Here is a 113,303-nt window from a genome sequence, read left to right as displayed (position 1 = left end):
ACGCGGTCGCGGGCTCGCTGGTGTGGAACTACGCCGTCAGACCGCTTGAGGAAACTGACCTCAAGGAACGGTTCGGCGAAGAATTCCGGCACTACCGCAACACGGTGCGCTGCTGGATCCCTCAACTATCAACGAGCCAGCGCTCTCCGATACGTTGGCGGGCGCGTGGGCCAACTTCCTAGCCTGCCGTGGGCTCAGGGTCTGCGCAGGAACTCCCTCACTGTGGGGTGAGAACGCCTCGTCCCGCTCCGATTCGATCAGGAGTACCGGCGCCGTCAGGGCTGTGAGGGCGGGTGCCCCCGGTGCTCCCGTGGCCGGCAGATGCGCGAAGTCGTTCATATCCCGCAGGGCGGACAGCAGGTCCGCTTTCCCCAGCCGGCTGAGGATGTCCGTGAGCAGCGTGTTCCAGAAAGCAGCGTCGTCCTGCGAGCCCGGGACAAACCATCGGCGCCAGGTCCAGCCGGTCAACGAACGCACGGCTTTTTCCGGAAGGACGGCGAGGACGCGGAGCAGGAGCGGAAGTAACGGAAGCGGCGCCGCGGCGGGGCCTCCGGTGTTCGCGAGCACAAGGCTCCGCACACGTTCGGGGTGCCGGCGGGCGAACGTCTGGGCCACGAAGCCGCCGAAGGAGGAGCCCAGCACATCCGCCTGCCTGACGCCCTCGGCGTCCAGGATCGCCGCCAGGCCGTCCGCGAGCCCGGCGAGGCCGCCGGACGGCCGGGGGTCCGCGTCTGGTTTACTGGTCCGTATGATCAGGGATGCCAGGGCAGGGGACCTGTCGAAGCTGCGCGGCATCGAAGCCGCCGCGGGCGAGGCATTCCGGCACATCGGCATGTCAGCGATCGCGGACGATCCGCCGCCGGCCCTGGATGCCCTGGCCGTCTACCAGCAGGGCGGCAGAGCCTGGGTGGCCACCGATGCCGCGGACGATCCGATCGCCTACCTTCTGCTCGACGTCGTCGACCGGTTCGCGCACATCGAGCAGGTGACTGTCCACCCCCGATATGCCCGCCGCGGTATTGGCCGGTTGCTCGTCGAGGAAGCGGCCCGCTGGGCCGGAGCCCGCGGACTGTACGGACTGACCCTGACGACCTTTGAAGAAGTCCCCTGGAATGCCCCCTATTACCGGCGCCTCGGTTTCCAGGAGCTGCCCGAATCCCAATGGTCGGAAGGCATCCGGCAAATCGTGCAGTCCGAACGTGAGCACGGTCTGGCGGTCTGGCCACGCGTTGTTATGAAGAAGGCGGGCACGTCCAGCGGCAGGTCGGCCGTCCCCAGCAGCGAATCTCCGAGATGAAACTGAGTATCTATTGACGTGATACTCAGTTTCACTGTAGAACGGTGGGATGGTTCTTGACAATGTCGTTAAAACTGCCACGCTCGCAGGGGCCGGCACAGCTGCCTCCGAAGGCCCCGCAAGGTCGGCCAGCGCGTCCGCGGAGGCTCTCCTGGCTGCAGAACGCCACGGTCCGCAGGGCGCGCCCGGCGCAGTCCCGCGCCCGGTCCGAAGCGTTGGAGTCATTGGGGCCGGGCTCATGGCTAGTCAGCTCGCCCTGCTCTTCGCCAGGCAGCTTGGGGTTCCTGTGCAGCTTCAGGGCGGCCTCACACCGATGCTTGACCTCAGCGGCGCCTCCCGGCGCGTGTGGGGAAAGGAATTCCACCCCGGCCCCGGCTTTACCGAATAGCCATCGCGCGCGGACCGTCCAAGAAGCGCCGCACCTCGCCCTGTTCCTCAATTCCTCCGCTAAGGATGCAAGCCATGCCCGACTATGACGTCTCCGAACCGCTCGATACCGACTACTACTCCGTCTTTGCGAATATTCCTGCTCCCGACCGCGAAGTCTGGGACCGCGCCAGGGCCTTCACGGCGGAGGCAATGCCGCAGATGAACGACTACTGGGAGCGCGCCGAGTTCCCCGCCCACCTGGCGAAGCGGATGGGCAGCCTGAACCTGCTGGCCGACGGCATCGAGGTCCCGGGCCTGGACCTGATGTCGCCGCTGGGCGCCGGACTGGTCAACATGGAAGTCTCCCGCGGGGACGGTTCGCTCGGTACCGTGATCGCAGTCCAGGGCGGCCTCGCCATGCGCTCTATTGCATTCTTCGGGTCCGAAGCCCAGCGCGAGACCTGGCTGGGTCCGCTGGGCCGTGGCGAAAAGCTCGGCGCCTTCGCCCTGACGGAACCGGACCACGGTTCGGACTCCGTGGCACTGGAAACCACCGCCACCCTCGACGGCGGGGAGTACGTCCTCAACGGCGAGAAGAAGTGGATCGGCAACGGCGCGGCGGGGGATGTCTCCGTGGTCTGGGCACGCGATGACGCCGGGGATGTCCGCGGCTTCCTTGTGGAGCAGGACCGGGAGGGGTACGAGGCTGAGACCATCACCGGAAAGGCGTCGCTCCGCGCGATACACCAGGCCCGGATCCGGCTCAACAATGTCCGCATCCCCAAGGCCAATCTGCTCCCCGGCGCGCGCACGTTCAAGGACACTTCAAAGGTCCTGGTGGCGACGCGGCTGGGTGTGGCCTGGTCGGCCCTTGGCCATGCCACCGCCGTCTACGAAGCCGCGCTGAACTATGCCACACAGCGCACACAGTTCGGCAAGCCGCTCGCGAAGTTCCAGCTGGTCCAGGAACGGCTGACCTACATGCTTTCGGAGCTGACCAGCATGCAGCTGCATTGTGTCCATCTGGCGGGTCTTGATGCGGCCGGCCTGATGCGCCCCACGCAGGCCGCGATGGCGAAGTACCACAACACCCGCAAGGCCCGCGAGCTGGCATCCATTGCCCGCGATATGTTGGGCGGCAACGGCATCCTTCTGGAAAACCACGTGATCCGGCACCTGCTGGACATCGAATCCATCCATACCTATGAAGGCACGCAAAGCATTCAGACCCTATTGATCGGCCGCGATGTCACCGGACAAAGCGCCTTCGCCTAAAGGACCCGCCATGACCACCATCGAGCGTCCCAACGAAACCCCGCTGAGCCCCCTGCGGTTCCTCCAGCGCTCCGCCGAGGTCTTTGGACACAAGACGGCGATCATCCACGGCGACCGCTCCTACACGTACTCGGACTTCGCCGCCGAAGCCCAACAGCTGGCCAAGGCGATCAGGAGCAGGATCCAGCCAGGCGACCGAGTGGCCTTCCTGTGTCCCAATGTGCCTGAACTGCTGATTGCCCACTACGCCGTTCCACTCGCCGGGGGCGTCCTGGTGGCCCTGAATACGCGGATGACCGCCCGGGAACTCCAGTACATCCTGGAGCACTCCGAAGCCAGGCTGCTGTTTGCCGATTCGGAACTGCTCGGCACCGTGGCGGGACTGGACCTTGGCCTGACGCAGGTGGCCGGCGTGATCGAAGTGCCCGACAGCACCATCCCCGATCCGGAGGTTCCGGCGGGGCTCAGCACCACCCGCTATGCGGATTTCCTCGCGGGACCGGACAGCGGGGACGCAGATCTCCCGTGGGGGGTCCAGGACGAACGCGCCCCCATCACGCTGAACTACACCTCAGGGACAACGGGCAAGCCCAAGGGCGTGCTGTATTCACATCGCGGGGCGTACCTGAACTCGCTCGGGGAAACCATCCACAACCAGTTCACCGGCGACACCCGCTATCTGTGGACTCTTCCGATGTTCCACTGCAACGGCTGGTGTACGACGTGGGCAGTGACCGCCGTGGCGGGTGTCCATATCTGCCTGCGTGCCGTGCGCGCGGATGCAGTCTGGGACGCCATTGACACCCTCGGCGCCACCAACCTCTGCGGCGCACCCACGGTGTGCAGCATCATTGCCGGCGCGCCCCAGGCGCACGAGCTGACGGCACCGCTGCTGATCACGACGGCGGGCGCCCCGCCCTCGCCCGCGATCATCACTTCCCTGGACTCACTCGGGATCACCGTGGTGCACGTCTACGGGCTCACCGAGGTGTACGGCCCCTACACGATCTGCGAGTACCAGTCCGAGTGGGATGAGCTGTCCCCGCAGGAACGGGCCGTAAAAATCTCACGGCAGGGGGTGGGGATGCTCCAGGCCGAGACGGCGCGCATCGTGGACCTGGACATGCTCGACGTCCCGGCGGACGGCACCACGCTGGGTGAAATCGTGCTGCGGGGCAACAACGTGATGCTCGGATACTTCAAGGACCCCGAGGCCACGGCCGAGGCCTTCGCCGGTGGCTGGTTCCACACCGGAGACCTCGGCGTGATGCATCCGGACGGCTACATCCAGCTCAAGGACCGGGCCAAGGACATCATCATCTCCGGCGGAGAGAACATCTCCACCATTGAAGTCGAGCAGGCCATCAGCAGCCACCCTGCCGTGCTGAACGTGGCCGTGATCGGCGTCCCGCACGAGAAATGGGGCGAACGTCCGGTTGCCTTTGTCATCCGCAGCAGCGCCAGCCCGGTCACCGCCGAGGAAATCCGCGCGCACGTCCAGGGTCTGCTCTCCGGATTCAAGGTGCCGGACCGAATCCTCTTCCCCGACGAACTCCCGCACAACTCCACCGGCAAGGTCCTGAAATCCCAGCTGCGCGCCCTGGGCGTCAGCGCCGTAGCGCTCAGCCAGGAAGCCGCGAAATGAGCGGCCAGGCCGCCGTCGCACTCTGCCGCGGCGGTCAGGGCGACGCGCTGTTACTGTACCGGGATGGCATCAGTGGCTAGTTTCCGTTCCGAGGTGGCCGAGGCCGCACTGGATCTGTTCACGGACAACGGCTACGACCCGACCAGCGTGGACGATATTGCCCTGGCGACCGGGATCTCCCGAAGCACCTTCTTCCGCCAGTTCCGCGCCAAGGAAGACGTGATCTTCGCAGACCACGAGGCCTTGCTCGATGAGCTGGGCAGCTATCTGGCCGCGAGCCATCCCGATCCGTGGGAAGCAGTGTGCGAGGCCGCGGCCCTCGTCTTTGGGAAGTTCGCTGAACGCCGGAAGATAGCGCAAAAGCGTTACCATGTGGTGCAGGCGGTGCCCGCGCTCCGGGACCGGGAAACGATCATGGTATCCCGCTATGAGCGGCTTTTCTCCGACTACCTCCGGCAGGCACTCCCGGGCCTGGCGGCACTTGATGCGATCCGGTTCGCGGCGGCCGTGACGTCCACGCACAACTATGTGCTGCGCGAGATGATGCTGGATTCCCCCCGCGGATCCCTCCGGAACTTAGAACACGAACTGCTGGCGGTTCGCCGCATCTTCGGCGTCCTGTCACCGGGCGACCCGTCCGTTGCCCCGGCCGAGGATGACCTCGTGGTGGCTGTTTTCCCCCGCTCCACACCCGCCGCTGAAGTGGCGCGCCGCATCCAGGACACGCTCGACGGGCGCTCCGTCTAGCCACCACATCCGGCATCGGCCGACACGAATAGAGTCCCACCATGCGAAAGATACGCAGCTGATCGCTAGTTGTCTGTCAGGAGTCTCGCGTAGTTCGCCATCGAGCGCTGATACCGGGGCAAATGGGGAATGAGTGCCTCGAGCGCGACGCGCAGGGCCTCATCATGACGGCCGGCGTCTCGTAGGGCCAGGGCCCGCACGGCGCTGGGTGCCCCGCCCAACGCATGGGGATCGGCGTGGGCGAGGATCTTTAGGGCTTCTGCCGTGTGCCCGAGGGCACGCTGAGAGCTGGCCATCTGGACATAGGTTCGTGTCTGCCTGGTGGGGTCGAGCCCGGCAGCGAGCCCGGACTCGTAGAAGGAGACGGCGTCCGGCGTCCGTCCGGTTGAATCGCGGATGCAGGCGCGTTCGAAATCTGCGCGTCCGTCGGTTGCGGGTGATGCGGCAGCGAGTTCGTCCAGTTCGTCGATGATTTCTTCGCCGCCGGTCGGTGACGCCGCGAAGGCCGCCCAGAAAGCCGCTATGCGGCGCTCCCACTCGTCAAGTGTCATGGGCCGATCCTACGTGAGCTCAGGTGCTCACTTGCGCTCCGCCGGAGCCGACGCCGTCGCGGGCCTTCCGGGGTTGTACCGTGGGGCCGATGACTATATCTGAATTTCTCACGGCGTACGACCAGCAGCTCCGGACGGATGCTGAGACCCCCAGCGCGGTCGCCGTCCAGCGTCTGGGTCCGTTGCGGCTTGTCACCTTTGCCGGCGGCCGCGGTTTCGTGACCTATCAGGACCTCGGTGGGGCCGGCGCGGAGACAATCGCGGAATGGGTGGCGGAAACGCTGGCGTTCTACCGGGCGGATCCGGCAGTCGTGCGGGTCGAGTGGAAGACCCGCGGCCACGATTATGCGCCCGGACTTCGTGAGGCGCTGTTCCACAACGGATTTGAGCCTGAAGAGAGCGAATCGATCATGATCGGTCCGGCCGGCGCGTTGGCTGTCGATGTGAAACTCCCGCCCGGCGTCAGCCTGCGGAGAGTGACCGAAGAACCCGACATCCGCGCCATGAGCGCCATGCAGGACAGGGTCTTTGGCAGTCCCGTCTCCGACGACAACGCTGAAGCGCTCCTGCGGCGGGTGGCATCCGACGACGGGATGCAACTCTGGGTCGCCGAGCACCAGGGGCTGATCGTCAGCGCGGGCCGGCTGGAACCGGTTCCGGACACGGAATTCGCCGGCATCTGGGGCGGGGCGACCCTCAAAGAATGGCGCGGCCAGGGGATCTACCGTGCTCTGACCTCCGCCCGTGCCCGGGCTGCGATGGCGCTGGGCAAGAGCTTCATCCACAGCGACTCAACGGAGTATTCGCGACCGATCCTGGAACGCTACGGTCTGCTCCGGGTGTCAACGACGACTCCGTATTGCTGGCGCCGCTAGGGTCCGAAACGGCGGTGGTGTCACCTTGGCCAGTTCGCCGGCATGGCGCTTCATGGCCCAGGGTTGGATCATCGGGGCCGAAGGCTTCTCCCCGGCGAACAGCCTTCCCCCGTTATCGGGAATTGTCCTGATTCTCGTGTGGTCCGTGTGGCTGCTCGTCAGTGCCTTGTTCGGGAAGGATCCGCCGTCGCGCGACAGGGCGCAGGCTTAGGGGACGACGGCGGCGCCAGCGATGCCCCGGCGGCTGGGACGGAACTCTTTCGGCGCCCGCCGCGCCGTGGCAGACTGCGGCCATGAGTATCGAGCAAGGGTGGCCGAAGTTGAAGCCCTCGACGCGGGATTGGCTGATCGCAAACAACGGCGACGCGGTGCCGGCGGAGGTGCTTCGTGAGATCGAGGAGGCTGGCGGATCCGCCGCTTCCGGCGCCTGGTGGGTGGGTGAGCGCGGGCCCGCCGGCTTCTATTTCCCGGACGAGGCCGTCGACTGGATTGAGGCCGTCGCAAACGGTGAGACCCCCGCCGGCCGCTGACGTTCGCGGAATGAGTTTCCGCGTCAACCCACAAAGTGCCCCCAAGGCTGAATGGCGGGGGCACTTTGTGGAGGCCGGCACGGCCAATGCTGTCGGGTCGTTTCGGGCTGCCTAGTGCGTCAGGTCCTTGCCCTTGGTCTCCGGGATGGTGAAGACGAACAGCACGCTGACCAGCAGCAGGGCCACGGCATAGACGTTGAATACGTTGGCCAGGCCGATGGTCCCGAGCCAGGTCTGCAGGTACGGGGCGGTCCCGCCGAAGACGGCCACGCAGATGGAGTACGGGACGCCGACGCCGATGGTCCGGATGCTCGTTGGGAACAGCTCCGCGTAGACGGCGGGAACGATCGCTGCGCTGGCGGCAATGAAGATCAGCATGACGGACATGGCCACGGCCAGCTGCCAGGCCGAATCCTTGAGCAGCCAGGTCATCGGGAAGTGCATGACGGCGGCTCCGGCCGCACCGGTCCAGAGCACCTTCTTGCGGCCGATCCTGTCGGACAGTCTGCCCCAGAACGGCAGGACGGCGATGAACACGATGTTGGCAACGACACTGGCCCAGAGGGTTTCACCGCGGTCGATCTTCAGCGTCGTCGCCGCGTAGCTCGGGGCCACGACCCCCCAGATGTAGTAGATCACCGTGAGGCCAACGGTCAGCCCGATGACCTGGAGGGCCTGTTTGCGGTACTGCACGATCTGCGGCCAGATCGGGGCGCGCTTCTCGGAGGCCGTCTCGCCTTCGAAGGTCTCGGACTCGTGCAGCTTGGAGCGCATGATCAGCGCGTAGAGTCCCATGACGGCACCGACCAGGAACGGGATGCGCCAGCCCCAGTCATTCATGGCCTGGGTGCTGAGGGTCATGTTGAGGACGGCGCCCAGCAGCGTGCCGGCCAGGATTCCTACCGTGCCCGAGGCGTAGATCAGCGTGGCCCACAGGCCGCGCTTCTCTTTTGGGGCGACTTCGGAGAGGTACGTCTGCGATGACGGCAGCTCACCGCCGTGGGCCAGGCCCTGGATGAGCCGGGCCACCAGCAGCATCACCGAGGCCCAGACGCCGATGGTGGCGAAGGACGGTGCGACGCCGATCATGAGGCTGCCCAGCGACGCGAGGCCGACGGCGAGCGTCATGGACGTCTTGCGGCCGATCCGGTCGCCGATCCAGCCGAAGAGGAAGCCTCCGACCGGACGTGCCACGAAGCCGACGGCGAAGATCGCCAGCGTGGCCAGCACCGCCGAGGCAGGATCGGCCTTGCTGAACAGCTGGCTGGCGATAAACGGTGTGAACGTGGCGTAGATCGCCCAGTCGTACCATTCGACGGCGTTCCCGATGCCCGTCCCGAGGAGGGTCTTCCGCGTGGCGGCCCGGCTGGAGAGCCGGGGGTTGGTGATGGTGGTCATGTTGTCTCCGAGATGTAGGGCTAGGAAGCGGCGGGCGTGGGGGTGCCGGCGGACGCCAGGGCGGCGATCCGGGCAATGGCGAGCTCGGCGTAGAGCGCCGCGCCGTCGGCGAGGACGCCGTCGTCGAACGTGGCGTACGGGGAGTGGTTGAAAGCGGTTTCGGTGTGGTCCGCGTCCGGGGCGACGGCGCTGAGCCCGATGAACGTGCCCGGCACCTCTGCCATCACCCGGGAGAAGTCCTCGGAGCCGCTGAGCGGGGTGGCCCAGCGGGTCAGCCGGGATTCACCGAAGAGGTTCTGGATGGTTTTCTCCGCCGTGAGGGTCTCGTTTTCGTCCGTGATGCTCAGCGGGTATTCCCCGCGGTATTCGACCTCCACCTCCAGGCCGTGGGCATGGGCGATGCCCTTGACGAGCATGGGAACCGCGGACATCATCCGTTCGCGGGAGGCGTGCGAGAATGTCCGGACGGTCGCCTCGATGCGCGCCGATTCGGGGATCACGTTCCGGGCGGTGCCCGCGTGCAGGACGCCGACGGTCAGCACGACCGGGTCGAACATGTTGAACTGCCGCGTGATCATGACCTGCAGCGCGGTCACTATCTCGGCGGCCGCGGTGACGGGGTCCTTGGCCGCGTGCGGGGCGGAGCCGTGGCCGCCGGCGCCCAGGACCGTGATGAACAGCCCGTCCGAGGCGCTCAGCATCACGCCCGGCTTCGTGGCGAACTGGCCGTACGGCTCCAGCGAGGAGAAGACGTGCATGCCGTAGGCGGCGTCCGCGCGCCGGCCCGCGGCGTCGAGCACCCCTTCGCGGATCATGTGCCCGGCGCCGTCGTAGCCCTCCTCGCCCGGCTGGAACATCAGGACGACGTCGCCGGCCAGCTGCCCGCGCCGTTCGGCCAGCAGGGTGGCGGCCCCGGCCAGCATCGAGGTGTGGAGATCGTGCCCGCAGGCGTGCATGGCGCCGTCGACCCGGGAGGAGAAGCCGACGCCGGTGCGCTCCTGGACGGGAAGGCCGTCCATGTCCGCGCGCAGCAGGACAACAGGTTTGTCGGCCGACGTGTGCGGTGCGCCGCCGCGCAGGACCGCGGTGACCGACGTCGTGCTCCCGCCGAGGGTGATTTCGTACGGGAGGCCGTCGAGGGCCTTGAGGACTTTCTCCTGGGTGCGGGGGAGTGCCAGGCCGATCTCCGGCTCCTGGTGCAACTCGTGGCGCAGCCGGGTGATCTGGCTGTGCAGTTCCCTGGCATCGGCGGTGACCGACATATGTTCCCTCTTCCGAAACGGTTGGTAAGTACTAGCCCCCATTGTGGAGTGACTGGAGTCACATGCCGGTGAATGGCTGGAAAAATGCAAGAATATGATGGTTAAAGCAGGAATCATGCATCGATGGCGGAGGTCCCGTGGGCATCAGTGAGGAAGACCTTCAGCTGATCAACGCGCTGCAGATCGCGCCGAGGATCAGCTGGTCGGACGCCGCCGGCATTCTGGGCGCCCACGCCACCACGCTGGCGGCCCGCTGGGACCGGCTCAAGGCCTCCGGCACCGCCTGGAGTACGGCCCACCTGATGGGCGATCCGAAGCAGATGTGTCTTGCGCTCGTGGACGTGGACTGCGACATGGAGCTCCGCGCCGAGGTGACGGCAGCCCTGGCGGCCATCCCGGAGGTGGTCACGGTGGAGGAGGCGGCCAGCAACCGTGACCTCATGCTGACGGTCATCACGCCCACCCTGGCCGACTTCAGCGGCCACGTGATGCCGCAGTTCCGGAGGGTCCCGGGTCTCATCAAGTACCAGACGTCGCTGTGCACGCGGCTGCATTCGGGCGGGTACGCGTGGCGGCTGAATGTCCTTGACAAGTCGCAGAAGGCCGCGCTCCAGGGGCTGGCGGGGCCCGAGGCCTCCGGCGTGGCCCCGGGCGGGAACCAGGGTGCGCCGCTGCCGCCGAGCCACCTGGACCTGATCCCGTTCCTGGCCCGGGACGGCCGTGCAGCGGCCGCGGACATCGCCCGAGAGCTGGGACGCAGTCCGGCCACGGTCCAGCGGCAGCTCAACCGGGTACTCGCCAGCAAGGTCCTCTCGTTCCGGTGCGAAATCGCGCAGAAATACTCGGGATATCCGGTGACCTGCCAGTGGTTCGCCAACGTCCCGCCCGGCGAGCATGAGGCCGCCGCGGCGGAGCTGCGCAGCTTCCGCAACACCCGGCTCAGTGCCTCCACCACAGGCCGCACCAACTTCGTCATCCTGATGTGGCTGCATTCCCTGGCCGACGTGATGAACGCCGAACAGGCCCTGCAGCTAAGGATCCCCGGAATCCAGCTCGTGGAGAGCGTGGTGGTGCTCAACGCCGCCAAGCGGGTCGGCTGGATGCTGAACCCGGATTCGACGGCGACCGGCGCCGTCGTCGTGCCCGCGGCGGAGTTGGCACCGACGGCGTGAGGGCCGGGGCGGAGGCCACATTACGGGGCGCCTAGTTCTTCTTCCAGTGCTTGGGCCACTTCATGTTCATTAGCAGCAAGCCCAGCAGGAGCGCGTCCACCGTCATGATGGCGCCCATGAGGTAGGCCCAGCCGATCATCATTGGGTGCCCCCTGCCGGCCGGCAGCCCGAAGTGTGGGGGTGGACCGGAATGCCCATGACAATCTCCTGACCTGGTAGCCCCCCAGACACTCGATAGTCGTCCCAGTGTGCCACGGCGGCGCCCTCGAGGGAACGGCAAAGCTAGGGGTCTCCGCAGCGCCCGCGGACGGTGCTGGAAGGCTCAGCGCGCGGTGGGAGGCCCAGCCTTGATGATGTCCACGATCTTGGAAAATCCCAGCCGCTCGGCGTTCTCCAACGCCGTTCGCCCCTGCGGGTCCGGGATCGTGGGGTCCGCGCCGGCGGCGAGGAGTTGCGCCACCACGTCCTGTTGACTGGGGCCTCCGCTGGCCACGGCGGCGCCGTTGGCGAGTGTCAGCCGCAGGACCTCGTTGAATCCTTCAGCCCCGGCGTAGAGGAACGCTGAATCCTGGATCGGGTCCTTGGCGTTGACGTCGCCGCCGGCCCGGATCAGCTCCGCCACCCGACCGGCGTCGTTGGCCTTGGCAGCCTGGACAAGGCGCCGGTCCAGTGCCGCCTGAGCCTCCCCGGGAACTGCCCCGTCCGTCGGGGACTCGAGCCGGAGAGGACGTTCGGTTCCCGCGCCACAGGACGTCAGCCCGAGCACCGCTGCCCCGATCAAGACAAGATTCCGGATCCCGGCCAAGGTGACGGCTACTTGGCTGTGGCCGGCGCGGCACCGGCGACGGATTCCGCCCCGGCTGCGGCGCAGGCTTCGTCGAGCATGCCGTCGGGGGCGCCGCCGACGCCGATGCCCGCCACGGACACCCCGTTGACCTTCAGCGGGACCCCGCCTGCCAGGAAGAGCGTGCCGGGGAGGTCAGCGATGCTCGGCCCGTTTCCGTTGATCCGTTTGGACAACTCACTGGTAGGCGTTCCGAAGGCCGCGGCGGTGTAGGCCTTTTGCCGGGCCGCCTCGATGGTGTGTTCGGCGGCGTTGTCGCCGCGGAGAAGGGCCTGTACGGTCCCGAAGCGGTCGACCAGTGCCACCGTCACGAACGGCAGCTTGTCGGCCTGGCATTTCCCGAGGGCGGCCTGGACGGCGGCAGCGGAAGCACCCACGCTGATGCGGTTCTGGGCGATAACGTTCTCCGGGGCCGGATGGATGTCTGCCGCCGGGACGGCGAGGCTGGCCGCGGCCGGGGTGGGCCCGGTGTTGGCGGCGGCCGTCAGCCCGCCGGTCAGGAGCAAGGCGCCCGTGGCAGCGGCGGCAGTGATGATCTTGTTGGACTTTTTCATGGTTTCTCCTTGGAGTGCGGTCTCGGGGCTTGCTCCAGGCTGATGGCCCGGCCCCGAATCCATCTTTTCCGCTCCCGTGCGGGTCGGCATCGGGCCTTCGTCTGGCGCTTCCTCCCCTGTAAGGGCAGCAGTATCAGCCAAATGGCTGAGGCGGCGCCACGGCGCGCGCCCTAGCATGGTGGGTAGTACTCCATCCACCGGAACCGGATCCCATGCCTGACTTACCAGCCTCCCCGCCGGAGCCCTCGCAGCGCGACAATGCCACCGGAAGGGGGACCCTTGGCCGGATCGACGCAGTCGTCCATCTTGGTTTTGCCGTGCTCCTGGTGGCGTCCGCGGTCCGCTACATGATGCGGCACAGCCCCGCGGATAACTTGGGGGTTCTGGCACTCGCCGCGGCGGTCTGTACGCTCTACGCGCTGATCGCCGTGCTCTCGCAGCGGCGGCGGCCGTGGGCGGTGTGGATGTTCGTCCTGGTAGTGCTCTGGGCCGTGCTGGTGATTGTGGCACCGAGCTTTGCCTGGTGCTCGTTCGCGCTGTTCTTCCTGTGCCGCACGGGCTTCACCGGGTGGGTCGCCTACCTCGCCGGCGGCGCGACGGCGGCCGCGACGGCGTTCGGACTCTTCCGGCTTGGCGGCGGCACCGACGTCGCCATGCTCCTCGGTCCCTTGGCGGTCGGCGTCATGCTGACACTGATCCATGACCGCATCGAGCACGACGCGGAGGAGCAGCGCCGGCTCCATGCGGCGGTGTCGCTGGCGCAGGGTCAACTGGCGGCCACCGAGCGCAGGGCGGGGAGCATCGAGGAACGTGCGCGGGTTTCCCGGGAGATTCATGACACCGTGACCCAGGGCCTGGCCAGCAGCCTCCTGCTCTTGGAGGCGGCCCACCGGTCCTGGCCCACCCCGGCCGCACGTGAGGACGTCCGCTCCGCCAGCGGTGTGCTGCGTCAGAACCTGGCCGAAACCCGCAGCCTGGTCCACGACCTCGCTTCCCCTGGGCTGGAAACGGCGCCACTGCCGGAGGCCATATTCAAAGCGGCATCGCAGTACCTGCCGGGTGTGCACCTGCTGGTCACCGGCGAGCCCCGTCCCGTTCCCGCCGACACCCGGCACGCCCTGCTGCGGGTGGTCCAAAGCGCGGCCGCCAACACGGCGCTGCATGCGTCCGCGGCCAACGCAACGGTAACGCTGGGCTTCCTCCCGGGCTTCGTCACACTGGATGTGTTCGACGACGGCGCGGGCTTCGATCCGTCGTCGCTGGCGCCACCGTCGGACGCTGGAGGCTACGGACTGCGCGCCATGCGCCAGCGGGTCGAACAACTCGGCGGGGTATTCTCGGTGGAAAGCAGCCCCGGTGGCGGGACGGTTGTGGCCGCGGAACTGCCGACCAGGAAGAAACTGTGAAGACCATAACCGTGCTGCTGGCCGATGACCACATGGTGGTCCGTAGCGGGCTCAAGGCGCTGCTGGGGACCCAGCCCGGCATTGAGGTGGTGGCCGAGGCCGCCTCGGGTGAGGAGGCTCTCGCCCTGGCGGGGCAGCACGGCCCGGCTGTGGTGATGATGGATCTCGCCATGGGTGCCGGAATGGACGGCATCGAGGCCATCAAGCAGCTGCGGCAGCGCAACAGCGGGCAGGCGATCCTCGTGTTCACCACCTATGACTCCGACGCCGACATCGTGCGCGCAGTCGACGCCGGGGCGATGGGCTATCTCCTCAAGGACGCCTCCCCCGAGGAGATCTTCGCAGCTGTCCGCGGCGCAGTCCAAGGCCAGAGCGTGATGAGCGCACCGGTAGCCTCCCGGCTCTTCCAGCAACTGCGCAACCCCGACGCCATCCTGACCCCGCGCGAGGCCGAGCTGCTGAGCCTCCTGACCGAAGGACTCAGCAACCGCGAACTCGGCCAGCGGCTGTTCATTTCCGAGGCAACGGTGAAGACGCACCTGGCACATATCTACGCGAAACTCGGGGTCGAAACCCGTTCCGCGGCGATCGCCACCGCCATCCGCCGCGAGGGCATGCGCTAGGGGCCGTTGCCCGTAATCCCCGCCCAGGCTTCGTAGCCTTGGGCTTTGTCGATCATCTTCCGTGGGCTATTGCCTTCCTGCGCCAGCCAGAGGACGTTGGAGTCCCTCGTAGCGTGGTCAACGAGACCTGTGCGGACGGGGTCTCCCCGGCGCCGGATTTCCACTGTTGCACCGATGAGGCGAGCCCAGTCGTCATGACGGGTGATCAAGTTCGTTCCTTTCAGAGTGGTCTTGCTACCAGCCGCGCTGGGCGAGGCGGTGCGGCTCGGGGATCTCGTCCACGTTGATGCCGACCATGGCCTCGCCCAGGCCGCGGAGGCCTTGGCGATCTCGTCAAGGGTGAGTCGGCCCGCGCACCTCCCGGCTAACGCGTGATCAGTACAGGAAAATCGGCAGCCAGTCGCGGTTGTGCGCGTGCACCAGGGCGAGGAACAGCACGAAGTCGAAGGTCAGGTGCACGGTCACGACATAGGTGAAGGACTTCGTCAGCTTGAAGGTGTAGCCCTGCAGCAGCGCGAACGGGAACGTCAGCAGCGGCCCCCAGGCCTGGTAGCCGATCTCCCACAGAAAGGACGAGAAGATCACGGCCTGCAGGACGTTGGCCTGCCAGTCCGGAAAGTGTTGCCGCAGCAGGGTGAACGTGGTGCAGATGAAGAACAGCTCATCCCAAATCCCAACGGCGTTCACTCCGAGAAAGAGCTTCCAGAAGATGGCCGGATCGGAGGCGTCCGGCCAGTTTTGGTAGACCCCGGTGCGGATCAGGTAGACGGGCAGAATGAAGCAGCCGAGCAGGACCACGCCGATCAGGTACAACCTGGCGGTCAACGGCCATTTTCGGCCGGTGTTTACCGGAAATTTGATGATGTCCTCGCGGTAGACGACCCGCGACACCAGCCACGGCACCAGCACAGCCATGGCGAGGGCGCCGCCCATAAGGACCATGTGCTGCGTGCTCAAGTCAGCGTCCAGCGGAACCATGCTGATAATGACCATCCCCGCCGCAATCAGCGTGAGATGCCGCATCAGTTCACGGTCAATGAAAGCCGCCGTGGCCAGACCCGCGGCAAGTGTGCCGTAGCCAAGGTCATTCTCCGCGCCAAACAGCAGCACTCCGGACGCCGAGACAAGCCCCGCCGGCATCAGCTTCCAGCTGAGCGCCGTGCGTTGACCTTCTCTAGAGATCGATGTCACTCCACCAGCATGCCAGTGCCGTCGGTGGCGCGGAACGGTTAAGGGCCAGGTGGGCACCTCGGGCCATGGGCGGCTGAGTCACGTTTCACCCCGGAAGTACAACGGCGGCACGCCCAAGGGTAGATCGGCCCTACCGACAGGCTGGCGGCCGGGCCGATAATCGGGGGTATCCACCCCTTGCAGACTATGGAGGCGATCGACGTGTCGGTTTACACGCTGGGAATCTGGTTGGTGCATCCGGGCCGCGAGAATGATTTCGTTCAGGCCTGGCGGGATCTGGCCCGGAAAACCCAGGAAGACTTCCCGCACGCGAAGGCCGTGCTGATGCATGACCACGCCGTCCGGAACCGGTTCGTCAGCACCGGGCCGTGGGAGTCCCTGGAACAGGCCGAGCAGTGGCGCGCGTCCGAGGTGTTCAAGCAGAGCATGGCAGGCATGCGCGAGATGCTGGAGCATTTCGAGGCACGCACCCTGGATGAGGCGGCCAGCATCGGCTGGGACTCGCCCTAGCCGTCCGGTATCCGAAGTGACCGCGGCCCCCGTCAGATCAGTCCTGCCGCGGTTTGGCGTGGAACAGTGGGCGGCAGTCGGTGCAGACGTCGACGTCATCATCCGGCGATCCGCTGCGACCCAGTGTGACCTTGCGCTCCAGCTCCAGGCGGCCGTGCAGGGCCCATGCCATCACACTCAGGGACAGGATGCCGACGGCGATCTGGGCTGCCGGGAGTGCCTCTCTTGCCGAACTCGACCACACCGCGCCGAAGAGGCCCAGGGCGGGCCAGCGTAGATCGCACAGTGTGGCTGCTGCGCCGATCGGCGCGTTCACGTAGCTGCCGGCCAGGACGCCGGCCAGGATTGACCCCGCACCCACCAGGGCGTAGCCGGTCCAGCCGGTGCCGGCGCCGGCCATCATGCCGTTGGCGGCCAGCAGGAAGGTCGCGGCGAGGCCGGCCGCGACGACGGCCGCGGCCACGCGCGGCCGGGGCCAGTTGCGGAGCACCTGCTGCGGGAGCTGCCGGACGCGGCCGGTGCGTGACCCAGCCGTGCCCGGGGGGATGTTCTCTTCGGGTTTGCTGTGGACGGTCATGGCTGTTCCTGGTCTGCGAGGGGACGTTGTGGCTGAAGGGCGGTCCAGATGATCACGGTGACCACCAGGGCGGTGGAGAGGAAGCCGAGCCCCGAATACCCGACGGCGGCCAGCACCGGGCCGGCCAGTGCGCCGCCGGTTGCCCCGGCGGCGTTCATGCTCAGGTCCGAAACGCCCTGGATCGCCGGCCGGTCCTGCACGTGGGCCGACTCGGCCACGAGAGCGGAGCCGGCAACCACCGAAGCGGACCAGCCAAGCCCCAGCAGGATCAGGCTCGCGGTCACGGCGGTGCCGGAATCCGGCGCGACGCCGGCCAGCACCAGTGAAGCCAGCAGCATGCCCTGGCCCAGCAGGATGGTGGGCAGCCGCCCGGCCCTGTCCGCCATCCAGCCGAAAACGGGGGACAAGGCGTACATGCCGGCGATGTGCAGGCTGATCGTCAGGCCCACCACCGTGAGGCTGGCCCCATGGTCGCGCAGGTGCACGGGCGTCATCGACATGAGCGCCACCATGGTGGCGTGGCTGAGGGCGACGGCGGCCACCGCATATCGCGCCCTCGGGTTGCTTCGCAGAATCCGCAGGCCGCTCTTGGGCCGGGGTGCTTCCAGATCGGGCACACGGGAGGCCATGGCGGTGAGGAGAGGGTCTGTCCGGAGGCCGGTCGCGTAGACGATGGCGGCCGCCAGCTGGGCGGCCACGGAAAAGGCGAACGCGCCCGTCAGCGGGGGCAGGCCAAGGGCGGCGCCGACGGTCTCGCCGGGACCGAAGAGGTTCGGCCCCAGGACGGCTCCGATCGTGGTGGACCACACCACAATCGAGAGGTCCCGGCCTCGGGAGTCGGGCCGGGAAAGGTCGGTGGCGGCGAAACGCGCCTGCAGATTCACGGCGGAGCCCGAGCCGAGGAGCATGAGGCCCAGCAACAGGAGCGGAAAGACACCCAGCGCAGCCGAGGTGATAGCCGTTACGGCTCCCGCGCCGGCAATCAGGGCCCCGGTGGAGAGCGAGATCCGCCGGCCACGGGCCTGGGCCAGCCGGGCCAGGGGGACCGCGGCGAACGCGGCGCCGAGGGTGCTCATCGTGGCGGCCATGCCGGACCACGCGTTGGACCCGGAGAGCTGAGCTGCCAGCAGGGAGCCCAAGGAAAGCGTCGCCCCCATTCCGATGCCGCCAAGGATCTGGCCGCCGACGAGGACCGAGACCACCCGGCGCTGGAGGCGCTGGTCTTCCAGCCCGGGCGGTATTGAAGCCGTGATGCGCCCAGGCCTGGTGGCCTGGTCCGGCTGCGAGCCTTCCGGCAGTTTCTGCGTGTCCATGCTGATCCTTCGTGGCTCCCGGGGCTTCCCCGGGGGCCGGGGACCTCTCCAATATACCCTATGGGGTATTATTGTTCCATTAGGTGCGGCATCCGCGGCACCCCGAAATTGGAGTTCCTATGTGCGCTGCAGTTCGTTGTAATCGTTGTGGAAAAATCACCTGGGCCGGCTGTGGCGAGCACGTCGACTCGGTAATGGCCGATGTCCCCCAGGATCAGCGCTGCACATGCGACGGCTAAACGACGCAGTGTAGCCCGGAATTTGGGGCCCGAGGCAGCTGGGCCGCGCCAGCTGGGACTCGCCCTAGCGGTCCGTTTCCACGCCGGCCAGCGCATCGAGGACTGCCGGCATGAGCACGCCGTTGCGTCCCCACACCGGGTCGAAGACCTCCACGTACCAGGACTCGGCCAGCAGCAGGGCGAGGGTGTCGTTGGCCTCCCGGGACCAGTCCCGGAGCTGCTCTTCGCCAGTCGGGCCTTCGCTGCTGCCCAGGACTGTCGCCACTTCGCCGTCCTGCAGGGTCACGGGGATGGAAGACTGGCTCGCTTCGCCGGGAGCGTGGGCCACGGTCACCAGATCGGTCCGGCCGGACAGCTCCAGGAGCGCTGCCGCTGACTCCGCACTGCAGAATCCCGTCACGTAGGCGCGCTGCGAGAGCCCCTCTGCGAGTACGCCGGGTTGCGATTCCTTGGTAAAGAGCCCGTTCCGGTTCAGCTCCGCGAGCTCGCCGGCGATGGACTTCGTTTCATCGTCGAAGCTCGGGGCAAATGTGCCCGGCTGGTACTCGCTCCGGCCTTCCAGCCAGCGCGCGGTCAATTCGCCCGCCGCGGGGATGGTGCCAGCCTGCCGCCAGACCTCGCGGTCCGCCAGGAGCCGCCCGAAAGTGTCACGTTCGGTGGTGTATCTGTCTTCTGCCATCGGATCTACGCCTCCCTGGCGTTGGTGACCTGCGAGGAGCCGGGCAGCACGGCGAAGATGCGGTCGGCTATCCCATTAACCATAGTGAGTCGGTAACCAATGCGACGCGGGGTCAACGACACGTCCTCCACCTCCTGTGATCTGCTGGCTTGTTAAGCAATCTATTGCCAGCGGGCCTGGGTTCGCAGGTTCTCGTCCCACTTCGTCACTCAAGCGATGCCCAGTTTGACCTGTCCGTGGACCCTCGGCCCGCGGCGTTCACCAAAAACCTCCCCGCGGACTAGAGTTCACACTGGGCGCCGAGCCCCAGAGCCCCCGCGCATCCGCGGCGGAGAAGTACCCAGGAGTCAGCAGTGCGGCACGGATCCAAGCCCACCATCCGCGACGTCGCGGAGGCGGCGGGAGTGTCCCTGACCACGGTCTCCTACGTTCTTTCCGGCCGCCCCGGCGGAAACACGCGGATAAGCCAGCCCACGCAGGACCGGGTCCGTGCCGCGGCCCACGAGCTCGGGTATGTGCCCAACCGGGCCGCCCGCGGGATGCGGCGCGGACGCACCGACGTCGTGGCCGTGGCCATCACCGACCTCGACGATCCCCGGGACCGCGCGCTCGCCGCGGCGGCCGCCAGGGTCCTGCCCTCGCACGGCTACCAGCCGGTCATCCTGGTGGGCGAGAGCTGGCGGCAGTTCATGCTCTCCGGCGGCGCCGACGCCGTCATCCTCGGCTCCGTGCCGGCGGAGCGCACCGCCGTCGACCTCGAGACGATGGCGGAACTCGTCGAACGCGGCGTGGCCCTGCTGGTTTTCTCGGACACCCTGCAGCCGCAGGGCGTCGACGTCCTCGCACCGGCGGCTGCGGGGAGAGCGGACGCCGTCGTCGAGCAGGCCGTCGCGACGTTGATCGCGCGGCTTCGGGACTGACCGCCCGGACAGCGCGGGCCGGACACTGCAGCTAGCCGTCCTGCAGCGGACGCCGTGCCAGCCAGGCCGCGACGATGGCGCCGGAAATGTTGTGCCAGAGCGAGAACACGGCCGAGGGCAGCGCGGTCAGCGGGCTGAAATGCGCCGTCGCCAGGGTGGCGGCCAGACCGGAGTTCTGCATGCCGACCTCGAAGGCCAGCGCGCGGCGGGCCTTGTCGTCCAGGCGCCCCAGCTTGCCCGCGAGGTACCCCAGGCCCAGGCCGAAACCGTTGTGCAGCACCACGGCCAGGAACACGATCCCGCCCGCGGCGACGATCTTGCTCGCGGATCCGGCCACCACAATCGCCACGATCAGTGAAATGACGACGGCGGAGGCCCAGGGCAGCGCCGGCAGCACCCTGGCGACCAGCTTCTTGAGGAACAGCCGGGCCAGCAGGCCGGCGATCACCGGCAGCAGCACGGTCTTGACGATGTCCACGACCATGCCGCCGGCGTCGATCTGCAGATAGGAACCGGCCAGGAACAGCACCAGCAGCGGAGTCACGACCGGAGCGATCAGGGTGGACACGGAGGCGACGGCGACCGAGAGGGCGACGTCGCCCTTGGCCAGGAATGCCATCACGTTGGACGCCGTGCCCGAGGGTGCGCAGCCGACCAGGATCAGGCCCACGGCCAGTTCCGGCGACAGGTTCAGGGCAACGGCGATCAGCCAGCCGGCGCCGGGCATGATGACGTAGTGCGCCACAATGCCGAGCACCACGGCCCAGGGACGCTTGGCCACCGAAGCGAAGTCGGGCGGCGTCAGGGTCAGGCCCATGCAGAACATGATGATGCCCAGCAGGTACGGCACGCTGGGGCCCAGGGGTTTGAATGCGTCCGGCAGCAGGTATCCGGCGACGCCGGCGGCGACCACCAGCAGCGGAAACACGGTCACCGCGATGCGGGCGATCCTTGCCTCGGCGGCGAGTGCGGGGTTGGCCGGGACGGCACTGGCCTCGGGGGCGGACTGTGGGGTTTTGGTTGCCTCAAGCATCCAAAGATGGTGCCACTACGCCCGCAGCAGCGCGAGTTCGTGACCGCTCCGCCCGCGAATATGTCAGATTTTTCTGCCCTGGTGGCCGGCTCCGCGGCCACCAGGCTGCGCTCCCGCCCACTTACTCCCGCCCACTTACTCCGGCCCGCACCCTGGAAGTCACGGCGTGCCGGCCGGAATCGCAGGGATTTCGGGCTGCGGCCGGGGAGTAACGGGGCAGGAACGCGGGCGGTGCGTGTTGCCGGCGGAAGGGCTACGCTCGAAAACATGACGCAGACCTGGGATCCGGGCCAGAGCGGAGTCCTAGAACTTCCTTCCGGACGTCTGATCCGCGGCCGAGGGCTGCTCCTGCCGTTTCCCGCCGGGCCGCGGCCGGAGTTTGGCCTCTACCTGCTGGGAAGGCGCCCGGCGCCGGTGCCATGGGATTGCCGGTGGGTCCGCTGGCGGGATTTTCGACTGCCGGCCGACGACGCCGACACTCTGGACGCGCTCAGGGAGGCCTGGTCCCGCGCCGAGAAGGAGCGGGTCGAGGTGGCCTGCTGGGGCGGCCGTGGCCGGACCGGCACCGCCCTGGCTTGCCTTGCGGTCCTGGACGGCGTCCCGCCCGCGGAAGCCGTAGCCTTCGTCCGGGCGTGCTACCGCCGGGGCGCCGTCGAGACTCCGTGGCAGCGGAAGTACGTGGCCAGGTTCCAGAACCCCCGGGGATAGAACGCCAAAAAGTCCCGACATTAGGTCACACGTCGGGTGCTGCGACCACAGGCGGGCCACCCGCTAAATGCCGCCTGGCTTGGCGGAGACCTGCCGGGCGATTCCGCGGGCTTGGGTAGTCTCGACTCTAAGACCGCTCGTCCCCGACCCAGGAGAACCCCGCTATGGCTACCGAAAGCCCAACCATCCTCGCGACCTCCGGGGGCTACAAGCCAGGGGAGCGGACACGCCTGGAGTTCAACAAGCTGGTCCATCACGCCGTGGACCTGTCCGGTGTCACCGGGCGGGCGCCCAGGGTCGCCCACGTCGGCACCGCCAGCGGCGACCAGCGGTGGTTCAACAACGAGATCAGCGAAGCGGGGAACGCTGCCGGCTTCCAGCTCACGCACCTGAACCTGTTCACCATGCCCAACGTTGCCAACGTCGAGGAATACCTGCTCGGCCAGGACCTCGTCTGGGTCAACGGCGGTTCCGTGGTCAACCTTCTCGCCGTCTGGCGCGCCCACGGGCTGGACGCGATCCTCCGGCGCGTCTGGGAAGCCGGGGTGGTGCTGGCCGGCGTCTCGGCCGGATCGATCTGCTGGTTCAACGGCGGGACCACCGACTCATTCGGTCCCGAGCTACGAGCGGTGGACAACGGGCTGGGACTGCTGCCCTACGACAACGGGGTCCACTACGACTCCGAAGCCGCACGCCGCCCGCTCGTGCACCGCCTGGTGGCGGACGGAACCCTGGGGGAGACCCACTGTACCGACGACGGCGTGGGGCTGCTCTACCGCGGAACGGAACTGGTTGAGGTGGTCACCGAAACGCCCGGCAGGGCCGCGTACCGCGTGCGGCTGGTCCACTCCGGGAATTCAACCGCTGAAGTGCTCGAGGAACGCCTGGAGCCAACGGAACTGTAGGGCCGGCGTTTCACTACCCCTGCGTCAGCCGGTAGCGCTCGATCTGCTTGAGCCGCCGCAGGAGGCTGTCGCGCCGCGGGTGCGGGACGGCGTCCGCCGGTTCGGCGGTGAGGTCGATGTGCTTGGTGCCGTACTGCCAGAGCAACAGGTCATCGAGGAGCCGGTCAGGGCCGGGGGAGTAGCGGTGGTCCAGGGCCCTGCGGACCTCGGTGATCCGGTTGGCGCTGAGCAGCCCGGCCAGCTGCATGGTCTGGTTCAGGCCGTGGGCGGCCATCAGCTCGGCGGCCCAGCCCCAGTCGTCGTCGACCTTCCGGTCCACGTGCGGCAGGAGCGTGCGCCAGACATCGCGGATCCGGTTCGGAGTGAGCTGCGCGGCGCCTTCGCCGTCCATGTCCCAGTAGCTGCGGACCTCTTCGTAGCGTTCGTGCAGGTCAGCGAATGCCCCCTCCACGGTTTCAAGCATGGCCGCGGTGGCGGTGAACTGGCGGTCGAAGTGCGGGGTCCAGGCGCGCGGGTCCTCGGCCTTGAAGCGGATGTCGTGCTCGATCTCGCTCCAGGCGTGCGCGAACACGGTGCGGATCTGGCATTCGAAGAAGTAGCTGCCGTTCGGCTGGACCTCCGGGTTGAAGCCCTGCTGGTACTCCTTGACGGCCTCGTTCTGGATGGTCCGCAGGATCAGGTGGCGGCTGGAATAACCGTACGTCCCCGACTCGATGGAGCCGATGTCCTTCTCGCGGTCCCCGCGGCAGTCAAAGAGTTGGCGCTGGCGCTTGATGAGGTTGGCGACCACCGCGTTTTCCGCCGGCAGCTTCGTGATCACCCGGATGCCCACCATGTCATTCAGGGTCCGGAACGGATCCGGGAACTTCAGCACCGGCGGGCCGCCCGGTTCCAGCGGCTCCTCGATGCGGGAGATCTTCTCGCGGAAGGATTCGACTGTCTTGGTGCGGCCGGTAACGAACAGCGGCGTCACCTCGGTGCCCTTGAGCATGCTCCGCAACGTCAGCAGGACCTCGCGGGTGACCAGCTTCAGGGCAGGGCGCACGCGCTCGTAGAGTTCCACGTTTTCCTGCACGGACGCGCGCAGTTTCGGGTCCAGTCGATCCCAGTTGCTTGCCATGCATCCAGCTTACGGCCGGGGTACGACGGCGGAGGGGGTGACACCCCCCGCGCTGACCGGCCCGGCAGCCCGGGCCGGTGGCGCCTTACGCCGTGCCGCGCGGCGCTCAAGGTAGGCTCCTCACATGGCTGATGTGCGGCGTCGGGCTTTGATCGCGGCCGCAGCGACGGTGACTCTGGGGGCAGTTACCGCCGCCTGTTCACCGGGCCCCAAGGAGGACACTGTGAAGCGGCATAGGTACAGCTACGGCGATGATCCCAGCCAGTGGGGGGATCTCATCCTGCCGGAGTCCGCCGTCACCAAGGGTGTGGTGGTGGTCATCCACGGCGGCTACTGGCGCTCGCAGTACGGCGCGGAACTCGGCGAACCCCTGGCCAAGGACCTCGCGGCGCACGGCATGGCCGCCTGGAATCTGGAGTACCGCCGGGCCGGCAACGGCGGAGGATGGCCCCATACCTTCGCCGACGTGCTCGCCGGAATCGACAAGCTCGGCGACGTCGCCGGTGAACACGGGCTGGGGCTGGACCGGGTCGTGGCGCTGGGACACTCCGCGGGCGGGCACCTTGCGGTCTGGGCTGCGGGCCGATCCCGCCTCGCCCAGCTCGGCGCCCCGGACGCGGACCGCCAGCTGCTGCGCAGGGACGACGGCGCTGTGCACCTGACCGGCGTCGTCAGCCAGTCCGGGGTCCTCAACCTCGCCGAAGCCGAACGCCTGAACCTCAGCAACGGCGCGGTCAGCAACCTGCTCGGTGGCTCCTCCCAGAGATACCCGAAACGGCATAAGTATGCGGACCCGATGAGCGCTGTGCCATTGAAGGTCCCCGTCTATGCCGTCCACGGCACGGACGACGACGACGTCCCCGAAAGCCTGTCCGACTCCTACGCTGCGGCGGCCAAGGCCGCCGGCGCCCCGGTCCAGCTCCTGAAGGTCCCGGGCGACCATTTCGCACTGATCGACCCGAAGGCCGCCGCCTACCGGAAGTGCCGGGAACTCGTGCAGCTGCTGCTCGGCTGACCTCTGCCAGCCCATGGACGCGCGGCGGCGGCCCGGTGGTAGCGTGGCGGCGGCCCGGTGGTAGCGTGGCGGCTATGCAAGTCGAAGTTCCCGCGGTTCCGGGCGCCCTGGCCGCGGGTCTCACCCGGTTCCTCAAGGTGTTTGCCCCGCGCCACCCGGCCCAGGTGATCGTGCTGGGCTTCGCCGCCGCCGTCGCCGTCGGGACCGGGCTGCTGTTGCTCCCGGTGGCCAGGGCGGGCGGGGGCGGGGCCAGCCTGCTGGAGGCGCTGTTCACCGCTACCTCGGCCGTCTGCGTCACCGGCCTCATCACCGTGGACACACCCGTGTTCTGGAGCGGATTCGGCAAGGTGGTCATTCTGGCCCTCATCCAGATCGGCGGCTTCGGCGTGATGTCCTTCGGCACGCTGCTCGGGGTCCTCACCGCCCGCCGGCTGGGGCTGAAGTCCCGGATATCCGCCGCCACCGAGACCAAAAGCAGCGGTTTCGGTGACGTGCGCCGCGTGCTGGTCGGCGTTCTGCTCATCAGCGTGGTCGTGGAAGCAGCGCTGGCCTTGATCCTCACGGTCCGCTTTATGGCCGGCTACGGCTATGGGCTGGGCGAAGCGGTCTGGCATGGCGTGTTCCACTCCATCTCATCCTTTAACAATGCAGGCTTCGCCCTGTATTCGGACAACCTGATGGGGTTCGTGGGGGATCCCTGGATCTGCCTGCCGATCGCCGCCGCCGTGATAATCGGCGGACTCGGATTCCCGGTCCTCTTCGAACTGGGCCGGCAGTACCGGCGTCCGATCCACTGGAGCATGAACACGAAGCTCGTCCTCGTCGGCTCGGGCGTCCTCCTGGCCGGCGGGACTGTTTTCCTCACCGCCGTCGAGTGGGCCAACCCGGCAACCCTGGGCGGCCTCCATCCGGCCGAGCGCGTGCTGGCCGGCTTCTTCCAGTCCGTCATTACCCGCACCGCGGGCTTCAACAGCATCGACATTGCCCAGATGAACCCCGTGTCCTGGCTGGGCATGGACATCCTGATGTTCATCGGCGGCGGCCCGGCCGGTACAGCCGGCGGCCTGAAAATCACCACGTTCGCCGTGTTGTTTTTCATCCTCAGCACCGAACTGCAGGGCGGAACGGCCGTGAATATTTTCGGCAAGCGACTGTCCCGCGCGGTGCACCGCCAGGCCATTACTGTCGTGCTGCTGGCGATCGCCCTGGTCGTTGGCTCCACGATGTTCCTGATGCTGATCACCGACTTCGGGCAGGAACGGATCCTGTTCGAGGTCGTCTCGGCCTTCGCCACCGTCGGGCTGTCCACAGGCATCACCGCCGGCATGCCGCCCGCCGGTCAGGTCGTGCTCATTTTTCTCATGTTCGTCGGGAGGCTGGGTCCGGTCACGCTGGGCGCGGCCCTGGCCCTGCGCGAACGACCCCTGCTCTACGAGTACCCCAAGGAAAGGCCCCTCATTGGCTAGGAACATCTTCTCGTCCCATTCCGCTGCCGTCAGTGACAAGGCGTCCTCGGTGGTGGTCATCGGACTCGGCCGCTTCGGCGGCTCGCTGGCCCTGGAACTGGAGGCGCAGGGCACGGAGGTGCTCGGCATCGACGCCAGCGCAGACATTGTCCAGTCTTACAACGGGCGCCTCACCCACGTGGTCAGGGCCGACTCCACCAAGGAAGAGGCGCTGCGCCAGCTCTCGGTCCATGAGTTTGACCGTGCCGTGGTCGGGATCGGCTCGGACATCGAAGCCAGCATCTTGACCACATCCCGGATTCTGAAATTCCAGCGCCCCCAGATCTGGGCGAAGGCCATCAGCGAGCCGCACGCCGAGATTCTGGGCCAGCTCGGCGTCGAGCACGTCATCCGGCCGGAGCACGACATGGGCAGGCGTGTAGCGCACCTGGTTCTGGGCTCGATTCTCGACTACGTGGAGTTCGAGGACGACTTCGTCATGATCCGCACCAGCCCGCCCTCCCTCGTCCGCGACCGGCCGCTGGGAGTGCTCGGACTCCGGGACAAATTCGGCGTCACCATCGTTGCCGTCAAACGTCCCGGCGGCACCTGGGGCCACACGACGGCGCAAACGGTGCTCTACGACGACGACCAGATCATCGTCCAGGGCAGCAAAGCCAGGGCCGAACGGTTCAGCACCATGCAGTGACCGACTAGACTGGGTGACAGGTGCGCCGGGAAGTCTGGTCGGCATAGTTCTGTCGACCCAACTTTTAGGACTCCCCGCATGAGCCCCACGCCTCCCCCCACCCGGCCGCGTATGACGATCTTCGGCCGTGGCAGCTACGCCGAATCCCTCCGGATCGGAGAGATCCTCCGCAAGGAGACCGTCGGCGGCGCCCTCCTGGTGGCCGCAGCCGTGATCGCACTGATCTGGGCCAACTCACCCGCTTCCGAGAGCTACTTCGCCCTGCGGGACCTCAAATTCGGCTACGAACCGTGGCACCTGGAACTCAGCCTCGGCGCCTGGGCGGCCGACGGGCTGCTGGCGATCTTCTTCTTCCTGGTCGGACTCGAACTCAACCGTGAGTTCATCGCCGGTGACCTGCGGCAGCTGGACAAATCGGTCGTCCCGGTCGCAGCGGCCGCCGGCGGCGTCATTATCCCGGCGCTGATCTATATAGTCGTCAACATCGCCAGCCCGGAGACCCTGCGCGGCTGGGCCATCCCCACCGCCACCGACATCGCCTTCGCTGTCGCCGTGCTGGCCATCATCGGCTCGCACCTGCCCAGCGCCCTGCGGATCTTCCTGCTGACCCTGGCCGTTGTGGACGACCTGATCGCCATCACCATCATCGCCGTCTTCTACACCAGTGACCTCGAAGTGACGCCGCTGCTGCTGGCCCTGATTCCCCTGGCCCTCTACGCCTTCCTGGCGCATAAGTACCGGCGTTTCTTCGGGATGAAGGCCCCGGCCGCGTGGTTGATTCTGCTGCCCATCGGTGCTGTTGCCTGGGCCCTCGTCCATGCCTCGGGGATCCACGCCACCGTCGCAGGTGTGCTGCTCGGCTTCGCCGTTCCAGTCCTGCGCTCCCAGGCCAGCGGCGGTCCGGACGCCGGTCCGGGTCTGGCGGAGATCTTCGAGCACCGGTTCCGCCCGATCTCGGCCGGCGTCGCCGTCCCGATCTTCGCGTTCTTCTCCGCAGGCGTGGCCGTGGGCGGCTGGGACGGACTGGTTTCGGCGCTCACCGACCCCGTGGCCGTCGGCATCATCATGGCGCTGGTCCTCGGCAAGCCAATCGGCATCATGGGCACCACCTGGCTGCTCACCAAGGTCACCAAGGCCCGGCTGGACACCAGTTTCAAATGGATTGACGTCTTCGGAGTGTCCCTGCTGGCCGGCATCGGCTTTACCGTTTCGCTCCTGGTGGCCGAGCTGAGCTTCGGCCAGGGCAGCCTCCACGACGACCACGCCAAGGTGGGCATTCTGGCGGCGTCCGTGCTGGCCGCCCTGCTGGCCATGCTGGTGCTGCGGACCAGGAACCGGCAGTACCGGGAGGTCCAGGAGGCGGAGACTGTCGACGCGGACATGGACGGGATTCCCGACGTCTACCAGGAGGACGGCCCCGCCAAGTAGCACTCCGGGTAGCCCCGCCAGGCTCCGCCGGGAAGCGCGGCGCGCGATGCCGGTCCCCGGCATGGACGAAGGCTTGCGTTCATACCCCGGGGGGTTTCATCATGGAGAGTGCGCGGCCGGCCGCCCGGCGGCCGTCCTTTCCATGACCAGCCAGGAGTGAATCGTGGACGTCATTGTCATTGAGACCACCCAACTCGGGGACCGCAGCTACCTCGTCCATGACGGCTCCGTGGCGCTGGTCATCGACCCGCAGCGGGACACGGACCGCGTCGACGCGGCTGCCCACGCCGCCGGTGTAACCATCACGCATGTCGCCGAGACGCACATCCACAACGATTACCTCACCGGCGGCCTCCAGCTGGCTCGGGCGCACGGCGCGAGCTATCTCGTCAACGCCGCCGACCCGGTCACCTTCGAACGCCAGCCGATCACGGACGGGCAGACCGTCCGGGTCGGTGCGCTGACGGTCAAGGCCGTCTCCACCCCCGGCCACACCCACACCCACCTGTCCTTCATCGTGGACGACGGCGGGCAGCAGGCCGTTTTCTCCGGCGGAAGCCTGCTCTACGGTTCGGTCGGCCGCACGGACCTTGTCGGCGCCGGGGACACCCTCGGGCTGACGCATGACCAGTACAGCTCGGTGCACCGGCTCGTCGAATCGGCCGCGCCCGAGGCCGCCCTGTTTCCGACCCACGGGTTCGGTTCCTTCTGTTCCTCCGGCCCGGCCAGCGGCGCCGGCTCCTCCACGATCGGCGAACAGCTCACCAGCAACCACGCCCTGACGGACCCGGACGAGGGCCATTTCGTCCAGGAACTCATGGCCAACCTCACGGCCTATCCCTCCTACTACGCCCACATGGGGGTCACGAACACCGTCGGGCCCGGACCGGCGGACCTGGCCGTGCCGGAGTCCCTCGACGCCGCCGAGCTGATGCGCCGGCTGGAGGGCGGGGGGTGGGTCGTGGACCTGCGCCGCCGCGTGGCGTTCGCCAGCAACCACCTGCTGGGCAGCGTCAGCTTCGAATACGGCACCAGCTTCGGCACCTACCTGGGCTGGATCCTGCCATGGGGGGAGCAGTTGACCCTCGTGGGATCCTGCGACGACGTCGAAATGGCGATCCGCGATCTTTCCCGGATCGGCATCGACTCCCCGGATGCGGCCCTCGGAACGGACCCGCACACCCTGGCGCCCCGCGCCGCCCTCGCCTCCTATCCCCGCGTGGGCTGGGACGGTGTGCTCGCCGGCAAGGCTCCCGGGGACACCGTCGTCGACGTGCGGAGGGCCGACGAATTCGCCGTCTCGCGGGTGGCCGGAGCGGTGAACGTCCCGCTGCATGAACTGCTGCGGCGGCTCGATTCCGTGCCCGCCGGGAAACTCTGGGTGCACTGCGCCACCGGCTACCGGGCAGGCACCGCGGCGAGCCTGCTGCAGCGCGCCGGCCGGGACGTGGTCCACATCGACGCGAAATTCGACGACGCCGGCCCCGCCGGGATCGCGGTGGACACCGCCCCGGTCTCCACAGCCGCCACGGCCTGAACGAAACACCCGCGCACCGAAACACTGGGGCGCCGGCCCGCGTTCTCTGGCAGAGTATGAGCATGCTCACAGTTATTGGCGAGGGCCTGGTCGATGTCGTCCAGCGTTCCTCCGGTATCCAGGCCCATGTCGGCGGCAGCCCCCTCAACGTCGCCGTGGGGCTGGCCCGGCTGGACCATCCGGTGCAGTTCATCGGCCGCTACGGCCGCGACGCCTACGGCGCATCGGTGGCCGCCCACCTGAAATCCAGTTCGGTGCTGCTCCCGCTGGCCCCGGACGAGCTCCCCACCTCCATTGCCACCGCCCTGATTGACGACGGCGGCGCCGCCAGCTACACGTTCGAGCTCGCCTGGGAACTGCCCGGGCTCGCGGACCGGCTGCCGTTCATGCTGCAGGCCACGACGCTCCTGCACACCGGCTCGATCGCCACCATGCTGGCTCCCGGCGCCGCGGAGGTGCTCACCGCCGTCGAGCATGCCCATCCCTCGGCGACCATCAGCTTCGACCCCAACTGCCGGCCCAGCATCATCACCGACGTGGACTACGCACGCCGGCAGGCGGAAAAGTTCGTCACCCTGTCGGACGTGGTCAAGGCCTCGGACGAGGACCTCGAATGGCTCTACCCCGGCGAGGACCCGCTGGACTCCGCCCGGCGCTGGCTGAAACTCGGTGGCTCGGAGGGCCCGGCGATGGTGGTGGTCACCCGCGGCGCCCGAGGACCCTGGGGCGTGAACGCCGCCGGCGAGGCGCACTTCCCGGCCCCGTCCGTGAAGGTCGCGGACACCGTCGGTGCGGGGGACTCCTTCATGGCAGCCCTGCTTTCGGGCGTGGTGGACCTGGGCCTGGCGGGGGCGCAGAACCGCAAGGACCTCCGGGAGCTCTCGTCCGAAAGCCTCCGAGACCTCCTCGCCCACGCCGCGTGGGCCGCCGCCGTCACAGTGTCCCGGGCCGGCGCCAACCCGCCCACCCGGGCGGAACTGACCCGGATGGAGCTGCGCGGCCAGGCTCCCCGCACTACCGACACCGCGCGCACCGACCCTGAAAGTGCAGAACTCCCCAGCAACTGAAAGGCAGCCATGGCGCACCACGATGCCCCGTCCTTCCGCGTCAGCAGTGAGTCATTCCAGGACGGCCAAACCCTGCCGCCGGCCCAGCGCGGAGCCTCAACCGGGGCCGGCGCCAAGGACGAGTCCCCGCAGCTCAGCTGGAGCGGCGCCCCCGCCGGGACCCGGGGATATGCCGTCACCGTGTTCGACCCCGACGCCCCCGGCCACGGCGGTTTCTGGCACTGGGCCGTGCTCGACCTCCCCGCTGACACCACGTCCCTGCCGGCCGGGACAGGATCGCGCCAGGGCGGACACCTGCCGCCCGGCGCCTTCCAGCTCAAGAACGACGGCGGCAGCACCGGCTACATGGGCGCGGCACCGCCCCGGGGCCACGGCCCGCACAGGTACGTCGTGACGGTTCAAGCCCTCGACGTCGCGCACTCTGGGCTCGACACCGGCGCCCGCCCCGCGAAACTGGAAGCCAAGCTCGCCCCGCACACCCTGGCCCGGGCGAGCCTGACCGGGATCTACGAACGCCACTAGGTCCGGCCCACAGCCGCCGGAAACCGCCCCGGGACCGCCAACGTAGACTGGCAGTATGCGGCTGGTAGCGAGTGACATTGACGGAACGATCCTCGGCCACGACGGCAAAATCAGCGACCGGACCGTCCGTGCGCTCCACGCCTGCCGGGACGCGGGCATCGAGTTGGTCTTCGTCACGGGCCGCCCGCCACGCTGGCTTCACCCGCTGCAGGACCAGTTGGGGCACACGGGAACCGTCATCTGCTCCAACGGCGCCGTGGTGTGGGACCTCGAAGCGGACCGGCTCGTTTCCGCCCGGGCCTTGCAGCTTGACGCAGTTTTCGAGGCGCGCCGGATCATTCAACGGCTGCGCCCCTCCGCGGTGTTCGCCGCCGAGACCCTGACCGGCTTCCACCTGGAACCGGGGTTCCTCAACACCGGCAGCAGCCTGCTGCTGGCCGAGCTCACCCCCGCGCCGCTGCACAGCACCCTTACGAGCGAAGACTCCGTGGTGAAGTTCATGGCCATCGTCCGGGAGGGCACTGCCGATGAGTTCCTGGCCGAGGTGACCCCCGCCGTCGCCCACCTCGCCGCCGCGACGCATTCGGCGCCGAACATGGCGCTCCTGGAACTGTCCCTGCCCGGAGTCAACAAGGCCGTCACGCTTGCCGAATACGCTGCGGCCCTGGGCATCGACTCGGGTGACGTTGTCGCGTTCGGAGACATGCCCAACGACATCGAGATGCTGCGCTGGGCCGGCGACGGCTATGCGATGGCCAGCGGCCACCCGGAGGCCATCCTTGCCGCCGGGCAGCAGGCCCCGCACTTCGACGACGACGGCGTCGCCCAGATCCTCGAGGCCAAGCTCGCCGCCCTGGGCGTCAGGCTTCCCTGATCCGGCGCCTCTGACCGGCACCGTATTCCCAGCTGGCGGTCAACTGGTGTTCACCTTGGCGTCCTAGGCTGGAATCTCACGACGGATCAGCAGACTGACGGTGGGAAATCATGGCCAGGTACCGCACAAAGAACATGGACGACACGCCCCCGCGCCCGGCGGCGCCGGACGCGCACTGGACGAGCCTGCAGCAGGGTGACCGCGTCAGTGTCCGGCTGGCGCCCGGCTACGAAACGGGAGGTCGGGTGGACGCCGTGACAGCGGACCGCACTGCCGTCTGGGTGGACCTCGACGGCGGCCGTGGCCGCACGCTCCTGCACTGCAGCGACGGCGTGGAGATCCTCCGGCCCGCCAGCTGATCCATCCCAACGGCTCCGCACGGCTCCGATAGGCTTCAGGAGTGAACACGCCCCACCCCTTCTTTGCCGCCGGTGACGGTCCGGGACGTCCCGTGGCCATGGCGCACCGGGGCTTCTCCCGGGACGGTCTGGAGAATTCCATGGCGGCGTTCCGCGCCGCCGTCGAACTGGGCTTCCGGCACCTGGAGACGGACGTGCACACTACGGCCGACGGCGTCCTGCTGCTGTTCCACGACGAAACCCTGGACCGGATCACGGACGGCCGCGGCCGGATCTCGGAACTCCCGGCCGAGACCGTGGCGCGGGCGAGGATCGGCGGCGCGGAGCCCATCCCGCTCTTTGAGGAACTCGCCACGGCCTTCCCGGACGTCCGGTTCAATCTCGACGTCAAGGACTGGAATTCCGTGGACACCCTGGCCGCGGCGATCGAACGGTTCGGCCTTCACGACCGCGTCCTGATCGCCAGCTTCTCGGACCGCCGGCGCCGGGCCGTGCTGAAGCAGCTGAGCCGTCCCGCCGCGAGCTCGGCCGGCATCGTCTCCAGCGCCCTCTTCGTCCTGCTCGGACCGGTGCTCCCGGCACCCCTGCTGCGCCTCACGGCCGGACGTGCGCTCGGCGGTGTCGACGCCCTGCAGGTTCCGGTGCGCTACGGAGCCGTGACAGTGGTGACACCCGGCTTCGTCCGGCGCGCCCACCGGCACGGTCTGCAGGTGCATGTCTGGACCGTCAACGACCCCGCGGAAATGCACCGGCTGCTGGACCTCGGGGTGGACGGGATCGTCACCGACCGCGCGGACCTGCTCAAGGAAGTCCTGCAGGAACGCGGCGGCTGGAGCGGCTGACGCCCGGACGTGCAGCTTTGCGGGCGATCACCGGACCCGGCGCCGGGACTGGCAGGATGGACCCATGCGCATTCTGATCGCCCCGGACAAATTCAAGGGCTCCCTTACCGCCGCCGAAGCCGCCGCCGCCATCGCCGAAGGGGCCCTGCGCGTCTATCCCGACGCCGAGGCCATCCAGTTTCCCGTGGCCGACGGCGGCGAAGGAACCCTCGAGGCGGCCGTCGCCGCCGGATACGAGGAGCGGTTGAACGCTGTTGTGGGCCCGATCCTGGCGCCGGTGGGTGCCGCCTGGGCCATCCGGAAGGACGCCTTCGGCGGGGCCTCCGCCGTGATTGAAACCGCGCAGGCCTCCGGGCTCGCGCACATGGAACCCACCCCGGCCAACGCCCTGCGCGCGCACAGCTACGGCTGCGGCCAGCTGATTGCCGCCGCCCTTGACGCCGGGGCGACGGAAATCGTGCTGGGCCTGGGCGGTTCGGCCATGAGCGACGGCGGCAGCGGCGCCCTGCGCGCGCTGGGCCTCAAACCGCTCGACGCCGCGGGCAATGTGGTGCCGCTGGGCGGCGGCTCGCTCGCCGAGGTGGCCCGGCTCGATGCCAGCGGCCTCGACCCGCGGCTGGGCTCGGTGACGATCCGGATCGCCGTCGATGTGCAGAACCCGCTCGTTGGCGGCGACGGCGCAGCCCACGTGTTCGGCCCGCAGAAGGGCGCCGACGAGGACGCCGTGGAACTGCTCGACGCCGGACTCCGCAACTGGGCGTCGGTGCTGCGCCAATTCACCGGCCGGGACGTCAACGTCCCTGGCGCCGGGGCGGCCGGGGGGTTCCCGGCGTCGTTCCTGGCCTTCAGCAACGCGGCGCTGGAAGGCGGCTTCGAGCTGGTCGCCGGACTCACAGGACTCGCCGAGAAACTCGCGGAGGCGGATCTCGTGATCACCGGTGAGGGCTCGCTGGATTCGCAGTCGCTGGCCGGCAAGGCGCCGATCGCGCTCGCCGACGCCGCCCACAGCCGCGGCATTCCCGTGATTATGGTCGCGGGACGGATCCTGGTCACCCCGGAGGACCTCGCCAAGCACGGTGTGGTGGCTGCGGCGCAGCTGCTGGACATGGCCGGGAGCCCGGACGACGCCATAGCCAACGCCGCAAAGTACCTCGCCCGGGCCACCAGCCAGGTGCTCGAGGGCGCCTGAGCGCCCAGGCACCCGTCCCTCAGGTGCCTTTCGCTCAGGCGCCTGTCTCGTAGTGCGGCTCCGCGACGGGCTTTGATTCGGGGGAGCCCCGCTCGCGCAGGTACACCGAGGCGCCGACGAGGACAGCGACGGCCAGGAATTCACTTTGCCAGTTCTGGAACGACTCAAACCAGAAGCGGCTCGTGGCCAGGTAGGCCAGCACGGTCACCGGCGGCTGTCCGTGGCTCTGCTGCTCGGAACTGTATTCCTCGCTGCCGCCGAGGGCGTGGAGGGCGAAGGAAGCCAGAAACAGCAGCAGGAACATGATCGACAGGGAGTGTTCATAGAGCTTAAGGACCCAGCCTCCGCGCCGCACCGGCCACGGAGTGGAGGCCTTCAGGGGCGCATCCCGGGGGTCCCCGTCCTGCGGGGCAGCCCGGCCCACTGGTTTGGACTCCGAGGATCCTTTCTGAAAAAGGAAAACCGTCAGGATGACGTACATACCCATCTGCAGGAACTCGGACTCCCAGTTCTCAAAAGTCGCCTCAACGAACGCCCCGGTGCCGAGATACTCAAGCACCGTCACACCCGGCCCGCCGTGGACCAGCTGGTCCTCGCTGTACTCGGCGGCTCCGCTGATGACCATGCCGCCAAAAAACAGCACGAACAGGATGATGTTCGCCAGCAGCAGGCCGTGGTTTTTCACCCACCCGCCCGCGGTCCGTTCCGGCTGGGTGCTGCTCTGGCGGCTTGCGGCGCTGGTCATCTCAGTTCTCCTGCTCGGCCTGCCGGCGGAGTCTGCTCGGCACGTACACCAGCAGGATCAGCAGCACCGACAGCAGTACCGCACCGGCAGCCACCCCCGCCGCCCGGCCCGCTGTGACACTGAAAACCAGCGCCGTGGTGCCGACGCTGAGGAGTCCGATGCCGGCCAGGGCAACCTTCGCGATCCTGTCCGCACTGGACACCAGGGCCGCCCGGAGATGCAGTCGAAACAGGCGGCGGTGGACGCTCACGGGCAGCAGGATCAGTGCCGTGGTGAGCGCCGCCACGGTCACGTTGGCCAAGTAGAGGGTGGTCTGGAAATCATCCAGCGTCTCGAACCGGGACTGGAAGGGCAGGGTCAGCAGGAATCCGGCCAGGATCTGCACGCCGGTCTGCAGCACGCGCAGCTCCTGCAGCAGTTCCATCCAGTTCCGGTCCAGCTTTTCGACGGCGGACTCGTTCCTGCTGTCCTGCAGGGAACGTTTCGGCGCGGAATCAGCCGTGCGGGGCTCTTGCGGAGCGGACGCAGACTCTGGATAGGACACTGGGACCTCCGGTGAGTGAGGATCAGGCTGCGGGCGCAGTTAACACTCAACCTAGGCTTGAGCTTTGCGTAATTCAAGCGGTTTACTAAGGGTGCTGATGAATTTCCGGGTAGGGTGGGATTTGTTTAGTTCGTGGGTCGGTTTCACACGTCCGGGCCAACGCCCGCGGCGCGGGGAGCAGCCCCTGGAAATCCGACATATTGGGTAGGTGGACTATGAGTGATTCAAGCAAACAGCAGGACCAGCCGCGCGACCCCCGGGGCGGCTACTACTCCGGGTCCTTCCCGGAGCAGGTGCAGGAACAGCCCGGCCTCACCGCGCCCATGGACCCCCAGCCGGACCACGGCGAGGAGAGTTACCAGGGCAGCGGCGCCCTAGAGAGCAAGGCGGCGCTGATCACCGGCGGGGACTCCGGGATCGGCAAAGCCGTGGCGATCGCGTTCGCCCGCGAGGGAGCCGACGTCGCCATCTCCTACCTGCCGGAAGAGGAAGGGGACGCCCAGGACACCGCCGCGTGGATCCGCAAAACAGGCCGCAGGGCGCTGCTGATCGCCGGCGACGGACGCCGGGAGGATTTCGCCACGCGAATCGTGGACGACACACTCGCCGAGTTCGGCCGCCTGGACGTCGTCGTGCTGAATGCCGCGTACCAGAAGAACCGCGACAGCTTCGAATCCCTCCCCACCGAGGAGTTCGAACGGGTCTTCCAGACCAACCTTTACTCGCTGATCTGGACCGCGCGGGCGGCGGTGCCGCATCTCAAGACGGGCGCGTCGATCATCACGACGGCGTCGATCCAGGCGTTCAAGCCCTCGCCCGAGCTCATCGACTACGCCATGACCAAGGCCGCCCAGGTCGCCTTCACCAAGGCGCTGGCCCAGGAGCTCGGCCCGAAGGGGATCCGCGTCAACGCCGTGGCGCCCGGCCCCATCTGGACGCCGCTGATCCCCGCGACCGAATGGCCCGAGAAGCTGCCGTCCTTCGGGCAGGACACCCCGCTGCAGCGGGCGGGACAGCCGGCGGAACTCGCGCCGGCCTACGTGCTGCTGGCCTCCGACCACGGCTCCTACATTTCCGGCGCCGTCCTGCCCGTCACGGGCGGCAAAGGCCTCTGAGCCGCCGTCGCGCATTTACGGCACACCCAAGAAACCACGCAGTTCACCCCAGCACGGAAGGAACAGCATGACCCACGAGAAACAGCAGGAGCCGATCGAAGAAGCCGGCGGGTACGGAACCCCCACCGCTGAGCAGGAAGTGCCCGGCGGGGACACGAAGAAGTTCGCCCAGCCCCGCGAGGAAGAAGCTTTCGACGCCGCAGGGCTCAGCCAGGACAGCCCGGACGGGGAAACCTACCCGGCCGGCGCCCCTGACCTGAGCCAGTTCGGCGCCGAAGACCAAGACAGTGCAGGAGAACCCGGAGCAGGACGCTTCGGAGGAACGGAGGAACAAATGAGTTCGGAAAACGCCACCACCACCCCCGGCTACGACTCGGATGCCTCGGAGAATTCCGAGGCAGAGGTGCCGTCCTCGGAGGCCGAGATGGACGCAACCAACACCGAAGAGCCCGACGCCGGCCGGCCGTTCTCCTCGGAGCCCGGCCAGGACGCGGCCGGCCTGCCGGACGGATCGGGAACCGACCTGCCGGATGACAAGTCCCCCAAGGACCGCGGCGACGACGAGGAAGCCTTCGACGCCGGCTAAAAGCCCGCCACCTAAGCAGCGAAGGCCGGGTCCCGTTCACCCACGTGGTGTCCGGGACCCGGCCTTCGCTGCACCGGGGGCGCGCCGCGGCGCCTCTGCAGCGATCAGGCGGTTAGCAGTAGGCAGGCCGTTAGCGGCGTTTTTTCGGCGGGCGTTTCGCGGCAGCCGTGGCTGCGGCCACGATTCCTTCCGTTTCCGGCTCGGCAACCGTGCCGCGGACCTTCGCGATCGCCTTCATGCCGTGGTAGATCACCAGGGCCGCCGCGGAGCCGAGGGCGATGCCGGTGAACACCAGGTCGCCGATGGTCCAGGTGTAGTCGGCGATGCCGACAATGAGTGCGACGGCGGCGGTGGTCAGGTTGATCGGGTTGGAGAAATTAACCTTGTTCTGCACCCAGATCTTGACGCCGAGGACACCGATCATGCCGTAAAGCATCGTCGCGGCGCCGCCCAGCACGCCGGCCGGGACGGTGGCGATGAGTTCGCCGAATTTCGGTGAGAAGCTCAGCACCACGGCGAAAACACCTGCCACCCAGTAGGCCGCCGTCGAATAGACCTTGGTCGCGGCCATCACGCCGATGTTTTCCGCGTAGGTGGTGGTACCGGAGCCGCCGCCCATGCCGGCCAGCACGGTGGCGGCGCCGTCGGCCATCAGCGCGCGCCCGGAGACGCCGTCGAGGTTCTGGCCGGTCATGGCGGACACCGACTTCACGTGGCCGATGTTCTCCGCCACGAGCACCAGCACCACCGGCACGAACAGGCCAACGACGCCGAGGTGGAATTCGGGGGTCTGGAAGAACGGCAGCCCCACCCAGGCGGCGGCGTCCATCTTGGAGAAGTCCACTTCGCCGCGGATCATCGCCGCAATGTAGCCGACCACGACGCCGACCAGGATGCTCAGCCGGCCCAGGATGCCGCGGAAGAAGACGCTGACCACGATGATCGTGGCCAGGGTGATGAGGGCCGTGATCGGGGCCGCGTCGAAGTTGTTCTTCGCTGCGGGCGCGAGGTTGAGGCCGATCAGCCCCACGATGGCGCCCGTGACGATCGGGGGCATCAGGCGGTTGATCCAGCCGGCACCGAATTTCTGCACCACCGCGCCGATGATCGCCAGCCCGACGCCAGCCAGCACCACGCCGCCGAGCGCGCCGGCGACGCCGTACTGCTGCTGCGAGGCCATGATCGGTGCGATGAACGCGAAGCTGGACCCGAGGTAGCTCGGCACCTGGCCCTTGGTGATGACCAGGAACAGCAGCGTGCCGATGCCGGAGAAGAAGAGAGTGGTGGCTGGCGGCATGCCCGTGATGATCGGGACCAGGAAGGTGGCGCCGAACATGGCTACAACGTGCTGCATCCCGACGCCAATGGTCAGCGGCCAGGCGAGGCGCTCATCCGGCTTCACAACCTCGCCCGGGCGGATGGCCTTGCCGTTGCCGTGGAGCTTCCATTTAGTACCGAGCATGCTCATTGCCGGGGCCTTTCAGAGAATGTGTGGCGGGGCGGGAAGGAATCTTCCGGAGCAACTTTACCGCGCCGGTGTTTCCGGCATGCGTCGCCGCCGGCGCCGCTGTGCCGGACATCACGGGGCGAGACGGGAAGCAGGACGCATCAGTTGAAGTTGCAACCATAGACAGGAACCAGTGGCCGCCGCCCCCGGCGGGCACGCCCAGCGAAAGGGACGCTCATGACCGTCGCCCATGACGAAGCAGTAATCGACGCCGCCGCAGTGGACGCCATCTTTGCCGGGGCCCGCACCCCCAACACCTTCACCGGCGAGGTCACCGACGAGCAGGCCCGGGCGATCTACGAGCTCACCAAGTTCGGTCCCACCGCGTTCAACTCGCAGCCGCTGCGCGTGACCTACGTCCGGTCCGCGGAGGCCCGAGCCGCCCTGGTCGAGACTCTCGCCAACGGCAACCGCGCCAAGACCGCGTCCGCGCCCCTCGTCGCCGTCCTCAGCTACGACACGTCCTGGCAGGACCAGTGGGACAACTTCCTGCCCGGCTACAACGCACCGAAGGCCATGTACGACGCCGCCCCGGACCTCGCCGCGGCCACCGGCAACAACAACGCCCACCTGCAGGCCGGCTACTTCATCCTCGCCGTCCGGTCCCTTGGCCTCTCCGCCGGACCCATGACAGGCGCGGACTTCACCGCGATTGACGCGGCGTTCTTCCCCGGCGGCGGCCAGAAGAGCTTCCTCGTGGTCAACATCGGCCAGCCCGCGGCCGACGCCTGGGGCGCGGCGAAGCCGAAGTTCGCTTATGAGGACGTCGTCCGCACCGTCTGATCAGTCTGATCAGTCTGATCCGCTGGGGTGCTAGGCGGACGTGGAGGTGCCTGCGGCGCTGGGCTGGCGCGGAGGTGCCTCCGGCACCATGGGGGACAGGCCGGAGGCACTCGGGACGCATTTGTGCGGTTGAGCGCAAGGCCGCATCCGGGGCCGCTTCCCAGTTTAGTCCGCTTAGAGGCCGATTACACAGGGCCGTCGGGCCCTTTCGAGGGGTCCGGCCCCCGCCGGCGTCGCGTACGCGACCGCGGTCACACTTCCAAGCCGCGGGGTGCAATACTAAGGTCACTGCGTCACGGATTCGACGCAAAGCGGGCTACTGCGAGCGGACCGGGGGGCCACTACATGATGCTTGACATTGCAACCTTGCGTGTCGCCCTGGCGGTGGTCGATCTGACACTGCTGCTGCTGTTCTACTTCATCACCTTCCGCCGGACGCGTTCAACCTACACCGGCTGGTGGTGCCTGGCCTTGCTGCTGTTTCTTTCCGGCAACGCCGCCTACCTGATGGACGGCACGCCACACCAGGTCTGGACCAACCCCCTCGGGAACGTGTTGCTCGTGGCGGGCGCGGCCAGCATCTGGGCGGGCGCGCGTTCGCTGCGGACTACGGTGCCGAAAATCTGGTATCTTGCCGCCGGGCCCGCCATCACCGCCGTGGCGTCGGTGCTGGACCAGCCGGCCACCAATGTGTGGTCAGGGGGCCCGGCCTATCTGGGATTCATGGGTCTGCTGATCGGCCTCGGCTGCCGGGAACTGTTCCTGCTGGACCGGCACTTTTCGCGCGTGCACCTCACCCTGGCCGTGGGATCCGGCCTCCTCGCCACGTTCTATCTGGGCCGTTTCGCCACATTCGTGCTCGAGGGCCGCGACGGGGCGGTGTTCCTGACCGTCTTTGGATCCGTTCCGATGACAATCTGTTCGGCCGTGATCATGGTGGTGGCGTCCTTCACCATGGCGGAACTGAGCTACGAGCAACAGACCCAGGACCTCCGCTCCCGCGCCACAGTGGACGGGCTCACCGGGCTGCTGAACCGCACCGCTTTCCTGGACCTCGCCGAGAACGAACTGCGCCGCCTCAACCGGGCCAGGACCACGGCGTCGCTGATCCTGGCGGACCTGGACCATTTCAAGGGCATCAACGACGAGTACGGCCATTCGGCCGGCGACGCCGCGCTGCAGGCGTTCGCGGACGCCTGCACAACCACTGTCCGTTCCTCCGACCTTGTGGGCCGCTACGGCGGCGAGGAATTCATCATCCTCCTGCCGGGCGTGACGCCCGAAAGGGCCGGGGAAATCGCCTCGGACATCAGCGCCCGGATGCAGGCCTCGACGTCGCTAGTGATCCCGCGCCTGCCTACCGCCAGCTATGGCATCGCCTCAACCGCACCAGGCCGGGTGGACCTTGACGCCATGATCGGCTCCGCGGACGCCGCCCTCTACCGCGCCAAGACCCTGGGCCGGGACCGCTCCGTCCTCGCCGGCGGTCTTGAGGAAGACTCGGCCTGACCGGGCGGAGGTCCCGGCCGGCGGCCCGAACAGGTCCGCCCGCGGGCTGAACGAGTCCGCCCGCGGGCGGGTGCCTGAAGGATTCAGCCGGGGCGGCTAGGAAATGACCCCGTCAACCAGCGCCTTGGCCTCGGCCTGGACCTGCTTGAGGTGCTCGGCGCCCTTGAAGGACTCGGCGTAAATCTTGTAGACGTCTTCGGTGCCGGAGGGGCGGGCCGCGAACCAGGCGTTCTCGGTGACGACCTTGAGCCCGCCGATCGCTGCCCCGTTGCCCGGCGCCTCGGTCAGTTTGGCGGTGATGGTTTCACCTGCAAGTTCGGTGGCGGTGACGTCCGACGGCGAGAGCTTGCCCAGGGCCGCCTTCTGCTCGCGCGTGGCAGCGGCGTCGATCCGCGCGTAGACGGGATCGCCGAACTGGTCGGTGAGGCCCTTGTACAGCTGCGACGGCGACTTGCCCGTGACGGCCGTGATCTCCGAGGCCAGCAGCGCCAGCAGGATGCCGTCCTTGTCCGTGGTCCAAACACTGCCGTCCATCTTGTTGAACGAAGCGCCGGCGGACTCCTCGCCGCCGAACGCCCCCTCGCCGGACAGCAGCCCGGGGACGAACCACTTGAAACCCACCGGCACCTCAACGAGCTTCCGGCCCAGGCTTTCGGCTACACGGTCGATGATCGAGGACGAGACGAGGGTCTTGCCGATCACGGACTGCGGGTTCCACCCGGTCCGGTGACGGTACAGGTAGTCAATCGCGACGGCGAGGTAGTGGTTCGGGTTCATCAGCCCGCCCCGTCCATCAACAAAAGGCGTGACGATGCCGTGCCGGTCGGCGTCGGCGTCGTTGCCGGTGGCGATGTCGAAGGCTGCGGACCCGTCCGCACCAACAGCCATCCTGTTAATCAGCGAGGCCATCGCCGACGGCGAGGAGCAGTCCATCCGGATCTTTTCGTCCCAGTCGAGCGTCATAAAGGCCCACTGCGGATCGACGGTGGGGTTGACCACCGTGAGGTTCAGGTGGTGGCGTTCGCCGATCTCGCCCCAGTAGTCCACCGACGCTCCGCCCATCGGGTCGGCGCCGATCCGGACGCCGGCCTCGCGGATGGAATTGAGGTCCAGGACGGAGGGGAGGTCGTCCACGTAGCTGCTGAGGAAGTCGAATTTGCCCGTGCTGTCGGCGCTGAGGGCCTCGGCGATGGGAAACCGCTTGACCCCGCGCAGGCCGTTTTCCAGCAGTTCGTTGGCGCGGTTGGCGATCCAGCCGGTGGCGTCCGAGTCGGCGGGTCCGCCGTGCGGGGGGTTGTACTTGAAACCGCCGTCGCCGGGCGGGTTGTGGCTGGGGGTCACCACGATCCCGTCCGCCTGCGGAGCCCCTGCGGGGGAATTGTTGTTGTGCGTCAGGATGGCGTGGCTCAGCGACGGAGTGGGGGTGTAGCCGTGGCGGGCGTCGACCAGCACGTTGACGCCGTTGGCCGCGAGGACTTCCAGGGCGGAATTCTGGGCCGGTTCGCTCAGCGCGTGGGTGTCCTTGGCGAGGTACAGCGGCCCGGTGATGCCCTGGCCCGCCCGGTACTCCACGATTGCCTGGGTGATGGCGAGGATGTGGGGCTCGTTGAAGGACGCTTTCAGGCTCGAACCCCGGTGCCCGGAGGTACCGAAGGCCACCCGTTGGCCGGGGTCGCCAAGATCCGGGGAAACGTCGTAGTACGCATCCAGGAGCGCAGTGAGATCAACAAGGTCTTGGGGTTGGGCAACAGTGCCCGCGCGGCTAGCCATTGCACCAGCATGCCAGACCCGCGTTGCAGGCAACATATTTTCCGCGCATTACGGCCCCTGTGACGCAGGAAAATATCCTGCTCTTCGCAACGGGACGGCGGTAGGCTGAAACCCAAAGACGTTTATAGGGGGAAAAGCATGACTGACCAGCCGAAACCGGAGAAGGACGGGACGCCGGAGGGCTACCAGCCGCCGTCGTACATTCCCGGCCAGGAGTCCGGCGAGCAGTACCGCCGGCCGGCCGCCGACTACAGCCAGCCCACGGAGCCGTTCGGCAAGCCGGAAGGCACGGCCACGCAGCAGCCCTACGGCCAGCAGCCCTACGGCGACCGAGCCCAGCAGCCCTACGGCGACCGAGCCCAGCAGCCCTACGGCGACCAAGCCCAGCAGCCCTACGGGCAGCAGCAGTTTGACGCGCCGGTTCAGTATGGCCAGCCGGGCACCCCGTTCAACGCCTACCGCCAGCCGGCCTATTACGGCTTGCCCCCGGAGCCCAAGGGCCTGAGCATCGCCAGCCTGTGCTGCGGTATCGCCGCCTTCATCGGGCTGGGCTTCTTCCTCTTGCCGCAGCTCGCGGCGGTCATCCTCGGGCACATGGCTCTCAAGCGCGAACCGTCCGGCAAAGGCATGGCCATTGCCGGCCTGGTGCTCGGTTACGTGGGGATCGCGCTGGCCCTCCTGGTGTTCGTGCTCATCGCGGTGGGGCTGGCCATCAGCAGCTCAAGTTACCGGGGCATCGGCGCCTAGGCTCGGCCGCCAGCGGCCTTGCCGGTAAGCGCCGCCAACCGCCAGCCACCAGCAATCAGCCCGTAAGCGCCACCAACAACGGCCCGGCGTTGGCCTCGAGCCAGTAGCCGCGGCGGCGGATCAGGCCGCCGAACCCGTCGTCCGACATCTGCGCCCAGCCGCCGCCCAGGACCCGGGTGCTGTGTTCCATCCGCTGGTGGCTCAGCGCCGTCGCCTCGACCCCGCGAGCCGGCAGGCGCCGCCGCTGGTCCTGGCTCCAGCCATAGGCGCCGGCGAAGATCCGGAGCCGCCGGAACGGGTCGGTCAACTCCCAGCCCGGCCACGCACCGGCCGGATCGCCGAGCGGGACCCAGTGCATCGCGGTGTTGAAGGAGTCCTAGAGGGCCGCGGTGGGGCCGGCAAGGTCGAAGCCCACAAGGCCCGCGGCGCGGCCGTCCCGCACTCATCGGCTCAGCGTACGCCGCCCATGAGCTTCTTGATCGCCGGCGAGGCCGTGGCCAGGCCAACGGCCACCAACATGGCGGTGCCGCCGATGCCGATGAAGTACGGCAGCTCATCCGCCGGGTTGTACAGTCCGGACAGGATGCCGGCCAGCGTGGTGCCCAGCGACACGGAGAGGAAGAACAGCGCCACCATCTGGGTGCGGAAGGCTGCCGGCGCCAGCTTGGTGGTCACGGACAGGCCGATGGGGGACAGGAACAGTTCCGCGAGGGTGAACAGGAACAGGATCCCCACCAGTGCCAGCAGCGGGGTCTTGCCGTCCCCGGCCAACGGGATGAAGGCCAGGAACGCCAGGCCCATGACGAAGAGGCCGATCGAGAACTTCAGCGCCGAGCCGGGCTGCTTGCGGCCCAGACGGGTCCAGAGGGCAGCCATGACTCCGGCGAAGATGATGATGAACACCGGGTTGATGGACTGGACCCAGGCGGCCGGCATTTCCCAGCCGAACAGGTTCCGGTCCAGCTTCTCCTCCGAGTACACGGCGATGAAGGTGAACTGCTGCTGGAACAGGGCCCAGAACGCGGCCGAGGCGATGTACAGCGGAATGAATGCCGCCACCCGGCGGCGTTCGGTCCCGTTGACTTTCTTGCTGCTGAAGATCAGGGCGAAGTAGAGCACGGACGCACCGATGGCCGCGTAGGCCATGGACATGGCCAGGTTCTCGGCATTGACGATGCCGGTGGCCAGCAGCACGGCGATCACGGCGGCGATTGCGGCGAAGCGCAGGCCGTACCGGGTGCGCTCTTCGGCGGGCAGCGGGTTGTGCACCCGGTGCGCCTCCTCCGGCAGGTTCTTGCGGCCCAGCGCGTAGATGACCAGGCCCACGGCCATGCCGACGGCGGCGGCGCCGAAACCCCAGTGGAACCCGTGGCTTTGCTGCAGCCAGCCGGTGACCAGCGGGCCGATCAGTGCGCCCGCGTTGATGCCCATATAGAAGATGGAGAAGCCGGCGTCGCGGCGTTCGTCCTTCTCCCGGTAGAGGCTTCCCACCAGGGCGGTGGCGTTGGCCTTCAGGCCACCGGAACCGACGCCGACCAGCACCAGGCCCGCGATCAGGCCGGGAATGCCCGGTACGAAGGCGAGGGCGATGTGGCCGGCCATGATCAGGACGGCGGAGCCGAACAGCACTTTTTCGGAACCGAGGAGCCGGTCCGCAAGCCAGGCGCCCAGGATGGTGGAGAGGTAGACGCCGCCTCCGTAGGCGCCGACGAGGCCGGCGGCCAGGCCCTGCTCAATGCCCAGGCCGCCCTCGGCGGCCGTGAAGTACATGTAGTAGAGCAGGATGCCCTGCATTCCGTAGAACGAGAAGCGCTCCCACATTTCCACGGAGAAGAGGCTGGCCAGCATCTTTGGGTGGCCGAAAAAGGACGTGTCGCCCGGCGATGTCGCGGTGGGCTGGGATAAATGAGTAGTGCTCATTTACTTAATCCTGACAGTGTGACGCGGGATTGTCACATTCGCGGCGGCCCGCGGCAAGCCGTGCGCCCGGTGTTTTGGGCCCGTTCGCTGCCCGTTGCGCTGTCAGATAACGCGGCCATGGACCCGGAATGGCAGCATTATCTGACAGCGCAACCGGGGGTGCCGGGGCCGGACGGCGGCCGGGGGGCTAGCCGGCGTCGAACATGATGACCTGGCGCACCGCTTTCCCGTCGGCCAGTTGGTCCATGGCCTCGTTGATGTCCGCCAGGGCGATGCGCGCCGAGATCAGCTCCTCGACCGGCAGCTTTCCTTCCCGCCAGAGCTGGGCGTACTTGGGAATGTCCCGGGACGGCACCGCGGAGCCAAGGTAGCTGCCGACGATGGTCCGGGCCTCGGCCGTGACGGTCAGCGGCGAGATCTGCGCGCGGGCGTCCGGGTGCGGCAGGCCGGCGGTGATCGTGGTTCCGCCCGCGGCGGCCGCGGCGAAGGCGGTTTCGAACGCACGCGGGTTCCCCGCGCATTCGATGACGTACCTGGCTTTGATGCCCTGCTCGAGGACCTGCTGCGGGGTGTACGTTTCGTGGGCACCCAAGCGGCGGGCGTGCTCGAGTTTTTCGTCCAGCGTGTCCACGGCAACGATCCGTGACACACCCTGGGAGACCGCCGTGATCAGAGCGGCCATGCCGACGCCGCCGAGCCCGACAATCATGATGCTGTCCTGCGGCCGGGGCCGGGCCGCGTTGAGGACGGCACCGCCACCGGTCAGCACGGCGCAGCCCAGGACGGCGGCGACGTCCGCGGGGACGTCATCGCCGACCGCGACGGCCGAGGCGCGGTCCACCACGGCGTGGGTGGCGAAACCGGAGACGCCCAGGTGGTGGTAGATCTTTTCGCCGTCGCGGTCCAGGCGCATCGATTCGTGCAGGAGGGTCCCGTCGCCGTTGCTCTTCGAACCCGCGGTGCAGGGGAGCCGGCCGTCCTCGGCGCAGTTCGCGCACTGTTCGCAGCGGGGCAGGAAGGACATCACCACGCGCTGGCCCGGCACCAGGTCCGTGACGTCCGAGCCGACCTCGACGACGCGTCCGGCAGCCTCGTGCCCCAGCAGCATCGGCACCGGGCGGACCCGGTTGCCGTCCACCACGCTCAGGTCCGAGTGGCAGATGCCGGCGGCCTCGATCCGCACCAGGATCTCGGTGGGTCCGGGGCCTGCCAGCTCAAGCTCGGAAATGGTGATGGGCCGGGAGTCCGCGAACGGGCGGGGGCGGCCGATTTCCTCAAGTACTGCACCGGTGATCTTCATCGATCCCTCTCGTGTCGTTTCCAGCTCGGCTGGTTTCGGGGCGGTGGCACTGCCCGGCTGGTCATGTCCACCGTACAACTGCCGCGCCTGCTAAAACCCCAGCTGCGCGGATAGCTGCAGCAGCAGCGCCTCGGAACCCATCGGCCCGATCAGCTGGATGCCCATCGGCAGTCCGGCGCCCCTGGCACCGCCGGTCCAGTGCACCGGAATGCTGATCGCGGGCAGCCCGCACACGTTCACCATGGAGGACCAGGGCGCGTACTCGCACTGCTTGCGGTAGTCGCCGTCGGCATCCCCCGTCCAGTTGGCTGCCGGCCAGTACCCGTCGCCGTGGGCCGATCCGGTGAACCAGCCCACCGGACGGGGCGTCTGGGCCAGTGCCGGCATGAGCATCAGGTCCCACGCGGCGTACTGGGCGATGGTGTCCCGCTGGAACTGGCGCAGCAACCCGATGGATTCGGCGAGTTTCGCGGGCCCGCGCTGCTGGGCGCGGCGCCGGAACGTGCGTGTCAGCGGGGTCAGGAGCGCCTCGCGTTGGGGAACGATCCGGGCATCCCCGACGGCGGCGGTCCAGGCCGTGGTGAAGGCGGCGGGGTAGCGGTTGTCGTAGCGGATGGAGGCGTCCGAGGTTTCATGGCCGGCCGCCTCCAGCAGCCGGATGCCTTCGGCGAGGGCATCGAGCGACTCGGGGTCCGGGGTGAAGGGGAATATCGTCTGCCAGGGACTGTCCAGGCTCACTCCGATCCGCAGCCTGGGCGGGTCCTGGGCGGCGAGGTCCAGGTAGCCCGGGCCCGGCTGGGCGGACGGATCCAAGGGCCCGGGCACCATCGCATCAAGCAGCAGGGCCGCGTCCGCGGCGGAGCGGGCCAGCGGACCGGACACCACCAGGCCGGCAGAATCACCGGTGCTTTCACCGGCCGGGACCAGCCCGCGGCCGGGTTTCAGTCCGACGAGCCCGCACGCAGCGGCCGGGATGCGGACCGAACCGCCGCCGTCGGAGCCGGGGGCAAAAGGAATCAGCCCGGCGGCCACCGCCGCGGCGCTGCCGCCGGTGGATCCCCCCGAGCTGCGGCTGAGCGCGTGCGGGTTCCGCGAGGGCGGGCCGATCCGGTTCTCGCTGTACGCGGTCAGTCCGAATTCCGGGACCTGTGTTTTGCCCAGCGAGACCACACCTGCGCTCTTGAGCCTCGCGACGAGGGCGCCGTCGGCCAGTGCCGGCTTGTGGTCCAGGGCAGCGCTGCCGTGCGTCGTGACAACTCCGGCGACGTCCGTCAGGTCCTTGAAGGCCACCGGCATGCCGTGCAGGAGCGCCGGTTCGGTCCCGGACCGGGCGGCCCGGGCGTGGGATTCATCCGCTGCGGCTGCGTCCCGGAGGGCCTGCTCCGCGGTGACGGTGACGAACGCGCCGAGGTGCCGATTTTCCGCGGCGATGCGGTCCAGGAAATGCCCCGTGACCTGCCGCGAGGACAGCTCCCCCGAGCGGAGGGCGCCGCGGAGGTCCACGGCGGAGAGCTCGTGGATTTCAGCCACGGTGGCGCGGCTCCAGGACGCTTCCCGTCCGCCGTCCGGGGGGACATGTCCAGTGCTGGCGCGGGCGGGTGGACATGGTGGCATTGTGCCCAGTCTTCGTGGCGGGGGGAGGGCATGTCCCGCGGGTCGGGCTGTGCTGCTCCGGGGGACATGTCCAGTGCTGGCGCAGGCGGGTGGACATGGTGGCATTGTGCCCACTCTTCGTGGCCAAGGGAGGGCATGTCCCGCAATGCCGGGGGCGGGCAGCCGGAATCGTGCGACGGTGAGCTGCCGGGGATCTCCTGTGCGCCATCCCTGAAGCGTAACCTGCAGCCGGGTAGGGCTGCGGCACTGGCGGCTGGCGATACGCTGGAGGCAGACCATGCATTCCGCGGAAGGACGACCATGAGCGACTTTGACACCGTGACCGTGTCCGGCATCCCCGAAGGGGCCAGGATCCTTGACGTCCGCGAGGACTACGAGTGGGTCGCGGGCCACGCCCCCGGGGCGCTGCACGTCCCCCTGGACCAGCTCCCGGCCCGGCTCGAGGAGCTCGATCCCGACGAGGACCTCTACGTCATCTGCCGCACCGGGGGGCGCTCCTTCCGGGCGGTCCAGTGGCTCTCCGGTCAGGGGTACTCCGCCCTGAACGTCGCCGGCGGCATGGACCAGTGGCTGGAAACCGGAATGCCCCTGGTGTCCGACAGCGGACTCAAGCCCGTCATCCTGTAGTTGAAGAAAGAAGCGCCGATGCCCGCAACACCCTTCACGTACACCTTCCTCGGACCCTCGGGCACCTTCACCGAGGCAGCCCTGATGCAGGTACCCGGTGCGGCGGACGCGATCCGCGTCCCGTCGACGAACGTCAACACGGCCCTGGACAAGGTCCGCGACGGTTCGGCGGACGCGGCCATGGTGCCGATCGAGAACTCCGTGGAGGGCGGCGTCACTGCCACCCTGGACGCGATCGCCACCGGCCAGGAGCTGCGGATCCTGCGCGAGGCCCTCGTGCCGATCAGCTTCGTACTGGTGGCGCGGCCCGGGACCCGGATCGAGGACATTCGCCGGATCTCCACCCACGGCCACGCCTGGGCGCAATGCCGGTTGTGGGCCGAGAAGAATATTCCTAATGCAGAATATATTCCGGGTTCCTCGACGGCCGCGGCGGCCATGGGGCTCCTGGAGGGCGACACGCACTACGAAGCTGCGATCTGTGCCCCGATCGTGGCCACCGAACAGCCCGGACTCGCAGTGCTCGCGGAGAACATCGGGGACAACCCCGGTGCGGTCACCCGGTTTGTGCTGGTGGGCCGGCCCGGCGCACTGCCGGAGCCCACCGGTGCGGACAAGACCACCGTCGTCGTTCCGCTGCCGGAAGACCGCCCCGGTGCCCTGATGGAGATTCTTGACCAGTTCGCGACCCGCGGCGTGAACCTCAGCCGGATCGAGTCGCGGCCCACCGGCCAGTATCTTGGCCATTACTTCTTCAGCATCGACGCCGACGGCCACGTGGCCGATGCGCGTGTCGCGGACGCCCTGGCGGGCCTGCACCGGATCAGCCCGGCCACCCGCTTCCTGGGTTCCTACGGGCGCGCCGACGGGCACCGGACCGTCGTGGAGCCGCACACCTCCGACCAGGCTTTCCGGGCGGCACATGCCTGGGTGAGAGACATACTGTCCGGGGCATCCGTGGTGCCGGAATATATCTCCAGGGCTTCGCCCACAGCGTAGACAAATGCCACATCCGGCACTTCCGCCCCTCGGAGACTGTGCGTATGCTTGCCTGATCCATATTGGGGAAGTCCTCTACAGAGGGAGCAGGTCATGGCGAACACCAGCCTTGAAAATGACGGCCAGGGAATGATCGTCAATCCCAAGCCGACCGCTGACAACCAGGACTGGGACGGCGACGACGCCGACCGTGCGGACCGGCTGCGTTTCGAAGAGGAGCAGGCCTTGATCCGCGAGCAGTCCGAGGCGCGTGCCGCCAAGGCCGCCGCGGAGGCGAAGACGATCGCAGATGCGCACAAGGAAGCCGCCGCTAAGGAAGCCAGCGCCTAATCTCCCTCGGTGCCGTCCTTGACCCGGACGAGCAGCGAGCCGGGGGCAACCTGCACGGTGACCTTCGTGGCCGGACCGGTGGGATCGCCGTCGACCTGCGTCGGCATCGGCTCAGCGCAGCTGATGACGATCTTCCCGGAGCGGTAATACGTCATCACCGGCAGGTTTCTCTTGTGCTTCAGCACGATCTTCCAATACATCGCCAGCCAGCCGATCGCGCTGCGCGGGCTCATCACAACAACGTCCAGCATGCCGTCATCGATCATGGCCTGGGGGATGAAGTCGATCCCGCCGGGAATCAGGCCGCAGTTCGCGAACAGGACGCTGCGGATCTTCCGGCTCTGTTCGGGCTGGTCGTCCAGCGAAATGGACACCCGCTTGCGCCGGCCGGGGAGGTGCCTCACGCCAGCTTCGGTGTAGGCCAGCCAGCCCACAGCCTTCTTCAGCCCGTCGCTGGTGTCGCCCACCACCTCTGCGTCCATGCCAATGCCGGCAATGACCAGAAAGGTGTAATCCGTGGACTCGTTGGTGCGTGAGTTCTCCACCCTCATCCGGGCCGTATCGATAAAGCGCTGATGGCCGAACAAGGCGGTCTGGACGCTGCCGTGCAGGTCGCCCACATCGAGGTGGATATTGCGGGCCAGCAGGTTGCCGGTGCCGAGCGGGATCAGGCCCATGGCGATGTCCGTGCCCGCAAGAATGTCCGCCACGACCCGCACCGTGCCGTCACCGCCGCCCACGAGGACGACGTCGGCGCCGGACTCGACGGCGGCCCGCGCCTGCGAAAATCCGGGGTCCTCGGCGGTGGTGCCAAAAAACCGCGGCGGCACCCAGCCGGCCGCTGAGCACGCACTCTCGATCAGGGTGCGGGCCTCATCCGACCGGGCCTTGATCGGGTTCATCACCACCGCGACCTTCTGCTGGCCCAGCCCAGGGCTGTGCGTTTCCTCCCACACGGCGCTGCGCGTGTGCCGGGCCCTGAGCTTGCGCACTCCCCACCAACTGGAGACGGCAAACGCCAGGACTCCAGCGAGGACGAGGTAGAGCGGCCAGTCGCGCATTGTGCTCCAACACTATCCCGCTGGTGGACGACGCCCGGATTGCCCGGGAACGGCGGCCGGATTGGATAGTCTTGTCAGGTGATCGACGTAAAAGACCTCAGCGAAAATCCGGACAAGTTCCGGGCCAGCCAGCGCGCCCGCGGCGCCGACGAGTCCGTGGTGGACGCGATCATCGCCGCGGACTCGGCCCGCCGTACCGCACTGATCCGCTTCGAAAACCTCAGGGCCGAGCAGAATGCCTTCGGCAAGAAGGTGGCGCAGGCCAAGGGCGAGGAAAAGCAGGCCCTGCTGGCAGAGGTCAAGGTCCTCGCGGGCGAGGTCAAGGCCGCGTCCGCCGAGGCCGACGTCGCCCAGGCCGCCCAGGAGGAACTGCTGCGCGCCATCCCCAACCTCATCGAGGACGGCGTTCCGGCGGGCGGCGAAGACGATTACGTTGTGGTCAAGACCGTCGGCGCCCCCCGCGAATTCACGGACTTCGAGCCCAGGGACCACCTGGAAATCGGAGAGCTGATCGGCGCCATCGACATGGAGCGCGGCGCCAAGGTTTCCGGTTCCCGGTTCTACTTCCTGCGCGGCGCCGGAGCCCGGCTGGAAATGGCGCTGCTGCAGATGGCCATGGAGCAGGCGATCGACGCCGGCTTCGTGCCGATGATCACCCCGACCCTGGTGCGCCCGGAAACCATGCAGGGCACCGGGTTCGACGTCAAGCACGACGCCGAGATCTACCGGCTCGCCGAGGACGACCTTTACCTCGTAGGCACCTCCGAAGTGGCCCTTGCCGGCTACCACGCGGACGAGATCCTGGACCTGTCCGCCGGCCCGGTCCGCTACGCCGGGCAGAGCTCCTGCTACCGCCGCGAGGCCGGTTCGCACGGCAAAGACACCCGCGGCATCATCCGGGTCCACCAGTTCAACAAGGTGGAGATGTTCATCTACACCACGGTCGAGGAGGCCGCGGCCGAGCACGCCCGGCTGCTGGCCTGGGAAGAGCAGATGCTGGCCAAGTGCGAACTGCCCTACCGGGTCATTGACACCGCCGCCGGGGACCTCGGCAACTCCGCCGCCCGCAAATTCGACTGCGAGGCCTGGGTCCCGACGCAGGGCGCCTACCGCGAGCTGACCTCGACCTCCAACTGCACCACCTTCCAGGCGCGCCGGCTCAACATCCGCGAACGGGTGCTGAACGAGGACGGGGCGCCCAAGGGCACCCGGGCCGTCGCCACGCTCAACGGCACCCTGGCCACCACCCGCTGGATCGTCGCCATCCTGGAGCACCACCAGAACCAGGACGGCTCCGTCAACATCCCGCAGGCCCTGCAGAAGTACCTCGGCGGCATGACGGTCTTCCCCGTCATCTGAGCCGCCGTTTCCCGGCCCATGCCCCCGCAACGTGCCGCGGGGCCATGGGCGTCAACAGCTGTTCACCCCGGGTTCACCGGACGCTGTGGCCTGCGTCCTAGCGGCGGCCCGGGGGTGTCTGCTCTACTTGTGAGATGACAACATTGACTGAATCCTCAGTCGCCGGCAACGATGACCGGCGAGACAACACCCGGAACAACGGAACCACCGCAGCCCACAAGCTGATGGTGGCTCTCGACGTCGACGGCACCCTCGTGGACCACGACGGCCACATGTCCGTTCCCGTCCGGGAGGCCGCCCAGGACGTCGTGGCCGCCGGCCACCACGTCACCATCGCGACCGGCCGCTCACTGAACGCGACCCTGCCGATCATCGAGCATATCGGCATCGACAACGGCTATGCCGTGTGCTCCAACGGCGGGGTCACCCTGCGGCTGGATTCCGGCCTGCCGGACGGCTACGAGATCGTGCACAAGGCCACCTTCGACCCGGGCCCCGCACTCCGGGCCCTGCGCAAACGGCTGCCCTCGGCCAAGTACGCGCTGGAGGATGAGGACGGCAACTTCCTCTCCACCGAGCGCTTCCAGGACATGAGCTTCGGCGTGGAGGCAATCGGCGTCGACTTCCAGACCATGCTGGAAGCCACCGCGGTCCGCGTGGTGGTCTTCAGCGCCGAGAACACACCCGAGGAGTTCAACACCGCCATCCGGCACATCGGCCTGGCCGGCGTGACCTACTCGGTGGGGTGGACGGCGTGGCTGGACATCGCCGCCGCCGGCGTGACCAAGGCCAGCGCCCTGGAGCACCTCCGCGGCCGGCTGGAGATCGAGGCGCACCGCACCGTCGCCGTCGGCGACGGCCGCAATGACATCGAGATGCTCACCTGGGCCGCCCGCGGGGTGGCCATGGGCCAGGCACCCGCGGAAGTCATCGCCGCCGCCAACGAGGTCACCCACTCGGTATTCGACGACGGCGCCGCGCATGTGCTGCGCAGCCTGCTGCTCTAGGCCCGGACGGCTGCTCCGGGCCCGGACGGCGCCGGGGCCGGCCTGCAGGGTGCGAGCGGTCAGCGCACCTCGAGAATGAGGCCCAGGAGCCGGGCCGCGGCGGGCCGCGCCGCGTGTTCCTCATTCCACTGCGCCCGAGCCACGGCCTTGCTGACCGCCTGGGTGGTGATCCCGAGCTCCTCGGCCACCGCCTTCTGCTGTCCGCGGACCCCGGGGGTCAGCAGGTCCAGGACCCGCCATTCCGCGGGGCTGCGGTCGTGCACAATGTGCCCCAGCAGCCGCAGCACGGCCTCGGACTCCGCGGCGAGGTCGGGCAGCGGGCCCTCCACGGCCACCGGAGTCCGGTCCTTGCCGTTGCGCAGCCGGTCGACGGCGCGGCGGGCGTAAATCAGCCCGTGGCCGGAGGCGTCCTTGATCTGGTTCGGCAAAGGTTCATTGACGGGCCCGACGCCGATGCCGACGTACCAGCTGCCCGTCCGCAGCGCGATCATCGCCGCTTCGACGGCCTGCTGCGGCAAGTCCACAATGCCCTGGACCTCGTCCTCCACCGAGCGGTCGAAATCCAGGCGCGCCGGGATGTGCCGCAGGTCCTTGAGGAGCTGCGGCACGCAGTCGCCGTCGCGCCGGCTGTCGGTTTGGTTGATCGTCAGCGTGAACATTCTGGACCCACACTACCCGGTGGTAAGGGGCTGGCAAATGTCCTAGTCAAGCCTCGTCCCTTGACTAACGGGGTCCGGTGGCAGGGCCGAATCGGACACCGCAACCTTCGGATCCCTTACGGGGGCGGCGCTTCCTGCCACCCCGGGACGGCGGTCAATGGAGACGAAATTCGCCGAGAAACTGTCCCCGCCCCCGCCGTTGAACGCTGCGGCAATCGCCATGACCAGATAGGGCGGTGCAAAGGACCAACAGGTGGCACGCCAGCCCCCAGCCAGGCGCCCGCCGTCGTGCCGTCACTGATGCGGACGGAGAGCATACCGGCGGCGGCGTCAAACCAGATCGCCCCCAGCGCCGCGGCGAAGAGGCCCTCGCTGTCCAGGAGGGCGAAGGCCAGCGGGCCGAGTGCCAGGTTCTGGACCATCGCGTTCAGCACCACCATCAGGACGCCGGCCGCCACCATGACCACCAGCGCATCGAGGCTGCGGCCCCGGAGGTGGGCCCATCCCGGCTTTGGCAAATAGAAGGCGCCGGACGCCGTGCGGGCTGGTAGCCTCAACCGGTCAGGGACGTTGCGATGGGGCTGCGCCGCCGACGGAGACCCGAAGGAAAGAGGACTGCATTGGGAGATGACGCGAATAGCGCCCGGACCGGCAGCGCGGAACTGGAGCTGGTGGACCGCTGGTGGCGGGCCGCCAACTACCTCTCCGTGGGGCAGATCTATCTCCGCTCCAACCCGCTGCTGCGGGAACCCCTGAGCGCCGGCGACACCAAATCCAGGCTGCTGGGCCACTGGGGCACCACGCCGGGACTGAACTTCGTCTACGCCCACCTGAACCGGGTCATCCGCCGGGACAGCCAGAGCATGCTTTTCATTGCCGGGCCAGGCCACGGCGGCCCCGCCGTCGTGGCGAACGCCTGGCTTGAGGGAACCTACTCCGAGATCTACAGCAACGTCGGCGACGACGGGCAGGGCATGGCTGAGCTCTTCCGGCAGTTCTCCTACCCGGGCGGAATCCCCAGTCACGCCGCCCCGGAAACCCCGGGCTCCATCAGCGAAGGGGGTGAGCTCGGCTATTCCCTGGCGCACGCCTACGGCTCCGTCTTCGATAACCCCGATCTGATCACCGCCGTCGTCATCGGCGACGGCGAGGCCGAAACCGGGCCGCTGGCGGCGAGCTGGCACTCCCACAACTTTCTGGACCCGGTCCATGACGGTGCGGTGCTGCCGATCCTGCACCTGAACGGCTACAAGATCGCCAACCCCACCATCCTGGCCCGCATGCCCGAAGCCCAGCTGGAACAGCTGCTGCGCGGCTACGGGCACGAGCCGCACTTCGTGACCGTGGCCCATCCGGACGACACAGCGGCCGCGCACCGGGACTTCGCCGCAGTACTGGACGACTGCCTCACGGAGATCCGGGCCATCCAGTCCACCCGCAGGAGCGGAACTGCAGGCGGCGGGCCGGCCCGACCTGCCGAAGACCGGGCCGCGCGCTGGCCCATGATCGTGCTGCGTTCGCCGAAGGGCTGGACCGGACCCAAAGTCGTCGACGGGCTGCAAGTGGAAGGAACGTGGCGGAGCCATCAGGTGCCGCTGTCCGAAGTGCGCACCAACCCGGAGCATCTGGCGCAGCTGGGGGAGTGGCTCGAATCGTACCGCCCTGCCGGGCTGTTCGACGACGCCGGACGGCTGCGGCCGGAGGTCGCGACGAACGCCCCCAAGGGCCCACTGCGGATGAGCGCTTCCCCGTACGCGAACGGCGGCGTGCTGCTACGGGACCTCAAACTGCCGAAGTACGAGGATCATGCCGTCCCGGTGGCGCAACCGGGGGTCGAGCGGGTCAGCGCCATGATCACGCTGGGGTCCTGGCTGCGCGACGTGATCAGCCAGAACCCCGAGACGTTCCGGCTGTTCGGCCCAGACGAGACGGCGTCCAACCGCCTGCAGGACGTCTATGAGGTCACGGACAAGGTGTGGCAGTACCGGATCGAGGAACTCGATGAGCATCTGGCCCGCGCAGGTCGGGTCATGGAGGTCCTCAGCGAACACCTCTGCCAGGGCTGGCTTGAGGGGTACCTGCTGACCGGCCGGCACGGCGTGTTCAGCTGCTACGAGGCGTTCATCCACATCGTCGATTCCATGTTCAACCAGCACGCCAAGTGGCTCAAGGTGCACCGTGAACTGCCCTGGCGCCGGCCGGTCGCCTCGCTCAACTACCTGCTGTCATCGCACGTCTGGCAGCAGGACCACAACGGCTTTTCACACCAGGATCCCGGCTTTATTGACCACGCCGTGAACAAAAAAGCGGAGGTCATCCGCGTCTACCTGCCCCCGGACGCGAACACGCTGCTCTCCGTGATGGAGCACTGCCTCGATTCACGGGACTACGTCAACATCGTGGTCAGCGGCAAGCAGCCCTCGCCGACCTGGCTCGGCCCCGCCGACGCCGCGCACCACTGCCAGCGCGGCCTGGGCATCTGGGAATTCGCCGGTTCCGAGGTCCCCGGCGAGGAGCCCGACGTCGTGTTGGCCTGTGCCGGCGACGTGCCGACGGTCGAGACGGTCGCCGCGGCGGAACTGCTGAAGGCCGGTGCCCCGGGACTGAAGATCCGGGTGGTCAACGTGGTGGACCTGATGCGGCTCCAGGACGCCAGCAAACACCCCCACGGCCTGACGTCCCGGGACTTCGACGGGATCTTCACGGCGGACAAGCCGATCATCTTCGCCTACCACGGGTATCCGTCCCTGATCCACCGGCTGGCGTACCGGCGGACCAACCAGGAGGGGCTGCACGTCCGCGGCTACAAGGAGGAGGGCACCACCACGACGGCCTTCGATATGGCCATGCTCAACGGGATTGACCGCTTCCAGCTCGCCATCGACGCGATCGACCGGGTGCCGGGCCTGGCGGAGAAGCACTCGCTGCTGCGGCAGGCGCTGCAGGACAGCCGGATCCGGGCGCACAACCACACCCGGGACCACGGCGAGGACGCGGAGGACATCAGCGGCTGGACCCTCGGCCGGGACTAGCCCCGCTGCCGGCAGCCGCGCCACCCGCGGCCCGGGTGCCGCCGCCGCTACGGCTGGGTGCCGGGGAGCCCGTCCAGCCCGCCGGTGGGCAGGTGGATCCAGCCTTCGGTCCGGGCGGCCCGGGCATGGGCGGCATCCGGGCGAAGCGTCACGCCGAGCGCCACGGCCCGGGCCGTGAGGGCGGCGATGAGCGCGTCGAACATGTCATCGGACCCGGCCATCCGGTCCGCGTGGCCGGCCAGGTCCAGCCAGGGCGCTGCCTGCTGCAGCGCGTCAAGGACCCCGGCCAGCCGCTGCGTTTCCGCCCCGCCGCGACCCTTGTAGCCGCGGGCCAGCAGGCCCCAGGATTTCAGCGACGCCGCCGGGTAGACCTCGGCGAGCCGGCCGCTGCCGTCCCGGGCCTGCGGGCCGTGGTCCCGGGCGATTTTGGCCTGGATGACGGCGCAGCGCATCGCCGGGTGGGCCAGCCGGTCGGCGGAGACGCTGAGCGGGATCAGCCCCGTCTGGGCGGTGACGAAACGGTCGGTGTCCCGGTAGGCCAGCAGCCGGCGTCCCTCGATGCCGTCATAGTCCAGCACGGGGTGCGGCTCGAAGGCCAGGTGTCCGGCCAGGAAGGGCAGGAAGGCGTCCGGCCAGCCCACCGGGCAGTCGATCCCGGTCATGTCGCTGGCGCCGAAGAGCCGCACGATTTCCTCATCGCCGACGTCGAGGGCCAGATGCGCCAGGCGGGCGGTACCGTTGCCCCATTCGATGACGGCGGCCGCGGTCTTCCGGGTGGCTGCGGCGAGGTCCACGCCGAGGGTCCTCACCGCGGCCCGCCCGCGACGGCAAGCCGCAGGATCCCTTTCATCCGGCTGATACAGAGCGGTACCGGAGGGCGCCGGGCAGCCCACCCGGGCTGGCCAGGCCCTCGCCGGCGGCGAAGCGGGCCCACACAGCGCGGAGGGCCCGGCCCTGGGTGTTGATGTCCTCCCAGCTGGCGCCCGTGAGCAGCCCGGCACCTGCCCAGGTCTGTTGGTCCCCGAACAGCAGCGGCAGGTCGACGGTGTGCGCGGCCCCGTAGAAGTTCCCCGGCGCCGCCCAGGAGAGCACGTAGCTGTAGGCCGTGCCGCCGGCCTGGGCGTGCCGGCGGGCGAACTTCCTGGCGGCCCGGCCGTACACCGCCTCGGTCACGGCCCAGTTGATGGCTTTCACGACGGCGGTCCCGAGCACCGGGACCTTGGCCAGCCGGCCGACGACAGGGTTGCGCGGCAGGAACAGCCGGGCTTCTTCGGACGTGTGTCCGATCAGGACCTCAATCCCGGGCGCCGTGGCGTTCCAGGCGTCCTCAATGCCGGATTCCGGCGGCAAGGGGGAGTGCCCGTACTGGGTGCCGAACGGCATGGCCGCGATCAACCCGAACTTCCGGGCCACCTGCGACACGTGTCCTTCGATCTCCACAACGTCCATCGCCGGGGTGTCCTCGGTGACGTGCTCCGCCGCGATGCCCATCGCGGTGCTCATCTTTTCCCGGCCGCGGGTGATGCCCAGGGGTGCGCTTTGAATGATGGCGCGCTGGAACAGGGAGGGGGCCTCCGGAGTCGCCATGAGGTGGGCGACGGCGTCGCCGCCGGCGGACTGCCCGAAAGCGGTGACCCGTCCCGGGTCGCCGCCGAAGGCACCGATGTTGCGCTGGACCCAGCGGAACGCCTCGAGCTGGTCCAGCAGGCCGAGGTTTGCGGGCCGGCCCGTGCCCGTCGAGAGATAGCCGAACAGGCCCAGGCGGTATGTCACGGACACCACGATGACCCGGTTTTCGGCGACGAGGGCGCTGGGATCGAAGATCGCCAGGTCCCCGGAACCAGACGTGTAGGACCCGCCGTGCAGCCACACCATCACCGGGACCCGCTCGCCGTCGTCGAGCCCGGCCGGCATGGTGATGGAGAGCCGCTGGCAGTCCTCACTGCCGGGCAGCTCCCCGTAGCGGGTGCCGAGGATGTCGTCCAGGAACGGCACCGGGGCCTGCGGGCACGCCGGGGACAGGGACGTCGCGGCGAGGACCCCGGTCCGGTCCGGTGCGCTTACCGGAGGCTGGAATCGTCCCGCGGCGGCATAGGGGATCCCGGTGGCCCGCACGACGTCACCGTCCCGCCAGCCGGTGACCGGACCGCAGGGAGGACTAAAGGCAGGCTCGGGCTTCATAAGCCAACGATTTCACACATTTCTGACCCGTTGCTGACAGCGGCCCTCCACCCTTAAACTCCAACGCGGGGTCACTCACGGACCATATCCGGCGTCCGGATGGGCAGCAAGTGACCCCGCGTTGGAGTTTGGGGTGCTTTAGTGCGTGTGGGGGACGTAACGCTTGATGGAGGCCTCGAGCTCGGCCTCGGCGGCGGCGCGGTCTCCCCAGCCCTCGGCCTTGACCCACTTGCCCGGCTCCAGGTCCTTGTAGCGGGTGAAGAAGTGCTCGATTTCCTTGATCAGGAATTCGCTGACATCGCTGATCTCGTTGATGTGATCGAAGCGCGCGTCGACCGGCACGCAGAGCACCTTGGCGTCCCCGCCGCCGTCGTCGGTCATGTTGAACACGCCGATGGGGCGGGACTCAACAATGACGCCGGGGTGCAGATCGAAGTCCTGCAGCAGCACCAGGGCGTCCAGCGGATCGCCGTCTTCGCCCAGGGTGTTCTCGAAGAAACCGTAGTGCGTGGGGTACTGCATCGAGGTGAACAAGACGCGGTCCAGGCGGACGCGGCCCGTTTCGTGGTCGACTTCGTACTTGACGCGTGATCCCTTGGGGATCTCGATGGTCACGTCATGCTTCATGGACTGCTCCTTGAGAAATTGCGGGGGTGCGCGGTCTTCGGGGATGCGCGGCACGCACAAAAGGCTGACGGTGCCGCCGACTACTATTGAGGATATAGCGAGAGGCCCGGGTTTCAGGAACTTGTGGGGACATTTCAGCACTAAAGGACCAGCAGCGGCATGAAACGCAGAACGAGCCACCCGGGCGCTGACCCGGTGACCGGGCCGCTGCGGCGGAGCCCCCCGCTGCTGCTCCAGACCCTGCTGGTCGCGGCACTCGCCCTCCCCGCCGGCGTAGCCGTCGCCCCCGCTTTCCTCGGGCCCAGCCCCGCCGAAACCGCGCCGGCCACCCCGCCCTGGCACCAGGCCCCCGGCTCACTGGCCGCCCCCGGCGGCGCGGCGGCCGGCACCGGCCCGGACGGCATCGAACCGCTCGCAGCCGCCGCCCCCGTCCCGCAGCCCGGCCCGCTCGCGGCCCAGCTCAACGAAACGCTCAAGACCGCCGGCGCCGGGGACTTCACCGGTGTGGTGCAGGACGCCCTCACCGGGGAGGTCCTCTTCGACCGGTCCGGCGACGAGGTCCGGGTCCCGGCTTCCAACATGAAGCTCCTGACGGCCGCCGCGGCCCTGCGCGCACTCGGCCCGGAACGCCGTTTCAGCACCCGGGCCGTCGCCGGGGCGGCCCCCGGGTCAGTCGTGCTCACCGGCGGCGGGGACGTGCTCCTCGGTGCCGGCGAATCGGTGCCCGGCGCCGTGCTGGGCCATGCCGGGCTCGCCAGCCTGGCGCAGTCGTCCGTCCGGGCCCTGCAGGACGACGGCGTCTCCGTCCCCTTGACGGTCCAGCTTGACGACTCCCTTTTTACCGGCCCCGCGCTGAACCCGGCCTGGAACCTGGAGGATGTGGCCGCCGGCGAGATGGCCCCGCTGTTCCCGCTCGCCTTGAACTCGGCCCGCTTCGACCCTGCCACCACCACCGGCCCCCGCCCGCAGGACGCCGCGATGGGCGCTGCCGAGGCGTTTTCCGCCCAGCTCGCGGCGGCGGCCGGTGCGGCCGGCCTGACGGTGGCGCCCGGCGTCACGCGGGTCCGCGCCGGAACGGACGACGGCGGCACCCGGGTCCTGGCCGAAGTCCAGTCCGCCACGGTGGGCCAGCAGGTGGACCTGCTGCTGCGCACCTCGGACAACTACCTGACCGAGGTGATCGGCCGCATGGCGGCGCTCGCCGCCGGGCAGCCCGGCAGCAACGACGGCGCCGTCGCGGCCGTGCTGCAGCAGCTGGCAGACCTGAACATCCCCGCCGCCACGCTGCGCGCCGCCGACGTCTCCGGGCTGGCCCTGGCAAACCGGGTCTCGGCCCGGCAGCTGGCCGAAGTGGTCCGGAACATGACCTCGGGCGCGGATACCCGGCTGCGCGCCGGCCTGGCCGGATTCCCGGTCGCCGGGCTCACCGGAACCCTGGGGGAACGGTACGTGGACGACGCGGCGACGGCCGGCGGTGCAGGCCTGGTCCGAGCCAAGACCGGTACGCTCAACACTGTCATCGCCCTGAGCGGCTACGTCGTGGACGCCGACGGCCGGCTTCTGGTGTTTTCCTTTGTCGGCAACGGGCTGACCCCGGGGGCGGGGAACAAAACAGCGCTGGACCGCACCGCCTCCGTCCTGGCCGGCTGCGGCTGCCGCTGACCCCTGCGGCCAACTTCGAACCGTCGACTGCTCCATAAACGTCCTTTTGGACCCCGGAAACGGCAGTTACGGAGCAGCGGATGGCCTGGACGGCGGCGTTGAGCCGCCGGTCGTTCGCCGCCCGCCGAATTTAAGGCGCAATGTCAGTCCGCTGTGGTCTGATGGAGCCTATGGAGCCCTCTGCCCGCGAGACATCAGTCCAAGCCCAAGCCCTGATCAACTGGGAGCTTGCCGCCTCCACCGCCGCCCGCCTGACGCCCGCCGGCCCCGTGCTGGGATCGGCGGAGATCGGCGGAGCCGTCGACAACCTGCGGCTGATGGCGGACCTTTCCGTGCCCCACGTCCATGACATCACCGGCCTGGAGGCGGCCCGCGACCTGCGCGATTCCTCGGTCCTGGTGGTGGACCGCGCGTCCTGGTCCAAGGCCAACACGCAAAGCTTCGCCGTGATGCTCCAGCCCGCGATGGAAAAGATGCTCGAGAGCCGCCGCGGCACCATGAACCCCGGCATGGCCAGCGTCAGCAGCGCCATCACGGGCAGCCAGCTCGGCGCCATCCTCGCCTTCCTCTCCAGCAAGGTCCTGGGCCAGTACGACCCCTTCTCTGCGCTTGCCGAGAACTCCTCCGCCCCCGCTGGCGGCCGCCTTCTCCTCGTGGCGCCGAACATCATCTCCGTCGAGCGTGAAATCAACGTCGAACCCGAAGACTTCCGGCTCTGGGTCTGCCTCCATGAACAGACCCACCGGGTGCAGTTCGCCGCGGCGCCCTGGCTGCGGCACCACATGCTGGAGGAGATCGACAGCCTCAGCGGGCAGCTGCTCGGCAACGTCGACTCCCTGATGGAACGGGCCTCGGCCGCCGCGAAATCGCTCAAGGACCGCACGGCATCCGGCTCCGCCCCGAGCCGGGGCGCCATCCTGGACCTGCTGCAGAACCCCGAGGAAAAGGCCGCGATCTCGCGCCTGACCGCCCTCATGAGCCTGCTCGAAGGGCACGCCAACGTGGTGATGGACGCGGTCGACTCCAGCATTGTGCCCTCCGTGAAGACCATCCGGCAACGCTTCAACTCCCGGGCCACGGACCGCGGCGTGATCGAAAAGTTCATCCGCAGCCTGCTCGGACTGGACGCCAAAATGCGCCAGTACAGCGACGGCGCCAAGTTCGTCCGCGAAGTCGTGGACGTGGCCGGAATGGAGGGCTTCAACCGGGTCTGGGAGTCCGCGGACCACCTGCCGACCGAGGCCGAAATCCACAACTCCGGGCTCTGGCTCGAGCGGATGGGGCACTAGGTCCCGTGACATCCAGTCCCGTTTCCAGCGGACAACTTTCCAGCGGACGACGCCGGCCCGGCCGGCTGGCGCCCGTCGTCGGCACTGCGCGGAAGATGCTGCAGGACGCGCTGGCCGGCGCCGGCTATCCGGAACGGATCTTGGTCGCCTGCAGCGGCGGACCCGACTCACTGGCCCTCGCCGCGGTGGCCGCCCACTTCGCCCGCCGCGGGCACGTCGACGGCCACCCCGTCACCGTGGGCGCCGCCGTCGTGGACCACCAGCTGCAGCCCGGATCCGCCGAGGTCGCCGCCGCCACCGCCGTGACGCTGCGGGAACTGGGGCTCTCGTCCGTGCAGGTCAGGACGGTCGAGGTTGCCTCCACCGGGATGGGGCCGGAGGCGGCTGCCCGGGACGCCCGGCACGCCGCCCTTGAAGCCGCCGCCGACGACACCGGTGCCCAGGCCATCCTGCTCGGACACACCCTTGATGACCAGGCCGAACAGGTGCTGCTGGGGCTGGCCCGGGGCTCCGGAACCCGTTCCCTGGCGGGCATGCGGCCCGCCCGCGGCCGCCTGCTGCGCCCCTTCCTGGGACTGCGCCGCGCGGACACGCTCGAGATCTGCGAGGTCGAGGGCCTGGACCCCTGGCACGATCCCAGCAATGCGGATCCGGCGTTTGCCAGGTCCCGGACGCGGGTGGAGGTGCTGCCGCTGCTCGAGGAGAAGCTGGGCCCGGGGGTGGCCGAATCGCTCGCGCGCACTGCCGCGATCCTGCAGCTGGACGCCGATTACCTGGAGGACGTGGCCAATGACACCTTCGTCCGGCTGCGGGAACAGTCCGGCGGTACCATCAGCCTCCCGGAGGAAGCCCTGCGCGAACTGGCACCGGCCGTAAGGTTCCGGGTCATCGCGAAGGCCGCGGCCGCCGTCGGAGGCGTCCAGCCCAGTTACCAGCGGCTGCTCGCCGCGGAAGCACTGCTCCGCCGGCAGGGATCGGCGGGCCCGGTGGAGCTCCCCGGCGGCGTCAGTGTCCACCGGCTCTCGCTCGTCGAGCTCCTGGCCGAAGGGCAGTCCGGCCCCGGCGGCGTTCCCCGCGAAGCGGCCCGCTGTGGGAAGCTTGTATTCCGGCCTCAAAAACCGCCCAAAATATAGTTGCCCCCGCATCTACACAGGAGTTATTGGTGGATTCAAACGACGTCCAGGCAGATCTCAAGCACGTTCTGTACTCCAGGGAGCAGATCCAGACACGGATCACCGAACTCGCTGCCCAGATCGACAAGGACTACGAGGGCCGCGATCTGCTGATCGTCGGCGTGCTAAAGGGCGCCGTGATGGTCATGGCCGACCTCGCCCGTGCCCTTCACAGCCACGTTTCCATGGACTGGATGGCCGTCTCGTCCTACGGGTCCGGCACGCAGTCCTCCGGCGTGGTCCGCATCCTCAAGGACCTGGACACGGACCTCATGGGCAAGGATGTCCTGATCGTCGAGGACATCATTGACTCCGGCCTGACCCTGTCCTGGCTCAAGACCAACCTGGAATCCCGCGGCACGGCGTCGGTGGAAATCTGCACCGCGTTCCGCAAGCCCACGGCGGCGAAGGTCCAGATCGACGTCAAGTACGTCGGCTACGACATCCCCAACGAGTTCGTGGTCGGCTACGGCCTGGACTACGCCGAGAAATACCGCAACCTGGACTTCGTCGGCACCCTGGCGCCGCACGTCTACGAGTAGCCGCCGCCGTTACGTCCGGCTGGACAGGACCCGGCGCGGGCCCGGCAGGGCGCGGTCCCGCCCGGCCCCGCTACGCCCTCAGGGAACTTTTGGACTTCACCGTGCGTGAGCTAAGGCGACGGTGTATAGCTAGACACTGACGCAGTATCACACGCGCGCAGAACGGTCGCCGTGCAGCACTACCAGGAGGGACGGGGCCTGCCCCGAACAGATGAAAGCTAAGAGTTTCTTCAAGGGCCCGGGCATCTGGATTGTCGTTGTTGTCGGCATGCTCCTGCTCGCCTTTGCCACCCTGTCCCCGGGCGGCGCAGCCCGGATCGATACGGACAAGGGCCTCGCGCTGCTGACCGACAAAGGCGGCAAGGTTGAACAGGCAAAGATCTTCGACGCGGAAAACCGTGTGGACCTGGTCCTGAAGGAAAACCTGCAGGTTGACGGCCAGGACAAGGGCAAGAACATCCAGTTCTACTACGTCAACGCCCGCGCGGACGATGTCGTCAAAGCCGTCACGGACGCCCGCCCGCCGAGCGGCTACACCGACCAGCCGGTCGAGAACAACTGGTTCGCCGGACTGTTCTCCCTCCTGGTCCCGGTCCTCCTGCTTGGTGTCCTCTTCTGGTTCCTGCTCTCCCGCATGCAGGGCGGCGGCTCCAAGGTCATGCAGTTCGGCAAGTCCAAGGCCAAGCTGGTCAACAAGGACATGCCCCAGGTCACCTTCAGTGACGTGGCCGGTGCCGACGAAGCCGTCGAGGAACTCGAAGAAATCAAGGAATTCCTGCAGGAACCGGCGAAGTTCCAGGCCGTGGGGGCCAAGATCCCCAAGGGCGTGCTGCTCTACGGCCCTCCCGGCACGGGCAAGACCCTGCTGGCCCGGGCCGTCGCGGGCGAAGCCGGTGTCCCGTTCTTCTCCATTTCCGGTTCCGACTTCGTGGAAATGTTCGTCGGCGTGGGCGCCTCCCGTGTCCGCGACCTGTTCGAGCAGGCCAAGCAGAACGCCCCCGCCATCATCTTCGTGGACGAGATCGACGCCGTCGGCCGCCACCGCGGTGCCGGCATCGGCGGCGGCAATGACGAACGCGAGCAGACCCTCAACCAGCTGCTGGTTGAAATGGACGGCTTCGACGTCAAGACCAACGTCATCCTGATCGCCGCCACCAACCGCCCCGACGTACTGGACCCGGCCCTGCTGCGCCCGGGCCGTTTCGACCGGCAGATCTCCGTCGAGGCCCCCGACCTGATCGGCCGCGACCAGATCCTGAAGGTCCATGCCAAGGGCAAGCCGATGGCTCCGGGCGTCGACCTGAAGGCCGTGGCCAAGAAGACCCCCGGCTACACCGGTGCGGACCTGGCCAACGTCCTCAACGAGGCCGCCCTGCTGACCGCCCGCTCCAACGCGAACCTGATCGATGACCGAGCCCTAGACGAGGCCATCGACCGCGTGATGGCCGGCCCGCAGAAGCGCAGCCGCGTCATGAAGGAACACGAACGCAAAGTCACCGCGTACCACGAAGGCGGCCACGCCCTCGTCGCCGCGGCGCTGCGCAACTCGGCCCCGGTCACCAAAATCACCATCCTGCCCCGCGGCCGCGCCCTGGGCTACACCATGGTGGTTCCGGAAAACGACAAGTACTCCATCACGCGCAACGAACTGCTCGACCAGATGGCCTACGCCATGGGCGGGCGCGTCGCGGAGGAGCTCGTCTTCCACGACCCGTCCACCGGCGCATCCAACGACATCGAGAAGGCCACCGGGATCGCCCGCAAGATGGTCACCGAGTTCGGCATGAGCGAACGCGTCGGCGCGGTGCGCCTCGGCCAGGGCGGCGGCGAGCCCTTCCTGGGCCGCGACGCCGGCCACGAACGCAACTACTCCGACCAGATCGCCTACATCGTCGACGAGGAAGTGCGCCGCCTGATCGAGGGCGCCCACGATGAGGCCTACGCCATCCTGATTGAGAACCGCGTCGTCCTGGACGAGCTGGCACTCGAACTGCTGGAACGCGAAACGCTGAACCAGGCCGAAATCGCCCAGGTCTTCACCAACATCCGGAAGCGTGATTTCCGCGAGATCTGGCTCTCCAAGGAGACCCGCCCGATCCAGGAGATCGGCCCGGTGGAGTCCCGCCGCGAGAAAGCCGAACGCGAAGCGCAGGAAGAAGCCAAGGAAGCCCGCCTCGAGGAACCGCTGGACACGTTCCCGCCGCACGCCCAGGGGGTTGTCTCCGGACAGGAGCCGTTCCAGGGCGGTGTATCGGATCTCGGGCCCGACGGCCATCCCGGCTAGGCTTCTTCCGTGACTTCTTTCTTCAATGACGACGACGACGCTCCCGCCACCGATTCCCTGGCGGCGGGAGCGCCCGTCCCCGGCGCCGTCGTGGACCAGCCCCGCATCGAGGCGGCCGTCCGTGAGATCCTCCTGGCCATCGGCGAGGACCCGGACCGCAGCGGGCTTCTGGACACCCCCCGGCGGGTCGCGAAGGCCTACACCGAGATGTTCGCCGGGCTCCACCACGATCCGGCTGAAATCCTGGCCACCCAATTCGACCTGGACCACGAGGAACTCGTCCTGGTCAAGGACATCCCTTTCTACTCCACCTGCGAGCACCACCTCGTTCCGTTCCACGGCGTCGCCCACGTGGGCTACATTCCCTCGCATGACGGGAAAGTCACCGGCCTGAGCAAACTCGCGCGGCTCGTGGACATGTTCGCCCGCCGCCCCCAGGTCCAGGAACGCCTCACCACCCAGATCGTCGAAGCCCTAGTCACCCATCTCAAGCCCCGCGGCGCCATCGTCGTCGTCGAATGCGAACACCTGTGCATGTCGATGCGCGGCATCCGCAAGCCCGGCGCCAAGACCGTCACCAGCGCGGTGCGCGGGCAACTCCATGACCCGGCCACCCGTGCCGAGGCCATGAGCCTCATCATCGGAAGGTAAGAACACAAACCATGGATTCCTTAGCCGCAGCCCCCGGAACCGGACCGGCGACTTCGCCCCTGCCCGTCCTGCGCAAGCCGCGCCCGGCCGCCAAATTCGCGAACCTTCCCACGGACCGGACCCTCGTGATGGGGATCCTGAACGTCACCCCGGACTCCTTCAGCGACGGCGGCGAGCACGCCGCCGCCGACACGGCCATTGCCGCCGGCCTGCGGATGTTCTACGGCGGTGCCGACATCATCGACGTCGGCGGCGAATCCACCCGCCCGGGAGCGGTCGAGGTCGGCGTCGAGGAGGAGCAGCGCCGGGTGCTGCCCGTGATCCAGGCCCTGGTGAAGGCCGGGGTCCTGGTCAGTATCGACACCACGCACTCCGCCACCGCCGCAGCGGCGCTGGACGCCGGTGCCGCCATCATCAATGACGTCTCCGGGCTGACCATGGAGCCGGAGATGGCCGACCTGGCGGCCCGCAGCAAGGTCCCCTATATCCTCACCCACCGCCGCGGCGACGCCGGCACCATGGACTCCCTGACCGAGTACGGGAACGTCGCGGAAGACGTGGCCGCGGAACTCGCCGGCGTCCGCGACAAGCTGTACGCGGCCGGCGTCGCTCCGGAACAGATCATCCTGGACCCGGGACTGGGCTTCGCCAAGAACGAGGAGCAGAACTGGGAACTGCTCCGCCGCCTGGACGTCCTGCAGGCCATGGGCCACAAGGTGCTCGTCGCAGCCTCCCGCAAGCGGTTCATCGGCAGCCTCCTGACCGAGGCCGGCAAGGCCGCCCCGCCGGCCGAACGCGACGCAGCCACCGCCGCTGTCACCGCCATCAGCGCCCACCGGGGCGCCTGGGCCGTCCGCGTGCACGACGTCGGCCCCAGCCTCGACGCCGTCAAGGTCGCCGCCCGCTTGACCACGGCGCCGGCAGCTGCTGCGCCGGCCGCCGCCGGCGAGAACTGAACCGACAGGCCACCATGGACCAGATCACGCTGACCGGCGTCACCGCCGTCGGCCACCACGGCGTGTTGGATTTCGAGCGGCGCAACGGCCAGCCGTTCGTCGTCGATGCCGTGCTGCACCTGGACTTCAGCCGCGCCGCCGCCTCCGATGACGTGTTCGACACCGCGCACTACGGTGAAGTGGCCGAATGCGTCCGGGGCTGGATCACGGGGGAGCCACTGAACCTGATCGAGGCGCTGGCGGTGCGGATCGCCGAGGACGTGCTGTCGAAGTTCCCCGTCGCCGCTGTGGACATCACCGTGCACAAACCCAAGGCCCCGATCGCAGTCGAATTCGGCGACGTCTCCGTCAGCGTCCGGCGGACCCGGCAGGAACAGCCATGAACTACACCCGGGCCGTGCTCGCGCTCGGCAGCAACCTGGGGGCGCGCAGCGACACCCTCTCGGCGGCCGTCGCGGACCTCGTCGACCCGCCCGAGGTCCGCCTGCTGGCCATCTCGCCGATTGTGCAGACCAAGGCCGTGGGCGGGCCTGCCGGCCAGCCGGACTTCCTCAACATGGTGATCACCGTGGAGACCACACTGGCGCCCCTGGAGCTGCTGCAGCACTGCCACGCGGTGGAGCAGAAGCACCTCCGCGTCCGCGACGTGCGCTGGGGCCCGCGCACCCTCGACGTCGACATCATCACGTACGGGGAACTGGCCAGTTCCGACCCGGAGCTGACCCTGCCCCACCCGCGCGCAGCCGAGCGGGCGTTTGTGCTCTACCCGTGGTCGCTCATCGACCCCGGCGCCGAGCTCAACGGCGAACGCGTCGGCGAACTCGCCGTCAAGGCCGCCGACTTCGCCGACCTCGTGCCCTTCGACGGCTTCGAAAACCTCCACGGCGTGGCCGGAGGGGTGGAGTGATGAAGCTGACCAGCCCCCTGGTGCTGCTGGTGATCAGCGTCGCTGTGGCGATCCTGGGCTGGCTCGCGGCCCTGCTGACGACCCGCTACGGGCTGAACACCCCCGTGCTGCCGCTCAACGGGCTCATCACGATGGGCGTGATCATGGTGCTCACCGTCGTGCTGGGCATCCGGGTGCTGCGCTGGCGGAACGGCAATAAGAAGAAAATGCTCAACCCGATCCTGGCCGCCTGGACCCTCGTCCTCGCCCAGGCCTGCGCCTACACCGGCAGTGTGCTGCTGGGCTGGCATGCCGGGATCTTCGTGGACCAGCTGCGCCTCTGGAACCTGCGCAGCGACCAGACCCTCGCCTGGCAGGCCCTGGCCATGGCCGGCGGCGGCCTGGCCATGATCGGCGTCGGACTGATGGTGGAACGGTTCTGCCGGATCCCTCCCGAGGAGGGAGAGGGCGAATCGGCCCTGGGGCTCCAGGACAAGCGCAAACCCAAATCGGAAGGCGAATATGCGTACCGAGGCGATTGACCCCCCGGGCATCACCTGGCTGCGCGTCTCACCAAAATACGTCACGGTCCGGCTCGCCAGCTGGGCGCTGGCCAACCTCGTCGTCGTGGCGCTGCTGTGCGTTCCGCTGGTCCTTGTCGTCACCGGCTGGTGGGAGAACTTCCCGCTCTGGCTGGCCGTCGCCCTCCCGGCCGTGATTCTGGTCCTGGCCCTGTGGCGGCTCCTGCTCATTCCCCGCCAGGTGCGCGCCATCGGCTACGCCGAACGTGAGGATGACCTGCTCATCCGCCGCGGCATCTTCTTCCAGCGCACCCTGGTGGTCCCCTACGGCCGGATGCAGTACGTGGACATCGGCGCCGGACCGGTGGAACGCGGCCTGGGCCTGTGCACCCTGAAACTGCACACCGCGTCCGCCGGCACCAACGCCGAAATCCCGGGCCTGCCCGCCGCGGAGGGCGCACGGCTCCGCGAGCAGCTCTCCGCCCGTGGTGAAGCCCGGCTGGCCGGACTGTGACGGTCCCGCTGTGAGGTCCTCCGTCAGGGGAACCCAGTGAGGCCGGACACGGCCCCGGAGGCGTCCGCCGGCGCCGAGGCGGGGACCCCCGACGGCGCGTGGCTGCGCGTGCACCCGGCCTCGCCGTTCGTGCGCGGCTGGGTGGCGCTGGCCGCCATTGTTTTCTTCTTCTTCCGGGACACCTTCGAGCGGATGCTCCAGGGCGGCCCGCTCGTCGATGAGCAGCTCGCAGGCCGGGCACCGTGGCTGCTGCTCGGCGGCGGCGTGCTGCTGCTCCTCACCGTTCTGGGCTACGTCCTGAGCTGGTACTTCACCCGCTACCAGGTGGCGCAAGGCTACGTCCGGATCAACACCGGCTTCCTCTTCAAACAGCAGCGGCAGGCCCGGCTGGACCGGGTCCAGGCGATCGACATCGTCCAGCCGCTGCTCGCCCGGCTCTTCGGGCTGGCCGAGCTCAAGTTCGAGGTCGCCGACGCCGGGGAGTCCGCGGTCCGGCTCGCCTACCTCCGCATGGACGAGGCGCGGCAGCTCCGGGCCACGATCCTCGCCCGCGCCGCCGGAGTGGTGCCGGACCCCGCGCAGCCCGGGGCCGTCGCGGCGGAGGCGCCCGAACACGCCGTGCTCACCGTCCCGCCCGGGCGCCTCATCGGGTCCCTGCTGCTGAGCGAGCAGAGCGTGGTCGTCGTCGTCGGCGGGCTGGTCTCCGTGGCCCTCTCCGCGGTCACCGAGAACCGGAGCTTCTATTTGTTCCTGATCCCGGCCGTGCTGGGCATGGTGGCTGCCTACTGGAACGCCATCAACAGGGGCTACAACTTCACCGCCGCCATCTCCCCGGACGGCATCCGTCTGCGCTACGGGCTGCTGGACACCCAGGCGCAGACCCTGCCGCCGGGGCGAATCCAGGCCCTGCGGGTCAGCCAGCCGCCGCTGTGGCGGCTCCTGGGCTGGTACCGGATCCAGGTCAACGTGGCCGGCTACGGCGCCGCAGGAAGCAACGGCGAGGCCTCATCCCGGACCACGCTCCTGCCGGTGGGGACCTTCCCCGACGTGCTCACCATGCTCTCCCTGGTCCTGCCCGACCCGGGAACCCCGGACCCGGTGCGGATCTTCACCGCCGGCGTCAACGGCATGGCCCCCGCCGTGTCCGTTGAAGGACCGGCGGGGCCGGCGGGCGTTCCTGTCGAGGCGGCGGGTTCCGGGATGGACGACGGCGGCTTCGTCACCACCCCGCGGCGCGGCCGGCTGCTGGCCCCGCTGGGCTGGCGGCGCAACGGCTTCACCGCCACGGCCACGGCCCTGCTGATCCGCTCGGGCCGCTGGTGGCGGCACCTCGTGGTGGTCCCGCACCAGCGCACCCAGTCCCTGGCGCTGGAGCAGGGCCCCCTGGCCCGGCGCTTCCGGGTGGCGGACCTGGTGCTGCACACCACCGCCGGGCCGGTGTCCCCGCGGCTGATCCAGGCCGGCCTCGACGAGGGCCGGGCGCTGCTGGATGCACAGGCGGCCCGGGCCCGGGCCGCGCGCAAACGCCAGACCAGCGAGCACTGGCTGGACCAGGTCCGCCCGCTCGTGGCCGGAGCTTCCCACATCGAAGAACCCAACAGTCAGGAAGACCGGCAGCATGGCTAAACCAGGACGACTCGGCATCGGAATCATCGGCGCCGGCAAGGTCGGCGCCGTCCTGGGGGCGGCGCTTCGCGGCGCGGAACACGCCATCGTCGGCGTCTCCGCGGTCTCGAACGCCAGCCGCGAACGCGCGGAGACCCTGCTTCCGGGTGTCCCGGTGCTGGACGTGCAGGACATCGTCGAGCGCGCCGAACTCGTGCTCCTGGCCGTCCCCGACGACGCGCTCGGCCCGCTCATCGAGGGCCTGGCGAAGCTCGGCGCCTGGCAGCCGGGGCAGATCGTCGCCCACACCTCCGGACGCTTCGGCGTCGGGATCCTGCATCCGGTCCGGGCCGCCGGCGCCATCCCGCTGGCGCTGCACCCCGCGATGACCTTCACCGGGATGAGCCTGGACCTGACCCGGCTGCTGGACTGCACCTTCGGCGTCACGGCGGATGCCGCGATGCTGCCCATTGCCCAGGCCCTCGTCGTGGAGATGGGCGCGGAGCCCGTCGCGATCGCCGAGGCCGACCGCACCCTCTACCACGCGGCCCTCGCGCACGGCTCCAACCACCTCGTCACCCTGGTGGCGCAGGCCTCGCAGCTGCTCCGGGAGGTCGGCGTCGAGGCCCCCGAACGCATGCTGGGACCGCTGCTGCGGGCGACCCTGGAGAACGCGCTCGCCTCGGGCGAATCGGCCCTCACCGGGCCGGTGGCCCGCGGCGACGTGGGCACCGTTGCCGCGCACGCCGAGGCCCTGCGGGAGCACGACGGCGGCGCGGACGGCGATATTCTGGAGGCGTACCTGGCCATGGCCCGGGCGACCGCCCGCCGGGCAGGACGCCGGGGACTGCTGAAGCCCGCGCGACTCGGCGACATCACGCAGGCGCTCGAGGGCCCGGACCTCGACGGCCCGCTAACCTAAGGAAGGTCCCCCAACTTGGCGATCCAACTCGTAACCACGGCTGCCCGGCTCCGGACCGAAAGTGCCCGCCTGCTCCAGGAGAAGGGCGGCACCTCGCAGGGCCTGGTGCCCACCATGGGCGCCCTGCACGAGGGGCACGCCGAACTGGCGCGCACCGCCGTCGAACAGAACGATGTGGTGGTGGTGAGCATCTTCGTGAACCCGCTGCAGTTTGGCGAAGCCGTGGACCTGGAACGCTACCCCCGGACCCTCGCGGCGGACCTGGCGCTGCTGGACGCGGTGGGCGTGGACCTGGTGTTCGCCCCGGACGTGGACGAGGTCTACCCCGGCGGGGCACCCCGCGTCCGGATCAGCGCGGGCCCGGTGGCCGAGAAGTGGGAGGGCGCGTCCCGGCCCGGGCACTTCGACGGCGCCCTGACCGTGGTGGCCAAGCTGCTGCACTACGGGACGCCCGGTGCGGCGGCGGGCCCGGAACTGCCGGCCTACCGGGCGTACTTCGGACAGAAGGATGCCCAGCAGCTGGCCCTGGTCCAGCGCATGGTGGCGGACCTGAACTTCCCGGTGGAGATCGTCCCCGTGCCGATCGTGCGCTCCGCTGACGGCCTCGCGCTGTCCAGCCGCAACCGCTTCCTCTCCGCCGAGGAACGCGAGGCGGCGCTGGTACTCTCGCGGGCGCTGCGACTGGTCGAGGAACGGGCCAACGCCCACCAGCCCCTGGACCTTGAGTCCGCGCGGGCCCTCGTGGAGTCCCAGCCGCTCGTGCACCTGGACTACTTCGAGGTGGTGGATCCGCGCACCCTGGACCCGCTGGCCGAGAACTGCCGGGACACCCCGTTCCGCGGCGAGGGCCTGGCGATCATCGCGGCCACGGTCGGCCCGGTCCGGCTGATCGACAACATCCCGCTGGACTCCTGACGCAGCCCCCGCCACCATAAATCCAACGCGGGGTCAGGTACGGCCCATGCCGACGCCGTCGACGGACCGTACCTGACCCCGCGTTGGCTTTCAGGCCGCAGGAATATATCTCCCGCGCCGGGAATTAGCGCGTCGCGTTGCCGGTTGGCGCTTGATGTAGCGACGACGCTCGCCGACCCCACTTCGAAACTCCCTGAGGGAACCCCTATGTCTACAGACGTCTCTTCAAAGCCTGCCGGCGATCCCGCGCAGGCCCAGGCCGCCGCGGAGGCCGCCGCACCGCCGGTAAAGATGTCCCGGGAGTCGGTTACCGTCATCGCCACCCTGCTGGTGGCCACCTTCGTGGTGATCCTGAACGAAACCATTATGAACGTCGCGCTGCAGCGCCTGATGGTGGATCTCGGCGTTACTGCCCCCACGGTGCAGTGGCTGTCGACCGGATTTATGCTCACGATGGCCATCGTGATTCCCACGACCGGCTTCATCCTGCAGCGGCTGTCCACGCGCGCTGTTTTTATGCTGGCCATGGGCCTGTTCTCCGGCGGCACGTTGCTCGCGGCGCTGGCTCCCGGATTTGAAATCCTCCTGCTCGCCCGGATTGTCCAGGCCGCGGGCACGGCCATCATGCTGCCCCTGTTGATGACCACCATCCTCACCCTGGTCCCCGTGTCACGCCGCGGCTTCGTGATGGGCAACGTGAGCATCGCCATCTCGGTGGCGCCGGCCATGGGCCCCACGGTGTCCGGACTGATCCTTGAGCACTTCTCCTGGCGCTTCATGTTCGTCTTTGTCCTGCCGATCGCGCTGGCCGCGTTCGCCATCGGGGCCCGGTTCCTGACCAACATCGGCGAAAAGGAAAAGACCCGGCTGGACGTCCTGTCCGTGCTGCTGACCGTTCCCGCGTTCGGCGGGATCGTCTACGGCCTGAGCCAGATCGGCGGCGGCGCGTCCGGCCCCGGCTCGCCCGCCGTCATTGCGCTGGCCGTGGGCGCCGTTGCCATGGTGGCGTTTGTTCACCGCCAGCTGCGGCTGCAGACGTCCGAGGCGCCCCTGCTGGACCTGCGGGCGTTCACCTTCCGGATGTTCACGGTGTCCGTGCTGCTGCTCGTCGTGGCCATGATCGCCCTGTTCGGCTCCGTGATCCTCCTGCCTCTGTACCTGCAGGAGGTCCGCGGTCTGACGTCGCTGGAAACCGGGCTGACCCTGCTGCCGGGAGGCCTCGCGATGGGCCTGCTGGGCCCGTTCATCGGGCGGCTCTTCGACAGGGTCGGCCCGCTGCCGCTGACGGTCACCGGCTCGTCCCTGCTCGTGCTGGCCCTGTTCCAGTTCTCCCTGCTCGACGCCGGCACCCCGGTCGGGTGGATCATCGCGATGCACGTGGGCCTCAGCCTGGGGCTGGCCCTGATCTTCACGCCGGCGTTCACCACGGGGCTGAACCCGCTGCCGCCGCACCTGTACTCCCACGGCTCGGCCATCATGAGCACCCTGCAGCAGGTGGCCGGTGCGGCCGGAACGGCGCTGCTCGTCTCGATCTACGCTGTGGTGTCCGCCGGCGCGGGAATCGTCGCGGGAATGCACGCGGCGTTCCTGACGGCCTCGGTCATCGCCGTCGCCGCCGTCGTCCTGTCGACGCTGATGCGCAAGACCGCCGCGGCGGACCACCCCGCCCCCGCTAACCCGCCAAAACCAACGCGGGGTCACTAAGCGCCCACCCCGAGGCCCCGGATGGGCGGAAGGTGACCCCGCGTTGGTGTGGTGCGGCCGAGTTGTTAGCTGGCGAAGAATTCACTGAGGGCGGAGATGAGCTTGTCCGGCGCCTTGTTGACGCCGTCGTGGCCCATGCCCGGCAGAATTGTGTAGCTGGAGCCGGAGAGCACCTCGTGGATCTGGGCGCACGCCACCCCGAAGTACGCCGGGCTCTTCTCGCCGACAATGATCAGTGTCTCCAGCGGCAGCTCCAGGAACGGCTCGGCCGGCATGTCGGCGGCGATGATGGCCTTGATCTCCCGGACCCCGGTCTTCATCAGCTCGCGCATCTGCTTGCCGAGCGGGGTGCCGGCGGCCAGTTTGTTTGCCAGCGTCAGCATCGACAGCGGCATCCGGGACAGGGCACTGCCGGTCTCGAGGCCCCGGAGCAGGACGGCGAGGGCGCGGTCGTCGTCCCCGGCCGCCGTCGCCTTCTCGTATTCGGTGGTCCAGTCCGCGGTGACGCTGTGGTTCACGGAGACGGCCGGGTCGTACACGGCGAGGCGCTCCACCGGCAGGGTGCGGGCCGCGTGCAGCGCCACCGCGCCGCCAAAGCTGTGCCCGAACACGTCCGTGCTGGCGGTGTGCTTCATCACCGCGGCGAGGTCCTTGATGTCCACGTTGAGGGTGTAGTCCTCCGGCTGCGGGGAGGACGAGCCGCGGCCGCGCCGGTTGAAGGTGTGCACCGGGCGCCCGAGGGACGCGCTGAGCTTCTGGGCGAGGCGGGTGTAGTCGGCGGCGGTCACCATGGAGGCCGCAACGACGACGACGCCTGAGCCCGCCGAGGCCAGCTCGGCACCCGTGCTGAAAAGCTCGATCGTTCCGCCGTCGGGGGTTCTGATGTTCTCGCGGTTCATGGTCAGAGCCTAGCCGAGGCTGCAGCTACGGCGCAGTAGGGTTCCGGGCGCTGGGGTTCGTGGGGCGCCGGGGCCGGCCATGAGCCTAGCCGCCCAGCCGCCCGCCGGAGACCTCGAGGTAGCAGGAGCCGCACAGCGACTCGTACCAGACGTCCTGGCCGTCGATCGCGACCTGGTCGCCGTCGAAGACCACCTGGTCTCCGGACCGGCGGGTGTTGAAGATGGCTTTGCGGCCGCAGCGGCAGATGGTTTTGAGTTCCTCGAGGGTGTGCCCGATTTCCAGCAGCCGCAGCGATCCCGGGAACGCCCGGGTGCGGAAGTCCGTGCGGATGCCGTAGGCCAGGACGGGAACGTTGTCCAGGACGGCGATCCGGAAAAGGTCGTCCACCTGGGCCGGTTCGAGGAACTGCGCCTCGTCCACCAGCAGGCAGGCCACCGGCTGGGTGTCCACGTGCTCCAGCAGGGCATCCGGGTCATCCCCGTGGGCCTGGGCGGTGAACAGCTCGCGGGCGGACGCCCCGGCCGGGATCAGGAAGTCCACCGACCGGGTCATGCCCAGGCGCGACACGACGTCAGCGTCGCCCTTGGTGTCGACATCCGGTTTGGCCAGCAGGACCCGCTGGCCGCGCTCCTCATAGTTGAAGGCGGCCTGCAGCAGACCCGTTGATTTGCCGGAGTTCATCGCGCCGTAGCGGAAGTAGAGCTTGGCCAAGGGGGTCCTTTCGAAAGGGTCGCCCACCGATTGTAAAGGTGCGGCGCCCGGCGGCCCAGCTATTCCGCAACCGCCCCTGGCTCGGCGGGACCGGCAGGGGGAGAATCCCCGGTAAACTTGGGGATTGTGACTTCCCAAAACACCTCCGCCCCGAATACCGCCGCCGATTCCCATGAAGCCAGCGAGCAGACGCGCATCCGCATGGAGAAGCGCGCCAAGCTGATCGAGCGCGGCGTCGAGGCGTATCCGGTCGGTGTTGAGCGTACCCATTCACTGGGTGAGATCCGGGAGAAGTACGCGCACCTCCAGGCCGACGAAACCACCGGCGACGTCGTCGGGGTGACCGGGCGCATCGTCTTCATCCGCAACACCGGCAAGCTCTGCTTCGCCACGCTCCAGGAGGGCGGCGCGGACGGCAAGGCCGTCCGGCTGCAGGTCATGCTGAGCCTGGCTAACATCGGCGAGGAAGCGCTCGCGGACTGGAAGGCCCTCGTGGACCTGGGTGATCATGTGTTCATCAAGGGCGAGGTCATCTCCTCGCGGCGCGGTGAGCTCTCCGTCATGGCCGGGTCCTGGTCGATGGCGTCCAAGGCGCTGCGCCCGCTGCCGGTGCTGCACGCCGAGCTCAACGAGGAGACCCGGGTCCGCCAGCGCTACGTGGACCTCATTGTCCGCGACGAAGCCCGCGAAATGGTCTACACCCGGGCCGCGATCACCCGCTCCATCCGCGAGACCCTGCACCGCCAGGGCTACGTCGAGGTGGAGACCCCGATGCTGCAACTGGTCCACGGCGGCGCCACGGCCCGTCCGTTCGAGACCCACATGAACGCGTTCGACCAGAGGATGACGCTGCGGATCGCCACCGAGCTGTACCTCAAGCGCACCGTTGTCGGCGGGATCGACCGGGTCTACGACATGGGCCGCGTCTTCCGCAATGAGGGCGTCGACTCCACCCACAGCCCGGAATTCACCACCCTGGAAAGCTACGAGGCCTGGGCCGACCAGTTCGTCATGGCGGACCGGATCAAGGAACTCATCCTCGACGCCGCCGACGCCGCCGGAGTGGGCCGCGTGCTGCAGACCGAGGCCGGGGAGATCAACCTCGGCGGCGACTGGGCCTGGATGGCGGTCTATCCGGGGCTCTCCGAAACCGTGGGCCAGGAAATCACCCCGGAGACCCCGGCGTCGGAACTGCTGGCGCTCGCCGCCAGGCATGAGGTCAAGGTCGACGCCAACTGGGATGCCGAAAAGCTCGTGGTGGAACTCTTCGGCGAACTCGTCGAACCCACGCTGCTGAACCCGACGTTCGTCTACGACTACCCGCCCTCCGCCCAGCCGCTGGCCCGCCAGCACCGCGAGGACGACCGGCTGATCGAAGCTTGGGACCTCATCATCGGCGGCATGGAGCGCGGCACGGCGTTCTCCGAGCTCATTGACCCGGTAATCCAGCGCGAACGGCTCACCGAACAGTCCCGCCGCTCCGCCGCCGGCGACGTGGAGGCCATGCAGCTGGACGAGGACTTCCTGCGGGCGCTGGAGTACGGCGCCCCGCCCATGGGCGGCATCGGACTGGGCATCGACCGGCTAGTTATGCTCTTCACCGGTGCAGGCATTCGCGAGACCATATTGTTCCCCCTGCTGAAGCCCGAAGGACACTGACCATGGAGTACATCGCCGTGTTGCTTCCCTCCGTGGTCGTCGGACTGATTTTCTGGTTCGCCATGAAATCGATTTTCAATGCGGACAAATCCGAACGCCAAGCCGAAGCGCGGGCCCAGGCGGAAGCTGACGAAAAAGCCCAGCCGCCCAATACGCTCCGCAGCGACGGCCATTCCAACGGCATCAACTAATAGCAGGCTATTCGACCTTGGGTTTTCCTTAGGAAACTCTTTTTCACTTTGACTCGTTGCCATAAAGCGGAGGATACTTTAAGCAGATAGATCCTGCTTTTCCTAAATACTCATCCTTTTTGGAAAGAGAGTCTTAATGGCACAGAAAGTAAAAATCATCCTTGTTGATGACCTGGACGGCGGATCCGCGGACGAGACTGTCCGGTTCGGCCTCGACGGCGTCAGTTACGAAATCGACCTGTCTTCGGAAAATGCGGGAGAACTGCGCTCTGCAGTTGAGCGGTTCGTAGCCCACGCACGCAAGACCTCAAGCGGCCGCGCAACACGCACCAAAATTTCATCCGGGCGGAACCAGGACTCGGCCCAGATCCGGCAATGGGCCCGTGATAACGGCTATGCGGTAAACAGCCGCGGGCGCATCCAGGCTGAAATTCAGGAAGCCTACCAAAAGGCGAATTCCTAGCCGTCAAGGCAAAACCCCGCGTCGTGGACACGGCGCGCGGCGCAATAACGGTGACTTTGCCCCCGCTCGGGTCGGGGGCTTTGTCGTAGGCGGGCCCCGGTGCCGCACATGCCCGCAGCCGGAGCACCAATAGCGACGGATCGTGACCACGCCCCGACCACCACCGCCGACACCAAACGCCAGCTACTCAAGAGTCGCTAAAATGACGTACCCCAAAACAAGGGAGAGTCCCGTGGGCAAGGTGGTCATGTACAGCTCGGCGAGCTTAAGGTGTCGCAGGCGTCCTACGACTACACCCGGCCGTACTGGGACCAGATCGGAGCGACAATCGTCGGCCGCCACGTTTTCGACATGACGGACGGCTGGGACGGGAAGCCTCCGAGCGGGGTCGACCATGTGGTCGTTGTGACGCGCCGGCCGAAGCCCGAGGGCTGGGACCCCGAGGCGCCGTTTCACTTCGTCGAGGGCGTCGAGGGCGTCGAGGCAGGCGTGGCCAAGGCGCAGGAGCTCGCGGGTGACCGCATCGTCGAGGTCGCCGCTGGCGACGTCGGTGGCCAGGTGCTTGCCGCGGGCCTGATCGACGAGGTGCGGATGGACGTCTTACCGGTCGTGTTCGGGTCCGGCAAGCGCTACTTCGGGTCGGTCCACGCACAGCACCTGTTGGCGGATCCCGACGCGGTGATTCAGGCCAACCGGGTGCTTCACTTGCGCTGTCGGGTGCGCCGTTGACCGATCTGAGCGGGTACGCGAGGGATTCCACAGCGAACGGTGACACAAGATCGGCGCTCCGGCGGTCCCGCGTCTGCGCCCCGATGCGACGCGGCGGAGCCTTCCCGGTTTCCCCTGTGGCGAACAAGCCCCAAATCTTGAACCCGGCCACGTAGCATCAAAGTACGTCGTAGCTAGGAGTGTGGCGAAATGTTTGAGCGATTTACGGACCGTGCCCGTCGCGTGGTTGTGCTTGCCCAAGAAGAGGCACGCATGCTGAACCACAATTACATTGGTACCGAACACATCCTCTTGGGTCTGATCCATGAAGGTGAAGGTGTTGCTGCCAAAGCCCTTGAGTCCTTGAGCATTTCGCTCGACGGCGTCCGCGAGCAGGTACAGGAGATCATCGGCCAGGGCCAGCAGGCCCCGTCCGGACACATCCCCTTCACCCCCCGCGCCAAGAAGGTCTTGGAACTCTCGCTCCGCGAGGCCCTGCAGCTGGGACACAACTACATCGGCACAGAGCACATCCTGCTCGGCCTCATCCGCGAGGGTGAAGGTGTAGCCGCCCAGGTGCTGGTCAAGCTCGGAGCGGACCTTAACCGCGTCCGCCAGCAGGTCATCCAGCTGCTGTCGGGCTACCAGGGCAAGGAATCCACCGGAGCCGGTGTTGGCCCGGGCCAAGCCGAAGGCACCCCCGCCGGTTCCGTCGTCCTGGACCAGTTCGGCCGCAACCTGACCCAGGCTGCGCGCGAGAACAAGCTGGACCCCGTCATCGGGCGCGAATCCGAAATGGAACGCGTCATGCAGGTCCTGTCGCGCCGCACCAAGAACAATCCCGTGCTGATCGGTGAGCCCGGCGTGGGCAAGACCGCCGTCGTCGAAGGCCTCGCCCAGGCGATTGTCCGCGGTGACGTTCCGGAGACCATCAAGGACAAGCAGCTGTACACGCTGGACCTCGGGTCCCTCGTGGCCGGCTCCCGCTACCGCGGTGACTTCGAAGAGCGCCTAAAGAAGGTCCTCAAGGAAATCCGCACCCGCGGCGACATCATCCTTTTCATCGATGAGATCCACACCCTGGTGGGCGCCGGTGCCGCCGAGGGGGCCATCGATGCGGCCTCGATCCTGAAGCCCATGCTGGCCCGCGGCGAGCTCCAGACCATTGGCGCCACCACGCTGGACGAGTACCGCAAGCACATCGAGAAGGACGCCGCGCTGGAACGCCGTTTCCAGCCGATCCAGGTCAAGGAGCCCTCGGTCGCTCACGCGATCGAGATCCTCAAGGGCCTTCGCGACCGGTACGAGGCGCACCACCGCGTCACCATCACCGACGGCGCCCTCGCCTCGGCGGCGAGCCTCTCCGAGCGCTACATCTCAGACCGCTTCCTGCCGGACAAGGCGATCGACCTGATCGATGAGGCCGGTGCTCGGCTGCGCATCCGCCGGATGACGGCCCCTCCGGAGCTCAAGATCATGGACGAGAAGATCGCCGCCATGAAGCTGGAGAAGGAATCCGCGATAGACGCGCAGGACTTCGAAGGTGCCGCCTCGCTGCGCGACAAGGAGCAGAAGCTCATTGCCGAGCGTGCCGAGAAGGAACGCCAGTGGAAGACCGGCGGCATGGACGACATCTCCGAGGTTGATGAGGACCTGATCGCTGAAGTTCTGGCGAACTCCACCGGCATCCCGGTCTTCAAGCTGACCGAGGAAGAGTCCTCGCGACTGCTGAAGATGGAAGACGAGCTGCACAAGCGCGTGGTCGGCCAGAACGAGGCGATCAAGTCCCTGTCCCAGGCGATCCGCCGCACCCGTGCAGGCCTGAAGGACCCGAAGCGTCCGGGCGGTTCGTTCATCTTCGCCGGCCCCACCGGCGTCGGCAAGACCGAGCTCGCCAAGGCCCTGGCCGAATTCCTCTTCGGCGAGGAAGACGCCCTGATCACCCTGGACATGTCCGAGTACTCGGAGAAGCACACGGTGTCACGTCTCTTCGGTGCCCCTCCGGGCTACGTGGGCTACGAGGAGGGCGGACAGCTGACCGAAAAGGTCCGCCGTCGTCCGTTCTCCGTGGTCCTGTTCGACGAAGTGGAGAAGGCACACGCCGATCTCTTCAACTCGCTGCTGCAGATCCTGGAAGACGGCCGACTGACCGACTCCCAGGGCCGCGTGGTGGACTTCAAGAACACCGTGATCATCATGACCACCAACCTCGGCACCCGGGACATCTCCAAGAGCGTTGCCACCGGCTTCCAGTCCGGCACGGATACGCAGACCGGCTACAACCGGATGCGCGCCCGCGTCACAGAGGAGCTCAAGCAGCACTTCCGTCCCGAGTTCCTGAACCGTGTTGATGACGTTGTGGTCTTCCCGCAGCTGACCCAGGACGAGATCATCGAGATCGTGGACATGTTCGTCGGCCGGCTGGAGAAGCGCCTCAAGGACAAGGACATGGGCATCGAGCTCACGCCCGCGGCCAAGATCCTGCTCGCAACCCGCGGCTACGACCCCGCCATGGGTGCACGGCCGCTGCGCCGGACCATCCAGCGCGAGATCGAGGACCAGCTCTCCGAGAAGATCCTCTTCGGCGAAATCCACGCGGGCGACATTGTTGTAGTGGATGTGGACGGCGAAGGCGACGACGCCAAGTTCACCTTCGCAGGCAACACGAAGCCGCGCATCCCGGAGATCGCTCCGAGCGTCTAGGCATCGGCTCAAAGGCCCCGACTTCCCGAAAACGGAAGGCGGGGCCTTTTGCGTCGGCGCCCCCGGTGCGGTCTGAAAGCAATGTTTCACTGTAGGTGAAATTGGTGTGATCCGGCCCACTGGGGGTGTTGAATCGGTGCATGGCTTCCCCCGATGCAGAGACCCTGGGCGAAAAACCCGAGACCCCGTTCCACGACCTGGACCACTACCTCGCGCTTCCGAGGGTGGCGGGCCTGGCGTTGAGCCCGGACGGCAGGCGGCTCGTCACCACCGTGGCGACGCTGAACGCCAAGGGCACCGAATATGGCACTGCCCTGTGGGAACTGGACCCGGCCGGGCAGAAGCAGGCCCGCCGGATCACCCGCAGCGCCAAGGGCGAGACCGGTGCCGTGTTTGCCGCCAGCGGCGAGCTGTACTTCAGTTCCGCGCGCCCGGACCCGGAAACCCCCGACGCGGACCCGGTCAAAGCCCTGTGGGTGCTGCCCGCGGACGGCGGCGAGGCCCGCGTCGTGCTCACCCGGGCCGGTGGAGTCAGCGCGCTCCTGGCCGCGAAGGACACGGGCGCCCTTTTCGTCAGCGCAGCGGTGCTGTCAGGGTCCACGGATGAGGACGACGACGAGGAACGCCGCACCGCGCGCAAGGACAACAAGGTTGCCGCCATCCTGCACAGCGGCTATCCGGTGCGCTACTGGGACGCCGATCTGGGACCCGTTCAGCCGAGGCTCTTCGCCGTCGAGCCCGGCGAGGAAAGTGCGCCGGGCAGGCCCACTACCGTCGATGCCGCGCCGCCGCTGACGCTCCGGAACCTGTCGCCCGACGCCGGTGCCGGCCTTCGCGATGCAGAGTCAGTCGTCAGTCCGGACGGCAAGACCATTTACAGCAGCTTCTCAAAGCCGCTTGCGCGCGCGAATTCACGGTCCGTCCTCGTCGCCATTGACGTCGCCCGCGGCACCCGGACCGTCCTTCTGGACACCGAGGGGATGAGTTACTTCCCCGGCCCGGTGAGCCCGGACAACCGCACCCTGGTGGTGCTTAGCGAAAGCGACACCACGCCCGAGTCGGCCCCGCAGGTCAGGCTGCACCTGCTCGACGTCTCCAGCCCTGCGTCCGCGGCGGATTCGGCAGCCGCCGCACTGACGCCGCTGGCGCACGGTTGGGACCGCTGGCCGAGCCCGGCGGCATGGCTTCCGGACGGATCGGCCCTGCTCGTCACCGCAGATGAGGACGGGGCCTCGCCGGTCTTCCGGATCAGCGTCAGCGGGGACGCCGCCGGCGGCCCGGTAACCCGCCTGACCGCCGACACCGCCGCCTACACCGACGTCGTGGTCGCACCGGACGGGAGCTCTGCCTATGCGCTGCGCAGCTCCTACGAGTTCCCGCCGGAAGCGGTGCGCATCGACCTCGCCGGCGGGGACACCGTCCGGCTCCCTGCCCCCGCTGAACGCCCGCAGTACCAGGGCTCGCTGGAGCGGGTGGAGACGACGGCGGCCGACGGCACCCGCGTTCCGGCGTACTTGGCGCTCCCTGACGGCGCGTCGGCCGGCAGCCCGGCGCCGCTGCTGCTCTGGATCCATGGCGGTCCGCTCGGTTCCTGGAATGCCTGGACGTGGCGCTGGAACCCCTGGCTGCTCGTGGCGCGGGGCTACGCCGTGCTGCTGCCGGACCCGGCCCTCTCCACCGGGTACGGCCGGCACCACATCCAGCGCGGCTGGGGTGCATGGGGCAAGGCCCCGTTCACCGACCTGATGGCGATCACCGACACCGTGGTACAGCGGCCGGACATCGACGAGACCCGCACCGCTGCCATGGGCGGTTCCTTCGGCGGCTACATGGCCAACTGGGTGGCCGGCCACACGGACCGGTTCAAAGCGATCGTCACCCACGCCAGCCTCTGGGCTCTGGACCAGTTCGGCCCCACCACGGACGACGCGCAGTACTGGCTCAGGGAGATGACCGCCCAGATGGCGCTGGAGAACTCCCCGCACCTGCACGTGGAGGACATCAGCACCCCCATGCTCGTCATCCACGGCGACAAGGACTACCGGGTGCCGATCGGCGAGGGCCTGCGCCTCTGGTACGAGCTCCTCTCCAGGTCCCAGCTCGCCGCCGACGAGAACGGCGAGACCGAGCACCGGTTCCTCTACTTCCCGGACGAGAACCATTGGATCCTGCAGCCGCAGCATGCCAAGGTCTGGTACGGCGTGGTCGAGCACTTCCTCGCCAGGAACCTGCTGGACAAGGATCTGCCGGTGCCCGCTGAACTGGGCCTGTAGGCGCTGCCGTCCGGACCGGAGTCCGGTGCGTCCGGGGACGCTTATCAAGACCAAGGTAAGTGGTCCCCGTAAGATTGGGCTGTGACTGAGACAATCCGCATCCGCCCCGCCCGCACGAGCGATGTCGGGGCGATCAAGACGCTTGTGGGGCCTCTGGCCGAGCAGCGGATCCTCATGGCCAAGGAAACCGTGGCCTACTACGAGAGCCTGCAGGAGTTCCGGATTGCCGAGTCGCCGGACGGCGAGGTGATCGGCTGCGGGGCGCTGCACGTTATGTGGGAGGACCTCGCCGAGGTGCGCACCCTCACGGCCTCGGATGCCTGGCGGGGGAAGGGTGTGGGCCACCTGCTGGTTGAGCGCCTGCTGGAGGACGCCAAGGCGCTGGGGGTCTCCCGAGTGTTCTGCCTGACCTTCGAGGTGGACTTCTTCAAAACGCACGGCTTCGAGGTCATGGCCGACCAGACCGCCGTCGACCCTGTCGTGTATTCGGAGCTGTTGCGCTCGCACGATGAGGGCGTTGCCGAGTTCCTCGACCTCGCCCGGGTGAAGCCCAATACGCTCGGCAATACCCGGATGATCAAAACCCTGTAGAACAGCGCCCGGACGGGCCGCAGGCCGGGTCTTCCCATCCATAAATTTGGTGGATAAACTGATCCCGGTTCAAGGAGTCGGACCACCCGACTTCCGGAGGCAAGAAATTGCACGAGCGCGTCTCTTTTCCAGATTTCTCCGCATTCCAAATGACCATCGCCGGCGGGGCCGAGGTGCGGCCCGCCGCCGATGCCGGCGCCCGGGAGGACTCTGCCGAGGAGCCGGCGCCGGGTCGTCGCCCGGACCTTGAGTCCGGCCGAGGGCCGGCGCCCGGAACTGATCGGCGGCGGCTGAACGCGCCGCCGTTCTCCTGGCTTGGCAGCGACGCCTGGCCGAGCTTACCGCTGGGGGCGGATAAACCCAGGTGAGGCACCCGCGGATCCGGGGAAGGCGGCCGTCCGGCAGCACCCCGGTTCCGCCACAGATGTTGTGAATCCGGAGCCTACCGCTGGCAGGGGCCCCGGTAGTAGGGTCTAACCAAGCAGCCAGGACACCATCCAGGGAGCACGCCATGAAGAAGCTCATCAATGATCCCCGCGCCGTGGTTGACGAGTCAGTGGAGGGCTTCGGGCTTGCCCATGCCGACCTCGTGACCGTCTTTGCGGACCCCAAGTACATCGTGCGCAAAGACGCGCCGGTGGCAGGAAAAGTCGGGCTGGTTTCCGGCGGCGGCAGCGGGCACGAGCCCCTGCATGGCGGCTACGTCGGCCTGGGAATGCTCGACGCCGCAGTCCCGGGCGCCGTTTTCACCTCGCCAACACCCGACCAGATCCTTCCGGCGACACTCGCCGTCAACTCAGGTGCCGGCGTCGTGCACATCGTGAAGAACTACACGGGCGACGTCCTCAACTTTGAGACCGCCGGAGAGCTTGCCCAGGCCGAAGGCGTCGAGGTCCGCACCGTGCTGGTCAACGACGACGTGGCGGTGCAGGACTCGCTGTACACCGCCGGACGGCGCGGCGTCGGCGGCACCGTGCTGGTGGAAAAAATCGCCGGTGCCGCCGCCGAGCGCGGGGATAACCTCGACGCCGTCGCAGCCATCGGCGACCGGGTCAACCAAAACGTGCGCAGCATGGGCGTGGCACTGACCGCCTGCACCGTCCCGCACGCGGGGGCGCCCAGCTTTGTACTGGAGGAAAATGAAATCGAGATCGGCATCGGCATTCACGGCGAGCCCGGCCGGCACCGCATTCCGATGGAAAACGCCGACGGCATCACCGACCGCCTCCTCGAACCGGTCGTCAGCGACCTTGGTCTGGCGTCCGGGGACAAAGTGCTCCTGTTCGTCAACGGCATGGGCGGCACCCCGCAGAGCGAGCTCTACATTGTCTACCGCCGCGCCGCGCAGCAGCTGGCCGCGCAGGGCGTTACCGTGGCTCGGTCACTGGTGGGCAACTACATCACCTCCCTCGAAATGCAGGGCTGTTCCATTACCGTCCTGCGCCTCGACGATGAGATGACAGCCCTCTGGGATGCACCTGTCCACACCCCGGCTCTCCGCTGGGGCGTCTGACCGTGGGGCTGGACGTCAACTGGGCGCTGCGGTGGCTGACCCTCTCGGCCCAGGCCATGGCGGAGCACCGGAAAGAACTCATCGAGCTGGACCGGCCGATCGGCGATTCGGACCACGGCGAGAATATGGACCGTGGCTTCAAAGCGGTGATGGTGAAGATTGCCGAGGCGCCGCCGGAAACGGCCGGGGCCGCCCTGAAATTGACCGCCATGACCCTGATGTCCAAGGTCGGGGGGGCCGCCGGCCCGCTTTACGGCACGGCTTTCCTCCGGGCAGGCACGGCGCTCGGTGAGGCGTCCGACATCGACGCCGCGACCCTCGCTTCGGCGTTCCAGGCCGCCAGGGACGGGATCGTGGCCCGCGGGAAGGCGGAATCGGGCGACAAGACGATGGTTGATGCCTGGACGCCCGCCGTTGACGCGGCTACTGCCGCGGCCGGGGACAGCGATGTGCTCAAGGTCCTGGTGGCCGCCGCGGAAGCGGCAGAGGCCGGGGCCGTTTCCACCGACCCGATGCTCGCCCGCAAGGGACGCGCCAGCTATCTGGGGGAGCGCAGCATCGGCCACCGGGACCCGGGCGCCGTCTCCAGCGCGCTAATCCTGCGCGCCGCCGTCGGGGCAGTTGAATGACGGTCAAGCTTGTTGTCGTCTCCCACAGCGAGAAGATCGCCGACGGCGCCGTCGAGCTTGCCGCCCAGATGGCACCCGACGTCCTGATCCTTCCGGCCGGCGGCACCGACGACGGCCGGATCGGCACCAGCCTCGAGCGCGTCATGGCGGCGCTGGAGCAGGCCGGGGATGTCAACAGCGACGGCATCGTCGTCCTGACGGATCTGGGCTCGGCCGTGATGACGGCGGAGTCCGCGGTGGAATTCCTGGCGGACCCCTCCTCAGTGCTGCTGGCCGATGCGCCCCTTATCGAAGGTCTTGTCGCGGCCGCCGTGGCCGCGCAGGCCGGGGCGGATGCCGCGGGAGTGAAGGAAGCCGCCGAAGCCGTCTACCGGCCCCCGGCTGCGGCGCAGCACGTCCACGAGCACCGGCCCCCGGAGGCGACAGGGGACTTCGAACTTATCAACCAGGCCGGCATGCACGCCCGTCCGGCCGCGAAAATCGCCGGGGGGCTGTCCGGCATGGATGCCGAGGTCAGCGTGAACGGCGCCGACGGCGCATCGATGACGGAGCTTATGATGCTCGGGGCGGTGCGGGGAACGGTCCTGCACATCGAAGCCAGCGGCCCGGACGCGGACAAAGCCGTGGACTATCTGCGCGGACTGATCACGGCGGGCTTCGGCGAACCCTAGCGGTCTTGGCTCAGACCGCACCGGCCGCGGTCTGGTCCGGGATTGCCGTGGCGTGCCGGTGGCCGCTCCAGGCGATCCAACCGCCGGCGACTGCCATCAGCAGGGCCCCGGCGGCCTGGGTGGGCAGGCTGCTCCCCGTCGTCACCTGCCCCAGGACGGCGCCGAAGAGGAAGAACACGACGGCGCCGGCCGCCCAGAGTGCCCCGGCCCAGCGCGGCAGAACATGGGAACGCCACACCGCGACCCCAGCAGGATGTTGCCGAGGACGGCGAGCAGGAGGCCCAACAGGAACGCCCCCGTCATGGACGCCGGGAACTCCAGCCGCATCACCTCCTCTTTACTGGCCAGGTAGGCCTTTCCGACGGCGGGAATGGCGAAGGTGGAGATCGCCGCAGGCACGAGCAGCAGTGCCGTGCCGGCGGCGGCGGTGACCATGGCCGCCAGCGCCAGGCCTCCCGCCCGGCTGCTCGCCGGGCGGCAGCCCAGGGCGAAGACACCGACGATGGCCAGGACCGTGCCCGGGGTGCTGCCGAACAGGTGGCTGAACTGATAGGAGCCGGAGCTGACAAACGCGCCCAGGCAACCGGATCCTTCTCCTGGTCCGGCTGCGGCTCCAGCGGTTGATGTTTGGTGCGTTCACGGTGTCCACTTTTCTCCACACGGGTTAGACGGCACGGAGGCCGTCTGCATCCAGTAGCACTCCGGCTGAGATGAACCTGCCGCACGGCTCGCCGTACGGGTACGCCACCCGGGGCGTGAACGTCAGGGTCCGGACGGGCAGGGGGAGGCCGCCGGCGCCGGTGCCGCCCGCTGTCACCTCGATGGGGGAGTCCGTGAGCGGATCCAGCATGAGCATCCCGGTAAGGGTGCCGTCGGGCGTGGCGCTAGCGGAACAGGGACGGTCGCTGCCGTCCGGTCCCGGTCCGCAGCCCTGGTCCACGGTGGTGCTGCCCGGGAACAGCTCCAGGTCAGCCTCCGTGCAGCGCCCGTCCTGGCAGGCCTTGAGGCGGATTGTCTTCACGGAGGCGGCGTACTCCCGGGCCACCGTCAGCGCAACGACGGGTGCCTGGGCGATGGCCGGGCACGCCGTTTGGGGCTGGCACCCGGCGGCCAGCAGGGCGATGCAAGCCAGGCCCACGAGTGCTGCGAACGCGCGCATGCTTCAGGGTAGTTCCGGCAGCCCGGCCGAGCTAGGGTCCGGCGTCCTGGGGCGGCGGCCCGGTGCGATCAGGCGGGCAGCAGGAAACCTGCGGGATGCAGCTCGGCCAGCCCGTCGCTCAGCAGCCCGGCCAGCGCGCGTTCCAGCTGTTCCGGGCCGCAGCCGAGACGGTGCAGGGCGGCCAGCGGAATTCCGATCCCGGCCGGTTCAAACCCAAGATCCGCCGGCGCCCGGTGGAACAGCTCCGCGGCCACCGGCGAATCGGCCACACGGAGGACAGCCATCACCGCCCCCCGCACCTGACGGTCCGTTCCATGCCACGACTGCCCCTTGGGCGTGTAGGTCGGCGGGGGCTCGCCGGCCGCAAGCCAGGCGCAGGAACCGCTGACCGGGCATTCCCCGCACTTCGGCGACCGCGCCGTGCACACGAGCGCGCCCAGTTCCATGACCGAGGCGTTCCAGCGGACGGAGGGGCCGGCGTCGTCGGGCAGTGCCTGCGCGGCAAGCCGCGTCTCCGCTGCGGTGAGCGCGGGCGAGGGCAGGGCCGCGCCGGAAAACAGGCGCGCGTGCACGCGGCGGATGTTGGTGTCCACCACGGTTTCGCGGCGCCCGAAGGCGAAGGCGGCGACGGCCGCCGCGGTGTAGCTGCCCACCCCTGGCAGCTCGAGGAGTTCCGGATACGTGTCGGGGACGTTTCCGCCGTGGCCGGCGCCGATGGCGACGGCGGCCGCGTGTAGCCGCAGGGCCCGCCGCGGATAGCCCAGCCGTCCCCAGGCCCGCACCGCTTCGCCGGCGGGCTCCCGGGCCAGATCGGCAGGGGCGGGCCAGCGCCGGAGCCATTGCTCCCAGACCGGCAGCACGCGCACCACCGGCGTCTGCTGCAGCATGATCTCGCTGACCAGCACGCCCCATGGTGAGCATTCCGTCGCCCGCCAGGGCAGGTCCCGGGCGTGGGCTCCGAACCAGGTGTCGAGGGCCTCATGGAGGCCGGTCAGCGGAGCGGCTGCGGGTAGGTCGACCGGGTGCGCGGCGGTGTGGGCGGTGGGGGAATCGGCTAGAGCTTTGATGGATCCAGCGTAATAGACGAGGGCCACACTCCGCCTGCGGCGTGGGAGGGCTCCATACCCGCCGCGGTTCTCTAGCCTAGAAGGATGGGCAGGAACGACAATTCAGGAACTCACGGTCCCCGGCCGGGGGCCTCCGGCAGCGGGGCATCCTCGGGCTGGAAACCGCCGCGCCAGCCTGCGCGCAAACCCGCGGGCAAAGCTGCCCGGAAACCGGCCAGCCCCGTCTACCGCCGCCGCCGGCTGTTCGTGGGCGCCGCCCTGCTGCTGGTGATCGCCGTCGCCTTCGGCGGTTTCGCCGCCGTCTCCAGCGTCGTCACCGGCGGGCAGTCCAATTCCGGCGGGGGAGCGGCCTCCTCGGGCCAGGCAACGCTACCGGCCGCCGGCCCGGAAACCACGCCTTCCCCTTCGGCAACCCCGACCGGGAACGGCTGCGAGCAGAACCTCCTGACCGTCACCGCCAGCACGGACAAGGCCGCCTACACGGACGGCGAGAACCCGCTGCTCACACTCAAGGTGACGAATAACAACAAGGTGCCGTGCCAGGTCAATATCGGGACGTCGCAGATGGAATTCCTGATCACCAGCGGCTCGGACCGGATTTTTTCGTCCACTGACTGCCAGGCCGACGCCACCGAGCTCGTGAAGACCATCGCGCCGGGGCAAAGCGAGACGGCGAACTTCCCCTGGCAGCGCAACCGCACCGTCCAGGGCTGCGCCCCGATCGAGGCGAAGCCGGGGGCGGGCGGCGCGTATTACGTCTTCACCGCACGGCTGGCGAACAAGACCAGCCCCAAGGCCGTGTTCCAGCTCAACTGATCCCCTCACCCACCTCCGTCGATTGCTCCGCAACGGCCCTTTTGGGGCCCCAAAACGGCAGTTGCGGAGCAATCGACGGGGGGTTAGAGGAAGCGGTCCAGCAGGCTTGCCTCGGCCATCCGGCTCAGGCCCTCACGGACCGTCCGGGCGCGCTGGTCGCCGATACCGTCCACGGTCATGAGGTCATCGATCGTGGCGGCCATGAGGAACTGCAGGCCGCCGAAGTGGTCCACCAGGCGGTCCGCAACGGCCTTCGGCACGGCCTTCAGCCCGGACAGCAGCCGGTAGCCGCGCGGCTGGACGACGGCGTCAAGGTTCGCCTCGCCGCCGGCGAAGCCCACGATCCCGGCGATCTTGCCCAGATCGATCAGCTCGGTGGGGCCCAGGCTCACGAGTGCCTTCACGGCCTTGTCGATGTCGTCGGCGGTCGCGTCGGGTCCCGAGTAGTCGCGGATGATGACGTCGCTGCCGGGTCCGCGGCCCACGGTCAGTTCGTCCAATTGGAGCGAGAGCAGCCGCCCGTCCTCGCCGAGTTCGAGCACGTACTGCGAGATTTCCTCGGAGATCCGGCGCACCATCTCCTGGCGCTGGAGGGTGACCGCGACATCGCGGACCGTCACCATGGCCTCGATTTCCAGGGCCGAGAGGGAACTGGTCACCTGGTCCAGGCGCGAACGGTAGCGTTCCAGGGTTGCCAGCGCCTGGTTGGCGCGGGCCAGGACCTTCTCCGAACCCTCCAGGACGTGCCGCAGCCCGTTGACGTAGAGGGCGATGATCTGCATGGACTGGCTGACCGAAATGACCGGAACGCCCGTCTGGATGGCGACCCGCTCCGCGGTCCGGTGCCGGGTGCCGGACTCCTGGGTCTCGATGCTGGAGTCGGGGACCAGCTGGACGGCCGCGCGCAGGATGTTGCTGGCGTCCTTGTCGCAGATGATGGCGCCGTCCATTTTGGCCAGTTCCCGCAGGCGGGTGGGGGAGAAGTCGATTCCGATGTCGAAGCCGCCGGAGCAGATGGATTCGATGGTCCGGTCGATGCCCAGGACGATCAGTGCGCCGGTCCGTCCGCGGAGGATGCGCTCCAGACCGTCGCGGAGAGGGGTGCCCGGTGCCACCCGGCCCAGGGTCGCCTTGAGTGAATCTTCAGGGCTCCGGGCCATAGACGTTCCCTTCAAAGGTGCAGGCCGCAGCCCTCAAGTGCGCCGGTTTCCAGTGATTGCCGGCAGGATAAAAAGTACTCGGTTCCCCGCTCTCCCCATAGTAGAGGTAAAGCGGGCCAACTTCCGCACGGACAAGCCCCAAAGTGGTCCATTGGGACGTCCGCCGGGGCGCCTCCGGAACGGCCCTGTGGGCGGACGACCGGGCGCGCACTTTTCGAGCCGCCACGCTCCGGCTTCACGGCGGCATTGCGCCCGCTTCGCGGCGGCGGCGCGGGCTGCGATAAACTGGAAGCCTCGGGTGTTCGTCGGCTACCCGGCGCCGCGCCCCGCAATCCTCCACAGCAGTCCCGCACAGCCACCACGCAGAACAACCCGCGATCCCGGCGGGCCAGCCGGATTCCCGCCAACCCGGGAGCGCAACCATTCAACGCCGCAGCGAAAGTAGCACCGTGTCCCAAGAAGTCCTTAGCCCCGCCCGAGTCCAGGAGATTCACAAGCAGGCGGCCCGGCGTCGGACTTTCGCGGTCATTTCACACCCTGACGCCGGCAAGTCCACGCTGACCGAGGCGCTGGCGCTGCACGCGAAGGTGATCGGCACCGCCGGCGCCTCCAGCGGCAAGTCCAACCGCAAGGACACGGTCTCGGACTGGATGCAGATGGAAAAGGACCGCGGCATCTCGATCAGCTCCGCGGCCCTGCAGTTCGGCTACCGGGACACCGTGATCAACCTGCTGGACACCCCCGGCCACGCTGACTTCTCGGAGGACACCTACCGGGTGCTGGCCGCCGTCGACTGCGCCGTGATGCTCGTAGACGCCGCCAAGGGCCTGGAAACCCAGACCATGAAGCTCTTTGAGGTCTGCAAGCAGCGCAACCTGCCCATCATCACCGTGATCAACAAGTGGGACCGGCCCGGCCTGGACGCGCTGGCCCTCATGGATGAGATCACCGAGCGCACCGGCCTGCAGCCGATGCCACTGACCTGGGCCGTCGGCATCTCCGGTGACTTCCGCGGCGTGTGGGACCTGCGCAATGACCGCTTCGCGCAGTTCAAGCGCAACAACGCCGGTGCCAACATCGCCCTCACCGAGTACTTCACCCCGGATCAGGCCGCGGCCAGCCAGGGTGATGACTGGTCCAACGCCGTGGACGAGGCCGGGCTGGTCATCGAGTCCAACCTTGAGTTCGACGTCGAGGCCTTCCACGCAGGCAAGGCCACCCCGATCCTCTTCAGCTCCGCCGCGTTGAACTTCGGGGTGAAGGAGATCCTCGACGCCCTCGTGGACTTCGCCCCGCCGGCCGCCCCTCGGCCCGACGTCGACGGCGCCGCGCGGCCCGTCGATGCTCCGTTCTCGGGGTTCGTCTTCAAGGTCCAGGCCGGCATGAACAAGGCACACCGCGACCACGTCGCCTTCATCCGGGTCTGTTCCGGCAAATTCGAACGCGGCATGGTGGTGACGCAGGGCCGTACCGGCAAGTCCTTCGCCACCAAGTACGCCCAGCAGGTCTTCGGCCGGGAACGCGAGGTCATCGACGAGGCCTTCCCCGGGGACGTTGTGGGACTCGTCAACGCCTCCTCACTGCGTGTGGGCGACAGCCTGTTCCTGGAGGCGCCGGTGGAGTTCCCCGCCATTCCGCTGTTCGCGCCGGAGCATTTTCAGGTGGCTCGCTCCAAGGACCCCAGCCGTTTCAAGCAGTTCCGCCGCGGCATCGAGCAGCTCGAGCACGAGGGCGTCATCCAGGTGCTTCGCTCGGACGTCCGCGGCGACCAGGCCCCGGTGCTGGCCGCCGTCGGCCCCATGCAGTTCGAAGTGGTGGAGGACCGCATGGCGCACGACTTCAGCGCGCCGATGCGCCTGGAGCGCCTGCCGTACTCCATCGCCAGGATCTCAACGGCGGACGCCATGCCGGCGCTGGCCAACGTGCCCGGCGCCGAGGTGCTGCTGCGCTCCGACGGCGAATACCTCGCGCTGTTCAATGATGTGTGGGCGCTGCGCCGGATCGAGAAGAACCAACCCGACCTGACTTTGCTGCCGATCGGCACCCACAACCCCGCCAAGTAGCGGCCGGCGCCCGCCTGCGGGCGGAGAAAATGGTTAGCCCGCAGGTCTTCCTGAATCGACAAACCGCGGTATCATAAGTAACCTTGCTAATTATGCGGGCGCCGGATCTTCACCACTGCCGGTTTTGGACTGATCTGCCGGCGCCACCGGCGGACCCCGCTACAAGGGACAACGAACACCACTTGACTGAGCTCATTTCACAGCCGGCACGTGCCACTCCGGTCACCCCGAGGCAGCGTATGGAATCCGGGTACCTGCTGAGCGGCCGCTACCGGATTGAAGACCTTATTGGCCGTGGCAGCCAATCCACCGTGTACCGGGCCTACGACGAACTCCTGCAGCGCGAGGTGGCGGTCAAGCTCTTCCGCAACGACGCGGACGATCTGGAGCAGACCCGCCGGCAGGGCGAGGAAATCCGCATCCTGGCCGGAATGAGCCACCACTCCCTCGTGACGCTCTTCGACGCGGGCGCCGACCTGAGCGACCCGAGTGACCGGCTCACCTATCTGGTGATGGAGCTGGTGCGCGGGCAGGATTTGCGCCACCGCGGTGCCCAGGGCGCGCTTTCGGCGGTGCACATGGCCCACATCGGCTATGACCTGGCGGACGGGCTTTCCTACATCCACCACCACGGCATCGTGCACCGGGACGTCAAGCCCGCAAACATCCTGCTCGTGGACTACAGCAACAAGGACCGCCGCCCGCGGGCCAAGCTCACCGATTTCGGCGTCGCCGTCTTCACCCGCAGCGGCCCGGTGTCGGATGAAGGCGGGACCTCCGGGACACCGGCCTACCTCAGCCCCGAGCAGGCGGCCGGCGAGCCGGTGGGACCGCTCAGCGACGTGTATTCGCTTGGCCTGGTGCTGCTCGAGGGGCTGACCGGAAAGATGGCGTACCCCGGCGCGCCCATCCAGTCCGCCGTCGCGCGGCTGCTCAACGACCCGCAGATCCCCGAGGAGCTTGCGCCCATGTGGGTTGCGCTGCTGTCCTCCATGCTGGCCCGCGACCCGGAGCAGCGCCCGCCGGCCCGGGAAGTGTCGCTGGCCCTGCGCCAGGAGGTCATCAACAGTGCCGCGCGCCACCGCATGGACCCGGCGCCGGCGCCGGTGACCTCGGACGAGGAAGGCCGGATGCGCGCGGTCGAGCGCTACCGGATCCTGGACACCCCGGCGGACGGCGCCTTCGACCGGATAGCGGGCCTCGCGGCCCGGATGTTCTCCGTACCCGTGGCGATCGTCAGCGTGGTCGACCATGACCGGATCTGGTTCAAGGCCCACCACGGCACCGACGTCACGCAGATCGGCCGCGACCCCGGGCTGTGCGCCTCCGCGATCCTGCAGGACGAAGCCTGGATCATCCGGGACGCCGCCAGGGATCCCCGCACCCTCGCCAACCCGCTGGTGGCCGGCGAATTCGGCCTGCAATTTTACGCCGGTGTTCCGCTGCGCACCCCGGACGGCCACAACCTGGGCACCTTCTGCATCCTGGACCGGGAACCGCGGGAGTTCAGCGCCGAGGACACCCGCGCGCTGCAGGACCTGGCCGCGATCGTGATGAACGACCTCGAGCTGCGGCTGCAGAGCCGGGAAGCGCTCACCGGTCAGGCGTAGACGACGGCGGGGCGCCGGCGCGGCCGGTCAATGCCCGTTCTGCTTGCGCGTGCTGTGCTGAGCCCCTGCTGTGTTCAACGCCGGCCGTGCCCCCCAGCCGTACCCAACGCCGGCCGTGCTTAACGCCTGCCGTGCTTAACGCCTGCCGTGCTTAACGCCTGCCGGCGTGCAGGGCCAGTTCCAGTTCGAACCGCGCCTTCGGGTCCTCCAGGGTGTCCCCGAATAGCTCGCGGAGCTGTGCGGCGCGGTAGCCCACGGTCTGCGGGTGGATTCCGAGTTCCGCCGCCACCGGGGCGCGCTGGCCCCAGTGCCGCAGCCAGGACAGCAGCGTCTCCGCGAGGCGCTCGCGCTGGGCCGGGCGCAGCCCCTCCAGCGGTGCCAGCCGGCGGTTGGCGAGTTCGGCGATCGCCGAGGGTTCCGCCCCGAGAATCACCTCGGCCAGATGCTCGTCGGCCCAGATCGGCGGGTCGTCAGGGCCGTCCCGCGGTGGCAGCGCCGAGGCGGCCAGCACTGCCAGGCGCAGCGAGTCCGGGACCTTCTCCCAGCCTCCGGCCGGCCCGACGGCCGCCCCGCGGCCGCGGAGGGCCTTGTCCAGGTCCACCCGCGCGGTCTGGGACAGCCGGACGGGAACCAGAGCGACGGCGTCGGTCTCGCGTTCGATCACCAGGGTTCCCGCCCCCAGCCGGATCCGAAGCCCCGCGGACCGGTTCACCGGCAGTGTCACCACCACCATCCGCTGCGGCAGGGACCAGTCCGCCATGGCGGCCGTCTGGCGCAGGGCCGCCTCATCGGCCTGCCCCAGCAGGAGCAGGTCGAGCAGTTCGGTGCGCCGGCGGTCCACGGCGCCGGCGCGTTCGGACTGTTCAAAGGCATACGCCTCGGCGCTGACCGCGGAAAGCTCGTCGATGTAGGCCAGGATCGATTCGCCCAGGTCCACGACCACGGTCTGGCCAAGGTGGTGCTCCACGGACACCCGGGACATCTCGCGGAAGGTCACGCGGGCCCCCATCCGGTAGGCGCTCAGCAGCGCATCCATGCTCCGGCCCTGGCGGAATTCGCCGCTCCCCAGCCCGGCCACGAGTTGCCTGCTTTCCTCCGAGAGGGCGGGCAGCCGGGTGCCCGGGAGCTGCAGGAAGCGCTCCAGTGCCGCTGCCACACCGCGGCGCAGCCCCCGCCCGAAGCGGCCTTCGATCGGCCGGGCGTAGGCCGGCACAAGCTGCGGCACGGCGTTGATGATGGCCTCGACAATGCCCGGCATCATCGGCCGGAGCACGTCACTGACCTCCCGCGGCAGGGCAAGCCACGGAGGGTCGTAGGCGGGGGAGGCGGGCGTCGCCGTCGGGGAAGCGTTCATAAGGCCGTTCCAAAGTTGTTGCGGGGAGATAGTTTCTTCACGTCGATCGTATGCCTTGGGTGAAGAACTATGACCCTATCTGACATAAGATTGATGAATGATCCGGCTCCGTAAGCTGGCGCGCGCCGCATCTCTACTGACCACCCCCCTAGCTCCAGAAGACATTCTGGCGCTGTTCAATCCTGTGTTTTCCGCCCGCCAGTTGCGCGGCGTGGTAACGAGGGTGGTTCCAGAAACGGCCGACTCCGCCACCATTTTCTTCCGTCCCGGCCGCGGCTGGCAAGCACACCTTGCCGGCCAGTGGGCCCGTATAGGCGTCGAGCTCGACGGTGTCCGCCACTGGCGGTCCTACTCGCTCAGCGCCCCCGCCGGGCAGGACCCGGCCATCACTGTCAGCGACATGGGGGCCGTCTCCGGGACGCTCGTGCGCAACACCAGGCCGGGCGACGTGCTCTTCCTGGCGCCGCCGCAGGGCGACTTTGTCCTTCCGGAGCACCCGCGGCCCCTGCTGATGCTCACCGCCGGCAGCGGCATCACGCCGGTGATGTCGATGATCCGCACGCTCGTGCCGCACCGCCCGGACTCCGACGTCGTCCTCATCCACACCGCCCGGACCCCCGCGGACGCCATCTTCCGTGAGGAACTGGCCGAGCTCGCGGACCAGTTTCCGAACTTCCGCGTCATCCACTGGTTCACCGGGGAACGCGGGCGGATTGACTTCAGCTCCGTTGCCGGGCTGGACGAGCTCTGCCCGGACTGGCGGCAGCGCGCCGCGTACGCCTGCGGCCCGGAAAGTTTTCTGGACGACGCCGAGGCCCTGTGGGGGGCGGACACTGCAACCGCCGAGCCCGCCTCGGAGGCCACCCTCACCATCGAACGCTTCAGCACCAAGCTGGCAGGCGGCGCAGGGCACGACGGCGGTCTGGTCACTTTCGAGTCCTCGGACCGCGAAGTCGAAGCCGACGGCGACACCCCGCTGCTCGACGTCGGCGAGGACGCCGGCATCCTGATGCCCAGCGGCTGCCGCATGGGCATCTGCCACAGCTGCCTTATCCCCCTCCGGGCCGGCCAGGTTCGTGACCTGCGCACGGACGAAGTCCATGGCGAGCCCGGCCAACTAATCCAGACGTGTGTTTCGGCAGCCGCCGGACCCGTTAACCTCGACCTCTGAGGAGTACCAGCATGACGATTGTTTCCGACAAGCCTGACCTTTCCGAGGACGCGCCCCAGCGCAAGGCGCCCGCTGCCGTGAAGACGCGGCCCGGCGCCCTGGCCGAGACGGGCAGCCCGACCCTGCGGCCGCCGGCTGCCGCGCATCTCTCCGACGAGCAGATCGCCGAGCTGGGCCGTGAGCTCGACACCATCAAGGACGACATCCTTGCCAAGCGCGGAGCATCCGACGCCGCCTACATCCGCCGGATGATCAAGATCCAGCGCGGACTGGAGATTTCCGGTCGCGCCACGCTTCTGGTGAGCAAGCACAAGGCGGCGTGGGTTGCCGGGACCACGCTGCTTAGCTTCGCCAAGATCCTGGAAAACATGGAGCTCGGGCACAACATCCTGCACGGCCAGTGGGACTGGATGCGGGACCCGGACATCCACTCCACGACCTGGGAATGGGACTTCGTTACCCCGGCGCGCGCCTGGCAGCACACCCACAACGATCTGCACCACCGCTGGACGAACGTCATCGGCAAGGACAACGACGTCGGATACAACCTGCTGCGGATGGACGCCGACCAGGAGTGGAAGCCGTTCAACCTGGGCAACCCGCTCTACAACGCCCTGCTGGCCCCGGTCTTCGAGTGGGGCATCGCGATCTATGACCTCGAGCTCAACGACTACAAAGAGGGCAGAAAGTCCAAGGAAGCCCTCACCAAGGACCTCAAGGCCCTTGGCCGCAAGGCGCTCACGCAGTTCACCAAGGACTACGCTGCCACTCCCGCCGTCGCCATGCTGACCGGCTCCGGCAAGCAGGCGCTGTATGGCACCCTGACCGCTAACGCCGTCCGCAACGTCTGGGCGCACGCGGTGATCTTCTGCGGACACTTCCCCGACGGTACGGACACCTTCACCGAGGAAATGGTGGAAGGGGAGACCCGCGGGGACTGGTACGTGCGGCAGATGATCGGCTCGGCCAACATCTCCGGTTCCAAGTTCATGCACCTCATGACCGGCAACCTTTCGCACCAGATCGAGCACCACCTCTTCCCGGACATTCCGTCCAACCGCTACGCCGAGGTGGCGCCGAAGGTGCAGGAAATCTGCAAGCGCTACGGCCTGCCGTACACCACCGGCCCGATCTGGAAGCAGGTCGGCTCCACCTGGGCCAAGGTCTTCAAGCTGGCACTGCCGCCCAAGAAGGCCTAAGCGCCGGGGCTCAATGGCTTGACTGATTGACGGAAGGGGCGTCTGCCATCGCGGCAGGCGCCCCTTTTGCGTGCCTGGGGCGCGCGCGGCCGGTGGCCGACGCTCCCGCCCAGTTACCTGCCGCCGATACGCCGCAACCGGGCCCACGCCCCATACCGGTCGTCGTCTGCAGGGCACCGTGGGTTCAGCCGGACGTGACCGACCTGGATTAGCCAGCCGGGGTCAGGCCCGCTATTTCGGCGCTGACGTTCCATAGCTTTGCGGCGGCGGCCTCGTCATAGCTGGCGGCGGAGGAACGGCGGGGGGTGCGTTTGGCGAAGAAGCGGCCGCTTACCTGGTCGAGGTCGGGGGCGGAGGCGATGTGGACTGACGTGGCGGCGCCCTCGGCTGTTGTCAGCATGACGGGGCGCAGTAGCGGGACGAGGAGCCGCTGGGCACGGCCCGGGTCTTCCGCCCCATGCCCGGGCACCGGAATGGGAGTGCTCCCTTTGGAGGTCGGTGAAGTTCATGCGGCCCATGGCCTGTGCGTTGGAGGACACGGTGACCACCCGTGCCGGGCCGCTCTGCTGCAGCCGCTTGAGGAGAGGAACGGTGCGAGGTGGTTCAGGGCGAAGGTGCGCTCGAGTCCATCGGCTGTGTTGTGTCATGTTCTGCCGGCTTATCCGATGATGGTGATGGCAATCTTGCCTCGAACGTCTCCCGCTTCGAGCTGCCGCATTGCCTCGGCCACCTCTTCGAGGGCGTAGGTCCTGTCGACGCTTGGGGTCACCTCGCCCGCCTCGATGAGTGAAGTGAGCCGTTCGAGGTCGCTGGCGCGTTCCTGGGAAGCGAGCATGGTCAGGCGTTGCCGCACAAACATGGACAGCAACGGTGCCCGCAGGCTCCGGCCGAAGCCTCCCGTCCAGCTGCCGCCTTCCTCGCCCCCGACGATGACGGCCGTCCCGGTGGGTGTGAGGGCCCGGCGCAGTCGTGACAGCGGCGGGTTCCCTCCGATGTCGAGAATCAGGTCGTAGCGACGCGTTCCGTCGGCGAAGTCATCCTGCGTGTAGTCGAGTGCGCGCTCGGCTCCAAGGGAAAGCACCAGATCGGTCTTCCCGGCGCTGCTCACACCGGTGACTTCCGCACCGAGGGACGTGGCCAGCTGCACGGCGTAGGTGCCGACACCGCCCGAGGCGCCCAGAATCAGCACCTTCTGCCCGCGCTCCACGCGCCCCGCGTCAAGGGCCTGGAGGGCGGTGCCGGCGGAGATCGGGACCACTGCTGCCTGTTCGAATGACAGGTTCGACGGCTTGTGGGCGAGCTTGTCCTCCAGCACCGCGGCGTACTCGGCGAATGAGCCTCGGGACATCCCGTACACGGCGTCCCCGACGGCGAACCGGGACACGACGGAACCGACGGCGGCAACCGTGCCGGCGACATCGATCCCGGGAACCGGATTCTTCGGCCCCCGGAATCCGAACCCGAGGATGCGCAGGAGGTACGGGCGGCCCGTCATCATGTGCCAGGTTCCGCGGTCCAGGCCCGCAGCGTGCACGCGGACCAGCACTTCATTCTCAGCAATTTCCGGACGCGCAGTCCGGCCGTGACGGAGGGCGTCGACGGCGCCGTACCGGTCCTGCACGATGGCTTCCATCGTGTCGGCGATTCCGTCCTTTTGCACGGCCCCCGCGTTCCTGTGGTCTGTCATGGTGGTTCCTTCCGGTCGGTTCGTCGTACTAAGTACGGTTACTGTATCGTACTTAGTACGAAAGAGCTATGGGCTCTACAAGAAAAATAGGGAGTCTGGATGCCTGCAGGAACGAACCCCGGCCGTGCAAGGCTCAGCCGGAGCCTGGTGTTGGGCGGTGCTGTCGCCGTTGCCGATGCCGGCGGCATTGGCGCCTTGACGATGCGCTCACTGGCCGACACGCTCCAGGTCAAGCCAATGTCTATCTACCACCACGTCGCCAACAAGGATGAGGTCCTTGACGGCATTGTCGACATTGTCTTCAGCGAGATCGAGCTTCCGGCAATCGGCGGCGAGTGGCGGCCCGAGATGCGGCGGCGGGCCGCCTCTGCTCGTGCTGCGATGCGGCGCCACCCCTGGGCCATCGGCCTCGTGCAGACGCGCACAAGCCCCGGACCGGCGACACTGAAGCACCACGACGCCGTCATCGGCACCCTGCGCGAAGCGGGGTTCTCCGTGGAAATGACCGCCCATGCTTTCGCCCTGATCGATGCCTACGTGTACGGCTTCGCGCTTTCCGAAGCCACCCTTCCCATCAACGGCCCCGAGACGGTCATCGAAGTTGCCGAGCAGATGATGGATCAGTCTTCCCCAAAGGACTACCCCTACCTCGTCGAGTTCTCCACCGAACACGTCATGAAACCCGGCTACGACTACGGTCGGGAGTTCGAATTCGGGCTGGACCTGCTCCTTGACGGCCTTGCAAGGTTGCACGGTCACGGCAAGCGCCCCCGAAGCGCCTAACCGCCCGCATTGACTGGAGGGAATGGTGAAGGCGGCAAAGCTTGTGGCTACGCCGACGATTCACCTTCGGTCTCGATCTGGTCTCAGCCTTTGGGAGGAGAGCCTTCACGGAACTATCCGGAGCCCGTTCCACGGCGGGGCCCCGGTCGAATCTTCCGGGGGAGTGCGATCCTCGGGCCCGGTTCTGCCGTGGTTTGTTGCCACGATGGTTTCCAACGACATCAAGGGGATGCCGAGGTCGCGGATCTTCGTGACCAGGCCGAGCAGTGGTCGGGGAGGTGCCCGTTGACCGGGGCAGGGATCGAACTGGTGCGGTCCGCTGGCCGCGCCACAGGTCCTGGGCAGCCATTGCGTGCCGGACCGCATCCTCCATCGGATCGTCGCGCTCGGACCACAGGCTGGCGCGCTGGTGCAGCAGCGCCACCAGCTCGGGTTGTTCGCTGAGCAGGCGGCCGCTCAGGCTTTGCTGGCGACGCCCAGCAGGTGGGCCAGCCGCGGATTGCCGGGCAGTGCGGAAAAGCCGAAGCGCTCCAGGCCCTGCACCGTCAGGCCGGCGGCGGCGATCGAGTCGGCGGTGTTCCGGTTCGGATGGCATCCGCCGGCCAGCCGGCTCCACAGCGGCGTGACCAGGTCTTCGGCGGCCCCCAGTATGCGGTGCGCGGAACGGACGTGCTCGTAGAACAGCAGCAGGCCGCCCGGCCGCAGGACCCGCACCACCTCCGCGAGGGCGACAGCCTGGTCCGCCACACTGCACAGCACCAGGCTGGAGACCACGACGTCGACCGAGGAGTCCGCCGCCGGCAGCGACTCCGCCACACCGTCTTCCACGGTGACCGGCACCGGCGCCCTGGCTGCGGCGGCCCGGGCCAGCTCCCGGAGTGTGGGGTCCGGTTCGAGTGCCAGCACCCCTGACACCGCGGCAGGATAGAACGGGAAGGTGGCCCCGTAGCCCGCCCCGATTTCGACGACGGCGCCGTGCGCGGCCGCCACGAGGCGCCGGCGGTGGTCAGCGGCCCCGCGGGCGTCCATCCGTGGGCCCACCCGGGCGAAAGACCGCCCGAAGGACGGATGGCGGGGGCTGGTCTCCGGCATGGGGGCCACTGTCCGGTCAGCCGACCTTGGCCGGATTGAGTTTCAGGCGTCGCAGCAGCTGGGCGTTGAGGGCCACCACAATCGTGGAGGCGGACATCAGCACCGCGCCGGCGGCCGGCGAGAGGACCACCCCGGCGAATGCCAGGACGCCGGCGGCCAGCGGCACGGCCACGATGTTGTAGCCCGTGGCCCAGATAAGGTTCTGCCACATTTTCCGGTAGCTGGCCCGGGACAGGTCCACCATGGACAGCACCGCCCTGGGGTCGTTCCCGGCCAGCACCACTCCGGCGGACTCCACCGCGACGTCGGTCCCGCCGCCGATCGCGATCCCCACCTCGGCGCGGGCCAGGGCGGGGGAGTCGTTCACGCCGTCGCCCACCATGGCCACCCTGAGGCCGCGGGACTGCAGTTCCGCGACTTTCTTGTCCTTGTCGGCCGGAAGGACCTCGGCGAAGACCTCGTCAATGTTCAGCTCGGCCGCGACCGCCCGGGCCACCTGGCGGGCGTCGCCGGTGATCATGGCGACCTTGATTCCGCGGTGTTGCAGGGCCGCGACCGCCTGGCGGGATTCCGGGCGCACCGCGTCCTCGAGGCTCACGGCGCCCAGCACGGTGTTGCCGTCCACCACGTGGAGCACCGCCGCGCCCCGGTCCCGCCAGGCCGCCGTGGCGGCGGCCAGGGCCGGGGGTTCCGCTGCTCCCACTTCCCGCAGCAGGGTCGGGCCGCCCACCAGGACCGTCCTGCCGTCAATCGTGGCGCGGACGCCGCGGCCGGTCAGGGAGGTGAAACCGCTCGCCTGCGGGATAGGGAGTCCGCGCCCGCGGGCGGCCGCCACGATCGCGCGGGCCAGCGGGTGCTCGCTGTCAGATTCCGCCGCAGCGGCCAGCGCGAGCAATTCGTCCCGGCCGGTCCCGTCGGCGGCGGCGAGATCCTTGAGTTCTGGCTCGCCCCTGGTCAGGGTCCCCGTCTTGTCGAACAGCACGACGTCGACCGTCCGCATCCGCTCGAGCGCCATCCTGTTCTTGATCAGCACCCCGGCCCGGGCGGCCCGTTCCGTGGAGATGGCGATGACCAGCGGGATAGCGAGGCCCAGGGCATGCGGGCAGGCGATTACCAGCACCGTAACGGTGCGCTCGACGGCGTCGGGCATGCTGCCCAGCAGGGTCCAGGCGATAAAGGTGATGACGCCCGCCCCGGCGGCGAAGTAGAACAGGAAGGCGGCGGCGCGGTCGGCGAGGGCCTGGGCCCGGGAGGATGAGGACTGGGCCTCGGCGACGAGACGCTGGATGCCGGCAAGGGCGGTGTCGTCACCGACGGCTGTCACCCGGACGCGGAGGCTGTTGTCCGTGGCGACGGTTCCCGCGACCACGGGGTCGCCGGGGGAGCGGAGGACGGTCTTGGACTCGCCGGTGATCATCGATTCGTCGAATGCGGCCTGCCCGTCGATCACGGTTCCGTCCGCCGGCATCCGGGCGCCGGAGCGGACCAGGATGGTGTCGCCGCTCCTGAGCTCGGACACCCTGACGGTTTCGGTTCCGGACTCGGTGAGGCGTTCCGCCTCGTCCGGCAACAGCGCCGCGAGCGCATCCAGGGCGCCCTGGGCAGAGCCTAGGGCGCGCATTTCGATCCAGTGCCCCAGCAGCATGATGTCGACCAGCAGGGCCAGTTCCCACCAGAAATCGAGCCCGAAGTCGCCGAGCCCCAGGGTGGTCACCCACGAGGCCGTGAAGGCGACGGTGATGGCCATGGTGATCAGCAGCATCATCCCCGGCTTGCGGTTTTTCAGCTCATTCAGGCCGCCCTTGAGGAACGGCTGACCGCCGTAGAAGAAGATGACCGTCCCGAGCACCGGAGGGATCCAGTCGGACCCGGGAAACACCGGGGGCTGGTAGCCGAGCAGGTCCGCGAACATGGGGCTGAAATAGACCACGGGCACAGCCAGGGCCAGAGTCAGCCAAAACCTGTTCTTGAACATCGCCACGCTGTGTCCTGCGTGCTGGCCGTGGCTGTGCACCAGGTGCTCGTCGTCCTGCCGGGAGCCGGTCGCGGCCGGGGCGTGCGCGCCGTGGCGGTGCGCGCTCATACCGTGAGGCTGCGTGTCGCCTTGCCCCTCCTGGGGGTGGTTTACTTGCTGGCCGCTGACGGCCTGGCTGCTGTGCCGGTGTTCCATGATGCGCGCTCCTGGGGAGATTGCCCGCCAATTTGAGTACAGCTTCACCATACCCCTGGGGGGTATGAATAACAAGAGGTTTTCCGCCTCAGCGGACCTCGATCACGCCCATCATGCCCAGGTCTTCATGGTCCAGGATGTGGCAGTGGTACACCGAGCGGCCGCTGAAGTCGCGGAACGCGATCCTGACGGTCGCGCGGCCGTTCGCCGGCACGTTCACCACGTCCCGCATCACCACGGAACCGGCTGCCCGGCCGTTGTCGTCGATGAGCTGCATCGGCCACACATGCAGGTGGAAGGGGTGGTCCATGGGACTGGTATTGACCAGCGCCCATTCCTCCACGGTTCCGGCCGTGACCGTCGTGTCCGTGCGGGCCTCGCTGTATTCACGGCCGTTGATGGTGAACCGCATCATGCCGCCCATCCCCCCGCCGCCGCCCCGGAGTCCCGCACCCATGGACAGGACCAGCTGCCGGCGTGCGGCGACGGCGGCAGTCCTCAGGTCCTCCTGGGCCGGCCGGGACGTGGCGGCGCCGGGCGTGACGGCGTCGGTCGGGATGGCCGTGGAGCCGATGACCCGGAAGGTCGCCAGCGCACTCGCCCCTCCGGCCCGCACCGGTCCCCGGCCCATCATCCCCGGCATGGCGCCGCGGTCATAGCGGAGGGCCTGCAATACGGCTTCGCCGGCGGCAGCGGTCACGAGCAGGTCCGCCCGGTTGCCCGGCGCCAGCAGGAGTTCGTCGACGGTTTCGGGTTCGGGGGACCGGCCCGAGTCCATGCCGAGCAGCTGCAGCTGCTGGCCGTCGAGCCGGAGCCGGGCATAGCGGGCCACGCAGGTGTTGATGATCCGCCACCGCTCCCGGGCGCCCGGGGCGGACGTGAGCAGCGGGTTGCTCTGCCCGTTGAGGAGGAGCAGTTCACCCTCCCGGCCCGCCATGCGTTCCATCGGAGACACCGCGGCGATGTTCCCGGCGCTGTCCAGGGTGGTGTCCGAGACCAGCAGCACCCGCTCCGTGCTCACCGGGATGGCCTCGGGATCTTCGACGATGATCGCCCCGAAGAGCCCGGCGAAGATCTGGTCTGCGACCATGCCGTGGTGATGCGGGTGGTACCAATAGACACCCGGCGGGTGGTCCGGCGGCAGCCGGTATCGGTAGTCAAAGCCCTGGCCGGGCAGGACGGTCCTGAACACATTGTCCGCGTCGGCCTCCGGGGACACGTGCATTCCGTGGAGGTGCAGGTTGGTCGGTGCGGTGAGGCCGTTCTCCAGCCGGACGCTGAGCTCATCGCCCGGCCGCAGGCGCAGGGTGGGGCCCGGGACGGTGCCGTTGTAGCACAGTGCGCTGGCCCGGCGGCCGCCGAGTTCCACCCCTCCGGGGGCGGCGTCAAGGGTGAGTTGCAGAAGGCCGTCCGCGCTGCGGAGTTCGGCCGGACCGCGCAGCTCGGCACCCTGCACGGGGGCTGCGCCGCCGCCGACGCCGGCCGGCTGCTGCGGGGACGTCAGGGACCACCACAGTCCGGCGGCGCCCGCGACAGTGGCCGCCGTGCCAAGTCCGCCCACAATCAGGGCGTCGCGGCGGCTGATTTGCCGCATTAGGGCTCCTCGCCGAGTATTTTCACATTCTCGCGGTACTGCTCCGCGGTGAGCTCGCCCCGCGCGAAGCGTTCATCGAGGATCAGCCGTGCCTGGCTCTTGCCGCCCGGGAAGCCGCCGCCCGGAGGACTCCCCGGCTGGCCATAGGGCGGGGCGCCGGAGGGTCCGAACTGGGCCGGGCCGCCGCGGCTGGTTCCACCGGTGAAGAGGCGGACCGCGAGCAGCACCAGCACCGCGATTCCGACCAGCAACAGCAGGCCCCAGAGCCACATCCAACCGAAGCCGTTACCGTAGTAGCCCATCATGGCCTGATCCCTTCGCCCGTGACCGTTCCTGCCCCGCTGCGCCCATTTTCCGCCGGATCCCGGGGGCGGGGTAGGGTCCTAAGTCGCCTCTGCGGGCCCGGCCCGCAGGAAGGACAGCCCGAAGGCGGCAGAGCCCCGGAGCCGGGGCCGCGGTCAGGCAGGAAAGCAGGGCGCCGGGGCAGCAGGAAAGCAGGGCGCCGGGGCAGCCTCAGCTGATCAGCAGGCTCAGCGCTTCGGTCAGGTGCCCGACTTCCCGCACAGAGAAGCCCGCCGGCACCGGGCCCGGGCCGTTCGGGCTCGCGGGCACCACGGCGTGGGTGAACCCCAGCCGGTGGGCTTCGTGGATCCGCTGGTTGATGCCGGGCACGGGGCGGACCTCGCCGGCTAGCCCCACTTCGCCAAAGGCGATCAGCCGCTCCGGCAGGGGTTTCCGGGCCTTCGCCGAGGCCACTGCCAGTGCGACGGCGAGGTCCGTGGCGGGCTCGCTGAGCTTCACGCCGCCCACGGTCGCCACGTAGGAATCGTCCTTGTTCAACAGGCAGCCGGCCCGCTGCTGGAGCACGGCCAGCAGCATGGCCACCCGGGAACTGTCCAGTCCGCTCGTGGCCCGCCGCGGCTGTGAGCTGGAACTTTCGGCCAGCAGTGACTGCACCTCGGCCAGCAGCGGGCGTCGCCCCTCCAGGGTCACCGTGATGCAGGTGCCGGAGACCGGCTCCTTGGTCCGGGAGACAAACAGGCCGCTCGGATCGGCCAGGCCCACAATCCCGTCCTCGTTCAGGTCGAAGCAGCCGACGTCGTCGGTGGGGCCGTAGCGGTTCTTGACCGCCCGCAGCAGCCGCAGCCGGGAGTGGCGCTCGCCTTCGAACTGGCACACCACGTCCACCAGGTGCTCGAGCAGCCGGGGGCCGGCGATGGAGCCGTCCTTGGTCACGTGCCCCACCAGCAGGGTGGTCATGTTGCGGCGTTTGGCCGCGGCGATCAGGGAGGCGGCGACCTCCCGGACCTGCGAGACACCGCCGGCGCTGCCTTCGACGTCGGCGCTGCTCAGCGTCTGCACGGAGTCCACAATCAGCAGGCGCGGTTCGAGCTTCTCCACCTGGCCCAGGGCCTGGCCGAGGTCCGTTTCGGCGGACAGGTACAGGGATTCGGCGACGGCGTCGATCCGGTCCGCTCGGAGCTTGACCTGCGCGGCGGATTCCTCGCCGGTGATGTAGAGGACGTCCTGCGCGGTGCGGGCAAATTTGGCCGCGACGTCCAGCAGCAGGGTGGACTTGCCGACCCCGGGTTCGCCGGCGAGCAGGATCACGGCGCCCGGGACCAGCCCGCCGCCGAGCACCCGGTCCAGTTCGTCCACGCCGGTCGGCAGGAACGCCGCAGTGGTCGCGTCGACCTCGGCGATCCGGCGGGCCGGCTCCAGCACGGTGGTGGCCGCCGTCGTGCGCGCCACGGCGCCGCCGGTTTCCTCCACGCTGCCCCAGGCCTGGCACTCGCCGCAGCGGCCCACCCACTTGGCCGTGGTCCAGCCGCATTCGCCGCATTTGTAGCCCGGCGCCTTGGTAGCCCGGGAAGTCTTGGTAGCCATCGCTCCACCCTATCCGCGCCCAGCGACAACAACAGCGACAGGAACGCTCCCGCCCCGCGGCACCTGCCGCGGCGGCTACAGCGGAGGCAGGATGTCCCGGGCTTCCCGGGAGTCGACGCCGGCGGCCTCCAGCAGGTCCACCATCAGCGGTCGGAACAGCATCACCACCGTTTCGCCCTCCAGCCGCTGCACGTCCAGCAGCCGCGGGTGCAGCCGGCCGGCGATTTCCCGCAGCTCCGTCCGGGCCGTCCGCAGGTGCGCGCGGCGGACGCCGTCGTGGACTTCCGCCAGGCCCAGGGAGAGCTCGTCGACGGCGTCGGCCGTGTCCTGGAGGACGTCGGCGATGTTCTGCGTGGCGTCGTCGGACAGCGCCGCATGGTTGATGGCGCTGGTCAGGCGGCGGGCGAAGACGCGGCTGTTACGCAGGGCGAGGTCGATATAGTCCAGTGACTGCTCCATCTGGTCCAGCTCGTCCCGGTGCCGGCGGTAGGCCGGCGCCAGGGTGGCCACCTCGCCGGAGGCCCGCAGGGACTGGCGCATGGCATCGATGAGGGGCTGGCAGTTCCGCCCGCGGATCAGCGCGTGCCAGGCCTGGGTGGAGTCGCTGTAGCTCAGCGCGGAGGCGCATTCACGCAGCACCTCGGCGAGTTCGTGCAGGAGCTTCTTGACGTCGTTGCGGGGTTCGCGGCGCGGGTCCTTGGGGATCAGGACCGTCACCAGCAGGGCGAACACACCGCCCACGATGGCGTCAATGCTGCGGGTGAACGGCCCCCCGGCGGGCGCCGGCAGCAGCACCACCAGCAGGGACTGCAGCCCCAACTGCGTGGTGAAAATGGTGCCGCTGTCCAGGAACCGGGCCAGCAGGATCGAGAACAGCAACACGACGGCGGCCTGCCACATCCCGGCGCCCAGCCAGTGCAGCAGCAGGTCACCGACAACAATGCCGATGGTGCAGCCCAGGCCGACCTCGATCACGCGGCGCAGCCGGGGGTCCCGGGAAAAGCCCAGGGAGATGAGGGAGGACGTGGCGGCAAAGAGCGGGCCGCTGTGGCCCAGCACGTACTCGGCAAACGCGTAGGCCCCGACGGCGCAGGCGGTCATCTGGATGGCCGGCACGAGCGAGTTCCGGCTCCGGACCAGGCCGGTGCGGACGCGGCCGCGCAGGAAGCGGGCGCTTGCGGAAAGTCCAATAGCGGGGGCCATGCGCTCCAGTCTATTGGCCGCTGAGCCGGCGGACCGTCAGCGGGAACCCCTACGGCTGTGACGTAGCCGACGCAACGGTGGCTGGCCGATGTAAGCCAATGTCCCGGCGTCGTTAACCCTTCGTTCATCTTGGTCGGCCATTCTCTTCATCTGGGGCACCTACCTTCAATGAAGGTACAAACCGTACGCATCACAGCCCGGTCCTCTCCGGCCGGCACGCATCCAGAAAATCCCTGAAAGGGGTACATCTAAGTGAAGGCACTCCGTTTCGGCCGCAACGCGGCTATCGCTGTCATCTCAGCCGGCGCTCTCGCGCTGACCGCCTGTGGCTCGGACAACGCAACCGGGACCGCTCCCGCCGCACCGGCCGCTTCCGGCGTCCAGGTTTCGGGCACGCTGACTGGCATCGGCTCCTCCGCGCAGGGTGCTGCCATGGACGTTTGGAAGACCAACTTCGCCTCCGCGAACCAGGGCGCCACTGTCCAGTACTCCCCGGACGGTTCCGGTGCCGGCCGCAAGGCCCTCCTGGACGGATCCGCCCAGTTCGGCGGCTCCGATGCCTACCTCAAGGACGACGAGTACGCCAGCTCCACCACCCAGTGCGGCCCCGACGGCGCCCTCAACATCCCCGTCTACATCTCCCCGATCGCCGTGGCCTTCAACCTGCCCGAGATCAAGGAACTGAACCTCGACGCCGTCACGGTCGCCAAGATCTTCCGCGGCGAAATCGCCACCTGGAACGACCCCGCGATCGCAGCCCAGAACCCGGATGCCAAGCTCCCGGACCTCAAGGTCACCCCGGTGAACCGCTCGGATGACTCCGGCACCACGTCCAACTTCACCGACTACCTGGCCGCTGCAGCCCCCGAGGCGTGGACCGACAAGCCCGCCGGCATCTGGCCTGCAACCCTCCAGGGCGAGAACGCCAAGGGCACCTCCGGTGTGGTCAAGACCGTCACCGACACCCCGGGCGCCGTGACCTACGCGGATGACTCCGCCGTGAGCGGCAAGCTGGGCGTCGCGCTGATCAAGGTGGGCGAGTCCTACACGAAGATCTCCCCCGACGCTGCCGCCAAGGCAGTCGACGCCGGCAAGCCGGTTGAAGGCCGCAACGCCAACGACCTCTCCATCAAGCTGGACCGCACGACCACCATTGCAGGCGCCTACCCGATCGTGCTGGTTTCCTTCCACATTGTCTGCAGCACCTACGCTGACCAGAAGACCGTCGACCTCGTCAAGGCCTTCGAGAGCTACGTCGTCTCCGACGCCGGCCAGACCGCAGCCGCCGATGCCGCGAAGTCCGCGCCGCTGTCCAAGGACCTGCAGGACAAGACCCTCAAGTCCATTGAGTCCATCAAGGTCAAGTCCTAGGGATCCCTAGCGCTGGCAGGCATAGTGGAAACACCAGCCTGCAACTGGTTCCCTGTCCCGGTTCTGCTGTCACCGACGGCCACACCGGGGCAGGGAACCAACGTGTTTGTCCGAAGTACACAAAGATCTGAAGGACCGTGAAGTGACCACCACCTCCCTGACCAAGTCCCGGGGCGCAGGCCGCGCCGGAGACAAGGTCTTTTCCGCTGCCACCTTGGCCGCCGGGTGCCTGATCTTGGCCGTGCTCTTCGGAGTAGCGCTCTTTCTCCTCATCCAGGCATTCCCCGCCCTTGTGGCGTCTCCGGACGAGATCCAGGGCGGCAAAGGCTTCGTCTCCTACATCTGGCCGATCGTCATTGGCACCCTGATCGCGGCCGTCATCGCCCTCGTGATCGCGACGCCGGTCGCGATCGGCGTCGCGCTGTTCATCTCGCACTTCGCCCCGCGCAGGCTCGCCTCCGGCCTGGGCTACGTGATCGACCTGCTGGCCGCGATCCCCTCCGTGGTCTACGGCGCCTGGGGCGCTGCGT

The 113,303-nt window shown here is 68.4% G+C and carries 111 protein-coding genes and 2 pseudogenes (2 of these 113 cut by a window edge); 71 read left to right on the top strand and 42 right to left on the bottom strand.

What is annotated here, in order from left to right:
* Positions 1-182 carry the 3' end of an isoprenylcysteine carboxylmethyltransferase family protein gene (locus QK291_RS02270; protein WP_282378955.1) on the top strand. It extends 730 nt beyond the left edge of the window, so only the last 182 of its 912 coding nucleotides appear in the window; its start codon lies beyond the left edge, outside the window; it ends in the stop codon at positions 180-182.
* Positions 183-528: 346 nt separating this feature from the next.
* Here the strand turns inward: QK291_RS02270 and QK291_RS19030 are convergent.
* Positions 529-795 (bottom strand): annotated as a pseudogene (locus QK291_RS19030) (alpha/beta fold hydrolase); the annotation flags it as partial.
* Here QK291_RS19030 and QK291_RS02260 point away from each other — a divergent pair.
* From QK291_RS02260 to QK291_RS02240, 5 genes are all read left to right on the top strand, one after another.
* Positions 749-1,297, top strand: a complete 549-nt coding sequence (locus QK291_RS02260; RefSeq protein WP_282378700.1) for a GNAT family N-acetyltransferase — start codon at positions 749-751, stop codon at positions 1,295-1,297. The pseudogene QK291_RS19030 and the gene QK291_RS02260 sit on opposite strands and share 47 nt — an antisense overlap.
* Before the next feature lie 238 nt (positions 1,298-1,535).
* A complete protein-coding gene (locus QK291_RS02255; RefSeq protein ID WP_282378964.1) occupies positions 1,536-1,685 on the top strand; it encodes a hypothetical protein in 150 nt (49 codons plus the stop codon).
* 65 nt (positions 1,686-1,750) lie between these two features.
* On the top strand, positions 1,751-2,941 hold the full coding sequence (locus QK291_RS02250) for an acyl-CoA dehydrogenase family protein (RefSeq protein ID WP_282378698.1): 1,191 nt from the start codon (positions 1,751-1,753) through the stop codon (positions 2,939-2,941).
* A 10-nt stretch (positions 2,942-2,951) separates the two neighbouring features.
* A complete protein-coding gene (locus QK291_RS02245) occupies positions 2,952-4,586 on the top strand; it encodes an AMP-binding protein (protein WP_282378697.1) in 1,635 nt (544 codons plus the stop codon).
* Between the two features lie 63 nt (positions 4,587-4,649).
* Positions 4,650-5,333, top strand: coding sequence for a TetR/AcrR family transcriptional regulator (locus tag QK291_RS02240; RefSeq protein ID WP_282378696.1), 684 nt, complete (start codon positions 4,650-4,652; stop codon positions 5,331-5,333).
* 65 nt (positions 5,334-5,398) lie between these two features.
* Here the strand turns inward: QK291_RS02240 and QK291_RS02235 are convergent, their stop codons facing one another.
* On the bottom strand, positions 5,399-5,884 hold the full coding sequence (locus QK291_RS02235; protein WP_282378694.1) for a tetratricopeptide repeat protein: 486 nt from the start codon (positions 5,882-5,884) through the stop codon (positions 5,399-5,401).
* An 89-nt stretch (positions 5,885-5,973) separates the two neighbouring features.
* Here QK291_RS02235 and QK291_RS02230 point away from each other — a divergent pair, with 89 nt between their 5' ends.
* On the top strand, positions 5,974-6,759 hold the full coding sequence (locus tag QK291_RS02230) for a GNAT family N-acetyltransferase (protein WP_282378691.1): 786 nt from the start codon (positions 5,974-5,976) through the stop codon (positions 6,757-6,759).
* A 293-nt stretch (positions 6,760-7,052) separates the two neighbouring features.
* Positions 7,053-7,289: a hypothetical protein gene (locus QK291_RS02225; RefSeq protein WP_282378689.1), complete on the top strand. Its 237-nt coding sequence runs from the start codon at positions 7,053-7,055 to the stop codon at positions 7,287-7,289.
* Between the two features lie 111 nt (positions 7,290-7,400).
* Here the strand turns inward: QK291_RS02225 and QK291_RS02220 are convergent, their stop codons facing one another.
* A complete protein-coding gene (locus QK291_RS02220) occupies positions 7,401-8,687 on the bottom strand; it encodes an MFS transporter (protein WP_282378686.1) in 1,287 nt (428 codons plus the stop codon).
* A 20-nt stretch (positions 8,688-8,707) separates the two neighbouring features.
* Positions 8,708-9,949 carry a M20 family metallopeptidase gene (locus QK291_RS02215; protein ID WP_282378684.1) on the bottom strand — a complete coding sequence of 414 codons (1,242 nt, stop codon included), beginning with the start codon at positions 9,947-9,949 and terminating at the stop codon, positions 8,708-8,710.
* A 137-nt stretch (positions 9,950-10,086) separates the two neighbouring features.
* Between QK291_RS02215 and QK291_RS02210 the strand changes: the two genes are divergently transcribed.
* Entirely contained in the window at positions 10,087-11,121 is a 1,035-nt protein-coding gene (locus QK291_RS02210) for an Lrp/AsnC family transcriptional regulator (RefSeq protein ID WP_282378682.1), read from the top strand.
* A gap of 322 nt (positions 11,122-11,443) precedes the next feature.
* Here QK291_RS02210 and QK291_RS02205 read toward each other — a convergent pair whose 3' ends face one another.
* Both QK291_RS02205 and QK291_RS02200 read right to left on the bottom strand, forming a co-directional pair.
* Positions 11,444-11,902, bottom strand: a complete 459-nt coding sequence (locus QK291_RS02205) for an ankyrin repeat domain-containing protein (RefSeq protein WP_282378680.1) — start codon at positions 11,900-11,902, stop codon at positions 11,444-11,446.
* Between the two features lie 32 nt (positions 11,903-11,934).
* A complete protein-coding gene (locus QK291_RS02200) occupies positions 11,935-12,519 on the bottom strand; it encodes a heme-binding protein (protein ID WP_282378678.1) in 585 nt (194 codons plus the stop codon).
* Positions 12,520-12,731: 212 nt separating this feature from the next.
* On the opposite strand from QK291_RS02200, the gene QK291_RS02195 reads away from it, so the two are divergent.
* Positions 12,732-13,925, top strand: a complete 1,194-nt coding sequence (locus tag QK291_RS02195) for a sensor histidine kinase (RefSeq protein WP_282378676.1) — start codon at positions 12,732-12,734, stop codon at positions 13,923-13,925.
* Positions 13,922-14,548, top strand: a complete 627-nt coding sequence (locus QK291_RS02190) for a response regulator transcription factor (RefSeq protein WP_282378674.1) — start codon at positions 13,922-13,924, stop codon at positions 14,546-14,548. Before QK291_RS02195 ends, QK291_RS02190 begins: the two co-directional genes overlap by 4 nt.
* On the opposite strand, the gene QK291_RS02185 is transcribed toward QK291_RS02190, so the two are convergent.
* Both QK291_RS02185 and QK291_RS02180 read right to left on the bottom strand, forming a co-directional pair.
* Complete coding sequence (locus QK291_RS02185; protein ID WP_282378672.1) at positions 14,545-14,757, bottom strand: hypothetical protein; 213 nt, start codon at positions 14,755-14,757, stop codon at positions 14,545-14,547. The two genes, QK291_RS02190 and QK291_RS02185, sit on opposite strands and share 4 nt — an antisense overlap.
* Before the next feature lie 166 nt (positions 14,758-14,923).
* Positions 14,924-15,739, bottom strand: coding sequence for a CPBP family intramembrane glutamic endopeptidase (locus tag QK291_RS02180; protein WP_282378669.1), 816 nt, complete (start codon positions 15,737-15,739; stop codon positions 14,924-14,926).
* 186 nt (positions 15,740-15,925) lie between these two features.
* On the opposite strand from QK291_RS02180, the gene QK291_RS02175 reads away from it, so the two are divergent.
* Positions 15,926-16,249, top strand: coding sequence for an antibiotic biosynthesis monooxygenase (locus QK291_RS02175; protein ID WP_282378667.1), 324 nt, complete (start codon positions 15,926-15,928; stop codon positions 16,247-16,249).
* A 37-nt stretch (positions 16,250-16,286) separates the two neighbouring features.
* Here the strand turns inward: QK291_RS02175 and QK291_RS02170 are convergent, their stop codons facing one another.
* From QK291_RS02170 to QK291_RS02160, 3 genes are all read right to left on the bottom strand, one after another.
* Positions 16,287-16,826, bottom strand: coding sequence for a hypothetical protein (locus tag QK291_RS02170; protein ID WP_282378666.1), 540 nt, complete (start codon positions 16,824-16,826; stop codon positions 16,287-16,289).
* Entirely contained in the window at positions 16,823-18,139 is a 1,317-nt protein-coding gene (locus QK291_RS02165) for an MFS transporter (protein WP_282378664.1), read from the bottom strand. Before QK291_RS02165 ends, QK291_RS02170 begins: the two co-directional genes overlap by 4 nt.
* 303 nt (positions 18,140-18,442) lie before the next feature.
* On the bottom strand, positions 18,443-19,057 hold the full coding sequence (locus tag QK291_RS02160) for a hypothetical protein (RefSeq protein ID WP_282378662.1): 615 nt from the start codon (positions 19,055-19,057) through the stop codon (positions 18,443-18,445).
* Positions 19,058-19,410: 353 nt separating this feature from the next.
* Between QK291_RS02160 and QK291_RS02155 the strand changes: the two genes are divergently transcribed.
* Positions 19,411-19,977 carry a LacI family DNA-binding transcriptional regulator gene (locus QK291_RS02155; RefSeq protein WP_282378661.1) on the top strand — a complete coding sequence of 189 codons (567 nt, stop codon included), beginning with the start codon at positions 19,411-19,413 and terminating at the stop codon, positions 19,975-19,977.
* A 31-nt stretch (positions 19,978-20,008) separates the two neighbouring features.
* Here QK291_RS02155 and QK291_RS02150 read toward each other — a convergent pair whose 3' ends face one another.
* The gene (locus QK291_RS02150; RefSeq protein WP_282378659.1) at positions 20,009-21,010 is read right to left on the bottom strand and encodes a bile acid:sodium symporter family protein; all 1,002 of its coding nucleotides are present in this window, start codon (positions 21,008-21,010) and stop codon (positions 20,009-20,011) included.
* A 267-nt stretch (positions 21,011-21,277) separates the two neighbouring features.
* On the opposite strand from QK291_RS02150, the gene QK291_RS02145 reads away from it, so the two are divergent.
* A complete protein-coding gene (locus QK291_RS02145; protein WP_282378658.1) occupies positions 21,278-21,718 on the top strand; it encodes a protein-tyrosine phosphatase family protein in 441 nt (146 codons plus the stop codon).
* 164 nt (positions 21,719-21,882) lie between these two features.
* Positions 21,883-22,623, top strand: a complete 741-nt coding sequence (locus QK291_RS02140) for a peptidase E (RefSeq protein WP_282378656.1) — start codon at positions 21,883-21,885, stop codon at positions 22,621-22,623.
* Between the two features lie 13 nt (positions 22,624-22,636).
* Here the strand turns inward: QK291_RS02140 and QK291_RS02135 are convergent, their stop codons facing one another.
* Complete coding sequence (locus QK291_RS02135; protein ID WP_282378654.1) at positions 22,637-23,743, bottom strand: RelA/SpoT domain-containing protein; 1,107 nt, start codon at positions 23,741-23,743, stop codon at positions 22,637-22,639.
* 223 nt (positions 23,744-23,966) lie between these two features.
* Here QK291_RS02135 and QK291_RS02130 point away from each other — a divergent pair, with 223 nt between their 5' ends.
* From QK291_RS02130 to QK291_RS02080, 11 genes are all read left to right on the top strand, one after another.
* Entirely contained in the window at positions 23,967-24,758 is a 792-nt protein-coding gene (locus tag QK291_RS02130; RefSeq protein WP_282378651.1) for an alpha/beta hydrolase, read from the top strand.
* A gap of 74 nt (positions 24,759-24,832) precedes the next feature.
* Positions 24,833-26,224: a potassium transporter TrkG gene (locus tag QK291_RS02125; protein WP_282378649.1), complete on the top strand. Its 1,392-nt coding sequence runs from the start codon at positions 24,833-24,835 to the stop codon at positions 26,222-26,224.
* The gene (locus tag QK291_RS02120) at positions 26,217-26,912 is read left to right on the top strand and encodes a TrkA family potassium uptake protein (protein ID WP_282378647.1); all 696 of its coding nucleotides are present in this window, start codon (positions 26,217-26,219) and stop codon (positions 26,910-26,912) included. Before QK291_RS02125 ends, QK291_RS02120 begins: the two co-directional genes overlap by 8 nt.
* Positions 26,913-26,990: 78 nt before the next feature.
* Complete coding sequence (nhaA, locus tag QK291_RS02115; RefSeq protein ID WP_282378645.1) at positions 26,991-28,340, top strand: Na+/H+ antiporter NhaA; 1,350 nt, start codon at positions 26,991-26,993, stop codon at positions 28,338-28,340.
* A 163-nt stretch (positions 28,341-28,503) separates the two neighbouring features.
* The gene (locus QK291_RS02110; RefSeq protein ID WP_282378642.1) at positions 28,504-29,877 is read left to right on the top strand and encodes an MBL fold metallo-hydrolase; all 1,374 of its coding nucleotides are present in this window, start codon (positions 28,504-28,506) and stop codon (positions 29,875-29,877) included.
* 62 nt (positions 29,878-29,939) lie between these two features.
* Positions 29,940-30,944 carry a carbohydrate kinase gene (locus QK291_RS02105; RefSeq protein WP_282378641.1) on the top strand — a complete coding sequence of 335 codons (1,005 nt, stop codon included), beginning with the start codon at positions 29,940-29,942 and terminating at the stop codon, positions 30,942-30,944.
* Positions 30,945-30,953: 9 nt separating this feature from the next.
* The gene (locus QK291_RS02100; RefSeq protein ID WP_282378640.1) at positions 30,954-31,466 is read left to right on the top strand and encodes a YbhB/YbcL family Raf kinase inhibitor-like protein; all 513 of its coding nucleotides are present in this window, start codon (positions 30,954-30,956) and stop codon (positions 31,464-31,466) included.
* Positions 31,467-31,521: 55 nt separating this feature from the next.
* On the top strand, positions 31,522-32,340 hold the full coding sequence (locus tag QK291_RS02095) for an HAD family hydrolase (protein WP_282378639.1): 819 nt from the start codon (positions 31,522-31,524) through the stop codon (positions 32,338-32,340).
* 110 nt (positions 32,341-32,450) lie between these two features.
* A complete protein-coding gene (locus QK291_RS02090; protein ID WP_282378638.1) occupies positions 32,451-32,699 on the top strand; it encodes a hypothetical protein in 249 nt (82 codons plus the stop codon).
* 98 nt (positions 32,700-32,797) lie between these two features.
* Positions 32,798-33,541 carry a glycerophosphodiester phosphodiesterase gene (locus QK291_RS02085; protein ID WP_282378952.1) on the top strand — a complete coding sequence of 248 codons (744 nt, stop codon included), beginning with the start codon at positions 32,798-32,800 and terminating at the stop codon, positions 33,539-33,541.
* A gap of 64 nt (positions 33,542-33,605) precedes the next feature.
* The gene (locus QK291_RS02080) at positions 33,606-34,730 is read left to right on the top strand and encodes a glycerate kinase (RefSeq protein ID WP_282378636.1); all 1,125 of its coding nucleotides are present in this window, start codon (positions 33,606-33,608) and stop codon (positions 34,728-34,730) included.
* Between the two features lie 34 nt (positions 34,731-34,764).
* Here the strand turns inward: QK291_RS02080 and QK291_RS02075 are convergent, their stop codons facing one another.
* Positions 34,765-35,475, bottom strand: coding sequence for a DUF6766 family protein (locus QK291_RS02075; RefSeq protein WP_282378633.1), 711 nt, complete (start codon positions 35,473-35,475; stop codon positions 34,765-34,767).
* A gap of 1 nt (position 35,476) precedes the next feature.
* Entirely contained in the window at positions 35,477-35,950 is a 474-nt protein-coding gene (locus QK291_RS02070; protein WP_282378949.1) for a DUF6328 family protein, read from the bottom strand.
* Positions 35,951-36,234: 284 nt separating this feature from the next.
* On the opposite strand from QK291_RS02070, the gene QK291_RS02065 reads away from it, so the two are divergent.
* Entirely contained in the window at positions 36,235-37,134 is a 900-nt protein-coding gene (locus tag QK291_RS02065) for an SDR family oxidoreductase (RefSeq protein WP_282378631.1), read from the top strand.
* A 67-nt stretch (positions 37,135-37,201) separates the two neighbouring features.
* Positions 37,202-37,720 carry a hypothetical protein gene (locus QK291_RS02060; protein WP_282378629.1) on the top strand — a complete coding sequence of 173 codons (519 nt, stop codon included), beginning with the start codon at positions 37,202-37,204 and terminating at the stop codon, positions 37,718-37,720.
* A gap of 130 nt (positions 37,721-37,850) precedes the next feature.
* Here QK291_RS02060 and QK291_RS02055 read toward each other — a convergent pair whose 3' ends face one another.
* A complete protein-coding gene (locus QK291_RS02055) occupies positions 37,851-39,188 on the bottom strand; it encodes a solute carrier family 23 protein (protein ID WP_282378626.1) in 1,338 nt (445 codons plus the stop codon).
* A 216-nt stretch (positions 39,189-39,404) separates the two neighbouring features.
* On the opposite strand from QK291_RS02055, the gene QK291_RS02050 reads away from it, so the two are divergent.
* Positions 39,405-40,010: a malonic semialdehyde reductase gene (locus QK291_RS02050; protein WP_282378624.1), complete on the top strand. Its 606-nt coding sequence runs from the start codon at positions 39,405-39,407 to the stop codon at positions 40,008-40,010.
* Positions 40,011-40,355: 345 nt separating this feature from the next.
* Entirely contained in the window at positions 40,356-41,519 is a 1,164-nt protein-coding gene (locus QK291_RS02045) for a GGDEF domain-containing protein (RefSeq protein ID WP_282378622.1), read from the top strand.
* Between the two features lie 96 nt (positions 41,520-41,615).
* Here QK291_RS02045 and pgm read toward each other — a convergent pair whose 3' ends face one another.
* Complete coding sequence (gene pgm / locus QK291_RS02040) at positions 41,616-43,289, bottom strand: phosphoglucomutase (alpha-D-glucose-1,6-bisphosphate-dependent) (protein ID WP_282378620.1); 1,674 nt, start codon at positions 43,287-43,289, stop codon at positions 41,616-41,618.
* A 138-nt stretch (positions 43,290-43,427) separates the two neighbouring features.
* Between pgm and QK291_RS02035 the strand changes: the two genes are divergently transcribed.
* Positions 43,428-44,036, top strand: a complete 609-nt coding sequence (locus QK291_RS02035; RefSeq protein WP_282378619.1) for a DUF4190 domain-containing protein — start codon at positions 43,428-43,430, stop codon at positions 44,034-44,036.
* A gap of 55 nt (positions 44,037-44,091) precedes the next feature.
* On the opposite strand, the gene QK291_RS02030 is transcribed toward QK291_RS02035, so the two are convergent.
* From QK291_RS02030 to QK291_RS02015, 4 genes are all read right to left on the bottom strand, one after another.
* The gene (locus QK291_RS02030; RefSeq protein ID WP_282378617.1) at positions 44,092-44,394 is read right to left on the bottom strand and encodes a hypothetical protein; all 303 of its coding nucleotides are present in this window, start codon (positions 44,392-44,394) and stop codon (positions 44,092-44,094) included.
* Between the two features lie 92 nt (positions 44,395-44,486).
* On the bottom strand, positions 44,487-45,956 hold the full coding sequence (locus QK291_RS02025; RefSeq protein ID WP_282378616.1) for a peptide MFS transporter: 1,470 nt from the start codon (positions 45,954-45,956) through the stop codon (positions 44,487-44,489).
* 187 nt (positions 45,957-46,143) lie between these two features.
* Positions 46,144-47,256, bottom strand: a complete 1,113-nt coding sequence (locus QK291_RS02020; RefSeq protein WP_282378615.1) for an alcohol dehydrogenase catalytic domain-containing protein — start codon at positions 47,254-47,256, stop codon at positions 46,144-46,146.
* A gap of 90 nt (positions 47,257-47,346) precedes the next feature.
* Positions 47,347-48,786 carry an amidase gene (locus QK291_RS02015; protein WP_282378614.1) on the bottom strand — a complete coding sequence of 480 codons (1,440 nt, stop codon included), beginning with the start codon at positions 48,784-48,786 and terminating at the stop codon, positions 47,347-47,349.
* A 384-nt stretch (positions 48,787-49,170) separates the two neighbouring features.
* Between QK291_RS02015 and QK291_RS02010 the strand changes: the two genes are divergently transcribed.
* The 3 genes from QK291_RS02010 to QK291_RS02000 all read left to right on the top strand — a co-directional run bounded on the left by QK291_RS02010 (position 49,171) and on the right by QK291_RS02000 (position 50,826).
* Entirely contained in the window at positions 49,171-49,497 is a 327-nt protein-coding gene (locus QK291_RS02010) for a rhodanese-like domain-containing protein (RefSeq protein ID WP_282378613.1), read from the top strand.
* A gap of 18 nt (positions 49,498-49,515) precedes the next feature.
* On the top strand, positions 49,516-50,496 hold the full coding sequence (gene pheA, locus QK291_RS02005) for a prephenate dehydratase (RefSeq protein WP_282378612.1): 981 nt from the start codon (positions 49,516-49,518) through the stop codon (positions 50,494-50,496).
* 93 nt (positions 50,497-50,589) lie between these two features.
* Complete coding sequence (locus QK291_RS02000) at positions 50,590-50,826, top strand: hypothetical protein (protein WP_282378610.1); 237 nt, start codon at positions 50,590-50,592, stop codon at positions 50,824-50,826.
* On the opposite strand, the gene QK291_RS01995 is transcribed toward QK291_RS02000, so the two are convergent.
* On the bottom strand, positions 50,823-51,887 hold the full coding sequence (locus tag QK291_RS01995; RefSeq protein ID WP_282378607.1) for a diacylglycerol kinase family protein: 1,065 nt from the start codon (positions 51,885-51,887) through the stop codon (positions 50,823-50,825). The two genes, QK291_RS02000 and QK291_RS01995, sit on opposite strands and share 4 nt — an antisense overlap.
* A gap of 78 nt (positions 51,888-51,965) precedes the next feature.
* Between QK291_RS01995 and serS the strand changes: the two genes are divergently transcribed.
* Together serS and QK291_RS01985 are read left to right on the top strand one after the other, a co-directional pair.
* The gene (gene serS / locus QK291_RS01990; RefSeq protein ID WP_282378605.1) at positions 51,966-53,246 is read left to right on the top strand and encodes a serine--tRNA ligase; all 1,281 of its coding nucleotides are present in this window, start codon (positions 51,966-51,968) and stop codon (positions 53,244-53,246) included.
* A 134-nt stretch (positions 53,247-53,380) separates the two neighbouring features.
* Positions 53,381-54,253 (top strand): HAD family hydrolase, encoded by an 873-nt coding sequence (locus QK291_RS01985; protein WP_282378603.1) that lies wholly within the window; start codon positions 53,381-53,383, stop codon positions 54,251-54,253.
* A 59-nt stretch (positions 54,254-54,312) separates the two neighbouring features.
* Here QK291_RS01985 and QK291_RS01980 read toward each other — a convergent pair whose 3' ends face one another.
* Together QK291_RS01980 and QK291_RS01975 are read right to left on the bottom strand one after the other, a co-directional pair.
* Entirely contained in the window at positions 54,313-54,912 is a 600-nt protein-coding gene (locus QK291_RS01980) for a helix-turn-helix domain-containing protein (protein ID WP_282378601.1), read from the bottom strand.
* 116 nt (positions 54,913-55,028) lie between these two features.
* Entirely contained in the window at positions 55,029-55,469 is a 441-nt protein-coding gene (locus tag QK291_RS01975; protein WP_282378598.1) for a hypothetical protein, read from the bottom strand.
* Positions 55,470-55,532: 63 nt separating this feature from the next.
* Between QK291_RS01975 and QK291_RS01970 the strand changes: the two genes are divergently transcribed.
* Positions 55,533-57,944: a phosphoketolase family protein gene (locus QK291_RS01970; protein WP_282378597.1), complete on the top strand. Its 2,412-nt coding sequence runs from the start codon at positions 55,533-55,535 to the stop codon at positions 57,942-57,944.
* 47 nt (positions 57,945-57,991) lie between these two features.
* Here the strand turns inward: QK291_RS01970 and QK291_RS01965 are convergent, their stop codons facing one another.
* The 3 genes from QK291_RS01965 to QK291_RS01955 all read right to left on the bottom strand — a co-directional run bounded on the left by QK291_RS01965 (position 57,992) and on the right by QK291_RS01955 (position 60,752).
* Positions 57,992-58,753 carry a DUF429 domain-containing protein gene (locus QK291_RS01965; protein ID WP_282378594.1) on the bottom strand — a complete coding sequence of 254 codons (762 nt, stop codon included), beginning with the start codon at positions 58,751-58,753 and terminating at the stop codon, positions 57,992-57,994.
* Between the two features lie 37 nt (positions 58,754-58,790).
* Positions 58,791-60,125 (bottom strand): carboxylesterase family protein, encoded by a 1,335-nt coding sequence (locus QK291_RS01960; RefSeq protein WP_282378591.1) that lies wholly within the window; start codon positions 60,123-60,125, stop codon positions 58,791-58,793.
* A 138-nt stretch (positions 60,126-60,263) separates the two neighbouring features.
* On the bottom strand, positions 60,264-60,752 hold the full coding sequence (locus QK291_RS01955) for an inorganic diphosphatase (protein WP_282378589.1): 489 nt from the start codon (positions 60,750-60,752) through the stop codon (positions 60,264-60,266).
* A 159-nt stretch (positions 60,753-60,911) separates the two neighbouring features.
* On the opposite strand from QK291_RS01955, the gene dacB reads away from it, so the two are divergent.
* The 15 genes from dacB (at position 60,912) to QK291_RS01880 (ending at position 76,375) form a co-directional block, all read left to right on the top strand.
* Entirely contained in the window at positions 60,912-62,414 is a 1,503-nt protein-coding gene (gene dacB / locus QK291_RS01950) for a D-alanyl-D-alanine carboxypeptidase/D-alanyl-D-alanine-endopeptidase (protein ID WP_282378587.1), read from the top strand.
* Positions 62,415-62,584: 170 nt separating this feature from the next.
* Positions 62,585-63,703, top strand: a complete 1,119-nt coding sequence (locus QK291_RS01945) for a zinc-dependent metalloprotease (RefSeq protein WP_282378585.1) — start codon at positions 62,585-62,587, stop codon at positions 63,701-63,703.
* Positions 63,704-63,798: 95 nt separating this feature from the next.
* Positions 63,799-64,836 carry a tRNA lysidine(34) synthetase TilS gene (gene tilS, locus QK291_RS01940; protein ID WP_282378945.1) on the top strand — a complete coding sequence of 346 codons (1,038 nt, stop codon included), beginning with the start codon at positions 63,799-63,801 and terminating at the stop codon, positions 64,834-64,836.
* A 29-nt stretch (positions 64,837-64,865) separates the two neighbouring features.
* On the top strand, positions 64,866-65,417 hold the full coding sequence (gene hpt, locus QK291_RS01935; RefSeq protein ID WP_282378583.1) for a hypoxanthine phosphoribosyltransferase: 552 nt from the start codon (positions 64,866-64,868) through the stop codon (positions 65,415-65,417).
* 211 nt (positions 65,418-65,628) lie between these two features.
* Positions 65,629-67,701, top strand: a complete 2,073-nt coding sequence (ftsH, locus tag QK291_RS01930) for an ATP-dependent zinc metalloprotease FtsH (protein ID WP_282378581.1) — start codon at positions 65,629-65,631, stop codon at positions 67,699-67,701.
* 90 nt (positions 67,702-67,791) lie between these two features.
* Positions 67,792-68,352, top strand: coding sequence for a GTP cyclohydrolase I FolE (gene folE / locus QK291_RS01925; protein WP_282378942.1), 561 nt, complete (start codon positions 67,792-67,794; stop codon positions 68,350-68,352).
* An 11-nt stretch (positions 68,353-68,363) separates the two neighbouring features.
* Positions 68,364-69,308 carry a dihydropteroate synthase gene (gene folP / locus QK291_RS01920; protein WP_282378579.1) on the top strand — a complete coding sequence of 315 codons (945 nt, stop codon included), beginning with the start codon at positions 68,364-68,366 and terminating at the stop codon, positions 69,306-69,308.
* A gap of 14 nt (positions 69,309-69,322) precedes the next feature.
* Positions 69,323-69,691 carry a dihydroneopterin aldolase gene (gene folB / locus QK291_RS01915; RefSeq protein ID WP_282378577.1) on the top strand — a complete coding sequence of 123 codons (369 nt, stop codon included), beginning with the start codon at positions 69,323-69,325 and terminating at the stop codon, positions 69,689-69,691.
* A complete protein-coding gene (folK, locus tag QK291_RS01910; protein WP_282378576.1) occupies positions 69,688-70,215 on the top strand; it encodes a 2-amino-4-hydroxy-6-hydroxymethyldihydropteridine diphosphokinase in 528 nt (175 codons plus the stop codon). The genes folB and folK overlap by 4 nt, the downstream gene beginning before the upstream one ends.
* Positions 70,215-70,736 (top strand): DUF3180 domain-containing protein, encoded by a 522-nt coding sequence (locus QK291_RS01905; RefSeq protein ID WP_282378574.1) that lies wholly within the window; start codon positions 70,215-70,217, stop codon positions 70,734-70,736. The genes folK and QK291_RS01905 overlap by 1 nt, the downstream gene beginning before the upstream one ends.
* Positions 70,717-71,229: a PH domain-containing protein gene (locus tag QK291_RS01900; protein ID WP_282378572.1), complete on the top strand. Its 513-nt coding sequence runs from the start codon at positions 70,717-70,719 to the stop codon at positions 71,227-71,229. The genes QK291_RS01905 and QK291_RS01900 overlap by 20 nt, the downstream gene beginning before the upstream one ends.
* Before the next feature lie 36 nt (positions 71,230-71,265).
* Complete coding sequence (locus tag QK291_RS01895; protein ID WP_282378570.1) at positions 71,266-72,855, top strand: PH domain-containing protein; 1,590 nt, start codon at positions 71,266-71,268, stop codon at positions 72,853-72,855.
* Complete coding sequence (locus QK291_RS01890; RefSeq protein ID WP_282378568.1) at positions 72,848-73,756, top strand: DUF2520 domain-containing protein; 909 nt, start codon at positions 72,848-72,850, stop codon at positions 73,754-73,756. The genes QK291_RS01895 and QK291_RS01890 overlap by 8 nt, the downstream gene beginning before the upstream one ends.
* Positions 73,757-73,771: 15 nt before the next feature.
* Positions 73,772-74,671: a pantoate--beta-alanine ligase gene (gene panC, locus QK291_RS01885; protein WP_282378566.1), complete on the top strand. Its 900-nt coding sequence runs from the start codon at positions 73,772-73,774 to the stop codon at positions 74,669-74,671.
* A 207-nt stretch (positions 74,672-74,878) separates the two neighbouring features.
* Positions 74,879-76,375 (top strand): DHA2 family efflux MFS transporter permease subunit, encoded by a 1,497-nt coding sequence (locus QK291_RS01880; RefSeq protein ID WP_282378564.1) that lies wholly within the window; start codon positions 74,879-74,881, stop codon positions 76,373-76,375.
* A 65-nt stretch (positions 76,376-76,440) separates the two neighbouring features.
* Here the strand turns inward: QK291_RS01880 and QK291_RS01875 are convergent, their stop codons facing one another.
* Positions 76,441-77,274 (bottom strand): alpha/beta hydrolase, encoded by an 834-nt coding sequence (locus QK291_RS01875; protein ID WP_282378563.1) that lies wholly within the window; start codon positions 77,272-77,274, stop codon positions 76,441-76,443.
* Between the two features lie 85 nt (positions 77,275-77,359).
* The gene (locus tag QK291_RS01870; protein ID WP_282378562.1) at positions 77,360-77,986 is read right to left on the bottom strand and encodes a thymidine kinase; all 627 of its coding nucleotides are present in this window, start codon (positions 77,984-77,986) and stop codon (positions 77,360-77,362) included.
* A gap of 126 nt (positions 77,987-78,112) precedes the next feature.
* On the opposite strand from QK291_RS01870, the gene lysS reads away from it, so the two are divergent.
* From lysS to dhaM, 10 genes and pseudogenes are all read left to right on the top strand, one after another.
* Positions 78,113-79,645, top strand: a complete 1,533-nt coding sequence (gene lysS / locus QK291_RS01865) for a lysine--tRNA ligase (RefSeq protein WP_282378560.1) — start codon at positions 78,113-78,115, stop codon at positions 79,643-79,645.
* Positions 79,646-79,647: 2 nt separating this feature from the next.
* Complete coding sequence (locus QK291_RS01860) at positions 79,648-79,836, top strand: hypothetical protein (RefSeq protein WP_282378557.1); 189 nt, start codon at positions 79,648-79,650, stop codon at positions 79,834-79,836.
* A 136-nt stretch (positions 79,837-79,972) separates the two neighbouring features.
* A complete protein-coding gene (locus tag QK291_RS01855) occupies positions 79,973-80,299 on the top strand; it encodes an Lsr2 family protein (protein WP_282378555.1) in 327 nt (108 codons plus the stop codon).
* A gap of 258 nt (positions 80,300-80,557) precedes the next feature.
* A pseudogene (locus QK291_RS01850) lies at positions 80,558-81,028 on the top strand (dihydrofolate reductase family protein); the annotation flags it as partial.
* A gap of 189 nt (positions 81,029-81,217) precedes the next feature.
* The gene (locus QK291_RS01845) at positions 81,218-83,710 is read left to right on the top strand and encodes an ATP-dependent Clp protease ATP-binding subunit (RefSeq protein ID WP_282378554.1); all 2,493 of its coding nucleotides are present in this window, start codon (positions 81,218-81,220) and stop codon (positions 83,708-83,710) included.
* Positions 83,711-83,850: 140 nt separating this feature from the next.
* Positions 83,851-85,983, top strand: a complete 2,133-nt coding sequence (locus tag QK291_RS01840) for a prolyl oligopeptidase family serine peptidase (RefSeq protein WP_282378552.1) — start codon at positions 83,851-83,853, stop codon at positions 85,981-85,983.
* 81 nt (positions 85,984-86,064) lie between these two features.
* Entirely contained in the window at positions 86,065-86,574 is a 510-nt protein-coding gene (locus QK291_RS01835; RefSeq protein ID WP_282378550.1) for an amino-acid N-acetyltransferase, read from the top strand.
* A 511-nt stretch (positions 86,575-87,085) separates the two neighbouring features.
* Positions 87,086-88,087: a dihydroxyacetone kinase subunit DhaK gene (gene dhaK / locus QK291_RS01830; RefSeq protein WP_282378548.1), complete on the top strand. Its 1,002-nt coding sequence runs from the start codon at positions 87,086-87,088 to the stop codon at positions 88,085-88,087.
* A 2-nt stretch (positions 88,088-88,089) separates the two neighbouring features.
* Positions 88,090-88,716 carry a dihydroxyacetone kinase subunit DhaL gene (dhaL, locus tag QK291_RS01825; protein ID WP_282378547.1) on the top strand — a complete coding sequence of 209 codons (627 nt, stop codon included), beginning with the start codon at positions 88,090-88,092 and terminating at the stop codon, positions 88,714-88,716.
* Positions 88,713-89,387 carry a dihydroxyacetone kinase phosphoryl donor subunit DhaM gene (gene dhaM / locus QK291_RS01820; RefSeq protein ID WP_282378545.1) on the top strand — a complete coding sequence of 225 codons (675 nt, stop codon included), beginning with the start codon at positions 88,713-88,715 and terminating at the stop codon, positions 89,385-89,387. Before dhaL ends, dhaM begins: the two co-directional genes overlap by 4 nt.
* A 10-nt stretch (positions 89,388-89,397) precedes the next feature.
* Here the strand turns inward: dhaM and QK291_RS01815 are convergent, their stop codons facing one another.
* A complete protein-coding gene (locus QK291_RS01815) occupies positions 89,398-89,625 on the bottom strand; it encodes a hypothetical protein (RefSeq protein ID WP_282378543.1) in 228 nt (75 codons plus the stop codon).
* Positions 89,626-89,766: 141 nt separating this feature from the next.
* On the opposite strand from QK291_RS01815, the gene QK291_RS01810 reads away from it, so the two are divergent.
* Positions 89,767-89,937 carry a hypothetical protein gene (locus QK291_RS01810; protein WP_282378541.1) on the top strand — a complete coding sequence of 57 codons (171 nt, stop codon included), beginning with the start codon at positions 89,767-89,769 and terminating at the stop codon, positions 89,935-89,937.
* 114 nt (positions 89,938-90,051) lie between these two features.
* On the opposite strand, the gene QK291_RS01805 is transcribed toward QK291_RS01810, so the two are convergent.
* Together QK291_RS01805 and QK291_RS01800 are read right to left on the bottom strand one after the other, a co-directional pair.
* Complete coding sequence (locus QK291_RS01805) at positions 90,052-90,546, bottom strand: hypothetical protein (protein ID WP_282378539.1); 495 nt, start codon at positions 90,544-90,546, stop codon at positions 90,052-90,054.
* Between the two features lie 68 nt (positions 90,547-90,614).
* Complete coding sequence (locus tag QK291_RS01800; protein WP_348994546.1) at positions 90,615-91,451, bottom strand: A/G-specific adenine glycosylase; 837 nt, start codon at positions 91,449-91,451, stop codon at positions 90,615-90,617.
* 246 nt (positions 91,452-91,697) lie between these two features.
* On the opposite strand from QK291_RS01800, the gene QK291_RS01795 reads away from it, so the two are divergent.
* Positions 91,698-92,429, top strand: a complete 732-nt coding sequence (locus QK291_RS01795) for a hypothetical protein (RefSeq protein WP_282378538.1) — start codon at positions 91,698-91,700, stop codon at positions 92,427-92,429.
* An 83-nt stretch (positions 92,430-92,512) separates the two neighbouring features.
* On the opposite strand, the gene disA is transcribed toward QK291_RS01795, so the two are convergent.
* Complete coding sequence (gene disA, locus QK291_RS01790; RefSeq protein ID WP_282378536.1) at positions 92,513-93,589, bottom strand: DNA integrity scanning diadenylate cyclase DisA; 1,077 nt, start codon at positions 93,587-93,589, stop codon at positions 92,513-92,515.
* 449 nt (positions 93,590-94,038) lie between these two features.
* Between disA and QK291_RS01785 the strand changes: the two genes are divergently transcribed.
* Together QK291_RS01785 and QK291_RS01780 are read left to right on the top strand one after the other, a co-directional pair.
* Positions 94,039-95,652, top strand: coding sequence for a peptide chain release factor 3 (locus QK291_RS01785; RefSeq protein WP_282378535.1), 1,614 nt, complete (start codon positions 94,039-94,041; stop codon positions 95,650-95,652).
* 182 nt (positions 95,653-95,834) lie between these two features.
* The gene (locus QK291_RS01780) at positions 95,835-97,262 is read left to right on the top strand and encodes a GAF domain-containing serine/threonine-protein kinase (protein ID WP_282378533.1); all 1,428 of its coding nucleotides are present in this window, start codon (positions 95,835-95,837) and stop codon (positions 97,260-97,262) included.
* A 151-nt stretch (positions 97,263-97,413) separates the two neighbouring features.
* On the opposite strand, the gene QK291_RS01775 is transcribed toward QK291_RS01780, so the two are convergent.
* Positions 97,414-98,616 (bottom strand): helix-turn-helix domain-containing protein, encoded by a 1,203-nt coding sequence (locus QK291_RS01775; protein ID WP_282378531.1) that lies wholly within the window; start codon positions 98,614-98,616, stop codon positions 97,414-97,416.
* 97 nt (positions 98,617-98,713) lie between these two features.
* Between QK291_RS01775 and QK291_RS01770 the strand changes: the two genes are divergently transcribed.
* Both QK291_RS01770 and QK291_RS01765 read left to right on the top strand, forming a co-directional pair.
* Entirely contained in the window at positions 98,714-99,787 is a 1,074-nt protein-coding gene (locus QK291_RS01770; RefSeq protein ID WP_282378529.1) for a ferredoxin reductase, read from the top strand.
* 11 nt (positions 99,788-99,798) lie between these two features.
* On the top strand, positions 99,799-100,986 hold the full coding sequence (locus QK291_RS01765; protein ID WP_282378526.1) for an acyl-CoA desaturase: 1,188 nt from the start codon (positions 99,799-99,801) through the stop codon (positions 100,984-100,986).
* A gap of 208 nt (positions 100,987-101,194) precedes the next feature.
* Here the strand turns inward: QK291_RS01765 and QK291_RS01760 are convergent, their stop codons facing one another.
* Together QK291_RS01760 and QK291_RS01755 are read right to left on the bottom strand one after the other, a co-directional pair.
* Positions 101,195-101,386, bottom strand: coding sequence for a hypothetical protein (locus tag QK291_RS01760; protein WP_282378524.1), 192 nt, complete (start codon positions 101,384-101,386; stop codon positions 101,195-101,197).
* 258 nt (positions 101,387-101,644) lie between these two features.
* Positions 101,645-102,673: an NAD(P)-dependent alcohol dehydrogenase gene (locus tag QK291_RS01755; RefSeq protein ID WP_282378522.1), complete on the bottom strand. Its 1,029-nt coding sequence runs from the start codon at positions 102,671-102,673 to the stop codon at positions 101,645-101,647.
* A gap of 99 nt (positions 102,674-102,772) precedes the next feature.
* Between QK291_RS01755 and QK291_RS01750 the strand changes: the two genes are divergently transcribed.
* A complete protein-coding gene (locus QK291_RS01750; RefSeq protein ID WP_282378520.1) occupies positions 102,773-103,456 on the top strand; it encodes a TetR/AcrR family transcriptional regulator in 684 nt (227 codons plus the stop codon).
* A gap of 456 nt (positions 103,457-103,912) precedes the next feature.
* On the opposite strand, the gene QK291_RS01745 is transcribed toward QK291_RS01750, so the two are convergent.
* The 6 genes from QK291_RS01745 to QK291_RS01720 form a co-directional block, all read right to left on the bottom strand.
* Positions 103,913-104,548 (bottom strand): methyltransferase domain-containing protein, encoded by a 636-nt coding sequence (locus tag QK291_RS01745; RefSeq protein WP_282378519.1) that lies wholly within the window; start codon positions 104,546-104,548, stop codon positions 103,913-103,915.
* Between the two features lie 16 nt (positions 104,549-104,564).
* The gene (locus QK291_RS01740; RefSeq protein WP_282378517.1) at positions 104,565-106,631 is read right to left on the bottom strand and encodes a heavy metal translocating P-type ATPase; all 2,067 of its coding nucleotides are present in this window, start codon (positions 106,629-106,631) and stop codon (positions 104,565-104,567) included.
* 175 nt (positions 106,632-106,806) lie between these two features.
* Positions 106,807-108,312: a multicopper oxidase family protein gene (locus tag QK291_RS01735; RefSeq protein ID WP_282378516.1), complete on the bottom strand. Its 1,506-nt coding sequence runs from the start codon at positions 108,310-108,312 to the stop codon at positions 106,807-106,809.
* On the bottom strand, positions 108,312-108,617 hold the full coding sequence (locus QK291_RS01730; protein ID WP_282378514.1) for an SHOCT domain-containing protein: 306 nt from the start codon (positions 108,615-108,617) through the stop codon (positions 108,312-108,314). Before QK291_RS01730 ends, QK291_RS01735 begins: the two co-directional genes overlap by 1 nt.
* 208 nt (positions 108,618-108,825) lie before the next feature.
* The gene (gene radA, locus QK291_RS01725; RefSeq protein ID WP_282378512.1) at positions 108,826-110,199 is read right to left on the bottom strand and encodes a DNA repair protein RadA; all 1,374 of its coding nucleotides are present in this window, start codon (positions 110,197-110,199) and stop codon (positions 108,826-108,828) included.
* Between the two features lie 75 nt (positions 110,200-110,274).
* Complete coding sequence (locus QK291_RS01720; protein WP_282378510.1) at positions 110,275-111,402, bottom strand: FUSC family protein; 1,128 nt, start codon at positions 111,400-111,402, stop codon at positions 110,275-110,277.
* A gap of 252 nt (positions 111,403-111,654) precedes the next feature.
* Here QK291_RS01720 and pstS point away from each other — a divergent pair, with 252 nt between their 5' ends.
* Both pstS and pstC read left to right on the top strand, forming a co-directional pair.
* Positions 111,655-112,773, top strand: a complete 1,119-nt coding sequence (gene pstS, locus QK291_RS01715; RefSeq protein WP_282378508.1) for a phosphate ABC transporter substrate-binding protein PstS — start codon at positions 111,655-111,657, stop codon at positions 112,771-112,773.
* Positions 112,774-112,915: 142 nt separating this feature from the next.
* Positions 112,916-113,303, top strand: the 5' portion of a protein-coding gene (pstC, locus tag QK291_RS01710) for a phosphate ABC transporter permease subunit PstC (RefSeq protein ID WP_282378506.1). It continues 545 nt past the right edge of the window; 388 of the gene's 933 nt are visible here — the first part of the coding sequence; it begins with the start codon at positions 112,916-112,918; its stop codon lies off the right edge, out of view.

The sequence above is a fragment of the Arthrobacter sp. AL12 genome (assembly GCF_029960645.1).
Taxonomy (GTDB): domain Bacteria; phylum Actinomycetota; class Actinomycetes; order Actinomycetales; family Micrococcaceae; genus Arthrobacter.
This window is presented reverse-complemented; position numbering and strand designations above follow the sequence as displayed.

Bases quoted from the DNA above. Each gene is read 5' to 3' on its own strand.
- dhaM (WP_282378545.1), top strand. From the start codon at position 88,713: ATGACGGTCAAGCTTGTTGTCGTCTCCCACAGCGAGAAGATCGCCGAC.
- QK291_RS02045 (WP_282378622.1), top strand. From the start codon at position 40,356: ATGATGCTTGACATTGCAACCTTGCGTGTCGCCCTGGCGGTGGTCGAT.
- QK291_RS01735 (WP_282378516.1), bottom strand. From the start codon at position 108,312: ATGCGGCAAATCAGCCGCCGCGACGCCCTGATTGTGGGCGGACTTGGC.
- QK291_RS02095 (WP_282378639.1), top strand. From the start codon at position 31,522: ATGCGGCTGGTAGCGAGTGACATTGACGGAACGATCCTCGGCCACGAC.
- QK291_RS01740 (WP_282378517.1), bottom strand. From the start codon at position 106,631: ATGAGCGCGCACCGCCACGGCGCGCACGCCCCGGCCGCGACCGGCTCC.
- QK291_RS01775 (WP_282378531.1), bottom strand. From the start codon at position 98,616: ATGAACGCTTCCCCGACGGCGACGCCCGCCTCCCCCGCCTACGACCCT.
- QK291_RS01755 (WP_282378522.1), bottom strand. From the start codon at position 102,673: ATGACAGACCACAGGAACGCGGGGGCCGTGCAAAAGGACGGAATCGCC.
- QK291_RS02100 (WP_282378640.1), top strand. From the start codon at position 30,954: ATGGCGCACCACGATGCCCCGTCCTTCCGCGTCAGCAGTGAGTCATTC.
- pheA (WP_282378612.1), top strand. From the start codon at position 49,516: ATGCCCGCAACACCCTTCACGTACACCTTCCTCGGACCCTCGGGCACC.
- QK291_RS01900 (WP_282378572.1), top strand. From the start codon at position 70,717: ATGCGTACCGAGGCGATTGACCCCCCGGGCATCACCTGGCTGCGCGTC.
- QK291_RS01880 (WP_282378564.1), top strand. From the start codon at position 74,879: ATGTCTACAGACGTCTCTTCAAAGCCTGCCGGCGATCCCGCGCAGGCC.
- QK291_RS01960 (WP_282378591.1), bottom strand. From the start codon at position 60,125: ATGAAGCCCGAGCCTGCCTTTAGTCCTCCCTGCGGTCCGGTCACCGGC.
- QK291_RS02255 (WP_282378964.1), top strand. From the start codon at position 1,536: ATGGCTAGTCAGCTCGCCCTGCTCTTCGCCAGGCAGCTTGGGGTTCCT.
- QK291_RS01855 (WP_282378555.1), top strand. From the start codon at position 79,973: ATGGCACAGAAAGTAAAAATCATCCTTGTTGATGACCTGGACGGCGGA.
- QK291_RS02000 (WP_282378610.1), top strand. From the start codon at position 50,590: ATGGCGAACACCAGCCTTGAAAATGACGGCCAGGGAATGATCGTCAAT.
- QK291_RS01995 (WP_282378607.1), bottom strand. From the start codon at position 51,887: ATGCGCGACTGGCCGCTCTACCTCGTCCTCGCTGGAGTCCTGGCGTTT.
- QK291_RS01845 (WP_282378554.1), top strand. From the start codon at position 81,218: ATGTTTGAGCGATTTACGGACCGTGCCCGTCGCGTGGTTGTGCTTGCC.
- QK291_RS02150 (WP_282378659.1), bottom strand. From the start codon at position 21,010: ATGCTTGAGGCAACCAAAACCCCACAGTCCGCCCCCGAGGCCAGTGCC.
- QK291_RS02065 (WP_282378631.1), top strand. From the start codon at position 36,235: ATGAGTGATTCAAGCAAACAGCAGGACCAGCCGCGCGACCCCCGGGGC.
- QK291_RS02175 (WP_282378667.1), top strand. From the start codon at position 15,926: ATGGAGGCGATCGACGTGTCGGTTTACACGCTGGGAATCTGGTTGGTG.
- QK291_RS02020 (WP_282378615.1), bottom strand. From the start codon at position 47,256: ATGAAGATCACCGGTGCAGTACTTGAGGAAATCGGCCGCCCCCGCCCG.
- dacB (WP_282378587.1), top strand. From the start codon at position 60,912: ATGAAACGCAGAACGAGCCACCCGGGCGCTGACCCGGTGACCGGGCCG.
- QK291_RS02050 (WP_282378624.1), top strand. From the start codon at position 39,405: ATGACCGTCGCCCATGACGAAGCAGTAATCGACGCCGCCGCAGTGGAC.
- QK291_RS01980 (WP_282378601.1), bottom strand. From the start codon at position 54,912: ATGTTCACGCTGACGATCAACCAAACCGACAGCCGGCGCGACGGCGAC.
- tilS (WP_282378945.1), top strand. From the start codon at position 63,799: ATGCTGCAGGACGCGCTGGCCGGCGCCGGCTATCCGGAACGGATCTTG.
- QK291_RS02215 (WP_282378684.1), bottom strand. From the start codon at position 9,949: ATGTCGGTCACCGCCGATGCCAGGGAACTGCACAGCCAGATCACCCGG.
- QK291_RS02200 (WP_282378678.1), bottom strand. From the start codon at position 12,519: ATGAAAAAGTCCAACAAGATCATCACTGCCGCCGCTGCCACGGGCGCC.
- QK291_RS01955 (WP_282378589.1), bottom strand. From the start codon at position 60,752: ATGAAGCATGACGTGACCATCGAGATCCCCAAGGGATCACGCGTCAAG.
- QK291_RS01730 (WP_282378514.1), bottom strand. From the start codon at position 108,617: ATGATGGGCTACTACGGTAACGGCTTCGGTTGGATGTGGCTCTGGGGC.
- QK291_RS02145 (WP_282378658.1), top strand. From the start codon at position 21,278: ATGACGCAGACCTGGGATCCGGGCCAGAGCGGAGTCCTAGAACTTCCT.
- disA (WP_282378536.1), bottom strand. From the start codon at position 93,589: ATGGCCCGGAGCCCTGAAGATTCACTCAAGGCGACCCTGGGCCGGGTG.
- QK291_RS02140 (WP_282378656.1), top strand. From the start codon at position 21,883: ATGGCTACCGAAAGCCCAACCATCCTCGCGACCTCCGGGGGCTACAAG.
- folK (WP_282378576.1), top strand. From the start codon at position 69,688: ATGAACTACACCCGGGCCGTGCTCGCGCTCGGCAGCAACCTGGGGGCG.
- dhaK (WP_282378548.1), top strand. From the start codon at position 87,086: ATGAAGAAGCTCATCAATGATCCCCGCGCCGTGGTTGACGAGTCAGTG.
- QK291_RS02235 (WP_282378694.1), bottom strand. From the start codon at position 5,884: ATGACACTTGACGAGTGGGAGCGCCGCATAGCGGCTTTCTGGGCGGCC.
- QK291_RS02035 (WP_282378619.1), top strand. From the start codon at position 43,428: ATGACTGACCAGCCGAAACCGGAGAAGGACGGGACGCCGGAGGGCTAC.
- QK291_RS01985 (WP_282378603.1), top strand. From the start codon at position 53,381: ATGACAACATTGACTGAATCCTCAGTCGCCGGCAACGATGACCGGCGA.
- QK291_RS02170 (WP_282378666.1), bottom strand. From the start codon at position 16,826: ATGACCGTCCACAGCAAACCCGAAGAGAACATCCCCCCGGGCACGGCT.
- folB (WP_282378577.1), top strand. From the start codon at position 69,323: ATGGACCAGATCACGCTGACCGGCGTCACCGCCGTCGGCCACCACGGC.
- QK291_RS02025 (WP_282378616.1), bottom strand. From the start codon at position 45,956: ATGAGCACTACTCATTTATCCCAGCCCACCGCGACATCGCCGGGCGAC.
- QK291_RS02010 (WP_282378613.1), top strand. From the start codon at position 49,171: ATGAGCGACTTTGACACCGTGACCGTGTCCGGCATCCCCGAAGGGGCC.
- QK291_RS02085 (WP_282378952.1), top strand. From the start codon at position 32,798: ATGGCGCACCGGGGCTTCTCCCGGGACGGTCTGGAGAATTCCATGGCG.
- QK291_RS01840 (WP_282378552.1), top strand. From the start codon at position 83,851: ATGGCTTCCCCCGATGCAGAGACCCTGGGCGAAAAACCCGAGACCCCG.
- QK291_RS02125 (WP_282378649.1), top strand. From the start codon at position 24,833: ATGCAAGTCGAAGTTCCCGCGGTTCCGGGCGCCCTGGCCGCGGGTCTC.
- QK291_RS02105 (WP_282378641.1), top strand. From the start codon at position 29,940: ATGCTCACAGTTATTGGCGAGGGCCTGGTCGATGTCGTCCAGCGTTCC.
- QK291_RS02075 (WP_282378633.1), bottom strand. From the start codon at position 35,475: ATGACCAGCGCCGCAAGCCGCCAGAGCAGCACCCAGCCGGAACGGACC.
- QK291_RS01770 (WP_282378529.1), top strand. From the start codon at position 98,714: ATGATCCGGCTCCGTAAGCTGGCGCGCGCCGCATCTCTACTGACCACC.
- QK291_RS02055 (WP_282378626.1), bottom strand. From the start codon at position 39,188: ATGAGCATGCTCGGTACTAAATGGAAGCTCCACGGCAACGGCAAGGCC.
- QK291_RS01720 (WP_282378510.1), bottom strand. From the start codon at position 111,402: ATGGCCCCCGCTATTGGACTTTCCGCAAGCGCCCGCTTCCTGCGCGGC.
- QK291_RS02160 (WP_282378662.1), bottom strand. From the start codon at position 19,057: ATGGCAGAAGACAGATACACCACCGAACGTGACACTTTCGGGCGGCTC.
- QK291_RS01860 (WP_282378557.1), top strand. From the start codon at position 79,648: ATGGAGTACATCGCCGTGTTGCTTCCCTCCGTGGTCGTCGGACTGATT.
- QK291_RS02135 (WP_282378654.1), bottom strand. From the start codon at position 23,743: ATGGCAAGCAACTGGGATCGACTGGACCCGAAACTGCGCGCGTCCGTG.
- QK291_RS01760 (WP_282378524.1), bottom strand. From the start codon at position 101,386: ATGCTGACAACAGCCGAGGGCGCCGCCACGTCAGTCCACATCGCCTCC.
- QK291_RS02230 (WP_282378691.1), top strand. From the start codon at position 5,974: ATGACTATATCTGAATTTCTCACGGCGTACGACCAGCAGCTCCGGACG.
- QK291_RS01890 (WP_282378568.1), top strand. From the start codon at position 72,848: ATGGCTAAACCAGGACGACTCGGCATCGGAATCATCGGCGCCGGCAAG.
- nhaA (WP_282378645.1), top strand. From the start codon at position 26,991: ATGAGCCCCACGCCTCCCCCCACCCGGCCGCGTATGACGATCTTCGGC.
- QK291_RS02090 (WP_282378638.1), top strand. From the start codon at position 32,451: ATGGCCAGGTACCGCACAAAGAACATGGACGACACGCCCCCGCGCCCG.
- QK291_RS02260 (WP_282378700.1), top strand. From the start codon at position 749: ATGATCAGGGATGCCAGGGCAGGGGACCTGTCGAAGCTGCGCGGCATC.
- pgm (WP_282378620.1), bottom strand. From the start codon at position 43,289: ATGGCTAGCCGCGCGGGCACTGTTGCCCAACCCCAAGACCTTGTTGAT.
- QK291_RS02080 (WP_282378636.1), top strand. From the start codon at position 33,606: ATGCGCATTCTGATCGCCCCGGACAAATTCAAGGGCTCCCTTACCGCC.
- folP (WP_282378579.1), top strand. From the start codon at position 68,364: ATGGATTCCTTAGCCGCAGCCCCCGGAACCGGACCGGCGACTTCGCCC.
- QK291_RS02220 (WP_282378686.1), bottom strand. From the start codon at position 8,687: ATGACCACCATCACCAACCCCCGGCTCTCCAGCCGGGCCGCCACGCGG.
- QK291_RS01875 (WP_282378563.1), bottom strand. From the start codon at position 77,274: ATGAACCGCGAGAACATCAGAACCCCCGACGGCGGAACGATCGAGCTT.
- radA (WP_282378512.1), bottom strand. From the start codon at position 110,199: ATGGCTACCAAGACTTCCCGGGCTACCAAGGCGCCGGGCTACAAATGC.
- QK291_RS01750 (WP_282378520.1), top strand. From the start codon at position 102,773: ATGCCTGCAGGAACGAACCCCGGCCGTGCAAGGCTCAGCCGGAGCCTG.
- QK291_RS02240 (WP_282378696.1), top strand. From the start codon at position 4,650: ATGGCATCAGTGGCTAGTTTCCGTTCCGAGGTGGCCGAGGCCGCACTG.
- QK291_RS01745 (WP_282378519.1), bottom strand. From the start codon at position 104,548: ATGCCGGAGACCAGCCCCCGCCATCCGTCCTTCGGGCGGTCTTTCGCC.
- QK291_RS02250 (WP_282378698.1), top strand. From the start codon at position 1,751: ATGCAAGCCATGCCCGACTATGACGTCTCCGAACCGCTCGATACCGAC.
- QK291_RS01905 (WP_282378574.1), top strand. From the start codon at position 70,215: ATGAAGCTGACCAGCCCCCTGGTGCTGCTGGTGATCAGCGTCGCTGTG.
- QK291_RS02195 (WP_282378676.1), top strand. From the start codon at position 12,732: ATGCCTGACTTACCAGCCTCCCCGCCGGAGCCCTCGCAGCGCGACAAT.
- QK291_RS01795 (WP_282378538.1), top strand. From the start codon at position 91,698: ATGGGCAGGAACGACAATTCAGGAACTCACGGTCCCCGGCCGGGGGCC.
- QK291_RS02060 (WP_282378629.1), top strand. From the start codon at position 37,202: ATGACCCACGAGAAACAGCAGGAGCCGATCGAAGAAGCCGGCGGGTAC.
- QK291_RS02030 (WP_282378617.1), bottom strand. From the start codon at position 44,394: ATGCACTGGGTCCCGCTCGGCGATCCGGCCGGTGCGTGGCCGGGCTGG.
- QK291_RS01945 (WP_282378585.1), top strand. From the start codon at position 62,585: ATGGAGCCCTCTGCCCGCGAGACATCAGTCCAAGCCCAAGCCCTGATC.
- QK291_RS01805 (WP_282378539.1), bottom strand. From the start codon at position 90,546: ATGCGCGCGTTCGCAGCACTCGTGGGCCTGGCTTGCATCGCCCTGCTG.
- QK291_RS02225 (WP_282378689.1), top strand. From the start codon at position 7,053: ATGAGTATCGAGCAAGGGTGGCCGAAGTTGAAGCCCTCGACGCGGGAT.
- QK291_RS02165 (WP_282378664.1), bottom strand. From the start codon at position 18,139: ATGGACACGCAGAAACTGCCGGAAGGCTCGCAGCCGGACCAGGCCACC.
- QK291_RS01765 (WP_282378526.1), top strand. From the start codon at position 99,799: ATGACGATTGTTTCCGACAAGCCTGACCTTTCCGAGGACGCGCCCCAG.
- ftsH (WP_282378581.1), top strand. From the start codon at position 65,629: ATGAAAGCTAAGAGTTTCTTCAAGGGCCCGGGCATCTGGATTGTCGTT.
- QK291_RS02245 (WP_282378697.1), top strand. From the start codon at position 2,952: ATGACCACCATCGAGCGTCCCAACGAAACCCCGCTGAGCCCCCTGCGG.